Source organism: Xanthobacteraceae bacterium (assembly GCA_019454205.1).
Classification (GTDB): Bacteria; Pseudomonadota; Alphaproteobacteria; order Rhizobiales; family Xanthobacteraceae.
Genome location: CP075369.1, coordinates 2092796 through 2207182, shown reverse-complemented (window position 1 = coordinate 2207182; position 114387 = coordinate 2092796). Strand labels below are relative to the sequence as shown.

The 114387-nt window shown below is 62.3% G+C and carries 107 protein-coding genes, 2 other RNA genes and 1 riboswitch (2 of these 110 only partly in view); of the genes, 67 read left to right on the top strand and 42 right to left on the bottom strand.

The window, feature by feature from the left end; genetic code table 11:
• Both KF794_11075 and ettA read left to right on the top strand, forming a co-directional pair.
• Positions 1-73: the final stretch of a glycosyltransferase family 4 protein gene (locus tag KF794_11075; protein QYK44321.1), read on the top strand. The gene continues 1031 nt to the left of window position 1, outside the view; the window shows 73 of its 1104 coding nt (coding positions 1032-1104); the start codon falls outside the window, past its left edge; it ends in the stop codon at positions 71-73.
• 83 nt (positions 74-156) lie between these two features.
• Positions 157-1812: an energy-dependent translational throttle protein EttA gene (gene ettA, locus KF794_11070; protein QYK44320.1), complete on the top strand. Its 1656-nt coding sequence runs from the start codon at positions 157-159 to the stop codon at positions 1810-1812.
• 29 nt (positions 1813-1841) lie between these two features.
• Here the strand turns inward: ettA and KF794_11065 are convergent, their stop codons facing one another.
• Complete coding sequence (locus KF794_11065) at positions 1842-2291, bottom strand: winged helix-turn-helix transcriptional regulator (GenBank protein QYK44319.1); 450 nt, start codon at positions 2289-2291, stop codon at positions 1842-1844.
• A gap of 85 nt (positions 2292-2376) precedes the next feature.
• Here KF794_11065 and KF794_11060 point away from each other — a divergent pair, with 85 nt between their 5' ends.
• Positions 2377-2904, top strand: a complete 528-nt coding sequence (locus KF794_11060; GenBank protein ID QYK44318.1) for a PaaI family thioesterase — start codon at positions 2377-2379, stop codon at positions 2902-2904.
• A gap of 9 nt (positions 2905-2913) precedes the next feature.
• Here the strand turns inward: KF794_11060 and KF794_11055 are convergent, their stop codons facing one another.
• Genes KF794_11055 through KF794_11045 form a run of 3 tightly spaced genes read right to left on the bottom strand, consistent with a single transcriptional unit; the run spans position 2914 to position 5636 of the window.
• The gene (locus KF794_11055; GenBank protein ID QYK44317.1) at positions 2914-3696 is read right to left on the bottom strand and encodes an SGNH/GDSL hydrolase family protein; all 783 of its coding nucleotides are present in this window, start codon (positions 3694-3696) and stop codon (positions 2914-2916) included.
• Positions 3693-4442 (bottom strand): SGNH/GDSL hydrolase family protein, encoded by a 750-nt coding sequence (locus KF794_11050; protein ID QYK44316.1) that lies wholly within the window; start codon positions 4440-4442, stop codon positions 3693-3695. Before KF794_11050 ends, KF794_11055 begins: the two co-directional genes overlap by 4 nt.
• Before the next feature lie 30 nt (positions 4443-4472).
• On the bottom strand, positions 4473-5636 hold the full coding sequence (locus KF794_11045; GenBank protein QYK44315.1) for an OpgC domain-containing protein: 1164 nt from the start codon (positions 5634-5636) through the stop codon (positions 4473-4475).
• A gap of 159 nt (positions 5637-5795) precedes the next feature.
• On the opposite strand from KF794_11045, the gene KF794_11040 reads away from it, so the two are divergent.
• Genes KF794_11040 through metH form a run of 3 tightly spaced genes read left to right on the top strand, consistent with a single transcriptional unit; the run spans position 5796 to position 11426 of the window.
• Positions 5796-6800, top strand: coding sequence for a metalloregulator ArsR/SmtB family transcription factor (locus KF794_11040; GenBank protein QYK44314.1), 1005 nt, complete (start codon positions 5796-5798; stop codon positions 6798-6800).
• Entirely contained in the window at positions 6800-7669 is an 870-nt protein-coding gene (gene metF / locus KF794_11035) for a methylenetetrahydrofolate reductase [NAD(P)H] (protein ID QYK44313.1), read from the top strand. Before KF794_11040 ends, metF begins: the two co-directional genes overlap by 1 nt.
• A gap of 16 nt (positions 7670-7685) precedes the next feature.
• The gene (gene metH, locus KF794_11030; protein ID QYK44312.1) at positions 7686-11426 is read left to right on the top strand and encodes a methionine synthase; all 3741 of its coding nucleotides are present in this window, start codon (positions 7686-7688) and stop codon (positions 11424-11426) included.
• Between the two features lie 454 nt (positions 11427-11880).
• On the opposite strand, the gene rnpB is transcribed toward metH, so the two are convergent.
• From rnpB to KF794_11015, 3 genes are all read right to left on the bottom strand, one after another.
• Positions 11881-12253: RNase P RNA component class A (gene rnpB / locus KF794_11025), an RNA gene on the bottom strand.
• Between the two features lie 135 nt (positions 12254-12388).
• A complete protein-coding gene (locus KF794_11020; GenBank protein ID QYK44311.1) occupies positions 12389-13003 on the bottom strand; it encodes a transglycosylase SLT domain-containing protein in 615 nt (204 codons plus the stop codon).
• 193 nt (positions 13004-13196) lie between these two features.
• The gene (locus KF794_11015) at positions 13197-14045 is read right to left on the bottom strand and encodes an N-acetylmuramoyl-L-alanine amidase (protein QYK44310.1); all 849 of its coding nucleotides are present in this window, start codon (positions 14043-14045) and stop codon (positions 13197-13199) included.
• Positions 14046-14073: 28 nt separating this feature from the next.
• Here KF794_11015 and KF794_11010 point away from each other — a divergent pair, with 28 nt between their 5' ends.
• The 21 genes from KF794_11010 to ligA all read left to right on the top strand — a co-directional run bounded on the left by KF794_11010 (position 14074) and on the right by ligA (position 41554).
• A complete protein-coding gene (locus KF794_11010) occupies positions 14074-16812 on the top strand; it encodes a DUF2339 domain-containing protein (protein ID QYK44309.1) in 2739 nt (912 codons plus the stop codon).
• A 219-nt stretch (positions 16813-17031) separates the two neighbouring features.
• The gene (gene mraZ, locus KF794_11005) at positions 17032-17502 is read left to right on the top strand and encodes a division/cell wall cluster transcriptional repressor MraZ (protein QYK44308.1); all 471 of its coding nucleotides are present in this window, start codon (positions 17032-17034) and stop codon (positions 17500-17502) included.
• On the top strand, positions 17499-18533 hold the full coding sequence (gene rsmH, locus KF794_11000) for a 16S rRNA (cytosine(1402)-N(4))-methyltransferase RsmH (protein ID QYK44307.1): 1035 nt from the start codon (positions 17499-17501) through the stop codon (positions 18531-18533). The genes mraZ and rsmH overlap by 4 nt, the downstream gene beginning before the upstream one ends.
• Complete coding sequence (locus KF794_10995; GenBank protein QYK44306.1) at positions 18533-18901, top strand: hypothetical protein; 369 nt, start codon at positions 18533-18535, stop codon at positions 18899-18901. The genes rsmH and KF794_10995 overlap by 1 nt, the downstream gene beginning before the upstream one ends.
• Entirely contained in the window at positions 18901-20610 is a 1710-nt protein-coding gene (locus KF794_10990; protein ID QYK44305.1) for a penicillin-binding protein 2, read from the top strand. The genes KF794_10995 and KF794_10990 overlap by 1 nt, the downstream gene beginning before the upstream one ends.
• Positions 20611-20634: 24 nt before the next feature.
• Positions 20635-22074: a UDP-N-acetylmuramoyl-L-alanyl-D-glutamate--2,6-diaminopimelate ligase gene (locus tag KF794_10985; protein QYK44304.1), complete on the top strand. Its 1440-nt coding sequence runs from the start codon at positions 20635-20637 to the stop codon at positions 22072-22074.
• Positions 22071-23504, top strand: coding sequence for a UDP-N-acetylmuramoylalanyl-D-glutamyl-2,6-diaminopimelate--D-alanyl-D-alanine ligase (locus tag KF794_10980; GenBank protein QYK44303.1), 1434 nt, complete (start codon positions 22071-22073; stop codon positions 23502-23504). The genes KF794_10985 and KF794_10980 overlap by 4 nt, the downstream gene beginning before the upstream one ends.
• 11 nt (positions 23505-23515) lie before the next feature.
• Positions 23516-24598 (top strand): phospho-N-acetylmuramoyl-pentapeptide-transferase, encoded by a 1083-nt coding sequence (mraY, locus tag KF794_10975; protein ID QYK44302.1) that lies wholly within the window; start codon positions 23516-23518, stop codon positions 24596-24598.
• Between the two features lie 4 nt (positions 24599-24602).
• Positions 24603-25994: a UDP-N-acetylmuramoyl-L-alanine--D-glutamate ligase gene (locus tag KF794_10970; protein ID QYK44301.1), complete on the top strand. Its 1392-nt coding sequence runs from the start codon at positions 24603-24605 to the stop codon at positions 25992-25994.
• 15 nt (positions 25995-26009) lie between these two features.
• Entirely contained in the window at positions 26010-27158 is a 1149-nt protein-coding gene (locus KF794_10965) for a cell division protein FtsW (GenBank protein ID QYK44300.1), read from the top strand.
• Positions 27155-28267, top strand: a complete 1113-nt coding sequence (murG, locus tag KF794_10960; GenBank protein QYK44299.1) for an undecaprenyldiphospho-muramoylpentapeptide beta-N-acetylglucosaminyltransferase — start codon at positions 27155-27157, stop codon at positions 28265-28267. Before KF794_10965 ends, murG begins: the two co-directional genes overlap by 4 nt.
• Before the next feature lie 13 nt (positions 28268-28280).
• Entirely contained in the window at positions 28281-29684 is a 1404-nt protein-coding gene (locus KF794_10955) for a UDP-N-acetylmuramate--L-alanine ligase (protein ID QYK44298.1), read from the top strand.
• Positions 29684-30613, top strand: coding sequence for a UDP-N-acetylmuramate dehydrogenase (murB, locus tag KF794_10950; protein QYK44297.1), 930 nt, complete (start codon positions 29684-29686; stop codon positions 30611-30613). The genes KF794_10955 and murB overlap by 1 nt, the downstream gene beginning before the upstream one ends.
• Positions 30610-31530, top strand: coding sequence for a D-alanine--D-alanine ligase (locus tag KF794_10945; protein ID QYK44296.1), 921 nt, complete (start codon positions 30610-30612; stop codon positions 31528-31530). Before murB ends, KF794_10945 begins: the two co-directional genes overlap by 4 nt.
• On the top strand, positions 31527-32417 hold the full coding sequence (locus KF794_10940; GenBank protein QYK44295.1) for a cell division protein FtsQ/DivIB: 891 nt from the start codon (positions 31527-31529) through the stop codon (positions 32415-32417). Before KF794_10945 ends, KF794_10940 begins: the two co-directional genes overlap by 4 nt.
• Positions 32418-32446: 29 nt before the next feature.
• Positions 32447-33724, top strand: coding sequence for a cell division protein FtsA (ftsA, locus tag KF794_10935; protein QYK46677.1), 1278 nt, complete (start codon positions 32447-32449; stop codon positions 33722-33724).
• A 69-nt stretch (positions 33725-33793) separates the two neighbouring features.
• Entirely contained in the window at positions 33794-35410 is a 1617-nt protein-coding gene (gene ftsZ / locus KF794_10930; protein ID QYK44294.1) for a cell division protein FtsZ, read from the top strand.
• A 301-nt stretch (positions 35411-35711) separates the two neighbouring features.
• Positions 35712-36638 carry a UDP-3-O-acyl-N-acetylglucosamine deacetylase gene (locus KF794_10925; GenBank protein ID QYK44293.1) on the top strand — a complete coding sequence of 309 codons (927 nt, stop codon included), beginning with the start codon at positions 35712-35714 and terminating at the stop codon, positions 36636-36638.
• A gap of 152 nt (positions 36639-36790) precedes the next feature.
• Entirely contained in the window at positions 36791-37663 is an 873-nt protein-coding gene (locus tag KF794_10920) for an outer membrane protein assembly factor BamD (GenBank protein ID QYK44292.1), read from the top strand.
• A gap of 105 nt (positions 37664-37768) precedes the next feature.
• Entirely contained in the window at positions 37769-39445 is a 1677-nt protein-coding gene (gene recN, locus KF794_10915) for a DNA repair protein RecN (protein ID QYK44291.1), read from the top strand.
• A 6-nt stretch (positions 39446-39451) separates the two neighbouring features.
• Positions 39452-41554, top strand: coding sequence for an NAD-dependent DNA ligase LigA (ligA, locus tag KF794_10910; GenBank protein QYK44290.1), 2103 nt, complete (start codon positions 39452-39454; stop codon positions 41552-41554).
• On the opposite strand, the gene KF794_10905 is transcribed toward ligA, so the two are convergent.
• On the bottom strand, positions 41555-41710 hold the full coding sequence (locus tag KF794_10905; GenBank protein QYK44289.1) for a DUF3309 domain-containing protein: 156 nt from the start codon (positions 41708-41710) through the stop codon (positions 41555-41557). It abuts the gene before it with no gap.
• A 71-nt stretch (positions 41711-41781) separates the two neighbouring features.
• Positions 41782-43605 (bottom strand): aminopeptidase P family protein, encoded by a 1824-nt coding sequence (locus KF794_10900; protein ID QYK44288.1) that lies wholly within the window; start codon positions 43603-43605, stop codon positions 41782-41784.
• A gap of 217 nt (positions 43606-43822) precedes the next feature.
• On the opposite strand from KF794_10900, the gene KF794_10895 reads away from it, so the two are divergent.
• Genes KF794_10895 through KF794_10885 form a run of 3 tightly spaced genes read left to right on the top strand, consistent with a single transcriptional unit; the run spans position 43823 to position 47941 of the window.
• Positions 43823-46093 (top strand): UvrD-helicase domain-containing protein, encoded by a 2271-nt coding sequence (locus KF794_10895; protein ID QYK46676.1) that lies wholly within the window; start codon positions 43823-43825, stop codon positions 46091-46093.
• Positions 46094-46115: 22 nt separating this feature from the next.
• Positions 46116-47075 carry a DUF4062 domain-containing protein gene (locus tag KF794_10890; protein QYK44287.1) on the top strand — a complete coding sequence of 320 codons (960 nt, stop codon included), beginning with the start codon at positions 46116-46118 and terminating at the stop codon, positions 47073-47075.
• Positions 47075-47941, top strand: coding sequence for a 50S ribosomal protein L11 methyltransferase (locus tag KF794_10885; protein QYK44286.1), 867 nt, complete (start codon positions 47075-47077; stop codon positions 47939-47941). Before KF794_10890 ends, KF794_10885 begins: the two co-directional genes overlap by 1 nt.
• A 58-nt stretch (positions 47942-47999) precedes the next feature.
• Here KF794_10885 and KF794_10880 read toward each other — a convergent pair whose 3' ends face one another.
• Together KF794_10880 and KF794_10875 are read right to left on the bottom strand one after the other, a co-directional pair.
• Positions 48000-48206 carry a hypothetical protein gene (locus KF794_10880; GenBank protein QYK44285.1) on the bottom strand — a complete coding sequence of 69 codons (207 nt, stop codon included), beginning with the start codon at positions 48204-48206 and terminating at the stop codon, positions 48000-48002.
• Between the two features lie 224 nt (positions 48207-48430).
• Positions 48431-48940: a thioesterase family protein gene (locus KF794_10875; GenBank protein QYK44284.1), complete on the bottom strand. Its 510-nt coding sequence runs from the start codon at positions 48938-48940 to the stop codon at positions 48431-48433.
• Positions 48941-49246: 306 nt separating this feature from the next.
• On the opposite strand from KF794_10875, the gene KF794_10870 reads away from it, so the two are divergent.
• Positions 49247-50638: an FAD-binding protein gene (locus KF794_10870; protein QYK46675.1), complete on the top strand. Its 1392-nt coding sequence runs from the start codon at positions 49247-49249 to the stop codon at positions 50636-50638.
• A gap of 94 nt (positions 50639-50732) precedes the next feature.
• Positions 50733-54014: an AsmA family protein gene (locus KF794_10865; protein QYK44283.1), complete on the top strand. Its 3282-nt coding sequence runs from the start codon at positions 50733-50735 to the stop codon at positions 54012-54014.
• Here the strand turns inward: KF794_10865 and KF794_10860 are convergent.
• The 9 genes from KF794_10860 to KF794_10820 all read right to left on the bottom strand — a co-directional run bounded on the left by KF794_10860 (position 54011) and on the right by KF794_10820 (position 58936).
• Positions 54011-54520, bottom strand: a complete 510-nt coding sequence (locus KF794_10860) for a dihydrofolate reductase (GenBank protein QYK44282.1) — start codon at positions 54518-54520, stop codon at positions 54011-54013. The two genes, KF794_10865 and KF794_10860, sit on opposite strands and share 4 nt — an antisense overlap.
• Positions 54517-55077 (bottom strand): hypothetical protein, encoded by a 561-nt coding sequence (locus tag KF794_10855; GenBank protein QYK44281.1) that lies wholly within the window; start codon positions 55075-55077, stop codon positions 54517-54519. Before KF794_10855 ends, KF794_10860 begins: the two co-directional genes overlap by 4 nt.
• 49 nt (positions 55078-55126) lie before the next feature.
• Positions 55127-55491, bottom strand: a transfer-messenger RNA (tmRNA) gene (ssrA, locus tag KF794_10850).
• A gap of 7 nt (positions 55492-55498) precedes the next feature.
• Positions 55499-55666 (bottom strand): hypothetical protein, encoded by a 168-nt coding sequence (locus tag KF794_10845; protein ID QYK44280.1) that lies wholly within the window; start codon positions 55664-55666, stop codon positions 55499-55501.
• Positions 55663-55857 carry a hypothetical protein gene (locus tag KF794_10840; protein ID QYK44279.1) on the bottom strand — a complete coding sequence of 65 codons (195 nt, stop codon included), beginning with the start codon at positions 55855-55857 and terminating at the stop codon, positions 55663-55665. Before KF794_10840 ends, KF794_10845 begins: the two co-directional genes overlap by 4 nt.
• The gene (locus KF794_10835; protein QYK44278.1) at positions 55857-56243 is read right to left on the bottom strand and encodes a RidA family protein; all 387 of its coding nucleotides are present in this window, start codon (positions 56241-56243) and stop codon (positions 55857-55859) included. The genes KF794_10840 and KF794_10835 overlap by 1 nt, the downstream gene beginning before the upstream one ends.
• Before the next feature lie 5 nt (positions 56244-56248).
• Complete coding sequence (locus KF794_10830) at positions 56249-57634, bottom strand: hypothetical protein (GenBank protein QYK44277.1); 1386 nt, start codon at positions 57632-57634, stop codon at positions 56249-56251.
• A gap of 202 nt (positions 57635-57836) precedes the next feature.
• Entirely contained in the window at positions 57837-58322 is a 486-nt protein-coding gene (locus KF794_10825) for an NUDIX hydrolase (GenBank protein ID QYK44276.1), read from the bottom strand.
• Positions 58323-58333: 11 nt separating this feature from the next.
• Positions 58334-58936, bottom strand: coding sequence for a hypothetical protein (locus KF794_10820; GenBank protein ID QYK44275.1), 603 nt, complete (start codon positions 58934-58936; stop codon positions 58334-58336).
• A 166-nt stretch (positions 58937-59102) separates the two neighbouring features.
• Here KF794_10820 and KF794_10815 point away from each other — a divergent pair, with 166 nt between their 5' ends.
• A complete protein-coding gene (locus tag KF794_10815) occupies positions 59103-59336 on the top strand; it encodes a DUF3551 domain-containing protein (protein ID QYK44274.1) in 234 nt (77 codons plus the stop codon).
• 26 nt (positions 59337-59362) lie between these two features.
• Positions 59363-59599, top strand: a complete 237-nt coding sequence (locus tag KF794_10810) for a hypothetical protein (protein ID QYK44273.1) — start codon at positions 59363-59365, stop codon at positions 59597-59599.
• 15 nt (positions 59600-59614) lie between these two features.
• Here KF794_10810 and KF794_10805 read toward each other — a convergent pair whose 3' ends face one another.
• Complete coding sequence (locus tag KF794_10805; protein QYK44272.1) at positions 59615-59833, bottom strand: hypothetical protein; 219 nt, start codon at positions 59831-59833, stop codon at positions 59615-59617.
• A 126-nt stretch (positions 59834-59959) separates the two neighbouring features.
• Here KF794_10805 and KF794_10800 point away from each other — a divergent pair, with 126 nt between their 5' ends.
• The 4 genes from KF794_10800 (at position 59960) to KF794_10785 (ending at position 62367) form a co-directional block, all read left to right on the top strand.
• The gene (locus tag KF794_10800; protein ID QYK44271.1) at positions 59960-60583 is read left to right on the top strand and encodes a CoA pyrophosphatase; all 624 of its coding nucleotides are present in this window, start codon (positions 59960-59962) and stop codon (positions 60581-60583) included.
• Between the two features lie 75 nt (positions 60584-60658).
• Positions 60659-61288 carry a TetR/AcrR family transcriptional regulator gene (locus tag KF794_10795; GenBank protein QYK44270.1) on the top strand — a complete coding sequence of 210 codons (630 nt, stop codon included), beginning with the start codon at positions 60659-60661 and terminating at the stop codon, positions 61286-61288.
• A 124-nt stretch (positions 61289-61412) separates the two neighbouring features.
• A complete protein-coding gene (locus tag KF794_10790) occupies positions 61413-61871 on the top strand; it encodes a DUF2852 domain-containing protein (GenBank protein ID QYK44269.1) in 459 nt (152 codons plus the stop codon).
• Between the two features lie 127 nt (positions 61872-61998).
• Positions 61999-62367, top strand: a complete 369-nt coding sequence (locus KF794_10785) for a hypothetical protein (protein ID QYK44268.1) — start codon at positions 61999-62001, stop codon at positions 62365-62367.
• On the opposite strand, the gene KF794_10780 is transcribed toward KF794_10785, so the two are convergent.
• The 3 genes from KF794_10780 to KF794_10770 all read right to left on the bottom strand — a co-directional run bounded on the left by KF794_10780 (position 62364) and on the right by KF794_10770 (position 63832).
• Positions 62364-62630, bottom strand: a complete 267-nt coding sequence (locus KF794_10780) for a hypothetical protein (GenBank protein ID QYK44267.1) — start codon at positions 62628-62630, stop codon at positions 62364-62366. The genes KF794_10785 and KF794_10780 overlap by 4 nt on opposite strands.
• 8 nt (positions 62631-62638) lie before the next feature.
• Entirely contained in the window at positions 62639-63253 is a 615-nt protein-coding gene (locus KF794_10775; GenBank protein QYK44266.1) for a DsbA family protein, read from the bottom strand.
• Between the two features lie 66 nt (positions 63254-63319).
• Positions 63320-63832 (bottom strand): hypothetical protein, encoded by a 513-nt coding sequence (locus KF794_10770; GenBank protein QYK44265.1) that lies wholly within the window; start codon positions 63830-63832, stop codon positions 63320-63322.
• 103 nt (positions 63833-63935) lie between these two features.
• Between KF794_10770 and KF794_10765 the strand changes: the two genes are divergently transcribed.
• Entirely contained in the window at positions 63936-64415 is a 480-nt protein-coding gene (locus tag KF794_10765; protein QYK44264.1) for a DUF1993 domain-containing protein, read from the top strand.
• A gap of 80 nt (positions 64416-64495) precedes the next feature.
• On the opposite strand, the gene KF794_10760 is transcribed toward KF794_10765, so the two are convergent.
• Positions 64496-64978, bottom strand: a complete 483-nt coding sequence (locus KF794_10760; protein ID QYK44263.1) for a hypothetical protein — start codon at positions 64976-64978, stop codon at positions 64496-64498.
• Between the two features lie 158 nt (positions 64979-65136).
• On the opposite strand from KF794_10760, the gene KF794_10755 reads away from it, so the two are divergent.
• The gene (locus KF794_10755) at positions 65137-66360 is read left to right on the top strand and encodes a hypothetical protein (protein QYK44262.1); all 1224 of its coding nucleotides are present in this window, start codon (positions 65137-65139) and stop codon (positions 66358-66360) included.
• A gap of 56 nt (positions 66361-66416) precedes the next feature.
• On the opposite strand, the gene KF794_10750 is transcribed toward KF794_10755, so the two are convergent.
• From KF794_10750 to KF794_10735, 4 genes are all read right to left on the bottom strand, one after another.
• A complete protein-coding gene (locus KF794_10750) occupies positions 66417-66929 on the bottom strand; it encodes an RICIN domain-containing protein (GenBank protein QYK44261.1) in 513 nt (170 codons plus the stop codon).
• 189 nt (positions 66930-67118) lie between these two features.
• Positions 67119-67703 (bottom strand): hypothetical protein, encoded by a 585-nt coding sequence (locus KF794_10745; GenBank protein QYK44260.1) that lies wholly within the window; start codon positions 67701-67703, stop codon positions 67119-67121.
• Between the two features lie 171 nt (positions 67704-67874).
• On the bottom strand, positions 67875-69692 hold the full coding sequence (thiC, locus tag KF794_10740; GenBank protein QYK44259.1) for a phosphomethylpyrimidine synthase ThiC: 1818 nt from the start codon (positions 69690-69692) through the stop codon (positions 67875-67877).
• Between the two features lie 47 nt (positions 69693-69739).
• Positions 69740-69851, bottom strand: a riboswitch (TPP riboswitch).
• A 27-nt stretch (positions 69852-69878) separates the two neighbouring features.
• On the bottom strand, positions 69879-70481 hold the full coding sequence (locus KF794_10735; GenBank protein QYK44258.1) for a TetR/AcrR family transcriptional regulator: 603 nt from the start codon (positions 70479-70481) through the stop codon (positions 69879-69881).
• Positions 70482-70690: 209 nt separating this feature from the next.
• Between KF794_10735 and KF794_10730 the strand changes: the two genes are divergently transcribed.
• The 3 genes from KF794_10730 to KF794_10720 all read left to right on the top strand — a co-directional run bounded on the left by KF794_10730 (position 70691) and on the right by KF794_10720 (position 72355).
• Positions 70691-70972, top strand: a complete 282-nt coding sequence (locus tag KF794_10730) for a hypothetical protein (GenBank protein QYK44257.1) — start codon at positions 70691-70693, stop codon at positions 70970-70972.
• A 127-nt stretch (positions 70973-71099) separates the two neighbouring features.
• Positions 71100-71894 (top strand): thymidylate synthase, encoded by a 795-nt coding sequence (locus KF794_10725; protein ID QYK44256.1) that lies wholly within the window; start codon positions 71100-71102, stop codon positions 71892-71894.
• Positions 71891-72355, top strand: a complete 465-nt coding sequence (locus KF794_10720; protein QYK44255.1) for a DUF3828 domain-containing protein — start codon at positions 71891-71893, stop codon at positions 72353-72355. Before KF794_10725 ends, KF794_10720 begins: the two co-directional genes overlap by 4 nt.
• Before the next feature lie 3 nt (positions 72356-72358).
• Here KF794_10720 and KF794_10715 read toward each other — a convergent pair whose 3' ends face one another.
• From KF794_10715 to fumC, 4 genes are all read right to left on the bottom strand, one after another.
• The gene (locus KF794_10715) at positions 72359-72754 is read right to left on the bottom strand and encodes an MAPEG family protein (protein ID QYK44254.1); all 396 of its coding nucleotides are present in this window, start codon (positions 72752-72754) and stop codon (positions 72359-72361) included.
• Between the two features lie 93 nt (positions 72755-72847).
• Positions 72848-73342: a Spy/CpxP family protein refolding chaperone gene (locus KF794_10710; protein ID QYK44253.1), complete on the bottom strand. Its 495-nt coding sequence runs from the start codon at positions 73340-73342 to the stop codon at positions 72848-72850.
• Positions 73343-73522: 180 nt separating this feature from the next.
• Positions 73523-74122: a Spy/CpxP family protein refolding chaperone gene (locus KF794_10705; protein ID QYK44252.1), complete on the bottom strand. Its 600-nt coding sequence runs from the start codon at positions 74120-74122 to the stop codon at positions 73523-73525.
• A gap of 296 nt (positions 74123-74418) precedes the next feature.
• Complete coding sequence (gene fumC, locus KF794_10700) at positions 74419-75813, bottom strand: class II fumarate hydratase (protein ID QYK44251.1); 1395 nt, start codon at positions 75811-75813, stop codon at positions 74419-74421.
• Between the two features lie 232 nt (positions 75814-76045).
• Between fumC and KF794_10695 the strand changes: the two genes are divergently transcribed.
• The 10 genes from KF794_10695 (at position 76046) to KF794_10650 (ending at position 89617) form a co-directional block, all read left to right on the top strand.
• The gene (locus KF794_10695) at positions 76046-76234 is read left to right on the top strand and encodes a DUF4169 family protein (protein ID QYK44250.1); all 189 of its coding nucleotides are present in this window, start codon (positions 76046-76048) and stop codon (positions 76232-76234) included.
• Complete coding sequence (locus tag KF794_10690; protein QYK44249.1) at positions 76234-76488, top strand: ribbon-helix-helix domain-containing protein; 255 nt, start codon at positions 76234-76236, stop codon at positions 76486-76488. Before KF794_10695 ends, KF794_10690 begins: the two co-directional genes overlap by 1 nt.
• 141 nt (positions 76489-76629) lie before the next feature.
• Entirely contained in the window at positions 76630-77751 is a 1122-nt protein-coding gene (hflK, locus tag KF794_10685; GenBank protein ID QYK44248.1) for an FtsH protease activity modulator HflK, read from the top strand.
• On the top strand, positions 77748-78641 hold the full coding sequence (locus KF794_10680; GenBank protein QYK44247.1) for a protease modulator HflC: 894 nt from the start codon (positions 77748-77750) through the stop codon (positions 78639-78641). Before hflK ends, KF794_10680 begins: the two co-directional genes overlap by 4 nt.
• Before the next feature lie 7 nt (positions 78642-78648).
• Positions 78649-78834 carry a DUF2065 domain-containing protein gene (locus KF794_10675; protein ID QYK44246.1) on the top strand — a complete coding sequence of 62 codons (186 nt, stop codon included), beginning with the start codon at positions 78649-78651 and terminating at the stop codon, positions 78832-78834.
• A gap of 132 nt (positions 78835-78966) precedes the next feature.
• Entirely contained in the window at positions 78967-80445 is a 1479-nt protein-coding gene (locus KF794_10670; protein QYK44245.1) for a Do family serine endopeptidase, read from the top strand.
• A gap of 120 nt (positions 80446-80565) precedes the next feature.
• A complete protein-coding gene (locus KF794_10665) occupies positions 80566-83181 on the top strand; it encodes a tetratricopeptide repeat protein (GenBank protein QYK44244.1) in 2616 nt (871 codons plus the stop codon).
• 86 nt (positions 83182-83267) lie between these two features.
• Entirely contained in the window at positions 83268-85526 is a 2259-nt protein-coding gene (locus KF794_10660) for a tetratricopeptide repeat protein (protein QYK44243.1), read from the top strand.
• A gap of 35 nt (positions 85527-85561) precedes the next feature.
• Positions 85562-87172, top strand: coding sequence for a serine/threonine protein kinase (locus KF794_10655; GenBank protein QYK44242.1), 1611 nt, complete (start codon positions 85562-85564; stop codon positions 87170-87172).
• Between the two features lie 216 nt (positions 87173-87388).
• Positions 87389-89617 (top strand): tetratricopeptide repeat protein, encoded by a 2229-nt coding sequence (locus KF794_10650; GenBank protein ID QYK44241.1) that lies wholly within the window; start codon positions 87389-87391, stop codon positions 89615-89617.
• 10 nt (positions 89618-89627) lie between these two features.
• Here the strand turns inward: KF794_10650 and serB are convergent, their stop codons facing one another.
• Positions 89628-90500, bottom strand: coding sequence for a phosphoserine phosphatase SerB (gene serB / locus KF794_10645; GenBank protein QYK44240.1), 873 nt, complete (start codon positions 90498-90500; stop codon positions 89628-89630).
• Between serB and miaA the strand changes: the two genes are divergently transcribed.
• Complete coding sequence (gene miaA, locus KF794_10640; protein ID QYK44239.1) at positions 90499-91404, top strand: tRNA (adenosine(37)-N6)-dimethylallyltransferase MiaA; 906 nt, start codon at positions 90499-90501, stop codon at positions 91402-91404. The genes serB and miaA overlap by 2 nt on opposite strands.
• A 9-nt stretch (positions 91405-91413) precedes the next feature.
• Here the strand turns inward: miaA and KF794_10635 are convergent, their stop codons facing one another.
• Positions 91414-92259 (bottom strand): sulfoxide reductase heme-binding subunit YedZ, encoded by an 846-nt coding sequence (locus KF794_10635; protein ID QYK44238.1) that lies wholly within the window; start codon positions 92257-92259, stop codon positions 91414-91416.
• 348 nt (positions 92260-92607) lie between these two features.
• Here KF794_10635 and KF794_10630 point away from each other — a divergent pair, with 348 nt between their 5' ends.
• From KF794_10630 to KF794_10610, 5 genes are all read left to right on the top strand, one after another.
• The gene (locus KF794_10630; protein ID QYK44237.1) at positions 92608-94368 is read left to right on the top strand and encodes an acetolactate synthase 3 large subunit; all 1761 of its coding nucleotides are present in this window, start codon (positions 92608-92610) and stop codon (positions 94366-94368) included.
• 132 nt (positions 94369-94500) lie between these two features.
• Entirely contained in the window at positions 94501-95049 is a 549-nt protein-coding gene (gene ilvN, locus KF794_10625; GenBank protein ID QYK46674.1) for an acetolactate synthase small subunit, read from the top strand.
• Between the two features lie 85 nt (positions 95050-95134).
• A complete protein-coding gene (locus KF794_10620) occupies positions 95135-95890 on the top strand; it encodes a sulfite exporter TauE/SafE family protein (protein ID QYK44236.1) in 756 nt (251 codons plus the stop codon).
• An 89-nt stretch (positions 95891-95979) separates the two neighbouring features.
• Positions 95980-96999 (top strand): ketol-acid reductoisomerase, encoded by a 1020-nt coding sequence (gene ilvC, locus KF794_10615; protein ID QYK44235.1) that lies wholly within the window; start codon positions 95980-95982, stop codon positions 96997-96999.
• A 50-nt stretch (positions 97000-97049) separates the two neighbouring features.
• Positions 97050-97904 (top strand): SDR family oxidoreductase, encoded by an 855-nt coding sequence (locus tag KF794_10610; protein ID QYK44234.1) that lies wholly within the window; start codon positions 97050-97052, stop codon positions 97902-97904.
• A gap of 3 nt (positions 97905-97907) precedes the next feature.
• Here KF794_10610 and KF794_10605 read toward each other — a convergent pair whose 3' ends face one another.
• The 3 genes from KF794_10605 to KF794_10595 are packed head-to-tail and all read right to left on the bottom strand — an operon-like array spanning position 97908 to position 100807.
• Positions 97908-99464 carry an ABC transporter permease subunit gene (locus KF794_10605; GenBank protein ID QYK44233.1) on the bottom strand — a complete coding sequence of 519 codons (1557 nt, stop codon included), beginning with the start codon at positions 99462-99464 and terminating at the stop codon, positions 97908-97910.
• A complete protein-coding gene (locus KF794_10600) occupies positions 99461-100243 on the bottom strand; it encodes an ATP-binding cassette domain-containing protein (protein ID QYK44232.1) in 783 nt (260 codons plus the stop codon). Before KF794_10600 ends, KF794_10605 begins: the two co-directional genes overlap by 4 nt.
• Positions 100244-100288: 45 nt before the next feature.
• Complete coding sequence (locus tag KF794_10595) at positions 100289-100807, bottom strand: DedA family protein (GenBank protein QYK46673.1); 519 nt, start codon at positions 100805-100807, stop codon at positions 100289-100291.
• A 114-nt stretch (positions 100808-100921) separates the two neighbouring features.
• On the opposite strand from KF794_10595, the gene pdxY reads away from it, so the two are divergent.
• The 3 genes from pdxY to KF794_10580 are packed head-to-tail and all read left to right on the top strand — an operon-like array spanning position 100922 to position 103361.
• Positions 100922-101773 (top strand): pyridoxal kinase PdxY, encoded by an 852-nt coding sequence (gene pdxY / locus KF794_10590; protein QYK44231.1) that lies wholly within the window; start codon positions 100922-100924, stop codon positions 101771-101773.
• A complete protein-coding gene (locus KF794_10585) occupies positions 101770-102474 on the top strand; it encodes an NUDIX hydrolase (protein ID QYK44230.1) in 705 nt (234 codons plus the stop codon). The genes pdxY and KF794_10585 overlap by 4 nt, the downstream gene beginning before the upstream one ends.
• An 8-nt stretch (positions 102475-102482) precedes the next feature.
• Positions 102483-103361: a polyphosphate kinase 2 family protein gene (locus KF794_10580; protein ID QYK44229.1), complete on the top strand. Its 879-nt coding sequence runs from the start codon at positions 102483-102485 to the stop codon at positions 103359-103361.
• 9 nt (positions 103362-103370) lie between these two features.
• On the opposite strand, the gene KF794_10575 is transcribed toward KF794_10580, so the two are convergent.
• Entirely contained in the window at positions 103371-103697 is a 327-nt protein-coding gene (locus KF794_10575; GenBank protein QYK44228.1) for a hypothetical protein, read from the bottom strand.
• A 69-nt stretch (positions 103698-103766) separates the two neighbouring features.
• On the opposite strand from KF794_10575, the gene KF794_10570 reads away from it, so the two are divergent.
• Together KF794_10570 and KF794_10565 are read left to right on the top strand one after the other, a co-directional pair.
• The gene (locus tag KF794_10570) at positions 103767-104582 is read left to right on the top strand and encodes a hypothetical protein (protein ID QYK44227.1); all 816 of its coding nucleotides are present in this window, start codon (positions 103767-103769) and stop codon (positions 104580-104582) included.
• A 317-nt stretch (positions 104583-104899) separates the two neighbouring features.
• Positions 104900-106474, top strand: a complete 1575-nt coding sequence (locus KF794_10565) for a 2-isopropylmalate synthase (protein QYK44226.1) — start codon at positions 104900-104902, stop codon at positions 106472-106474.
• Between the two features lie 48 nt (positions 106475-106522).
• Here KF794_10565 and KF794_10560 read toward each other — a convergent pair whose 3' ends face one another.
• Genes KF794_10560 through KF794_10550 form a run of 3 tightly spaced genes read right to left on the bottom strand, consistent with a single transcriptional unit; the run spans position 106523 to position 111488 of the window.
• Complete coding sequence (locus KF794_10560) at positions 106523-109639, bottom strand: efflux RND transporter permease subunit (protein ID QYK44225.1); 3117 nt, start codon at positions 109637-109639, stop codon at positions 106523-106525.
• A 6-nt stretch (positions 109640-109645) separates the two neighbouring features.
• On the bottom strand, positions 109646-110863 hold the full coding sequence (locus tag KF794_10555; GenBank protein QYK44224.1) for an efflux RND transporter periplasmic adaptor subunit: 1218 nt from the start codon (positions 110861-110863) through the stop codon (positions 109646-109648).
• Positions 110853-111488 carry a TetR/AcrR family transcriptional regulator gene (locus KF794_10550; protein QYK44223.1) on the bottom strand — a complete coding sequence of 212 codons (636 nt, stop codon included), beginning with the start codon at positions 111486-111488 and terminating at the stop codon, positions 110853-110855. Before KF794_10550 ends, KF794_10555 begins: the two co-directional genes overlap by 11 nt.
• A 339-nt stretch (positions 111489-111827) precedes the next feature.
• Between KF794_10550 and KF794_10545 the strand changes: the two genes are divergently transcribed.
• The 3 genes in view from KF794_10545 to KF794_10535 are tightly spaced (at most 15 nt apart) and all read left to right on the top strand, a layout consistent with a single transcriptional unit that may run on beyond the window.
• Positions 111828-112799 (top strand): tripartite tricarboxylate transporter substrate binding protein BugD, encoded by a 972-nt coding sequence (locus KF794_10545; protein QYK44222.1) that lies wholly within the window; start codon positions 111828-111830, stop codon positions 112797-112799.
• Positions 112757-113566, top strand: a complete 810-nt coding sequence (locus tag KF794_10540; GenBank protein ID QYK44221.1) for a tripartite tricarboxylate transporter TctB family protein — start codon at positions 112757-112759, stop codon at positions 113564-113566. The genes KF794_10545 and KF794_10540 overlap by 43 nt, the downstream gene beginning before the upstream one ends.
• A 15-nt stretch (positions 113567-113581) precedes the next feature.
• Positions 113582-114387, top strand: the 5' portion of a protein-coding gene (locus tag KF794_10535; GenBank protein QYK44220.1) for a tripartite tricarboxylate transporter permease. 715 nt of this gene lie beyond the right edge of the window; the window shows 806 of its 1521 coding nt (coding positions 1-806); its start codon is at positions 113582-113584; its stop codon lies off the right edge, out of view.

The following is a 114387-nucleotide window of genomic DNA, read 5'->3' as shown; positions in this document are numbered from 1 at the left end:
GAACGGGAAACGTCCTGCACAGGGGGCGGGTGCGAAACCGCAAATGCGCATCGCGCGCGCCAGCGAAGGATAACCGGTCAACCTTGCCGAAGACGCCCGCGCTCGCTACATAGCCGCCGCATACTCCCCGAATTCGAACACGGAGCGCGGCGGCGCATGGCGTCCTGGCAATATGTCTATCAGATGATCGGGCTGTCGAAGGCCTATCCCGGCGGGAAAAAGGTCCTCGACAACGTTCACCTCTCGTTTTTCCCAACCGCGAAGATCGGCGTGCTCGGCGTCAACGGCGCCGGCAAATCCACGCTCATGCGCATCATGGCTGGAACCGATAAGGACTTCACCGGCGAGGCTTTCGCAGCCGAGGGCGCGAAGGTCGGCTATCTGCCGCAGGAGCCGCAGCTCGATCCGTCGAAGAACGTGCGCCAGAACGTGATGATCGGCGTCGCCGAGAAGCAGGCGCTGCTCGACCGCTACAACGAACTTGCCGCGAATTACTCCGACGAGACCGCCGACGAAATGGCGAAGTTGCAGGACGAGATCGAGGCCAAGAATCTCTGGGATCTCGATGCGCAGGTCGACCTTGCGATGGATGCGCTGCGCTGCCCGGACGACAACGCGGACGTGAACAATCTCTCCGGCGGCGAAAAACGCCGTGTCGCGTTGTGCCAGCTTCTGTTGTCGGAGCCGGATATTCTGCTGCTCGACGAGCCGACCAACCATCTCGACGCGGAGACGGTTTCGTGGCTCGAGGAATACCTGCGCAATTTCAAGGGCGCGGTGTTGATAGTAACCCACGACCGCTACTTCCTCGATAACGTCACGGGCTGGATTCTCGAACTCGACCGCGGCCGCGGCATTCCCTACGAAGGAAATTATTCTTCGTGGCTGGTGCAGAAACAGAAACGGCTAGAGCAGGAAGGCCGCGAGGAAGAAGCGCGCCAGCGCGCCATCGAGCGCGAGCGCGAATGGATTTCTTCGTCACCGAAAGCGCGGCAGGCCAAGAGCAAGGCGCGTTTCCAGCGCTATGACGAACTGGTCGCCAAGCAGAACGACAAGGCGCCGCAGACCGCGCAGATCATCATTCCGGTTGCGGAGCGGCTCGGCCAGAATGTGGTCGACGCGGAAGCGCTTACCAAGGGTTTCGGCGATCAACTGCTGATCGAGAACCTGAACTTCAAGCTGCCGCCCGGCGGCATTGTCGGCGTGATCGGGCCGAACGGCGCGGGCAAGACCACGCTGTTTCGCATGATCACGGGGCAGGAACACCCAGACAGCGGCACCATCAAGATCGGCGACAGCGTGAAGCTGGGCTACGTCGACCAGAGCCGCGACTCCCTCGACGGCAACAAGAACGTCTGGGAGGAAATCTCCGGCGGCGACGAGATCATCAAGCTCGGCGCAAGGGAAATGCACAGCCGCGCCTATGTCTCGGCGTTCAACTTCAAGGGCGGCGACCAGCAGAAGAAGGTCGGCTCGCTCTCCGGCGGCGAACGCAACCGCGTGCATCTCGCGAAGATGTTGCGCTCGCACGCGAACGTGCTGCTGCTCGACGAACCGACCAACGACCTCGACGTCGATACGCTGCGCGCGCTGGAAGAGGCGCTGGAGGATTTCGCGGGCTGCGCCGTGATCATCAGCCACGATCGTTTCTTCCTCGATCGTATCGCGACCCATATTCTCGCCTTCGAGGGCGACAGCCATGTCGAGTGGTTCGAGGGCAACTTCCAGGATTACGAGGCTGACAAGAAACGCCGCCTCGGCGCAGCTGCGGAAATCCCGCACCGGATCAAATACAAGAAGTTCACGCGCTGATAAAAAGCCCCGGATTATCCGGGGCTTTTTTATCTCTTCTCCGCGTAATCCGCCTTCACGACCTGGCGCAGCAGTTTTGATAACGCAATGGCGTTCTCGACGCCGATGGCTTTTTCGAAACTCGTTTGCGCGTCGCCCCAGCTGTCCATCGCCTGGAGCGCAATGGTTTCACCTTTCTTCGTCAGGACCAGCTTTTTCGTGCGGCGGTCGTCCTTGCCGGCTTCGATGGCGATGAAGCCATCGCGCTGCAAGGGCCGCATATTGCGTCCCAGCGTGGTGCGATCCAGCACCATAATTTCCGCAAGTTCGTTGATGGTCTTCGGGCCGACATAACGGAGCGTGGTCAGCACCGAGAGCTGCGAAATGCGAAGGCCGCTGGCCGCAAGCGCCTGGTCGAAGTGCTGCGTCGCTACCCGTGCCGCCTGCCGGAGAATGGTGCAGGCGCAGCGGTGAATGTCGTTCCGTTTCGCTTTGGGCATGGCAGGTCTGCGCTGGACAAGAGCGTATATGCGCTCATAATGAGTGCATATACGCTTTTGTCAACGAGCAGTGCGGGAGGCCGGCATGAATGTGCAATCGAATGCACAGGCGAATTCAGGGGAGCGGACGCGGACCTTCCAATGGAAGGATCCGAAACAGAGCGCGGGGCTGGTCCTGACCATGCCGGGCCTTGAGTTTCTCCAGAAAATCCGCGACCGCGAAATCCCGAACCCGCCGATAACCGACACGCTCGATTTCGACCTGACGGTGGTGGAGCCGGGCTTTGTTGTGTTCGAGATCGAGCCAAAAGAGTTTCACTACAATCCGATCGGCACGGTGCATGGCGGTGTCGCGCTGACGCTGATGGATTCCGCTATGAGCTGCGCCGTGCAGACGACATTGCCCGCAGGCACCGGCTACACGACGCTGGAACTGAAGCTGAACTTCGTGCGCGGCATCACGGCGAAGACCGGTAGGTTGCGTGCGGAAGGCAAGGTAGTCCACTCTGGCGCGCGTACCGCAATCGCGGAAGGACGGCTGATCGACAAGGATGACAAGCTCTACGCGCACGCGACGACGACGTGCTTCATCATTCAGGGCGAGAAAAAGTAAGCGGAGAGATTACGGGCGGAATGCCGGGGTGCTGCCGGCGAACTGGGTGCCACCCTGCGTCGCGGAAATGGCGATCGCCTGCGAGAGCGCTTCTGCCCAACAAGCATAGCTCCAGTCATTCATATGAAAGAGGTCTGCGGATAGGAATGCCTCGAACGGAATGTGGCGGACTTCCCTCCATTCCTTCATTTGCGCCCAGCGGTGATAGACCGGCACCTTCTCTTCGCGGGCGATAGTGCGGATGAGTTCGACCATCGGCTCGGCATCGGGGTCTTTCAGAACCTTGGGCGCATATTGCGGGTCGATCAGCACGACATCGGCACCGATTGCGCGCAGGCGGCGCAGGCCGTCGCGCATCACGTCGCCTTCGCGGGTGATGCCATCGGAGTTCAGCAGCGCATTGGTGCCAACCTGCCAGAGCACGAGATCGGGATTGGCGGCGCGGATATCTTCCTCGAAGCGTGCCAGCATTTCGCGGTCGACGGCACCGCTCATGCCGCGGTTGATGACGCGGAAGGCGATGCCGGGGAAGCGGGCCTTCAGGCGCTTCTCAAGCTGGCTCGGATAATTCTGTTCGATGGTAGTCGCGCCGACGCCGGCGGTGGAAGACGAACCCATCGCGACAATGGTGATGGTTTCGCGGTTCGCAACGCGCTCGGCGACGCGCGCAAGCGGCGCGGAAAGGCGCGTGTAATCCGTGCTGGGGGCGCATTGCGGCACGGTCTCGGCAAGAGCCGCGGGCGCGAGGCCGAGCAGGGCGCCCGCCACAATAAGGAAATGCTGAATCTTCATTGGCGGAGCTTTGCGATCTCCGCGAAAGAAGCCGCACGCGAAACATATTCCGCGAGATTGCGGCCGAGGCAGCGGTGTACCGCCTCGAAGGTGCCGTCGTTCTTCAGAGCCGCGAAATCGAAGACTTCGTTTTCATGCCACTGGCGCATCATGTCGTAGCGGTTGAACAGCGGCACGTCGGCATAGGATGCGACCCGGCGGATGCGTTCGTTCAGCGATCCCGAATTGGTCACGAACGAAGTACGCGGGCTGAATTGCGGATTGACTAGCAGGACGTCGGCGCCGGTCTTTCGGATCATCTCTATACCGGCTTCCAGCTTCCGCTCGTACTTGTCAGGGTCCATGCCGGTAATCGCCTCGACGACTCCGGTCTGCCAGATCACCAGCGCAGGCTTCGCGGTTTCGAGCGCTTTCGGAAGCGCTGCGAGAATATCCTTGATGCCTTTGCGCGGCTCCGAATGAATGGTCACGCGGATTTCGTAATTGGGCAGCCGCTCACGCAACGCGGCCTCGAAGAACATTGGATAGGAGCGCAGCTTCTCACCCATACGGGTTTGCGATGGCGCGCTGGAAACGATCAGGATCTGGAGCGACTTGTTCGTGCGCAGCGAGACTGCTGCGCGAGGAGTCTTGAAGTACGGCTCGACAAAATAATCCGGCACCGCGCATTTATCGTCCTGCGCGGCAACCATTCCTGTCGAGAGAAGGAGCGGAAACAGCGCCGCTCCAAGCATTCTGGCCCGCATGGGGCCCCCGTGGCATCTTTATACCAAAGTCTAAGCCGCCAGGTTCTTCGGTGCCCGGCTTTGCATCTTCTTATACCACGTCATGATGCCTGCAAGGGCAATCATGATCAGGATACCCGCAAGGCTAATAAGGACCTGAAAACCGATCCGGGCGGATATTTCGATCATCAAAATATGCGCGGTAAATGACAGAAATACCCCGAGGCAGAAGATTTCCAGCGAGTGTTCGCCGCATAGAATCAACGGCTTGGCCCATTCGCTGCGCAAAAACTGTGCATCCGCGGGCACGAAGCGAACGACGACCGCGGTGAGAACAAGGAAGTGGGCAAGGCGGAAGGGGTCCAGCCCGGTCTTGTCCAACGGGAAGATCAGAAGCCAGTCGGGGTATATCTCTAGCGGCATTCCTAAATTGGCGGAAAGCTGCATTCCGCAAGCGAACAGCAGGTAAATCACGCCGAGAATCAGCAGCCAGTTGGAGCGCAACAGCCAGTCCACCTGCTTTACCGCTCCAACCCCGCACCAAGCGCCAATGACGAACAAGAACTGCCAGGCAAAGGGGCTGAAGAACCACGTCTTGTCCGCGGGATACCCCGGCAAATTCCATCCGAAGTAACGGGCGGCGAGATAGACCAGGAAGGAAAGGCCGAGTGCGATATTCGGCGCCCGCAGCAATAGCCAGAGAATCAGCGGAAACACCGCCATCAGCACGATGTAGAGCGGCAAGACGTCCACGTTGGCCGGCAGGAAGCGCAGGAACAGCGCCTCGACGATCACCACTTCCGGCCGCTGCAGGAAGTGCAGGAGATTCATCTCCTCCACGTAGAGCGGATTTTCAAAGCGCGCGGAGACCCATGAAATCTGCGCGAGATAGATCATGAACAAGAAGATGAAGGCGACGTAGATCTGCCAGGCCCGTTTCAGGATGCGGGCGCCCGCAACCGTGAAACCGCGCTCCAGCATCACGCGTCCGTAGACGAAAGCGGCGGTATAGCCGGAGATGAACACGAACATCTCCGCGGCATCGCTGAAACCGAAGTTGCGGGTCGTGAACCAGCCCACGAAGTTGGACGGGACATGGTTCAGGAAGATCAGCCACAGCGCGAGGCCGCGGAAAAAATCCAGCCGCAGGTCGCGGGTTTTCGGCGGCAACGTGATGGTGCCGGCCGGAATCGCCAGCGACAATGGATTGGCCATACCCCGACACTAGTAGAGGGTTTTGACCCTGAAAATACGGGGTTTGCATTGTTTTCCCGGCCTTTACGGTAGCGGCTTGCTTACCCATACTTAATCACATAAAGATATCCTTATGTGATCTGCGGGCCATTGGCCCGCCTTCTTGAGCAGGGTTCTGGCGTGGTCCGGAAGAAAGCCGCCTCCAATTTCGACGAACTCCTCAGCGGGCTGAAGGCCGCGGCGGAGGACACGCGTCTGCGGCTGCTTGCGTTGCTCGATCAGGCGGAACTCACCGTCTCGGACCTCACCGACATTCTCGGCCAGTCGCAGCCGCGCATTTCCCGTCACCTGAAGCTGCTCGCGGAAGCGGGCATCGTCGAGCGGTTCCGCGAAGCGAGCTGGGCGTTCTATCGCCGCGCTAACGACGGCGCCGGTGCGCCGCTCGCCGATGCGATTTTGAAACTCGCGGACAGTTCGGACCCGGTGTTCGAGCGCGACCGCGAACGCCTTGCGCAGGTGCGCGCTGCACGGCAGGCGGCGGCCCAGAATTATTTCCGCAAGCATGCCGCGCGCTGGGACGAATTGCGCAAGCTGCATGTTTCGGAAGCCGCAGTCGAGGCTGCGGTGCGTGAAGCCTTCACGGGCAAGCGCATCGACTCGCTGCTCGATCTCGGTACGGGAACGGGACGTATCCTCGAACTGTTCGGGCCGGAGATTTCGCGCGGCGTCGGCATCGACCTCAACCCGGAGATGCTGCAATTCGCGCGCGCCAATCTCGACCGCGCTGGACTGAAGAACTGCTCGGTGCGGCAGGGCGACCTGTTCAATCTGCCGTTCCCGCGCGACTCGTTCGACGCCATCGTGCTGCATCAGGTCCTGCATTATCTCGACGACGGTGCGCGGGCGATCCGCGAGGCGGCGCGGGTACTGCGTCCGGGCGGCCGTCTTGTGGTCGTGGACTTCGCGCCGCATAAACTCGAATTCCTGCGCGACGAACACGCGCATCGCCGTCTTGGCTTCGCGCCGGACGCCATTGAGCAATGGCTGAAGGAAGCCGGTCTCGAATTCGACCGCCATCGCGAACTCGCGGCGGAAAAGAAATCCGATAGCGCACTCACGGTCTCGGTCTGGGCCGCGCGCGATCCAAGAATAATGCTCGCAGAGCAGGGGCGGGAGGTTGCGTGATGAGTAAGGATATTCAGGTCTCGTTCGAATTCTTCCCGCCGAAAACGGATGATATGGAGAAGACCCTGTGGTCTTCCATCGCGCGGCTCGCCGCGCTGAATCCGCGTTTCGTCTCCGTCACCTATGGCGCGGGCGGCTCCACGCGCGAGCGCACCCACGGCACGATTGCGCGCATCCTGCGCGAGACTTCTCTCACTCCCGCCGCGCATCTGACCTGTGTAGGCGCCACGCGCGCGGAAACGGACGAGGTCGTGCGCGATTACTGGAAGGAAGGCGTGCGCCACATCGTGGCGCTGCGTGGCGATCCGGTGACTGGCGCGGGCACGAAGTTCGAACCGCATCCGGGCGGCTATTCCGGCAGTCCGGAACTGATCGAGGGTATCCGCAAGATCGGCGACTTCGAGGTTTCGGTTTCTGCTTACCCGGAGAAGCATCCCGACAGCCCGTCGTTCGACGCCGAAATCGACCTGCTGAAGCGCAAGGTGGATGCGGGCGCGACGCGCGCGATCACGCAATTCTTCTTCGGCAACGATCTCTATTTCCGCTATCTCGAACGCGTGCGCGCGGCGGGGATCAATATTCCCGTCGTGCCAGGAATCCTTCCCGTTCTGAATTTCGCACAGGTGAAGAAGTTCGCGCAGCCCTGCGGCACGACCGTTCCGCAATGGCTGGCGGACCGCTTCGCAGGCCTGGAGAACGACGCGGAAACGCGCAAGCTGGTTTCCGCCACCGTCACCGCTGAGCAGGTCAACGACCTGCGCGAGCGCGGCGTAAGCGAATTCCACTTTTACACATTGAACCGTTCCGAACTCGTGTTCGCGATCTGTCATCTTCTCGGCATCCGGCCCGTAAACGCGGCCGCCGCCTGAATACTGGAATGAAAGTATGCGTACGCAGGACAATACGCTGACCCAGACCGAGCGCGCGCTTCGCAAGATCGCGAAGGAGCGCATTCTCGTGCTCGACGGCGCCTGGGGCACCATGATCCAGGAACTGAAGCTGGACGAAGCCGGCTATCGCGGTTCGCACTTCGATGCGTGGAATCGCGACATCAAGGGCAACAACGACGTCCTCAATATCACGCGGCCGGATTCCATTCGTGACATCTGCCTGATGTATTACCGCGCGGGCGCGGATATCTGTTCGACCAACACCTTCTCCTCGACCTCGATCGCGCAGGCCGACTACGGCATGGAGTCGTACGTCTATGAGCTGAACGTGCAGGGCGCGAAGCTCGCGAAAGAAGCCGCTGTGATCATGGAGAAGGAAGACGGCCGCAAGCGTTACGTCGCGGGCGCGCTGGGTCCAACCAACCGCACCGCGTCGATTTCGCCGGACGTTTCCAATCCGGGCTTTCGCGCCACTTCGTTCGACGAATTGGCGAGCGCATATCACGAACAGACGCGCGGCCTCATGGACGGCGGTGCGGACATCATCCTGATCGAGACGATCTTCGACACGCTGAACGCAAAGGCCGCGATCTTCGGCGTCGAAAAGCTGTTCGACGAGCGCGGCGTGCGATTGCCGATCATGATTTCCGGCACGATCACCGATCTTTCCGGCCGCACGCTGTCCGGCCAGACGCCGACCGCGTTCTGGAATTCGGTGATGCACGCGAAGCCGTTTTCGGTAGGCCTCAACTGCGCGCTCGGCGCGAAGGAAATGCGCGCGCACATCGCCGAACTCGGCAAGGTCGCGGAGACGCTGATCTGTGCCTATCCGAACGCGGGCCTGCCCAACGAGTTCGGTCTTTACGACGAAAGCCCGGAATACATGGCGAGCCTGATCGAGGAGTTCGCCGCTTCAGGCCTCGTCAATATCGTCGGCGGTTGCTGCGGCACCACACCGGACCACATCGCCGCGATCTGCGGCGTCACGCGCAGCAAGAAGCCGCGCGAGATTCCCGAATTGCCGAAGCGGCTGCGGCTTTCCGGCCTTGAGCCGTTCGAGCTCACGCCGGAAATTCCGTTCGTCAACGTGGGCGAGCGCACCAACGTCACCGGCTCGGCGAAATTCCGCAAGCTGATCACCGACAACAAGTACGACGAGGCGCTCGCGGTCGCGCGCGAGCAGGTCGAGAACGGCGCGCAGGTCATCGACGTCAACATGGACGAAGGCCTGCTCGATTCCGAGAAGGCGATGGTCGATTTCCTCAACCTGATCGCGTCGGAGCCGGACATCGCCAAGGTGCCGGTGATGGTCGACTCCTCGAAGTGGTCGGTGATCGAGGCGGGCCTGAAATGCATTCAGGGCAAGGGCATCGTCAATTCGATCTCGATGAAGGAAGGCGAAGAGATATTCAAGCATCAAGCGCGTCTCGTGCGCCGTTACGGCGCGGCAGTCGTCGTGATGGCGTTTGACGAGCAGGGGCAGGCCGACACGGTCGAGCGCAAGACGGAAATCTGCGCGCGCGCGTACCGGATTCTGACGGAAGAAGTCGGTTTCCCGCCGGAAGACATCATCTTCGATCCGAACATCTTCGCGGTCGCGACCGGCATCGAGGAACATGCGGGCTATGGCGTCGCCTTCATCGAGGCGACGCAGATCATCCGCCAGAAGCTTCCGCACGCACATATTTCGGGCGGCGTATCGAACCTGTCGTTCTCGTTCCGCGGCAATGAAACGGTGCGTCAGGCGATGCACGCGGTGTTTCTCTATCACGCCATCAAGGCCGGGATGGACATGGGCATCGTCAACGCGGGGCAGCTCGCGCTCTATGACGATATCCCGGCGGAACTGCGCGACGCCTGCGAAGACGTGGTGCTGAATCGCCGCGCGGATGCGACCGAGCGGCTGCTGGCGCTCGCCGAGAAATTCAAGGGCGCTGGCGGCGAGAAGAAGGAAGCCGATCTCAAGTGGCGGGCATGGCCGGTCGAGAAGCGACTGGAACATGCGCTGGTCAACGGCATCACCGAGTTCATCGACGGCGACACGGAAGAAGCGCGCGCAGCCGCCGCGAAACCGCTCGACGTGATCGAAGGTCCGCTGATGGCGGGCATGAACGTGGTCGGCGATCTGTTCGGCGCAGGCAAGATGTTCCTGCCGCAAGTGGTCAAGTCCGCGCGCGTGATGAAGCAGGCGGTCGCCTACCTGATGCCGTTCATGGAAGAAGAGAAGCGGCGCACCGGCGTCGCCGCGAAATCGAACGGCAAGATACTGCTCGCGACGGTGAAGGGCGATGTCCATGACATCGGCAAGAACATCGTCGGCGTCGTGCTCCAGTGCAACAACTACGAGATCGTCGATCTCGGCGTGATGGTGCCGGCCGCGAGGATCCTCGAAACCGCGCGCAAGGAAGGCTGCGATATCATCGGGCTGTCGGGGTTGATCACGCCGTCGCTCGAAGAGATGGCGCATGTCGCGAGCGAAATGGAGCGCGAGGGCTTCGACCTGCCGTTGCTCATCGGCGGCGCTACTACGAGCCGCGTGCATACAGCAGTGAAGATTTCCCCGAATTATCGCCGCAGCCAGGCGGTGCACGTGCTGGACGCCAGCCGCGCGGTCGGCGTGGTGTCGAAGCTCATCAACCCGGATACGCGCGTGATCGAACTCGACAGCGTGCGTAAGGAATACGAGAAGGTTGCGGAAGCGCACGCGCGCGGCTCGCAGGAGCAGCGCCGTATTTCGATCGCGGATGCGCGAGCGAACAAGATCAAACTGGAATTCTCCACCGGCCAGACGCACAAGCCGGCCTTCCTCGGCACGAAAGAGTTTGTGCAATACGATCTCGCCGAACTGGTGCCTTGCATCGACTGGACGCCGTTCTTCCAGTCATGGGAATTGACCGGCCGCTATCCGCAAATCTTCGACGATCCGAAGCAGGGCGAGGCCGCGCGCACGCTCTATAACGACGCGAAAGCGTTGCTCGGCCGTATCGTGAAGGAGAAGTGGTTCGAGGCGCGCGCCGTGATCGGCTTCTGGCCCGCGAACGCGCAGGGCGACGATGTCGTTCTCTACAAGGACGATACGCGGAAAGAGAAGCTCGCGACGTTCCATACCTTGCGACAGCAGATGCCGAAGCGCGAGACGCGCGCGAACATCGCGCTCGCGGATTTCGTCGCGCCGGTGGAAACCGGCGTGCCGGATTATGTGGGCGCGTTCGTCGTCACCGCGGGCATCGGCGAGGACGAGAAGGCGGACGAGTTCAAGAAGAAGAACGATGATTACAGCGCGATCCTCGTGAAGGCGCTGGCGGATCGTCTTGCGGAAGCTTTCGCCGAGCGGATGCACCAGCGCGTGCGCAAGGAGTTCTGGGGCTACGCACCGGATGAAACGCTCTCGAACGAAGACCTGATTGCGGAGAAGTATCGCGGCATCCGCCCTGCGCCGGGCTATCCGGCGCAGCCGGATCACACCGAGAAGGCGACGATCTTCCGGCTGCTCGACGCAACGAAGGCCACCAGCGTCGAACTCACCGAATCTTTCGCGATGTGGCCGGGTGCCGCCGTGTCGGGCCTCTACTTCGGCCATCCGGAAGCGGCGTATTTCGGCGTGGGCCGTATCGACCGCGATCAGGTCGAGGATTACGCCGAGCGCAAGGGCTGGACCGTGAAAGAGGCGGAGCGCTGGCTTGCGCCGCTTCTCTCTTATGACCCGGCGCGCATCCCGCGCGAAGCCGCAGAATAAACGACCCAGCCGGCTTACTCGCCCCTAGGTTAGCGTTACCTAGAAGCACCATTTTTTGCGTGTGCCGGGCTGCGGGGCGGGCAAAAATAAAAAACGCCGGAAAGCCATGCTTCCCGACGCCTCTTCGCTGCGAAATCGAACTGTTGGTTCAGATGATCCTGAACAGAACCGCCCCAACAAACGCGAAGGCGGCAAAGATAGCGAGTACGTCAATCCGGCGGGCGAGATACATAGGAAGTCTCCCCTTAGGTTGAGCTTGCCCCAAGGCTGCCAGCGGGCAGGTCCGGAGGAAAGCGGAAAAATCAGCCGAAAGTCGTGGTCCGCTGCTTAACTCCTGATCGCGCAGGGTTGTTCCTTTGAAATGGATTGTGAATAAGGTAATTTAATACCGTCATTTTTCGTCGATTTGTAATGGGCGAAGGCCCGGCGGTCGTCCCGCCGGGCCTCCTCATCAGGCATCAGCCGGCCTGTAAGCCGGGTTCTGTAAGGCGGGGTTGCCCCCACGTGGCAGCCATTCCTCTGGGACGTTTGTCGCCAAACGCCTCGAGCAGCCAACCCGGATGACTGGTCCGAAGAGAACCGGCTTAAAGCCGCGTCATCCCTATTTGGCTTTGCTCCCGGTGGGGTTTGCCGTGCCGCCGCCGTTGCCGGCAGCGCGGTGCGCTCTTACCGCACCTTTTCACCCTTACCCTGCGCGAACGCGGGGCGGTTCGTTCTCTGTGGCACTTTCCCTGGGGTCGCCCCCGCCGGACGTTATCCGGCACCGTTTCTCCGTGGAGCCCGGACTTTCCTCGACGCTTGCGCGCCGCGGCTGCCCGGCCGACTGACGCCGTTCAGATGAAGGCTGCCGTGTTCTGCGTCAAGGATCGGCGTTCGCCGTGCTTGCGAGAGCGTAAACGAAAGAGGGCGGACCGAAGTCCGCCCTCTCTCTACACAACGCTACGCTACTAATTCCGGCGCGCTTAGTTCGACGCCATGATGCCGCGCACCTTGGCGCAGTAAGCGTTCGCGGCGGGGGTCATACGGTTCACCGCGTGGCCGCCCTGATACTTCATGATCGCGCCGCACGGCGTGGAGCCGCCGAGCTTCCAGCTCATGGCGAGATACTTCATGCCCCATTGCAGATTGGTGTCGGGATCGTAGAGCGCTTCGCGCGAGCCGGTGTAACCGATGCCGCGCGCGGTCTCGAACTTGATCTGCATGAGGCCGACTTCGCCCTGACGTCCGGTCGCGCGCGGATTGTAGTTGCTCTCGACGCGGACGATGGCGCGCGCGAAAGAGGCAGGGATGCCGTTCGCGCTCGCATGTTTGTCGATCAGTGCGATGATGTTCGCGTTCGCGCCTTGCGGTTGCGCGGCGGCCGGCGTGTTGACCGGCGCGGCAGGCTGAAGCGCGCCTTGCGGCTGTTCGAGATCCTGCGTGCGCGGCGTCTCGTTCAGGTCCGCGGTCTGCGTGGGCTGCATTGCATTTTCAGGAAGCGGGTTCCGATCCATCGGATCGGCGATAACGGGCGCGCTCAACGCACATAAAATGAAAGCGAGCGCTGCCGGGCGCAGCGCAGGACTGGTCAGGTTCATTCGTGATTCCTCTTGCCCCGTTGACGTGGCGCAAAAGGCTTTCCGAACGCGGCTGCAATCGGACCGCCGCCCAACCATTTTGTGATGATTTCGCGGCAAGCGAAACGATGTTTCAAAGTTCCCCTCTCTCGCGACTCGATGTTGCGAATGATGGAACTTCGCGGAACGTAGTTCGTTCCGCGTGACGCGCGATTCAGGCGGGCCGCGACGCGAGCAGGCGCTCCAGTGTGCGCAACGTCGAATGATCGGCGATGCCGTCGACGCGCGCAGGACGGAAGTGGCGCTGGAACGCGGTCACGACCGCGGTGGTGAGTTCGTCGAACTCGCCGTTGGTTGGAACGCCGTAGCCGTACTCTTTCAGTGCTGCCTGCATCGCGGAGATGGCTGCGCCCGAGTCGCCGGGCTTCAGCAGCGCACCGTCGCCGATCGCGAACGGCGCAATCCAGTGACCAACGCCGGCTTCATAGAGCGGCTCCCATGGAAACAGCTCGCCAGGATCCTGCTTGCGTGTCGGCGCGACGTCGGAATGTGCGAGCACCCTTGTCGGCTTGATCTTGTGACGCGCGACGATGTCGAAGCAAAGCTCCGTCACGGCCTCCATCTGCTCGTCCGGAAAATCGCGATAGCCGTGCTCGTGTCCGGGGTTGACGATCTCGATGCCGATGGAGCGCGAGTTGATGTCGGTGGTGCCTTCCCACGACGAAACGCCCGCGTGATGCGCGCGCAATTTTTCCGGCACGAGCTGAACGATGCTGCCGTCTTCTTCCACGAAGTAATGCGAGGAGACTTTGCTTTCGGCGTCGCACAGCCGCGCAAGCGCGCTCGGCCCGTCTTTCATGCCGGTATAGTGCAGAAGCAGAATGTCGGCGGCGCAGGTGCGCTCCGATGTGTTCGGGGAGGGCGAGATTGCTCCGACGCATGCGGCGTCCGGTTCGAATTTATTCTGCACGGCGGCACCCGTTTGAAGCGGAGAAGATGCCGGAAAAAACTGTTCGTTGCATCCGTGCGCCGCTTCGCTTTCTTTCCGGCGCTGGAGTAGCATCACGCGAAGGAAAAGGTAGGGGGTTGTGATGGAATTCGTGCTGCTTGGGCTTCTGGCCCTGGCCTTGCCGGTCATGGCCATCGTCGCCTTCATCCTTGTGCTCGCGCATGGCGGGCGGCTGAACAAAATCGAGAATCAGCTTCGCGAATTGCAGCAGCGGCTCGGTACGGAGCCGCTCACGCCGCGTCCGCCAATGACACCCGCGCAAACCGCCGCGACCGCGCGGCCTGCGGTGGTCCGCGAAATGCCGGCGGCGGATGCGCCTCCTGTGTCCGCGGCTGCCACCGAAACACCGCCGCCCGCACAGCCGGTTTCGCCGCAGCCGCATCCTGCCGCGCCCGCACCGCGTCAGGCGCGCCCGCCACGTCCGCCTGTCCCTCCGCGCCCGCAGAGCGATGTGAGTTTCGAGGAACGCTTCGGCACGCGCTGGGTGGTTTGGGTCGGCGGCCTTGCGCTTGCGCTCGGCGGCATTTTCCTCGTGCGTTATTCCATCGAAGCGGGATTGATCGGTCCTGCGGCGCGAATCTTTCTGGGCGCATTGTTTGCCGCCGCGTTGGTCGCGGCGGGCGAATGGCAACGGCGGAAAGAAGGTAACGCGAAAGCGGCTGCATTCGCTGCCGCGAACATTCCCGCCATTCTCACCGCGGCAGGTACGGCGGTGGCGTATGCGACGGTGTACGCGGCTTACGCGCTCTACGGCTTCCTCGTTCCGGCCAATGCTTTCATCCTGCTCGGCGTCGTTGCGCTTGGCACGCTGGCGGCTGCGCTTCTGCACGGACCGATGCTCGCCGGCCTTGGGCTGATCGGCGCGTATGTCGCGCCGATGCTGGTCTCTACTGCCGCGCCGAATTACTGGGCGCTTTATATCTATCTCGCCATCGTCACGGCGGCGGCGTTCGCACTGGCGCGTATTCGCCTGTGGCGCTGGCTTGCGATCGCGGCGGTCGCGTTCGGCGTGTTCTGGATGTTGCCGGGCATCGGCTTCGCCGCCTATGTCGCGCCCCACATTTTCCATGGCGTCGCGGGCTTCGCGCTTGCGGGGGCGCTCATCGTATCGGGATTGTTGTACGGGCCGTCCGCGCAACCGGGAAAGGTGGATGCGATTTCTTCCGCGTCCATCGCGGCCTATGTGTTTGCACTCGCGCTGCTGGTGCTTGCGCGCAACCATGAAGACGCGGCGCTCTATGCCTTCGCCGTGTTGTGCGCGCTGACGTTGCTGGTGGCGTGGCAGGCGGAGTCCGCGCTCGGTGCGGTGCCGCTGGCTGCGATCATGGCCTCAGGGGTTATCGCGCTGTGGTCGGTGCAACTCTCGTTCTCGCCGGGCTTCGTGACGCAAGGCGTCAGCGGCGTCGGAGACGCGAACGAAATGCCGAAGGCGCTCTACGGTTCGCACCTCTGGCTGGGAGGAACGCTCGCGTTGTTGTTCGGCGGCTTAGGGTTCGTCGCGCAGACAAGAACGCGCAGCACGTTGCAAGCGGTTTTGTGGGCGGCGGGCGCCGTGATTGCGCCGGTCGCAATCCTTGCCGCACTTTATTATCGCATCGCGCATTTCCAGCTTTCGTATCAGTTTGCCGCGGTCGCGATGGCGCTGGCCGCTCTCTATGCATTCGCGACCGAAGTGCTGGGGAAACGCGAGCAGCCGGGGGCATCTTCCGCCGCCGCGGCGTTCGCGACCGGCAGCATCGTATCGCTCGCGCTCGGCCTGACGTTCGCGCTGGAGAAAGGCTGGCTTACGGTTGCGCTGGCGCTGATGACGGCGGGCATTGCGTGGGTCGCGGACAAGCGCAATTTCCCATTCCTGCGCTGGCTGGCAGTGGGCGCATGCATTCTCGTCGCTGCGCGCGTGGCATGGGATCCGCGCATCGCGGGCAGCGATCTCGGCACGACGCCGGTTTTCAACTGGCTGCTGTGGGGCTACGGCGTGCCGGCGCTCGCGTACTGGGCGGCGGGTTGGCTGCTGCGCAAGCGCGCCGACGATTTCCCGGCGCGCATGGCGGACTCGCTCGCGATCCTGTTCACGGTGCTGTTCTTCTCGCTCCAGATTCGCCACTACATCAACGGCGGCGACCTCTATCGCTACACCGCGCCGCTCGCAGAACTCGCGCTCAACGTCTGCGTGGGCCTCGGCATGGCGATCGGCCTCGAACGGCTGCGCATGGTGACGAAAAGCATCGTGCACGATCTCGGTGCGCAGATCATCGCCGCGTTCACACTGATCGGCATCGTGGTCGGGCTGTTGTTCGTGGACAATCCATACTTCACTGGCGACTCCGTCGGCACGGGCCGCTTCTTCAATCTCGTGCTGCTCGGCTACCTGTTGCCCGCGATCCTCGCGGGCGCGCTCGCGATCACCTACCAACGGACGCGGAACGAAACCTTCCGCAACGTCGCGGCGATCACGTCGATTGTCCTCGCGCTGGCCTATCTCACGCTACAGGTCCGCGCGCTGTTCCAGGGGCCGGCGCTTTCCGGTCCCGCGATGAGCGACGCCGAAGGCTACACCTATTCAGCGGTGTGGCTGACCTTCGCGGTGTTGCTGCTGCTCATCGGCATCGTGCGGCAGTCGAAGGCGGTGCGGCTCGCTTCCGCGGCGGTGATGCTGCTGACCATCGCCAAGGTCTTCATGATCGACATGGCGGGGCTGACCGGCGTCTGGCGAGCCTTCTCATTCATCGGTCTGGGGGCCGTGCTGGTCGGGATTGGGCTGCTCTATCAGCGACTTCTGTTCCCGAAGAAGCCGATCTCTCCCGCGCAAACCGAATCTTAAGCCTTACGGCGCGTTAATCGTCTGGGGAAAAGCCGCGCTCCCGCGCGGCCTTTCGCCGTTCGCAGCGTTCGGTTCGTTGACGGCCATATAGTCCCATGGTATCCCAAATCATCCCGCTCCGGTCCAAAGCCGATCCGGTTGGGGGGCGAGGCAGCTTCTCGCCGCTCCAGCACTCGCGCGCGTTCGTGGACGGGAAGTGTTGTTGCGTCGAGCGTTCCGATGAACCGCTTTCTGTCGACCTTCACCATGCGATTGGACGCCAAAGGCCGCGTTTCGATTCCAGCTCCCTTCCGGGCGGTGCTGGCGCGCGACGGCTTCGAGGGACTGCACTGCCATCCGGCGCTGGATCGTCCGGCGGTGGATGCGGGGGGCACGGCCCTGCTCGAGGAAATCCAGTCGCTGATCGACCGCTATCCGCCGTTTTCGGAAGAGCGGGAGGAATTCTCGGCGGCGCTTTTCGGGCGCAGCGAGAACCTGAAGCCGGATTCGGAAGGCCGCATCGTTCTGACCGAGACGCTGAAGACGCACGCGCAGATTTCGGACGCGGTGACCTTCGTTGGCCTCGGCCACAAGTTTCAGCTGTGGGAGCCGGAGCGCTTCCGCAGCCATTTGACGGACGCGACCGAGAAAGTCCGCGCCTACCGGCGGGCGCTCGGCGCGCAGGCAAAACCTTCCGGAGCATCGGGATGACGGCGGGCCGCAGCCGCCCGGAAACGGGCGCTGCTGGCGGACCGGCTCGCCATCTTCCCGTGATGCTCCGGGAGGTTGTTGCTTCCCTTCGCCCGAAAGACGGCGGCAAATACATCGACGCAACCTTCGGCGCGGGCGGACATTCGCGCGCGCTGCTCTCGGCGGCGAATTGCGAAGTGCTCGGCTTCGACCGCGATCCGCGCACGGTCGCGCAATCGGCGCTCTCCGTCAGCGAGTTCGGCGGGCGGCTGACGGTTGTCGAAGCGAATTTCTCCGAACTGCCGGAGATCGCACCGCGCCACGGCTTCGAGCGCGTTGACGGCATCCTGTTCGATTTCGGCGTTTCCTCCATGCAGTTCGACGAAGCGGGCCGGGGATTTTCCTTCCGCTTCGACGGTCCGCTCGACATGCGCATGAGCGCGCGGGGCCTGAGCGCGGCGGATGTCGTGAATACTTTTTCCGAGAAAGACCTCGCCCGCATCATCTCGCTGCTCGGCGAGGAGAAGAAGGCGCGCTTCGCGGCGCAGGCCATCGTGCAGAAGCGCGCGGAGAAGGAAATCAGCAGCACCGGCGAACTCGCGGACATTCTCCGCGCGGCGATACGCACCAAACCGGGCGACATCGATGCCGCGACGCGGACGTTTCAGGCGCTGCGCATCTATGTGAACGACGAACTCGGCGAGATCGGCGCGGGGCTGCACGCTGCGGAGAACCTGCTGAACGCGGGCGGACGCCTTGCCGCGATCTCGTTCCATTCGCTCGAAGATCGCCTGGTGAAGACGTTCCTGAACGAGCGCGCGCAACCGGCGAAGCCTTCGCGCCACGCGCCTGCCGCAAAAGAAATCGCGCCGTCGTTTACGCTGGTCGGACGCAAGCCGCTGGTTGCTTCCGAAGACGAAGTGAAAATGAATCCGCGTGCGCGCTCCGCCAAGCTGCGGGTGGCCGAACGCACGGACGCGCCCGCGCCGGAAGGCGACCCCATCGCGGCGCTGCTTGCGAAGCTGCCTTCGCATTACCGGGAGGAGCGCTGATGCTTCGGCTTCTCCATGTGATGCTGGTGATGGGACTGGTCGGCTCGGCGGCCTATGTCTACGACATCAAGTATGACGCGACAGCCGAAGCGCAGCAGGCGCAGAAGCTGCGCAATGAAATCGCGCGCGAGCGGGACATGATCGCGAGTGCGCGCGCGGAATGGGGCAAGCTGTCCTCGCCCGACCGCATTCAGGCGCTGGCCGAGCGTCACCTTAAAATGAAGCCGATCGACCCGTGGCGTTTCGGATGGGTCGCGACCTTGCCGGAACGGCCGAAGCCCGCCGATCCGATCGGCAACATCCTGCAAACGCTTCCCGGCGAAACCCCGCAACCCGACGAAGTACCCACCGGATCGGTGCAGCAGTAATGCGTAACATGAACGGTATCCGGCATTTCCTTCGCCATCTCAGCATGCGCGACAGCGGCACGGGCGTTGCCCGCAAGCGGATCGTGTTGCTGATCGCGATGTTCGTCTGCGTCTATGCCGTGATCGCGGGACGTCTCATCCATCTCGGCGTCACGCGCGAGGCAAGCGCGGCGCAACGCCAGCGCACCGCGGAAGCGGTCGCGCAGGCGCGCCCTGACGTTTACGACCGCAAGGGACGCCTGATTGCGTCCGACGTGCGCACGCCGTCGCTGTTCGCAGAGCCGAAGCGCATCATCGACGTGGACGAGGCGGCGGAACTGCTTACCAGGACGCTGCCCGATCTCGACATTCACGAAGTGCGCGCGCGGCTGCGCTCGAAGCGCTACTTCGCGTGGCTGCGGCGTGAAATCTCTGCCGACCAGCAACGCGCGGTGCATCGCCTCGGTTTGCCGGGTATCGGCTTCCTGAAGGAATACAAGCGCGTCTATCACAATGGTCCGCTCGCCTCGCATGTGCTGGGGCAGGTGAACGTCGATAATCAGGGCATTGCGGGTCTGGAGAAGTGGATCGACGCGCGGGGTTTAAGCGCGCTGCATCTCGCGGGCCTCGCGACGAACCACAATCTCGCGCCGGTCGAGATCGCGCTTGATCTCGACGTGCAGCAGGCGGTGCGCGACGAATTGCTGACGGCGCTGAAGCGCTTTCAGGCGCAGGCCGCGAACGCCATCGTGCTCGACGTGAATACCGGCGAGATCGTTTCGATGGTCTCGCTGCCCGACTTCGACCCGAACCTTCCCGGTTCGCCGAAGGACAAGAACCGCTTCAACCGCCTGATGACCGGCGTGTTCGAGATGGGTTCGACCTTCAAGGCGCTCACCATCGCGATGGCGCTCGATTCCGGCCGCGCCACGCTCAACTCCAGTTTCGACGCGACGCAGCCGCTGAAATACGGCCGGCACACGATCCACGACTTCCATCCGCAGCGCCGAGTGCTGACGCTGCCGGAAGTATTCACTTATTCGTCGAACATCGGTTCGGCGCGCATCGCGCTCGCCGTCGGCGTCGATGGACATAAGGCATTCCTGAAGAAGCTGGGTCTGCTCGACCGGCTGCGTACCGAGTTGCCTGAAAGCGCTGCGCCGCTGGTGCCGAAGAACTGGGGCGAGATCAACACCGTTACCATCGCGTTCGGACACGGGCTTTCGGTTTCGCCGTTGCAGGCAGTGATGGCGACCGCCGCGCTGGTAAACGGCGGCTATCTCATTCCCCCGACCTTCATGAAGCGCACCGAGAAGGAAGCGCGCGACCTCGGTACGCGCGTGATCCGCCAGAGCACCAGCGATGCGATGCGCTATCTGCTCCGTCTCAATGTCGAGAAGGGCAGCGGCCGCCGCGCGGATGTCGAAGGCTATCTGGTCGGCGGCAAGACCGGCACGTCCGAGAAAGTGAACGGCGGGCGCTACGACAAGAACAAGCTGATGACTGCGTTCATGGGCGTGTTCCCGTCCGATAAGCCGCGCTATCTGGTTCTCGTCATGCTCGACGAACCGAAGAAGGAAGCGGGTGCGCCCGCCGCGACCGCCGGCCTCAATGCCGCTCCGGTCGCAGGCAGGATCATCCAGCGCATTGCGCCGCTGCTCGGCGTTGAGCCAAGGCAGAATCTTCCGGCCGCTCAATCGCTGCTTTCGACGCGCAACGCATCGAATTAAAGTGGGCGTCAGCCGGAGAATCGGATGGCTGCCACGCATTCCCTGCGAGACCTGACCGGCGCGGAAGCGCCCGATATTCGCGTGAGCGGCATTACTGCAGATAGCCGCGCGGTGGAGCGTGGGTTCGCGTTCTTTGCCGTGCCGGGAGCGAAGGCGGACGGCATGCAGTTCGCCGCCGACGCGCTGGCAAAAGGTGCGGGCATCATCGTCGGAGAGGCGGAGCGCCCCGCGCATATTCCCGCTGATCGTTATATGAAAGTTGTGGACGTGCGCCGCGCGCTTGCGCTTGCTGCCGCGAAGTTTTTTCCGCGCCAGCCGGCAACGATTGTCGCGGTTACCGGTACGAACGGGAAAACGTCCGTTGCTTCCTTCGTGCGCCAGATCTGGACCGCGCTTGGCGAACAGGCTGCAAGCGTCGGCACGGTCGGCCTCGTTACGCCGAAGGGTGAAACATCCGGCAGCCTGACCACGCCCGATCCGGTCGGCCTCCACAAACTGCTCGACCGCCTCGCGGGCGAAGGCGTGACCCACATGGCGATGGAGGCGTCGTCGCACGGTCTCGACCAGAAGCGGCTCGACGGTGTGCGGCTTTCGGCGGGGGCGTTCACGAACCTGACGCGTGATCATCTCGATTATCACCGGACGTTCGACGATTACCGCGCGGCGAAGCTGCGGCTGTTCGATACGCTGTTACCTGCAGGCACGGCGGCCATTGTCGATGCCGACGAGGACGAAGCGGCGAAGTTTGTTGAAGCCGCGAAGGCGCGGGGCTTGCGGATTTTCACCGTGGGACGCGCGGGCGAGAATCTCAAACTGGTTTCGGCCACGAATAATGGCTTCGAGCAGCGGCTCGAAATTTCTGCGAACAAGAAACCGTATAGCGTCACGCTTCCGCTGGTCGGTGCGTTTCAGGTTTCCAACGCGCTGGTCGCGGCCGGCCTTGCCATCGCAACCGGCTCGGAGCCGGGCGCGGTTTTGGCGGCGCTGGAGAACCTCAAAGGCGCTTCCGGCCGCCTCGAACTGGCGGGCAAGAAGAACAACGCGCCGATCTTCGTCGATTACGCGCATACGCCGGATGCGGTCGAGATCGCGCTGCGCGCGTTGCGGCCCTATGTGAAGGGTAAGCTCGCGGTGGTGCTGGGTGCGGGCGGGGACCGCGATCCGGGCAAGCGCCCGCTGATGGGGGCGGCTGCCGCGAAACATGCGGACATCGTCTATGTCACCGACGACAATCCGCGCAGCGAAGACCCGGCGTTGATCCGCAGCGCGATTCTCGCCGCCGCGCCGGACGCCATCGAGATCGGCGACCGCATGGAAGCGATCAAGACGGCGGTGTGCGCGCTGAAAGATGGTGACGTGTTGCTCGTCGCCGGGAAAGGTCACGAAAGCGGCCAAATCCTGCGCGACCGGACCATACCGTTTACGGATCACGCTGCGGTCAAGGCCGCGCTTGAGGGGCAATGAGCGCGCAACCGCTTTGGACGACCGGCAAGCTGACGGATGCCGCGCGCGGCACTTTGCGTGGCATGAGCGGCGCAGAGGCGGTTACCGGCATTTCCATCGACACGCGGAGCATCGCTCCCGGCGAGGCGTTCTTCGCCATCAGGGGCGACCGCCTCGACGGCCATGAATATGCGAACGCCGCGCTGGAGCGCGGTGCTTCCGTTGCGGTGGTCGAAGAAGCGTTCGCGGCGAAGCAACCTTCAAATGCACGATTGATTGTCGTGAACAATACGCTGGAAGCGCTGCGCAATGCGGGCGTTGCCGCGCGCGCGCGTTCGGGGGCGAAGATTGTCGCCGTCACCGGCTCTGTGGGCAAGACCAGCACCAAGGAAGCGCTACGCATCGCGCTTGGCGCGAGCGGCGAAGTGCACGCATCTGCCGCCTCGTTCAACAATCACTGGGGCGTGCCGCTGTCGCTTTCGCGTTTGCCGGAAGCGGTGAAGTTCGGCGTCTTCGAAATCGGGATGAACCACGCGGGCGAGATCGAACCGCTGGTGAAGATGGTTCGTCCGCATGTCGCGATCGTCACGACCGTCGAGCCGGTGCATCTGGAGCATTTCTCCGGCATTGAGGCGATTGCCGATGCGAAGGCGGAAATCTTTCTGGGACTGGAGCCGGGCGGCGCGGTGTTGCTTTATCGCGACAATCCGCAATACGCGCGGCTCGCGGAATCAGCGAAGCGCGCGAAGGCGGGCCATGTTCTTTCTTTCGGCGAACACGAAAGCGCCGACGTGCGGCTGCTCGATGTCGCGCTGAAGGAAGATGCGAGCGCCGCGCACGCACTCGTTCTCGGCGACGAGGTGATGTTCAAGCTCGGCGCGCCCGGCAAGCATCTGGTGATGAATGCGCTCGCCGTGCTGGCGGCCGTGAAACTCATGGGCGCTGATCTCGCGAAGGCCGCGCTCGCGCTCGGCGATTACACGCCGCCGCAGGGCCGCGGCCGCCGCGTGCCGCTGCAGCTTCCGGGCGGCTCCGGCTTGCTGATCGACGAGAGCTACAACGCCAATCCCGCTTCCATGCGCGCGGCAATCGAGGTGCTTTCCCGCGCGCCGCTGGGTAACGGCGGGCGCAGGATCGCGGTGCTCGGCGATATGTTGGAACTCGGAGAGGAAGGGCCGGCGCTCCATGCCGGGCTTGCCGCACCTCTGGCCAATGGCGGAATCGATCTTGTGTTCTGTTCCGGGCCTTTGATGCGTTCGCTGTGGGATGCCCTTTCCCCCGGACAGCGCGGCGGCTATGCGGAGAGCGCCGCCGAACTTGAACCGGATGTGATTTCTGCCCTGCGCGGCGGGGATGCGATTATGGTCAAGGGATCGAACGGCAGCCGCATGGGGCCGCTTGCGGCCAGCATTGCGCAGAAATTCGGCATGCCGGCAAAAGTATCGGCCTAGGGAGAGACAAGTTGTTTTACTGGCTCGCGCAGTTTTCCGACACGATCCCCGGCTTTAACGTCTTCCGCTACATCACCTTCCGCACCGGCGGCGCGGTGGTGACCGCGCTGTTGTTCGTGTTCCTGTTCGGGCCCGGCATCATCGCGCAGCTTCGCATCAAGCAGGGCAAGGGCCAGCCGATCCGCAGCGACGGACCGCAATCGCACCTTTCGAAGAAGGGCACGCCCACCATGGGCGGGCTGATGATCCTCTCCGGCCTCATCGTCTCGACGCTGCTGTGGGCCAACCTCTCGAACCTTTATGTCTGGGTCGTGCTTGGCGTGACGGTCTCGTTCGGCACAATCGGTTTCTACGACGACTACCTGAAGGTGAAGCGCCAGACGCATGGCGGCCTTTCGGGGCGCGCGCGCATCGTGCTCGAAGTCGTGATTGCGATGATCGCGGTCTATGCGATTACGCGCATCTCGCAGCCGAACCTCGCCTATTCGGTGGCGGTGCCGTTTCTGAAGGATTTTTTCGTTCCGCTCGGCTGGGGCATCCTGTTGTTCGGCGCGTTCGTCATTGTCGGCGGCGGCAATGCGGTGAACCTTACCGACGGCCTCGACGGCCTCGCCATCGTGCCGGTGATGATCGCGGCCGCGAGCTTCGCGCTGATCGCTTATCTTGTCGGCAACGCCGTGTTCGCGGGCTACCTGCAAATCCAGCACGTGCCGCGCGCGGGTGAACTCGCGGTGATCTGCGGCGCGGTGATCGGCGCGGGTCTCGGCTTCCTGTGGTTCAACGCGCCGCCCGCGCAGATTTTCATGGGCGACACCGGCTCGCTCTCGCTCGGCGCGCTACTCGCGACGATTGCGGTCGCCACCAAGCACGAGATCGTGCTCGCGGTGATCGGCGGACTGTTCGTGCTCGAAGCAATCTCGGTCATCGTGCAGGTGATCTCGTTCAAGCTCACCGGCAAGCGCGTGTTCAAGATGGCGCCGATCCATCATCACTTCGAGCAGCTCGGCTGGACCGAGGCGCAGGTCGTGATCCGCTTCTGGATCGTTGCAGTGGTGCTGGCGCTGATCGGTCTTTCCACCCTCAAGCTGCGCTGAGCGGATGACTCCCGTCACGACATTCCGGGACCGCACGGTTGCGGTGTTCGGTCTTGGTGCGAGTGGTCTCGCCACCTGCGAAGCCCTGCGTGCCGGCAGCGCGAACGTGATCGCGTGGGACGATACGCCTTCGAGCGTCGCGAAAGCGCAGGCGCGCAACATTCCTACGCAGGATTTGCGCGAAGCAGACTGGAGCGGGATTAGCGCGCTGATCCTTGCGCCGGGCGTGCCGCTGACGCATCCGGTGCCGCACTGGACGGTCGGCCTCGCCCGCAACAACGCCGTCGAGGTGATCGGCGACATCGAGTTGTTTTGCCGCGAGCGTCGCGCGATAGCGCCGCATGCGTCTTTCGTTGCGATCACAGGCACCAACGGCAAATCCACCACCACCGCGCTGATCGCGCACATCCTGCAAAGCGCGGGACGCGAGGTTGCGCTCGGCGGCAATCTCGGCACGCCTATTCTTGCGCTTGAACCTCCCGCGCCGTCGCGCATCCATGTCATCGAGTGTTCTTCGTTCCAGATCGACCTCACGCCGTCGATCGACCCTTCGGTCGGCGTGCTGCTGAATCTTTCGCCCGATCACATCGACCGCCACGGTACGATGGAGAACTACGCGCGCATCAAGGAGCGGCTGATCGCAAGCGTGCAGGCAAACGGTACCGCGGTCGTCGGCGTGGACGATAATCTATCCGCGGCGGTGGCGGATCGTGCGGAGCGGGCAGGTGGCAGCGTGGTTCGCATTTCCGTGCGGCGGCCGCTTTCGGATGGCATCTATCTCGAAGGCGAACGGATCGTGCTGGCGGGCGGCGGCGCCGTGCTCTACTCCGCGCCGCTTGCAGGCATCGGCAGTTTGCGCGGCACGCATAACGCACAGAATGCAGCCTGCGCCTTCGCCGCCACGCGCGCGCTCGGCATTCCCCCGGAAACGATTGCGAACGCGCTCAAATCCTTCCCCGGCCTTGCGCACCGGATGGAAGAAGTCGGCCGCAAGGGCAATGTGCTGTTCATCAACGACTCGAAAGCCACCAATGCCGATGCCGCGGCTCGCGCACTTGCGAGCTTCACCGATATTTTCTGGATCGCGGGCGGCAAGGCGAAGGAGGGCGGCATCGCCGATCTCGCCGGATATTTCCCGCGTATAAAAAAGGCCTATCTGATCGGCGAGGCGGCGGAGCCATTCGCGCGGCAGATCGGCGCGGTTCCGCACGTCATCTCCGGCACACTGGAGCGGGCGCTTGCGGAAGCCGCCAAGGACGCGGAAGCCTCGAATTCCGCGCATCCGGTGGTGCTGCTGTCGCCGGCCTGTGCCTCCTACGACCAGTTCCCGAACTTCGAGGTCCGGGGAGATACGTTCCGTTCACTGGTTGCTTCTATGGTCAAATCCGGGGCTTGAAGCGACGGGTTTTCAATGGTTTCGCGCGCGAAACGCACGCTGTTCGGCGAGTGGTGGTGGACGGTGGACCGCACGCTCCTCGGCGCGCTGGCGGCAATCGTATTCCTCGGCATCGTGCTGTTGCTTGCGGCCAGCCCGCCGCTGGCGACGCGCCTCGGCGTCGATCCGTTCTATTTCGTGAACCGGCAGGCGTTCTACCTGATCCCCGCATTCGCGGTGATGATCGGCGCCTCGCTGCTGACACCGCGGCAGATCCGGCGCGTGGCGCTGATCGTGTTCGTGGTCAGCTTCGTGCTGGTGTTGCTGACGCTGTTCATCGGCGCGGAAGTGAAGGGCGCGCGGCGCTGGCTCAGCATCTTCGGCGTGAGCTTGCAGCCGTCCGAACTTCTGAAGCCATCGTTCATCGTGCTTTCCGCATGGGCTTTCTCGGAAAGCAAGCGCAATCCGGAAATGCCGTCCACCGCGCTGGCGTTCGGTTCGCTGATCGCGGTGATGATTTTGCTCGTGCGCCAGCCCGACATCGGCCAGACGGTTTTGATCGCGCTCGCGTGGTGCGCGCTGTTTTTCGTATCGGGCCTGCGCTGGGTGTGGGTCGGCGGGCTGATCGGCACGGCGCTGTTCGGATTTCTCGCGGCCTATTCGACCATTCATCACGTCAGGAAGCGCGTGGATCGCTTCCTCGATCCTGCTTCCGGCGACACCTTCCAGATCGATACCGCGATTGAATCGTTCCTGCGCGGCGGTTGGCTGGGACGCGGGCCGGGCGAAGGCACGGTGAAGCGTATTCTCCCCGACGGTCACGCCGACTTCATCTTCGCGGTCGGCGCGGAGGAATTCGGCATCGTGCTGTGCCTCATCCTCGTTGCGCTGTTCGCTTTCGTGGTGATCCGTTCGCTGATGCATGCCGCGCGCGAGGAAGACCCGTTCGTGCGGCTCGCCATCGTCGGCATCGCGATCCTGTTCGCACTGCAATCCTCGATCGCGATGGCGGTGAACCTGCATCTCATCCCGTCGAAGGGCATGACGCTGCCGTTCGTCTCCTATGGTGGTTCGTCGCTAATCTCGCTCGCCTTCGGCATGGGCATGTTGCTGTCGCTGACGCGCAAGCATCCGCGTTTGCGCGCCTATGACGAGGAAATGCCCGCGGAAGGCGCGCGCGCATGAACGAAGGCGCGAAAGCGCCGCTCATCCTGCTGGCGGCGGGCGGTACCGGCGGGCATCTGTTCCCTGCGGAAGCGCTCGCTGGCGTGCTGAAACAGCGCGGCTATCGCGTCGATCTCGTTACCGATGATCGCGCCGCAGCTTATGCGAACAAATTTCCGGCAGGCGACCTTCATATCGTTCCCGCAGATACATTGCGCGGTGGAAATCCGTTGCGTCTTGCGTTGACGTTTTTCCGTCTTGGCATCGGCACGCTGCGTTCGATCTTTCTGCTCCTGAAGTTGAAACCGAAGGCGGTCGCGGGGTTCGGCGGCTATCCGACCTTGCCGCCGATGATCGCGGCGCGAATCCTTTTCATTCCCACCGTCATCCACGACGCGAATGCGGTGATGGGACGAGCCAATCGTCTGCTCGCGAAGTTCTCGACCGCGATTGCGACCGGCTATCCCGCTGCCGCAACCGGCGCGCTCGAACACAAGGCGACCTTCACCGGCAATCCGCTGCGTCCAGCGGTCGCGGAAGCGGCAAAGCAGGATTTCCCGGTGCTCGCTGGCGATGCCCCGCTCAAACTCGTCGTGTTCGGCGGCAGCCAAGGGGCGCGGGTGATGAGCGAGATCGTGCCCGCCGCCATCGGCAATTTGCCGGACCCGATCCGCGCGCGCATTTCTCTCGTGCAGCAATGCCGGCAGGAAGACCTCGAAGAAACCCGCGCGGCTTACCGGCGCATGAATGTCGCTGCCGAGCTTGCGCCGTTCTTCTCCGATTTGCCGAAGCGTATCGCGGACGCACATCTCGTGATCGGCCGCTCCGGGGCGAGCACCGTCTCCGAGCTTGCCGCCATCGGGCGTCCGTCGATCCTCGTGCCGCTGCCCGGTGCACTCGACCAGGATCAACTCGCCAATGCTTCCGCGCTGGCGGCGGCGGGCGGCGCCATCGTGATCCGGCAACCCGACTTCACCTCCGAGCGGCTCGCCACCGAACTGACCGCATTGTTCGGCGATCCGGCGCGGCTGGCTACGATTGCCGGTAACGCGAAAAAGGCGGGCCGCCTTGATGCTGCCGAACGGCTTGCCGATCTGGTGTCGAAGGTGGCAGGAGTAGCGCCACGATAACTGGCGCGGGCGCATGAAACTTCCCATCAAACTCGGCACGATTCATTTCGTCGGAATCGGCGGTATCGGCATGAGCGGCATCGCCGAGGTGCTGGCGAATCTCGGCTATCCCGTGCGCGGCTCGGATGTAGCCGAAAGCGCCAACGTGAAACGGCTGCGCGAGCGCGGCATCGGCGTCGTGGTCGGCCACAAGGCGGAAAACGTCGAAGGCGCGGAAGTGATCGTGGTTTCTTCCGCGATAAAGCGCGACAATCCGGAACTGATGGCTGCGCGCGCGAAGCGCGTGCCGGTGGTGCGGCGCGCGGAAATGCTCGCCGAATTGATGCGGCTGAAATCCTGCATCGCCATTGCGGGCACGCACGGCAAGACCACGACGACTTCGATGGTCGCGGCGCTGCTCGACGGCGGCGGGTTCGATCCGACCGTCATCAACGGCGGCATCATCAACGCCTACGGAACCAATGCGCGGATCGGCGCGGGCGACTGGATGGTGGTGGAAGCCGACGAATCCGACGGCACGTTCCTGAAGCTGCCCGCGAATATCGCCATCGTCACCAATGTCGATCCGGAACATCTCGATCACTTCGGCACCTTCGACGAAGTGAAGAAGGCGTTCCGTTCGTTCGTGGAGAACGTGCCGTTCTACGGCTTCGCCGTGATGTGCATCGATCATCCCGTGGTGCAGGACATGGTCGGCACCATCGCGGACCGGCGCGTCATCACCTACGGCGAGAACCCGCAGGCGGATGCGCGCCTCGTCGATGTGAAGCTCGACGGCGGCATTGCGCAATTCGGCGTGCTGTTTCAGGCGCGCGAAGGCAAGCGCGAGCATCACATCAAGAACCTGAAACTCCCGATGCCGGGACACCACAACGCATTGAATGCGACGGCTGCAATCGCGGTCGCGCATGAGCTTGGCATCGGCGACGATAAAATCCGTACGGCGCTTGCCGGCTTCGGCGGCGTGAAGCGGCGCTTCACCAAAACCGGCGAGTGGAACGGCGCGGTGATCTTCGACGATTACGGGCATCACCCGGTCGAGATCGCTGCGGTGCTGAAAGCCGCTCGCGCATCTACGCAAGGCAAGGTGATCGCGGTCGTGCAGCCGCACCGCTACACGCGGTTGCAGGCATTGTTCGATCAGTTCTGCACGTGTTTCAACGACGCCGATCATGTGATCGTCGCGCCGGTCTATCCGGCGGGCGAAGCGCCGATTCCCGGCGTGGATCGTGATGCGCTGGCTGCGGGGCTCCGTGCGCGCGGCCACCGCGACGTGGATGCGCTCGATAGTCCAGAACAACTTGCGGGCAAGATCGCCGCGCTCGCGAAGAAGGGCGACTATGTCGTACTGCTTGGCGCGGGCAACATCACGCAGTGGGCCTATGCGTTGCCGGGCGAACTGGCGGCGAAGAAATAATGGCGTTTCCCGACCTTCTCCCCGAACTTGCCGCGAGTGCGCCGAAGCTGCGCGGACGCCTGCTCGCGAACCAGTCGCTTGCGGAAATTACATGGTTTCGCGTCGGCGGGCCGGCGCAGGTTTTGTTCACGCCCGCGGACGAGGAAGACCTCGCGTATTTTCTTGGCTGCGTTCCTAACCATCCGGTCACGGTGATCGGCCTTGGTTCGAACCTGATCGTGCGCGACGGCGGCGTGCCGGGGATCGTGGTGCGTCTCGCGCGCGGCTTCAATGAAGTGAAGGTCGATGGCGAGCTTGTCGTCACCGGCACGGCGGTTCCCGATGTGAAGGTCGCGCGCGCCGCGGCCGACGCTTCGCTCGCCGGTCTTGCGTTCTATCGCGGCGTACCGGGCGCGATCGGCGGCGCGCTGCGCATGAACGCGGGCGCGTATGGCGGTGAAACCAAGGATGCGCTGGTTGAAGCCCGCGCCATCGACCGCGCAGGCAAGCTCCATGTGCTTTCCAATGCCGACATGGGATTTTCCTATCGCCATTCTTCGCCGCCCGACGATTTCATTTTCACGCGCGCGGTCTATCGCGGCACGCCCGGCGATGCGGCAGCCATCGCAGCGGAAATGGAGAACATCACCGAGCGGCGCGAGGCGACGCAGCCGATCAAGAGTCGCACTGGCGGTTCCACGTTCAAAAACCCTCAAGGTCATAAAGCGTGGCAATTGATCGACGCCGCCGGTTGTCGCGGACTTGTGGTCGGCGATGCGCAGGTCTCTGAACTGCATTGCAACTTCCTCATCAACCGCGGCAATGCGACTGCCGCGGACGTCGAAGGTCTTGGCGAAGAAGTCCGCCGCCGCGTGAAGGAAAATTCCGGCGTGCAGCTTGAGTGGGAAATCAAGCGAATCGGCGTGACACCCGATAAGGTTCCGGCATGACGAAACACGTCGCGGTACTCATGGGCGGCTGGTCCGCGGAGCGGGAAGTGTCGCTGCGCTCCGGCGCAGCTTGCGCCGCCGCGCTGGAAGGCGAGGGCTATCGCGTCACCCGCGTCGACGTGGATCGCAACGTCGCCGGGACGCTGACGAAGCTGAAACCCGACGTCGCCTTCAACGTGCTGCACGGCGTCCCCGGCGAGGACGGCACCATCCAGGGCATGCTGGAGGTGCTCGGCATCCCGTACACGCATTCCGGCGTGCTCTCTTCGGCGCTGGCAATGGACAAAGGGCAGGCGCGGATCGCGATGCAAGCGGCCGGAATCCCGGTCGCCGAGGGCAGGGTCGTCACCCGCGAGGAAGCGGCGAAGGGTCACGTTCTGGAGCGGCCCTACGTGCTGAAGCCCGTCGCGGAAGGCTCCTCGGTCGGGGTCTTCATCGTGACGGCGGAACACGCCCACCCCCCGCAGGAACTCACCCGGTCAGACTGGAAACACGGGGAAAGGCTGCTGGCAGAGCGCTATATCCCCGGCATGGAACTCACCTGTGCCGTGATGGGGGACGAGGCCCTCGACGTCATCGAGATCGAGGCAGCCACGAGGTTCTACGACTACGAGGCCAAGTACGCCCCCGGCGGTTCCCGCCACATTCTTCCTGCGAGAATTAAACCGAATATTTACCAGAATGCCCGGAATCTGGCCCTCGCGGCGCATCGCGCTCTCGGCTGCCGGGGAATTAGCCGGGCGGATTTCCGTTTTGATAACCGCCCTGACGGTTCAGGCGAACTCTACTGCCTGGAAGTCAACACCCAACCCGGAATGACCGAGACGTCCTTGGTGCCCGAACTGGCCGCCTATCGCGGCCTGTCGTTTGGCGGGTTGGTGAAATGGATCGTGGAGGACGCTTCTCTGAATCGATGAGCCGCCGGGCTTCCCCCGACGGCGTGCTTGTCGCTGCGTCTCCTTCGCGCTTCACGCTTTTCTTCCGCCGCTTCCTCGTCCGCGCTTCGCAAAGCCGCGCGCCGCGTTATCTCGAAACCGCAATGCTTGCGTTCGTACTTGGCGGCGCAGGTTTCATCGGTGCCGTGCACGGCGGCCACATGCCGGTGGTGCGCGCGTTCCTCGGCGAAGTGGGCGACACGCTCGCGAACGTCGGCGGCTTCCGTGTTGTCGAGTCGGAAGTGCGCGGACATAACCGTCTGCGCCGCGACGACATTCTCGCGCAGGCGGGCGTAACGCCGACCACGTCGGTCGCATTCTTCAATGCGGCTTACGCGCGCGAGCAACTCAAGAAAAATCCGTGGATCGCCGATGCGGTGATCCGCAAGTTCTATCCCAGCCGTATCGAGATCGAAGTCACCGAGCGCGAGGCATTCGCGCTGTGGCAGCGCGACGGCAAGCTCGCAATCGTGGCGCGCGACGGTACGGTGCTGGAGGAAGTGAAGGACCGCCCCGAAAAGCTTCCGCTGGTCGTGGGCGAGGGCGCAGCGCAGGCGGCGGCGGAATTCCTCGCCGTGCTGGAGCGCTTCCCGGAAATCAAGAAGCAGGTTTACGGCGCGGTGCTGGTTGCGCAGCGGCGCTGGAATCTCCGCCTCGTCAACGGCGTCGATGTGCGCCTGCCCGAAGGCGATGTCGATGCCGCGCTGATGGCATTGACCGCGCTGGCGCGCGACCAGAAAATTCTCTCTCGCGACATCTCGGTGATCGATCTGCGCATCCCCGGTCAGGTCGTGGTGCGCATGTCGGATGCCGCCGCTGGCGCCTATGACGCGCAGCGCAAACCCGCGAAGCCGAAAGGTGCGTCATGAGCGCGTTTCGTAACGGAATCACGCCGCGCATGAAGCCGATCGGAAGGCGCTCGTCGGTTGTCGCTGCGCTCGACATCGGCTCCAGCAAGATCGCCTGCATCATCGCGCGCCTCAAGCCGGAACGCGGCCTGGAAATGCCGCACGGCCGCAGCCATTCGGTGGAAGTGATCGGCTTCGGTCATACCCGCGCGCACGGCATCAAGGCCGGTGCGGTGGTGGACATCGAACGCGCGGAAGCCTCGATCCGCCGCGCCGTCGATCTCGCGGAGCGCTCCGCCAAGGTCGAGATTGCTTCCGTCATCGTTGCCGTTTCCGGCGGACGCCTCAGCAGCGAATCTTTCGCCGCTTCGGTGCGCGTGCCGGGCATGAACGTGGAAAGCGCGGACATCGCGCGCGTGCTGGAAGCGGCTAGCCTGCATTCGGTACGCGAGGGGCGTGCGGTGCTGCATTCGCTCCCCGTGGGCTATGGCATCGACGACATGACCGGAATTCGCGATCCGCGCGGCATGGTCGGCGAAACGCTGCGCGTCGATCTGCATGTCGCGACCGCCGATCAGGTCGCCCTGCGCAATCTCATTCTGTGCGTCGAGCGCTGCCACTTGACCGTCGAAGGACTGGTCGCGGCACCCTATGCAGCGGGGCTTTCCGTCCTCACCGACGATGAGATGGAATTCGGCACCACGGTTCTCGATTTCGGCGCGGGGACGACCACGGTCGCGGCGTTCCTTGGCGGCGATTGCGTGCACATGGATGGCATCGCGGTCGGCGGGAACAACGTCACCATCGACCTCGCACGCGGTCTCGGCACCAGCGGTGGTGATGCGGAGCGCGTGAAGACATTGCACGGCGATGTCATCGAGGGCAGCGCCGATCACACCGATCTCATCATGGTGCCGTCGGCTGGCAACGTCGCGCGCGAGCGCAATGCGGTCAGCCGCGCGCATGTCATCCGCATCGCGCGTGCGCGCATCGACGAAATTCTGGAAATGCTCCGCGAGCGCATGGCGAGCGCCAACATCCTCGATCTCACCGGCCGCAAGCTGGTGCTGACCGGCGGCGGCTCGCGGCTCGGCGGCTTGAGCGAGCTTGCTTCGCGCATCTTCGGTGCATCGGTGCGCATTGCCGCGCCGCGCGCAATCGCAGGCCTGAACGCAGCCGCGTCGGGACCGGATTTCGCCGTGGCCACCGGACTTGCGGTCTATCCGCAATACGCGGGCCGCGAACATTTCGAGCCGCGCCGCCGCATGGCGGTGCAAGACGGAAACTACTTCCAGCGTATGCAGCGCTGGATCGCGAGCAGCTTTTAAGGAACGCGCCGGCGGAATCCGGCAAATACGAGTAGGACGGCGCGGGACGCCGCGCCCAGAGGTGACGAAATGACGATCAACTTGCAGATGCCGGATATCAAGGAATTGAAGCCGCACATCACCGTGTTCGGCGTCGGCGGTGCTGGCGGTAACGCCGTCAACAACATGATCTCCGCCGGATTGCAGGGTTGCGAATTCGTCGTCGCCAACACCGACGCGCAGGCGCTGGTCTCCTCGAAGGCAAAGCGCGTGGTGCAGATGGGCCCCGGTCTGGGTGCGGGTTCGCATCCGGAAGTCGGCAAGAGCGCCGCTGAAGAAGCGGTCGCCGAAGTGCAGGATATGCTGCAGGGCGTGCACATGGTGTTCGTCACCGCCGGCATGGGCGGCGGCACCGGTACGGGCGCTGCGCCGGTGATCGCGCGCGTTGCGAAAGAACTCGGCATCCTGACGGTCGGCGTCGTTACCAAGCCGTTCGAATTCGAAGGCGCGCGCCGCATGCGCTCGGCCGAACAAGGTATCGAAGAACTTGCGAAGTATGTGGACACGCTCATCGTCATCCCGAACCAGAACCTGTTCCGGGTCGCGAGCAAGGAAACCACCTTCGCCGACGCCTTCGCGATGGCGGACCAGGTGCTCTATTCGGGCGTCGCCTGCATCACCGACCTGATGGTCAAGGAAGGCCTTATCAACCTCGACTTCGCCGACGTGCGCACCGTTATGCGCGAGATGGGCAAGGCGATGATGGGCACTGGCGAAGCCTCCGGCGAACAGCGCGCGATGCGCGCGGCGGAAGCTGCGATCGCCAATCCACTGCTCGACGAAACCACGATGCGCGGCGCGAAGGGCCTGCTGATCTCGATCACCGGCGGCCGCGATCTCACGCTGTTCGAAGTGGACGAGGCCGCGCGCCGCATCCGCGACGAAGTCGATCAGGACGCGAACATCATCCTCGGCGCGACCTTCGACGAAAGCCTGGAAGGCATTGTCCGCGTGTCGGTGGTCGCCACCGGCATCGACACGGTCGCGGGAGCGGCGGCCGTGCGTGCGCCGGCCTTCTCGAACCAGGTCCGTCCCGCGCCGTCGCCGTCGCTGCGCGCGACCGACTTCCGCAACGACACGCCGCTCCAGTTGCCGCTCACCATGCAGCCGGAGCCGGTCGAGGATCGCCACCACGAGCACTACGCCGACGAGCTTCCGCCGGTGGAGGCGGAAATCGACGACGTGCAGATCCGTCCGCTTCCCGCCCGCACTCCGTTCTTCCAGCCGCTGTTCGATGAACTCGACCGCAGCCGCGCCGCGCAGAACGAGGAGCCGGAAGCCGACGAGCCGTACATCCCCGAACAGGCGGAGCGCCCGGCCTATCGTGCCGCCCGCATGCCGCGGATCGACGAACTGCCGCTGCCCGCGCAGAACCAGCTTCGGGCGCGCGATGCCGAAATGGCGGACGACAACTCCCTTGAAAAGAAGCGGATGTCGCTCCTCGAACGGCTGGCCTCGACCTTCAACAAGCGCGAGGACTCCGAGGCCGATGCCCCGGCCCATGCCGAGCCGATGGCCGAAATGATCAACCGGCGTCCGGCGGGCCGGGCGGCCCTTGAGCCGTCGCCGCGTCCGGCGGCCCGCCAGGAAGCCCGCCACGAGGCCGACGAACTGGAAATCCCGGCCTTCCTGCGCCGTCAGGCGTGAGGATTCGGACCGAAAGCCAAACTGGAGCGCCCCGGAATTACTTCCGGGGCGCTTTTGTTACAGACGGGGCGGCGGGGCGAAGGGTAAGGGTTGCCACACCGTTGAAAACATGGCGAAAAACAGGCTCAAGACCGGCAGGAATTGGTAACAAAGCGAAAGAAAGCGTGACTTTGCCCAGCTAGAGGGCACGACTATCGTCCTGAAATCCAAGCGCGACGGGGACTTGTGGCGCTGCGGTGGTGAAACAGTAAGTGGGGGAGAGGCCGGGGCGTAATTAAGGCACCGGTTTCCTGACGGCGGGATGCAAGTATTCAATCAGACCACGCTCGCCGACCGCATCGACCTCGTGGGTCGTGGTCTTCATTCCGGTACTCCCGCCAGCATTTCCATTCTTCCCGCCGAACCCAACACCGGCATCGTGTTCTCGCTGAACGGCAAGGCCGTGCAGGCGGGTCCGGCTGCGGTTCGTAACACCGATTTCGCGACTGTCATCGGCGACGGCAACGGCGCCAAGGCTTCGACGGTCGAACACCTGATGGCCGCGCTCACCGGCATGGGCATCGACAACGCGATCATTGAAGTCGAAGGCGACGAAATCCCGGCCTTCGACGGCTCGTCGGCGATCTTCGTCGATGCGATCGACGCAGTCGGCACCGAGAGCCAGTCCGCGCCGCGCCGCTACCTCAAGGTTCTCAAGCCGATCCGTGTCGAAGACGGCCGCAGCAGCGGCGAAATCCTGCCCTACGACGCTGGTTTCCGCATCGAGATCGAAATCGACTTCTCCCATCACCTGATCGGCCGCCAGCGCTACGCCGGCATGATCACCCCGGAAGTTTTCCGCGACGAACTTTCCCGCGCACGCACCTTCGGTTTCATGCGCGACGTGTCGAAGCTCTGGGGCGCGGGCCTCGCGCTCGGCGCTTCCCTCGACAACACCATCTGCATCGCAGACGACCGCGTCCTGAACCCGGAAGGCCTGCGCTACGCCGACGAGTTCGTGCGCCACAAGGCGCTCGATGCGGTTGGCGATCTCGCCATGGCCGGCCTGCCGATCCTCGGCCGCTATCGCTCGACCTGCGGCGGTCACAAGCTCAATGCCGCAGTCGTCTCCGCCCTCATGGCCGACCGCTCGGCCTGGACGGTGGTCGAGGTGCAGGCTCCGCGCCGCCGCCGTGGGCATGCCGAAATCGGCCAGGTCGCTCCGGCGTACCGCGCTGAGCTCTCTTAACTTTCCCGGCCATAAAGGCGGCGGAATCGGCCTTTAGCGCCGTAGCCGGGAGGGGAGATTTTCGCTATTCCAATGCCCTTCCGCGGCCGGGTTTACCCGTTCGTACGGTCTGTCCTGTAAGATTTCGAGCCAAGGTTCCGGTACGGCAGTCGATGCGTCTCACCTTCGAAAACAGCTTTGGCTTTGCCCGCATTCTGGCGGTCGTGCTCGTAACGGGGATGACGGCCGGTTGCGCCAGCATGCCCAGCCTCGACAGCCTGAACTTCTGGGGCACGAAGACCGACGACACCCCGATCGATGAGCCAGCCGACAAGCTCTACAATGAAGGCCTGACCCTTCTGAACCAGAAGGAATTCAAGAAGGCCGCGAAGAAATTCGAGGAAGTGGATCGCCAGCACCCCTATTCGGAATGGGGCCGCAAGGCGCTGCTGATGACGGCCTACGCCTATTACGAAGCGCAGATGCACGACGAGGTGCTGACCGCCGCGCGCCGCTATCTGGCGCTGCATCCGGGCACGCCCGACGCCGCCTACGCGCAGTATCTCGGCGCATCCGCGCTGTTCGACGAAATCCCGAACGTGGATACCGACCAGCGCCGCACCGAAAACGCGCTCGAAGCGCTGGAGGAAGTGATCCGGAAATATCCGGACACCGAATATGCCATCAGCGCGCGCCGCAAGATCGAGGTGGCGCGGGACCAACTCGCCGGCAAGGAAATGATCGCCGGCCGCTTCTACCTGAAGCAGCGCAATTTCACCGGCGCCATCAACCGCTTCAAGGTCGTGGTCACGAAGTACCAGACCACCCGACACGTCGAGGAAGCGCTGGCGCGTCTGGTCGAAGCCTATATGGCGCTCGGCATCGTCAACGAGGCGCAGACCGCGGCCGTAGTGCTCGGCCACAACTTCCCCAGCAGCCCCTGGTATCAGGACGCCTACAAGCTGGTGTCGGCCGGAGGCAATGTTCCGCGGGAAGACCGCGGTTCGTGGATCAGCCAGGCGATCCGCAGCGTCCGCGGCGGCTAGGTTCGCCGCGCCGCTCGAATTGACCCTGCGGCTGCTCTACTCTCCAATCCTTGCCAACCTTCAGATAGGCCGAATCGGCGTGTCCGGTCCGGCGCGTAAATTGTCATGCTGTCGCGGCTCTCGATTTCCGACATCGTCCTGATCGACCGTCTGGATGTGGATTTCCGGAACGGTCTGTCGGTGCTCACCGGCGAAACCGGCGCGGGCAAGTCCATCGTGCTGGACGCCTTCACGCTGGCGCTGGGCGCGCGCGGCGACGCCGCGCTGGTGCGCGACGGCGCGGAGCAGGGGCAGGTGGTCGCGGCCTTCGACCTTCCGAAGAAACATCCCGCGCGCGAACTGCTGCGCGCCAACGATCTCGGCGACGACGACGGCGAAGTGATCCTGCGCCGCGTGCAACTCGCGGACGGGCGCACCCGCGCCTTCATCAACGACCGGCCAGTAAGCGTGCAGATCCTGCGCGAACTCGGCACGAAGCTCGTGGAGATCCACGGCCAGCATGACGAGCGCGCGCTGGTCGACCCTGCCGTGCACCGGGCGGTGCTGGATGCGTTCGGCGGCAATGCCGAACTCGCCGCGAAGACCCGCGCGCTATGGCAGGCGTGGCGCGAACAGGAAGCGCTGGTTGCCGCCGAGCGCGAGCGTAACGAGCGCGCCAAGCGCGACGCCGATTACATCCGCAACGCGGTGGACGAACTCACCAAGCTCGCGCCGCAGCCGGGCGAGGAAACTACACTGGCCGGGCGGCGCGCTTCGCTGATGCGCGCGGAGAAAGTCGCGGGCGATTTGAAGGACGCGCATGACGTAATCGCGGGCAGCGGTTCTTCCGTGCCGGAAATCGCGAGCGCGCTGCGCCGTCTGGAGCGCCGCCAGCAGGAAGCTGCCGACATTGTCGGCGGACCGGCGAAGGCACTGGAGACCGCGCTCAATTCCATCGAGGAAGCAAGGCTTGGTCTGGAAGCCGCCATGCGTCTCGCGGACTACGATCCGCAGGAACTGGAGCGCAACGAGGAGCGCCTGTTCGCGCTGCGTGCGGCGGGTCGCAAATATGGTTCCGCGGTCGACGATCTTCCCGCGGTTGCGGCGCGTTTCGAGGGCGACCTTGCCGCCATCGATCAGGGCGACGCAAACCTGAAGAAGCTGGAAGCGGCCGCGCAACAGGCAGAGCGCGAATTCCGCGAAACCGCGAAGAAACTCTCCGAAGCGCGCGCGGCGACCGCGAAGAAGCTCGACAAGGCGGTGCAGGCCGAACTGCCGCCGCTAAAGCTGGAGCGCGCGGAATTCATCAGCGAGATCGAGAGCAATCCCTCATCGCCTGGACCGGACGGTTACGACCGCGTGGAATTCTGGGTGCGCACCAACCCCGGCGCGCGGCCGGGGCCGATGATGAAGGTCGCGTCCGGCGGCGAACTCGCGCGGTTCCTGCTGGCGCTGAAAGTCGTGCTGGCCGACCGCGGCTCCGCGCCGACGCTGGTGTTCGACGAAATCGACACGGGTGTCGGCGGCGCGGTTTCGGATGCCATCGGCGCGCGGCTCGCGCGGCTCGCGCAAAAGGTGCAGGTACTGACCGTCACCCATGCGCCGCAGGTTGCCGCGCGCGCGGTCAATCATTTCCTCGTCGCGAAGGAAGCGGTGCAGGGCGGTAAGCGCGTGAATACGAAGATCGCGACGCTCGACGACAAGAAGCGCCGCGAGGAAGTCGCGCGCATGTTGTCCGGCGCCGATGTCACCGACGAAGCGCGCAAAGCGGCCGAGCGCCTGATTGCCGGCGCGGCGGCGTAAGCTGTCATGGCGAAGAAAACCAAAGCTGGCGGCGCGAAGCCGGTCGGTCAATTCTCCGTCAAGGAAGCTAAGACCGAGCATGCGCGGCTGGAGCAGGAAATCATCGCGCACGACAAGCGCTACTACCAGCAGGCCGCTCCGAGCGTTTCCGATGCCGAATACGATGCGCTGCGGCTTCGTTACGAAGAACTCGAAAAGGCGTTTCCCGAACTGCACACGCTGACCAGCCTGACGCGCAAGGTCGGTGCCGCACCTTCCGGGAAATTCAAAAAGGTGCGCCACGCGGTGCCGATGCTTTCGCTTGGCAACGCCTTCACCGAAGAAGATGTGAATGAATTCGTGGACCGCGTCCGGCGATTTCTGCGTCTCGGTGAGAAGGAAGAACTCGTTATCACCGCGGAACCGAAGATCGACGGGCTTTCTTGTTCGCTTCGCTACGAAAAAGGCAGGCTCACGGTGGCTGCGACGCGCGGCGACGGCGCGGAAGGCGAGGACGTGACCGCCAATATCCGGACCATCAAGGATGTGCCGGATATGCTGAAAGGCAAGGACGTGCCCGGTGTGTTCGAGGCGCGCGGCGAAGTTTATATGACCAAGGAAGACTTCCTCGCGCTGAATAAGCGGCAGGAGAAGGAAGGCAAACCGCTCTACGTCAATCCGCGCAACACGGCCGCCGGTTCGCTGCGTCAAATCGATGCGAAGATGACGGCGACGCGGCCTCTCAAATTTTTCGCTTATACCTGGGGCGAGGCGAGCGAGCTTCCGGCGAAGACGCAGTTCGAGTCCGTCGCCGCGATGAAGCGCTGGGGCCTGCCGACCAATACGCTCATGAAGAAGTGCAAGAGCGTCGACGAATTGCTCAAGCAATATCGCAAGATCGAGCAGGAGCGGGCGGCGCTGCCCTACGATATCGACGGCGTGGTCTACAAGGTGGACCGGCTGGACTGGCAGGAACGGCTCGGTTTCGTTTCGCGCAGTCCGCGCTGGGCGATTGCGCACAAGTTCGCCGCCGAGAAGGCGACTACGGTCGTGAAAGATATCGACATTCAGGTCGGCCGTACCGGCAAGCTGACGCCGGTCGCGAAGCTCGAACCCGTAACAGTTGGCGGCGTCGTGGTGCAGAACGCGACGCTGCACAACGAGGATGAGATCGAACGGCTCGGCGTGCGCATCGGCGATACGGTCACCATCCAGCGTGCGGGTGACGTGATCCCGCAGGTGCTCGGTGTCGTGCTGGAGAAGCGTCCGAAAAGCGCGAAGCCTTACAAATTTCCGGATGTCTGCCCGGTTTGTAAAAGCCATGCGGTGCGCGAGGAAGGCGAGGTGGATCGCCGCTGCACCGGCGGGCTGATCTGCGCCGCACAGGTAGTGCAGACGTTAATTCATTTCGTGTCGCGCAATGCGTTTGACATTGACGGTCTGGGCGAAAAGCAGATCGTGTTCTTCCACGATCAGGGCTGGGTGAAAGAGCCGGCGGATATTTTCACGTTGGCTTCGCGCAACAAGAAGCTCAAGCTGGAAGAGGTCGAAGGCTTTGGCGAGACTTCGGTTCGCAATCTTTTCAACGCCATCGACGCGCGGCGCAAGATCGCGCTGAACCGCGTGCTGTTCGCGCTCGGCATCCGCCACATCGGCGAGACCAACGCGATCCGGCTCGCGCGCCATTACGGCACGATGGAAGCCTTGCGCGAGGCGGCGCTTGCCGCCGCCAAAGGCGACGAGGATGCGCTTTCGGAAATGAACAATATCAACGGCATCGGCAAGATCGTAGCCGAGGCTGTGATCGAGTTCTTCAAGGAGAAGAAAAACCTCAAGGCGCTGGATGCGCTGCTAGAGCAAATCGAAATCGAGCCGATGGAGGCGGTCGCAAAGAACAGCCCGGTTTCGGGCAAGGCGGTCGTCTTCACCGGCTCGCTGGAGCAGATGACGCGCGACGAAGCGAAAGCGATGGCGGAACGGCTGGGCGCGAAAGTCGCGGGTTCAGTCTCGAAAAAAACAGACTATGTCGTCGCCGGCCCTGGCGCCGGTTCCAAGCTGAAAGATGCGCAAAAGCATGGCGTTCGGGTACTGAGCGAAGACGACTGGTTCAAACTGATCGGGAAGAAATAACTAGATCCTTCCCGCCAGCGCCATCACCAGCACCACGACAAGCACAACCCCGACGAGGCCGCCCGGCCCGTAGCCCCAGCCGGAACTGTAGCCCCAGCGCGGCAGCGCGCCGATCAAAATCAAAATCAGCAGAACGATGAGAACGGTCGAAAGCATGGCCTGCCTCACATTTTTCGTAAAACGTGAGCGGATAACGCGGCGTGTTCCTTACGGTTCCTTCCGTGGAGTCAGAGCGCGGCGGTGGCTTTCTCCAGCCAGTCGTTGTCAGGCGCGTCGAGTTGCGGCGCGATCTTCTCGCGTACCTCTGCATGATAGGCATTGAGCCACGCGATTTCTTCCGGCGTGAGCAGTCTCGGTTCCACCAGACGGAGGTCGATGGGCGCGAGGGTGAGCGTCTCGAAGCCCAGCAGCGGTTTCTCCGCGCCTTTCGCGGGCGGGCGCTTCTCGACCAGCAGCAGGTTTTCGATGCGGATGCCGTAGGCACCGGTTTTGTAATAGCCCGGCTCGTTGGACAGGATCATGCCCGGCAGCAACGGCGGACTCGGAACTTTCGAGATGCGCGCCGGACCTTCGTGTACCGACAAATAACTTCCGACGCCGTGGCCGGTACCATGGTCGAAGTCGATGCCGCGCTCCCACAGCGCGCGGCGCGCGAACGGATCGAGTTGCGAGCCGTTGGTGCCTTCGGGAAACACCGCGCGCGCAATGGCAATGTGCCCTTTGAGGACAAGCGTGAAGCGCTCGCGCATCTCGGCGGACGGCTCGCCGATGCTGACCGTGCGCGTCACATCCGTGGTGCCGTCTTCGTATTGCGCGCCGGAATCGACGAGGAACAATTCGCCGGGCCGTAGCGCGCGGTTGGTCGCCTCCGTGACGCGATAGTGCACGATGGCGCCGTTCGGGCCGGAGCCGGAAATGGTGGGGAAGGAGACATCCTTTAGCTTTCCGGTCTCGCGGCGAAATGTTTCAAGTGCGGCGACCGCGTCGATCTCGGTGATCCTGCCGAGAGGTGCTTCGCGGTCGAGCCAGGCGAGGAAGCGCGTCAGCGCCGCGCCGTCGCGCACATGCGCGGTGCGCATCCCGGCGATTTCGGTTTCGTTCTTGATCGCTTTTAGTTTGGTTACAGGATCGGCGCCGTTCGAAACGCTGCCGCCGGCCTGTGTCACGATGTCCGCGAGCTTCTTCGGCGCGGTGGCGCTGTCGAGGCGCACGGTCTTGCCGCGCGCGGCTTCATGCAATTCGACTTCGAGGTCGCGCGGCTCGCGCACGTCGGCCAGTTTTGCAAGCGCGTCGCGCACTTCGTTCGAGAGCTTGCGGCTGTCTATGAAAAGCTGCGGTTCGCCTTCGCGCGGCAGGATCGCCCAGGACAGCGGCAACGGCGTGTGCTCCACGTCGCCGCCGCGAATGTTGAAGGTCCATGCCACGGAAGCGGGATCGGAGAGCACGGCAGCGCCGATTTTCTCCTTCGCCAGCACCTCGCGGATTCGCGCAATTTTTTTCTCCGCTTTTTCGCCGGAGAATTCCGCGCCATGCAGCACGGTCGGGGTCAGCGGTGCAGCGGGACGCTCCTGCCATACCGCATCGACCGGGTTTTCCTTCACGGCCACCAGCCGCGCGGCGGCTTTCTTCGCCGCCTTTTCCAGCCGCTCGACGCCGTCGGCGGTGGTGCGCCACGGGTCGTAAGCGAGCGCAGTTCCGGCCACGAGATTTTCCGCGAGCCATTCGCTCACAGGTTTCTCGACGATGTGGCCGATGGCGAACAACGAAGTGTCGATCTGGTCTTTTGCTTGCAGCGTGTAACGGCCATCCGTGAACAGGATGGCGCGATCGCGCAGTACGACTACCACCGCGGCCGAGCCGGTGAAGCCGGTCAGCCATGCGACGCGCTCTTCGGATGGCGGCACATATTCGTTCTGGTGTTCGTCGGCGCGCGAGAACACGAAGCCGTCGAGGCTCTGCTTCGCAAGTTCCTCGCGGAGCGCCTGCAACCGGGCGGCGGATTTCGATTTGTCGCCTTCGTCGCGGAAGGTCTGGAATTTCGCTTCGAACATTTAGCCAGTGTAAGCGCCCGGTTCCCCGCGTAACAGGCGGGCGGGAAATGCCGCTAATTTGGCCCCATTTCATGCGGCAATCTGGCCCGCGCCCTCGCCAAATGGCGGGGGCGATGCCATTTTGTTCGCAGAATCACCGAAATCCGCAAAACCCGTGGCCGATCCGCAATACAAACCGTTTCCGCTCGACGACGCGCCGCAGGCAACCGGCACTGCCATGCGCCCGCGCGCCCGTGCGCCCTACCTGAACGGCCTGAACGCCGAGCAGCTTGAGGCGGTCGAGACGCTCGACGGCCCGGTGCTGGTGCTGGCGGGTGCGGGCACAGGCAAGACGCGGGTGCTGACGACGCGCATCGCACATCTGCTCGCGACGGGGCGGGCGCGGCCTTCGAACATTCTCTCAGTCACCTTCACCAACAAGGCCGCGCGCGAGATGAAGGAGCGCGTCGGCCACATGGTCGGCGACATCGTGGAGGGGATGCCGTGGATGGGCACGTTCCACTCCATCGGCGCGAAGATTCTACGCCGCCATGCCGAAATGGTCGGGCTGCATCCGAACTTCACTATCCTCGATACTGACGACCAGATCCGGCTCATCAAGCAGCTTCTGCAAGCCGACAATATCGACGAGAAGCGCTGGCCCGCGCGGCTCTTTGCCGGATACCTCGACGGCTGGAAGAATCGCGGCCTCAAGCCCGATCAGGTTCCCGCGGGCGAAGCCATGTCGTTCGCGAACGGCAAGGGCAAGGAACTGTACGCCGCCTATCAGGCGCGGCTTAAAGTTTTGAACGCGGTCGATTTCGGCGACCTGCTGCTGGAGAACCTGCGGCTGTTCCAGAACAACAAGGAAGTGCTCGAACAATACCAGCAGCGCTTCCGCTACATGCTGGTGGACGAATATCAGGACACCAATGTCGCGCAGTACCTTTGGCTGCGGCTCTTGGCGCAAGGCTCGCGCAACATCTGCTGTGTCGGCGACGACGACCAGTCGATTTACGGCTGGCGCGGCGCGGACGTCGATAACATCCTGCGTTTCGAGCAGGACTTTCCCGGCGCGAAGGTGATCCGGCTGGAGCGCAATTACCGCTCGACCGCGAATATTCTGGCGGCGGCCTCGCACCTGATCGCGAAGAACAAGAGCCGTCTCGGCAAGACGCTACGCACCGAAGACGAGCCGGGCGAGAAGATCAAGGTCACCGACGCTTGGGATTCCGGCGAGGAAGCGCGGCTGATCGGCGAAGAGATTGAGCAGTTGCAGCGCAAGGATCACCGGCTGTCCGATATCGCAATTCTTGTGCGTGCGTCGTTCCAGATGCGCGAACTGGAAGAGCGCTTCATTACGCTGGGGCTTCCCTATCGCGTGATCGGCGGCCCGCGCTTCTACGAGCGGCAGGAAATCCGCGACGCGCTCGCCTATTTCCGCGTGATCGTTTCGCCCGCCGATGGTCTGGCGTTTGAACGGATCGTCAACGTGCCGAAGCGCGGCCTCGGCGACAGCACGATGCAGATGCTGCACGATTATTCGCGTGCGCACGAAGCGCCGCTGTTCGAAGCGGCGAAGGTCATTTCCTCTACGGACGAGCTGAAGCCGAAACCGCGCACGGCGCTGCGCGATCTGATCGCGCAGTTCGGGCGCTGGCAGGCGCAGCTCGATACAGCGCCGCATACCGAACTGGCGCGCATTGTGCTTGACGAGTCCGGCTACACGGAGATGTGGAAGAACGACAAATCGGCGCAGGCGGCAGGCAGGCTAGAAAACCTGAAAGAACTGGTGCGTTCGATGGAGCAGTTCGAGAACATGCAGGGTTTTCTCGAACACGTTTCGCTGGTGATGGATACCATCGAAGGCGAGGGCGTCGATGCCGTCAGCCTGATGACGCTTCACTCGGCCAAGGGCCTCGAATTCGATACCGTCTTCCTGCCGGGCTGGGAGGAAGGCGTGCTGCCGCACCAGCGCTCGCTCGACGAGAGCGGGCAGGCGGGCCTTGAGGAAGAACGCCGCCTTGCGCATGTCGGCATTACGCGCGCGAAGCAGCGCGCGTATATTTCATTCGCCACGCGGCGCATGACGCATGGCATGTGGAATTCGAATCTGCCGAGCCGTTTCCTGAAGGAATTGCCGGAAGATTCAATCGAGGAAGTCGATGGCGGCGGCAGCTATGCCGCGCAGATCCAGAGCCGCTTCGATCGCGCCGAGCTGTTTGTGTCGGGCTACAACACGCCGGGCTGGGCACGCGCGCAGCAGCGGCGCGGAGGATTTTCCGACAACAAAGGCGGTGGCTACGGGCGCGGCCGCGGCGTAACCATCGAAGGCGAAGTGCTTTCGCGCTCGACCGGGCCTGCGGAAGATTTCGAGATCGGCGACCGCGTATTCCATGACAAGTTCGGCTACGGCGAGATCATGGAGGTCGAAGGCACCAAGGTTACCGTGGAGTTCGACAAGGCCGGCGAGAAGAAAATCGTCAGCAGTTTCCTAAAAAAAGCCTAGTGACAAATTTGAGAAAATTTCGATGACGAAGCGGTTTCAGATTTTTGTTAGCTCTACTTTTGATGATTTAAGAGATGAGAGAAGAAAAGTTTGGGAGACCCTAATTCAATTCAATTATATTGTTGTTGGAATGGAAACGTTTCCTGCCACGAATGAAGAGCAGTTCGCTTTCATCAAGAAGCAAATCGACACATCTGACTACTACGTTCTCATAATTGCTGCACGATATGGCACTTTAACTGACGAAGAAATTAGTTTCACAGAGAAAGAGTTCAACTACGCTGTAGAAAACAAAATTCCAGTTCTCGTATTTCCTATTGAGGACCCAACGTCGGTCGCAGTCTCCAAAACAGATCAGGACACTAAGAAAACTGAAAAATTGCAACAATTTCGTCAGCGCGCAATGAGAGGACGCAATGCATTTAAGTGGACGACCGCAGACAACCTTTGTTTGGGTATTGTTCAAGCTCTTCAAAATGCACGCGACTCATTTCCTCGCACAGGATGGGTTAGGGGAGACATTGCTTCGGCCGAGGGCTTACTGAATGAGAACCGCCAGCTTAGATTAGAGAATGATAAGCTAAAGAAGGCTTCTGAGGAAAAGGCAACGGCGGCGAAAAATAATAGTGCTGCTATCGATATGAATCGTGAGATTGAAGTTCGGTACGATTTGGCGACCAAGGGTGGCAAGAAAAAAACTTCGACCGTCAAAGTGCAATTACGAGATATTGTTTCGCAATTTCAAGTAACAGAGCCCGTTGACGAGCCTACTATTCGTGATTGTGTTCGCGGCGCAGTTTCTCTAAATCTCGATTCTAATTTTGAAGATACGAATGTGGATCAAGACGCTGTTGATAAGGCGTTACTGCTATTGGTTTCATTTTCAATCCTTCACACGAATAGCAGTTTTGATGGATTAAATATTCGTCATGGTTCGAACTGGCTCAATGCGATTGCGCAAGTGAAGTTTGAGAAGCGTTGATGTACGAGAGCCATGTCGTTCGCGTGCGTGCAAGCGAGGCAGAGGCCAGCCGCGTCGCCGATCATCTGCTGGAGCGCTTCTTCGAGGGCGAGGGTGCAGTCGGCGCGTTCGAGGCAGCGGATGGCTCGTGGTATGCGGAAGCGCATTTCCCGCAGAAGCCAGACACGGAAACGATAGCGGCGGCGGTTCGCGAGATTATTCCCGCCGCGAACATCGAATACGAAACGCTCGCCGCGAAAGACTGGATCGCCGCCAGCCTCGAAGGCCTCAAGATCGTCCGCGCGGGGCGCTTCGCGATTCACGGTTCGCATGACCGTGGAAAAATCAGGGCCAACGAAACCGGTATCGAGATCGAGGCCGCGCTCGCTTTCGGCACAGGCCACCACGGTACCACGCTCGGCTGCCTGCGCGCGCTGGAACGGATTGCGCGCACGCATAAACCGAAGCGTGTTCTCGATGTGGGGACCGGCACGGCCGTGCTGGCGATTGCCGCAGCGCGGGTCTTCCATACGCCGGTTATCGCAACCGAGATCGACCGTGCTTCCGTAACTGTCGCGAAAGAGAATGCGAGGGTGAACCGCGCGGGGCCTTATGTGGGCATCTTACATACAGGGTCGTTAAGCGCGTCGCTAATCGTGCAGTACGCACCCTACGATCTGATGTTCGCGAATATCCTGCTGCCGGTTTTGAGAAAGCTGTCGCGGCCGATTGCGTCGCTGGCCGCGCCAGGCGCGCATGTGGTCCTCTCCGGCCTGCTGCCAAGCCAGGCTCTCGCCGCGCTTGCGCGCTATCGCGCGCAGGGGATGCTGCTTGTGCGCAGCGAGACCATCGAGAACTGGACCACGCTGACGCTTCGCGCACGCTAGACAGCAAAACGCCCCGGCGGGGGAAGCCGGGGCGTTTCGAATTCGGTTGTCGCGATGCTCAGTCCTGCTTCTGGAACGGCAGGTCGCGGTAATTCTTCAGCAACTCGGCCGGAACGTAGTTCAGGTGCAGGCGGATTTCGCGCTCGACCTGACGCCTGCGCGCTTCGACGATCCGGTCCCATACGCGGGTCCAGAAGCTCTTACCGGCTTTCGCAGTGCTGGCGGCAGCGGGAGCAAACTTGGGGGAGTAGGTCAGTGCGGCCATGGGAGTTCTCCTTCTTCCGCTTGATGCCGGGACGCCGCCCGGCCGGTCGTGCAAATCATTTATTGCATTGCAAAATAGCTTTTTTGCGACGCACCTAGAATAGGTAAGTATGCATGACCGATCTGATCGGCCTGCATGATCGAGGTAAGGATTGATTAACCAAGCGGCGAAAGCGCCGAATTAGGCGTGCGTTCGCCTCCGCTTTGCACAGCCGGCTCGAAGGCTCAGCTACGCTTGGGCATGCCTATCTTGCGGCCGATGCCTTCCGGAGCGGGAAGGGCGGCGTGGGCCGCTTTCATGGCGGCCAGGCGGTCGAGCACGTCGTCCGGTAGCGGCACGACCTTCTTGGAGGCCATGTCCACATGGAGCGCCATCTGCTCCGAGGTCGCCGACATCCATCCCTCGACCGCGTGATACAGCTCGGCGAAGAAGTGGATGCGCTTTTCGTCATAGTCGATCAGCCGAATCGTGGTCCGGACCGACTGCCCGGCCTGCAATTCGCGCAGGTAGCGGACGTGGCATTCGGCGGTGAAGAAGGAGTGGCTGCGCTCTTTCAGATATTCCGGTCCGAGACCGACGAGGGCGAAGGCTTCGTCCACCGCGCGGTCGATCAGGACGTTGTAGTAGGCCATGTTGAGGTGGCCATTGTAGTCGATCCACGCCGGCTCGACCGTCATCGCCGAGGAAACGAAGGGGGCGAAGAAGACTGGTTCGAAATCGAGCCGCTGTAGCATCCGAATCCCACGCTGAATTTGATTGCAATCATGCATTGTACGCCTGCGAGGGGCAATGGTTTGGCGCGTTTGGGGCGATTTCGTGCAGCGCAAACTGGCAGGCGCCGGGTAATTCTCGCGGGGAGAGCGGCACTGCGCGGCGGGCATACTCGCCAGCTATACCCGTCAAGTACACTCGCTGGTGTATTTACATTCGACCTGATGGCGGCCGAACGTGCTTCGCCATTGTTGATTACCCGCAATTATAGCAATCAGAATTTTGCTAGATTTGTCCAAAATCGGAGGACGCCAATGAACAACCTCGCCATGAAGCGGGCCGAAGCGGGAGCGGTCGAACGCGCGATTGCGGCGCTGCACGCCAAGCTTGGCAACAAGGTCGTGACCTCGATGGAGGTTCGCCGCCAGCACGCCAACACCACCACCTGGCTGCCGAACGAGGCCGCCGACGCCGTGGTCTATGCTGCCTCCACCGAAGACGTGCAGGACGCGGTGCGCATTGCCGCCGAGCACAAGGTGCCGGTCATCGCTTTCGGTACCGGCACTTCGCTGGAGGGCCATGTAAACGCGCCGATGGGCGGTATCTGCATCGACGTGGCGCAGATGAACCAGATCCTCGCCGTGCATGCGGAAGATCTCGACTGCGTCATCCAGCCGGGCGTGACGCGCAAGAAGCTGAACGAATACCTGCGCGATCAGGGCCTGTTCTTCCCGATTGATCCGGGTGCGGACGCTTCGCTCGGCGGCATGGCGGCGACGCGGGCATCAGGTACCAACGCGGTGCGCTACGGCACCATGAAGGACAACGTGTTGGCGCTGAAAGCGGTGTTGCCGAACGGCGAGATCGTCCGCGCCGGTTCGCGCGCCAAGAAATCCTCCGCTGGATACGACCTCACGCGGTTGTTCGTCGGCTCCGAAGGTACGCTCGGCATCATCACCGAGCTGACGCTGAAGCTCTCCGCCATTCCGGAAGCGATTTCGAGCGCGATCTGTCCGTTCAAGACGGTCGAGGGCGCGATCCAGGCGACGATTGCCACCATCCAGTCCGGCATTCCGGTTGCGCGCATCGAGTTCATCGACGCGATGGCGATCCGCGCCGTGAACAACTACGCGAAGCTCGGGCTTGCGGAAGCGCCAACGCTGTTTCTCGAATTTCACGGTTCGGAAGCGGGCGTGAAGGAGCAGACCGAGCGCTTCGGTGAAATCGCTGCCGAGTTCGGCGGCGGGCCGTTCCACTGGACTACGCAGGCGGAAGAACGCACCAAGCTCTGGCAGGCGCGGCACGACGCCTATTTCGCGATGATGTCGCTGCGTCCCGGTGCGAAGGCGCTCGCGACCGACATCTGCGTACCAATCTCGAAACTCGCGGACGCGGTGCTCGAAACCGAGAAAGACCTGCAAGACCTCAAGTTGCTAGGTCCCATTGTCGGCCATGTGGGCGACGGTAATTTCCATGTCAGCCTCGTGATCGACATGGAAGACGAGGATGAATTGGCACGCGTGCGCAAATTCCTGGAGCGGCTGGCCGAGCGTGCACTGCGCCTCGACGGCACCTGTACCGGCGAACACGGCGTCGGGCAGGGCAAGATGAAATATCTTGAAGCCGAGCACGGCAAGCCTGCGCTGCAGATGATGCGCGACCTGAAACGTGCGCTCGACCCCGGTAACATCATGAATCCGGGGAAAATCGTCGCGCTGTAGCGGGGACGATTTGCCCCAATCTGGCTTCATGGCCGCCCTATAGTATTTTCGGGCGGATCGGCTCCGGGTTTGCCGGAGCTGCGGAGAGGCCGGGTTGCAGAACACACTGCTTGCGTTCGGTATCGCGCTGATCGCCGCGATCGCGGCGGCTTTTGCCGCGCCGCTGTTCGTGGATTGGGATGCGTGGCGTCCGCAATTCGAGGAACAGGCGAGCGCGCTCACCGGCACGCGCGTCACCATCCGCGGCAAGATCGACGCGGTGCTGCTGCCGACCCCCGCTTTCGTGCTGCGCGACGTGTCGCTTGGTGATCCGGATAACGGCACCGGCGTCCGCGCTTACGAAGTGCGTGGATTGCTCTCACTCTCCGCGCTGCTCACCGGAAAGTTCGAAGCGACCGAGATCGTGGTGTCGCGCCCGGCGCTGCGGCTGGCGCTGGACGAGCAGGGCGTGCTGCAACTTCCGCAAGGTGTCGCGGCGATGGACGCGGATGCGCTGGCGGTCACCGCGTTTTCGCTCGAAGCAGGTTCGCTGATCGTCGAGGACCGGCGCACCAAATCGCTGCTGCTCGCGGACGATTTTTCCGCGCGCGGCGAACTGCTCTCGCGGCAGGGGCCATTCAAGCTCGATGGTGGTTTCCGGCTCGACCGGCGGCGATGGATCCTGCGCGCTTCGAGCGCGCGTTTCGGTGCGGATCAAGGCGGTCGCGTGCGGCTGGTGCTGGAGCGGCCCGACGACGGCATCTCTTTTGAGAGCGAAGGATTGCTCGCGCTAACGAATGCGAAGCCGCGTTACGAAGGAAAAGTCACGCTGGCGCGGACGCGCGGCGCGTGGCCGTGGCGCGCGGCGTTCGATGCCAGTGGCGACATGAACGCGATTGCGCTTTCCAGCCTCGAACTTTCTCTCGGCGAAGGCGAAGCGCCGCTGGCCTTGCAGGGCAGTGGACGGCTCAGTCCGCGCGCGAACGGTTCGCTCGAAGTCACGCTGAAATCGACGCGGCTCGATCTCGACCGCGGCGACAAGCAGGCTGCTGCGCGCGGCTTCGCGCATGTGGTGCCGATGCTTGGCGAGGTGCGCGATCTCGTTTCCGGTTTGCCGTTCGCGGGGCGAATTTCGCTTTCCGCCGACGGCGTGATGGCGGGCGGCCAACTTGTGCGCGAACTGAAAGCGGCGATTTTCGTTCGCGGCGGCATCGCGGGTCTCGAACAACTGGAAGCGAAGCTGCCGGGACGCGGGCTAATCCGGCTCAGCGGCAAGACCGAGCGCGACCGTTTCGCCGGAACGCTCGCGCTCGACAGCGCGGAGCCTTCAGTGCTGACGCGCTGGTTGTTCGGCCCGGAAATATCGGAGCGCTTCGCCGATGCGCAGACGATGCAACTGAAGGGAAACATCTCCGCTTCGCCGGAAGCCGTCGCTTTCGAAAAGATGGAATTCACGCTCGGTACGTTGTCTCTTACGGGTTCGATGGCGCTGGCATCGCGGCAGAACGCTTCGCCGCTGTTGCGCGCGAAACTCGCGGGCACAGGCGTCGAGCCAGAGTCGCTGCTGGCGCTTTTCATGGGCTGGTACGAAAAAGCGGGGATCGACCTCTCGGCGGAAGTTTTGCTCCGCAAGCCGAAGCTGTTCGGCAGAAACGCCGAGCAAATTGACGCGGCGCTTTCGGGCACGGACGGCAAGATCGCGTTCGAGCGTCTCGTGCTGCGCGATTTTGACGGACTGAATGCGACTATCGAACAGCCGCAGAAGTCCGAGAAGCCGGCTTTCAACTTCACGTTCGAGGCCGCGCGCGAGGGCGTGCTGGCCGCGCTGGCAGAGCGCTATCTGGAAAGCGCCGAAGCGGGCCGCGAGATCGCGCGCCTAGCCTCGCTGGCGTTGCCTGCGCGGGGTTCGGGCGGCATCTTCTTCGAGCCGGATGGCGCGTGGGACGTGCGCTTCATCTCCGGCGGCAATAATTATCATTTCACGATGACGCCTCCGCGCGAGGGTACGCGCGCGGTGACGGGAGAAGCGAAGCTCGCGGGCGGCACGCTAAGCGCGAAGGGTGCGCTGCGCTTCGACGCGGATCGTAAGTTTCGTCCCGTACTGGAAGTTGCGTTCCAGTCCGAGGATATACGCAAGTTCGCACCCGCAGCCGAGCGCAGCACCCCATATCGGCCCTTTGCGTTCTGGGCGAAAGCAAACCTCGTGCGGCTTGACGACAAGTTCGTGCTGGACCGCATCACGTTTCAGTCGGCGCAGGGCGTGAATGGAAGCGGGCAGATCGCGCTTGCGCCACCCGGCGGCATGCTGCGTGGCGATATAAAATTCACCGAGATTCCGCTGCCGGTGCTGGCGATGCTGACGCTTGGCTCTACGGAGAGGGACGACTCGCAATGGTCCACCGATAACTTCGACATTGCATTCGCGGCGCGCTTCAATGGCGAGTTCGCGGTCGAAGCCGCGCGGTTGAAGTTGTCTGACCGGGTCCATCTGCGAGACGTTCGCTTCGTCGCGAAGGTACGCTCCGATGAAATCCTGCTGGATAATATTACGGGCACGTTCGGTGAGGGTACGCGCGGACAAAAAGGTGGCGGCAGGTTCAGTGGATCGTTCCGCGCGATCCAGTCCATGCCGCGTTCCGCCGAATTGCAATTGAACTTTGAAGGCGCGCCGGTGAGCAACCTGCTGGATACGTTCGCGCTGCGAGGGGAAGCGGGGGGTAGCGTCAATGTTTCCATGACCGGGAATTCGCCTTCGCAACTGGTCGCAAGCCTATCCGGGCAGGGCCGGGTGAAGGTTGCGAATTTCGTTCTGGAAAATGCCGATCCGAATGCCATCGCTACCGTAATGGCCGCCGACATTCGCAAAGCTCCCGACGAGAAAGCGGTGGAAGCGATGTTCGCGGAAGCGCTGAACCGCGGGCATCTGCGGTTGGATGCCATCGACGCGCCTTTCCTGCTGACGAACGGTATCCTGCGCTTTCAGGCGGCACGCGCGGCTACGGTGGGCGTGGAGGTAACGGCCAATGGCGCGCTCGATCTCAATCGTCTCGCGATGGAGACGCAACTCACGCTGGAGTCGCCGCTCTCCCGCAAGGCGGGCGCGACGCTGCGCTGGAGCGGGCCGTTTAGCGCGCCGGAACGCAAGCTGGATACGCGGGCACTGTTCGCTGCGCTGTCGGTGAAGATGATCGAGCGGGAGCCGCGCGGCGACATTAAGGAAACGCCGAAGCAAGATGCGGTGCCCGATTTGCCACCCGCGATCGTCGTGCCGGACAAGAAGAAACGAGATCGCTCGTCGGAGCGTCCGCAGCAGCCGAACGCCGTGCCGCCGCCGCTCAACCTGTCGCCGTTGCCGCTGACGCCCGGCGCGCCGCGCGAGCGGCAAATCCAGAACTAGATCCGCTCCAGCGTAACGGCAGACCAGGGATATTCGTCCTTCTCGCCTTTGTGCGGGCCGTCGCGGCGCGTCTCGCGGAACGCGGATTTGTCGTAAGCGGGAAAGAAGGTATCGCCTGCGGGCGAGGCGTGGACTTCGGTCAGCTCTATTTTTGCCGCACGCGGCAGCGTCTCCCTGAACAGCGCGCTGCCGCCGATAATTGCGATTTCGTTGGCGCCGGTGCGCTTCGCGTCTTCCTGTGCCGCGAGCAGCGCCGCTTCCAGATCGCCGGCAACGATAACGCCGTTTGCGCGCCACGCCTTGTCGGTGGTGAGCACGATGTTGGTGCGGCCGGGCAGGGGCTTGCCGATGGATTCGAAAGTCTTGCGGCCCATCACGAGCGGCTTGCCCATCGTCACGGCCTTGAAGTGCTTCAGGTCGCCGGAGATGCGCCAGGGTAAACCGTTGTCGCGGCCGATCACGCCGTTCTCCGCGACCGCGACGACGAGGACGAGAGGGACACTCACTTCTTGCGGAACTTGTCGAGGCTGACGACTTCCGCACCCGCGGAATCGGCGGAAGGTTCGGCGGCTTTCGCTTCCTTCGCGGGCTTCACCACTTCGGGTTCGCTGGCCGCACCCTTCGGCGCGCTTGCGAGCGGTTTCTCGCCGGGCTTTTCGCCGCCGGAAACGGCAAGCTGCGCCGGGCTGCTTTGCGCCTTCTCGTCGCCCGCGACTTCGAACTGCAAGCCGAACTGCACGGACGGATCGAAGAAGCCCTTCACCGCGGTGAAGGGAATCAACAGGCGCTCCGGTGCGCCGTTGAACGATACGCCGACTTCAAACGCATGTTCGCCGACCTTCAGATCCCAGAACTGATGCTGGAGCACTATTGTCATTTCTTCGGGGAATTTCTGGCGCAGACGTTCGGAAATGCGCAGGCCCTGTGCGCGCGTGTCGAAGGCGATGAAGAAATGATGGTCGCCGGGCAGGCCGTCTTTCGCGACGTCGCTCAGCACCTTGCGCACCACGCCACGCAGCGCGTCCTGGGCGAGCAGATCATAGCGGATGAGGTCGGAGGTCATAAGTCTACTCAACCCGATTCCGGAGAGGTGCGCCAGTTGCGCGAAAGGAAGTGGAGGCTTCTGTTGCCAGGTGCCTCCGAACCCCGCCTGAAGGTGCTAACCCTCAGGGCTTAATTCCCAGTGATCAAACCGCTTACGCGGCCTGAGCAACCGGAGCATAGTTGTCATTCGCAACTATAAGAGGCCCGATAACGGCGGAACCATGCCGGGCGAAAGCCGCGCTCTTTACACCCTCGTCGATCCTGTTTCGCCCCCGCCGAAACCCGGCGAAACCTTCGCTGCGAGCCGGGTTTTGGTGGAGGCGCCGGGTACTGCCCCCGGGTCCGAATGGTTTATTACAACGAGCGTTTATCGCCATAGCCGGATTGCTCCGGCATCCCGAATATAGGGGGTTCGCCGTGGCGGTTAAAGGGCGGCGATTTCAGGCTTTTCCCTGCTTCACCTTGAAATACTGGCCGGCCGCGGCGAGCGCGAACAGAACGCAGCCGATGGCGTAAAGCCAGAATGCGGTGCCGCCGGCGCGGCCGGTAAAATACGCGGCGAGGCCGGTTAGCACGGCGATAGCCGCATACATCAGAACGAGGTTCATGCGTTCTCTTTCCGGTGTTTATTGAAGCAAAGCAGGGCGCAAAACGCGAAGGCAACCGCCGAGGCAACTTGCAGCCAGAATGCGAGTTGAAAATCCGGCAAGCGAGAAATGATCGCGGCGGACACTGCGAACAACACGGCGGCGACCGCATACATCACGCCGTCCCTGAGGTGCCGGGGCTTCTTCTCCATCATTCCCTCCGCATGGCGATGACTTCGAGTTCGACTCTCGCATTGAATGCGAGTTCGTTCGCACCGAAAGCCGAACGCGCGGGATAAGGCGGTTCGAAATATTCGAGATAGATTTTGTTGAACGCTGGCCAGTCCTTCATATCGGCGAGCATGACGAGGCACTTCACCACGTCTTTTGCGCCGAGGCCGTTCGCTTTCAACGTCGCGAAGACGTTGTCCATGACCTGGCGGAATTCGTCTTCGGCGGTCTTGTTGTTGAGTTCTAGCTTTCCCGGCAGTGTGCCGAGCTGACCGGAGAGGAAGATCAGGTTGCCGGCCTGCATGCCTTCGGAGAACGGCAGTCCGGGTGGCAGGCTTCCAGCCGGTTTGATCGGTTGCGGCGGCATGCGCCTTAGCGCTCGAGCACTTCGAGCGCGGCGGTGCGATACATGTTGGTCAGGTTCTGCAACCGGTTGCCGGCTTCGCCCGATCCGAACACGCCGAGCAAATAGATGCCGCCGCCGGAGCGCGGGACCGCGATGTAGTAGACCGACCAGTTCTGCTCGCCTTCGCAGGACGTGAAGACCGTTACCGAGCGCGAATTGTCTGCCGCTGGCAGCGCGCCGGAAGCGAACTTGCCCTTGCAGGTACCGGCATCGGACGCAATCACGTCGCCGCGAATTTTTTCGATCGTCGAGGCGCGCCCCCCGGCAAGGATGCGCAGCGTGCCGATGGTGCCATCCGCGCGCCAGACCGCGTCGTACTTTGTGCGGAAGTTCGGAGCCAGCTCGTCGGGACGCTGCAATTGTCCGGAGATGTTCGCGCGGCGGAGAATGTTCGTGGCCAAACGGCCCGCTTCCTCGCGCGTTTGCGGGGTCGGACCGGTCGCGGCGTCGGGCAGGTTGGCCTGCCGGACGGTGTCGCGCTCGCGCTTGTTGTCCACATTACGATCGGGCTGGAAGTCGTTGCGGTCGCGAAGATCGCCGGTGCCGCGTTCGCTGCGGACATTGCGGTTGCCGCCGAGATCGCCGCCACGATCGCGCGTGCCGCCATCGTTGTTGCGCGGCTTTACGCGATCCGGGTCGTAGCCGCGATTGCCGTAATTATCATCGGGCTGCGTGTTGCGATTGCGGTCGCCGCCGCGGTTCGGGTCGTAGCCCCGGTTGCCGTAGTTATCATCGGGCTGCGTGTTGCGGTTGCGGTCGCTGCCGCGGTTCGGGTCGTAGCCGCGGTTGCCGTAATTGTCGTCAGGCGGCGTGTTTCGATTGCGGTCGCTGCCGCGGTCGCCGGTATAATTTTTATTCTGGTTCGCGCAGCGCAGGATTTCGGTCAGCATGACCGCGGTGCTGGTGAGATTGAACTGCGCGACGCTGCCGCCGCTGATGCTCGCATACAGGCGCGAGCCAAAGCGGAACTGGTTGAACAACTCGACGCTGTCGGGAAGCGTGGCGCGCACCAGCGAATTGTTCACTGCGCGGCCGGTCACGCGATAGATGCGGTAGCTGTCGACGCGGAACTCGACCTCGGTTTCACGGCCCGGATTCATGCGCCAGTCTGGATTGGAGAAGCCGACCGCCCATTCGAGGTTGTGGGAAACCGAGAACAGCAACAGGTAGCCGTTACGATAGCGCACGGCGGCGGCGCAGTGGCTGAACCTGCCGGTGTTGTCGTCGGTGTAGACGCCTACGTCCCAATTCGCGACCTTGTACGAGCGGATCTGGGCGGCTTCGGCTGAAACAGGCGGCAGGGCCGTGGCGGCCAGCGCCGCGGCGAAGGATAATGCGGTTATCTTGCGCATGGTTTTTGTTCTCCCCCTTCTTGTTGCCGCGATGATGAACGGACGGGCGAGGCGATGCAACGCCCAAGCGCACACGGTTTCGTGGGCGGTCCCGACCGAATTGACGCAGTTGTACGGTAGCAAAGACGGGAACCCGGCGTGGCTCAACGTCCAGCAGGCTTAGGGCCGCCGGGGCAGGCCCCTATAACCGAACGGTACCGACTTACTCGCCGCGCAACCAAGAGAGCAGGCGCGCGACAAGACTGCGAGATGCAACGGGTGCGTCGAGCGAGGATGGTAGGTGAAGTTTTTCCGTCATGCGAGCCAGAAATTTCTGCTCGCGCTCATGGGTAAGTTTTTTGATTGCCTGTTTGACCGGCAGCCAGCGCACGGCAACGATATCGTGCATCAATTCCTGCGCCGGGCCTGTCGCTTCCATCCGCCAGAATTTAGCGACTTTCGGAAGGCCGCCGCTCTTGTACGAAATCGCGCCGAGATATTCGTGCGCTTCGGCGGCGTATCCAGTTTCCTCTCGCACCTCGCGCCTGGCTGCTTCCAGCGCCGTCTCACCTTTGCGCAATTTTCCTTTCGGCAGCACCCAGGATTTGGTTCGCCGCATCTGTACGACTGCGATTCTCGGCTGCGCGCCGCCGCGGAGGACAACGCCACCAGCGGCGACGATGGGAGCAGGCTTGCGCTTCTTCGCCACGAGAGGATTGCCTACTGCTTCACGAGTTCGCCGAAGAGCAGATATTCACCAGCAGGTCCATAGATATAAAGCGTCCAGTGCGTGAAGCTTTCCGCATCGGTGCAACTGTTGCCTCGCCCCTGCGCGATCAACGCGATCTTCTGATAGCCGCCGTTCCCGCTCCTGAAGATGCCGGTGCCGGAAAAGTTCGCGATCAGTTTCCATTCCTTATACAGCAGCGGGCCGACACGATCTTTGCCGCCGTCCGGTTCGCGTGGATCGACCTCGAAAATCGAGATGCTTTCGGGTACCGCGACGGTCAGCGTGCCTTCGTTTTTCTTGTCGTCGCGGAAAGCGAATTGCATACGATTGCCGGTGAAAGTGACGCTCAGGTCGTAGGAATCAGCGGGTCGTTCGATGCCTTTCACGTCACCCAGATCGCTTTCTCCGAGATAAAGCCGCGCCCGCTTTGCGAAGCGCAACTGCTTGAAAACCTCCAGCCTGTGGGCCTCAAGTTTCTCCACTTTGACGTAACGCTGGCCTTCATTGGAGCAGCAGGCGCAGGCCAGCACGGGAAGCGTCCAGGCAAGGAGACACAAGATTGTGACGGAGAGGAAAAGAGCGAATCTGCGCATGGCTGGCGGCTCCGGGATCGTCCCGCCATAGGGGCGCGCGGCCATTGCGGCAAGCCTTGGAAATCGGCCATCCAGTGCGCTTATCGGGGCGCCCGGGATGGGCTATAGGTTCCGGCCGCAGGCGGCGGATTTGGTCTTAACGCAAATCCCGCCGGTCGGAGGAAACATGAGAAAGGTTCTGTGCGGCCTTGTACTTGCAGGCGCGCTTCTCGCCGGTCAGGCCCGCGCGCAGAGTGCGAGTGCGCCGGCCGATCTCTGGTGCTACACGATCAATGTCTGGGCGACAGTCGAAGTGTGTTCGTCCGCTACATTCCAGCAGTGCCTGCAGGCGCGCAGCAGCGCCAGCGATCGTTGCTACATGAATCCGAAATATGCGCAGGCCCGGCCGCGCGAGAGATAGTTCAAGATACCAAAAGGAAATCGACGATGATCAAGAAATTACTCCCTGCAGCGCTGCTGGCGCTCGCCGTTTCGACCGCTGTCGCCGATGCGCAGCGCTATCAGTCGCCGCCGCCGGACCTCTGGTGCCGTGACGAGCAATATGCTTGGTCGATCGTTCCGATTTGTGCGGCCTACACGTTCGAGCAGTGTCTTGCCTCGCGTTCGAACCATACCGAACGCTGCTATATCAACCCGCGTTACGCGCGCGATTTCAATCGCTAAGGCGAAACCGTCTGCCTAACGGCAGACGGTCAGCGTTTTCATCGCCGTCTCGGCGTCCTCGCGTTGCGTGAATTTATTATTCACCATCACTTTGGCCGAGGCGGTGACCGGATACTCGGTCACGATCTGGCATTTGAGAGTCTGGATATTCTGCACGACATAGAATTCGTTCTCCTGCGCGAGTGCATGAGACGTGGCGGCGGCAAGAATGGCGGCGAGGGCGAGTTTACGCATGGCGTTTCTCCCGATCAGGCTGTACCAGAACGCAAACGCATCAGCCGGTGAGCGGTTCCGCGCATGTCGTGGATGGCGCGGTTCGCACTTGTAGAATCCTGTTTCCGCATTTGAATTGTATTTAACGTGTCCTTGCTGTTCGACTCCACATTCAGATCACTGGTGAGTGAGCGCTGCCGCAACTTCCGGCGGCTCGCCGGCCCGGCCGATAAAAAACTGAAACACGCCGCCGTGGCAGTCACCCTGGTTCCAGCCGATGATGGAACGCCCGCTTTCATTCTGACCGAGCGGCCTGCCACGATGCGCAACCACGCCGGGCAATATGCGCTTCCCGGCGGACGTTGCGACGAAGGTGAGACCGCGACGCAGGCCGCACTTCGCGAGATCGAGGAGGAAATTGGCCTCGTCATTCCGGAGCAGGACGTCCTTGGCACGCTCGACGATTACGTCACGCGCTCCGGCTATCTCATCACGCCGGTCGTGGTTTGGGCTGAGCGCAGTACAGAGATGCGGCTCAACCCCGAAGAAGTAGCGGTCGCGCACCGGATCGCGGTGGAAGATTTCGCCGCGAAGGAGAAGGTCAGCTTCGTCACGATTCCGGAAAGCCCGCGTCCGGTCATTCGCATCAGGCTGCCGCATACGCACCTGCACGCTCCGACCGCGGCAATCGTCTACCAGTTCTGCGAACTGGTGGCGGGACGCGAAACGCGTGTCGCGGAGTTCGAGCAGCCGGTATTCGCGTGGAAGTGAGCGGCTGAGGCAGTCCATGCACTGCACTGTGGCACCATTTGTTGCCGCGCCGGGGCTAATGTAAAAGCGATTCACATGAGCTGGAAACCGGGCCGCGGGTCGCGCGGCTATCACCACGGCGACCTGCGCGAGGATTTGGTGCGCGCGGCGCTTGAACTGATCAAGGAGAAGGGGCCTGCCGGCTTCACCTTCGCCGATGCCGCGCGCTGGGCGGGGGTTTCGCCGGCCGCGCCATATCGTCATTTCCGCGACCGCGACGAACTGATCGCGGATGTCGCGAAGCGCGGCTTCCAGCTTTTTTCCGAACGGCTTCGTGAAGCGTGGGGCGAGGGCAAGCCGAGCACCGCGGAGGCCTTCCGCCGCATCGGAGCGGCCTATCTGAACTTCGCGCGGAACGAGCCGTCCTATTACGCGGCAATGTTCGAGAGCGGTGTTGCTATCGGTAACGATGCCGAGCTGCGGGAAATGGCGGACCGCTCCTTTCAGCAGCTTCGAGGCGCGGCAGAAATCCTCGTCTCGAAAATGCCCGCGAAGGGCAGGCCGCCCGCCATGATGGTGGCGCTGCACATCTGGTCGATGACTCACGGGATCGCTTCTCTGTTCGCGCGCGCCGATCCCGCGCGCCGTCCGCTGCCCATGAGCGCCGAGGATCTGCTGGAGGCGCAAATGCTGATTTATCTCAAGGGTCTCGGCCTTGAAGGCTGAGCCGAAGGCCCCATTTCTCCACTGACCCTGAAAATAACTGCCGGCCCCGCTTGACGTATCCGATGTAAATGTTATTTACATTTACACGAGGTCCGGGGAGACGGGCCTGAAAACGGAGAGCGACATGCCTATCGCGGCACGGATCGATCAGTTCGGAGTTCTCGCCTGGGTTTTCCTGATGGTCCTGGGCTTCATCGTGTGGTGGCCGGTGGGTCTGGCGGCCCTCGCGTTCATCATTTTCACCGGCAGATTTGGGAGCGGACACAGGAGCGAGCTTATGGGTTACGGATGCGCCTCGCGGGGCGAATACAAGATGCAGAAGTATCAGTGGAAGATGGATCGCCTGCGCGCGCGCATGATGGGCGGCGACCGCTTCGCCTACGCGCCGTCTTCCGGCAACCGCGCGTTCGACGAATATCGCTCGGACACGCTGAAGCGTCTCGAAGACGAGCAGCGCGAGTTTCAGGATTTCCTCGACCGCCTGCGCTTCGCGAAAGACAAGACCGAGTTTGACCAGTTCATGGCCGAGCGCAAGAACCGGACTGTCGAAAGCGAGCCAAAGAGCGATCAGCGTCCGGAGTAATTCCTGCATAAACAAGATCGAAGGCCGCCCGCAGGGGCGGCCTTTTCGTTTGCGCTTTCGTTCACGCAATCGTGCCTGTCGGGAGTTGCGTTATGATCGTAGGAATAACGGGCACCCGGAGGAAACCATGCGCATCCTTCTCGCTATGGCCGCGATTTTGTTTGGCGCTTTAGTGTCTGTGGCGCACGCGCAGAATAAAGTCGGCATGCATCTCGAAGAATGTACCGAGTGGCGCGATTTCAATGGCTCGCATTACACGCGTAACGTCTGCAACCGGGCGGTGACGGTTTTCTTCATGACGCTCGATGGCAAGAATCGCATCGAGCGGCATCTGCAACGCAACGAGCCGATCGACACCGGCATCCTGAGCGTGACAGCAAAAGAATTGGGATGGATCGGTGCGACCTGCCCGGTAGGATTCCGCCCGGACGTGCCTTTCACGCCGGAGAACCGGCAACGCTTTTTCGACAGCGACTATGATTGCGTGCCGGGCTAGTCCGGTACCTTGAAACCAGCTTTCTCGAAGCAAAGCCGGTGCACCGGGGGAAACGAACGCTCCAGATCGGTCTGGCGCAGTTTCTCCGGGGTATCGACGCTCTCCGCCATGCAGGTGCAATAAGCGCGGGCGCGGGATTTATTGGTCTCCGAGATCTGGGAGATGCAGTGCGCGATCCATTCTTTGTCCTGCGCGCTTTGTTGCGCGGAGGCGGGAAACGTCACGGCAAGCAGCACGACCGCGAACATGCAGGCGGAACGCATGGTTGCGCTCAGCCTTTCAGCGCCTTGCGTGCGTCGGCAATCGCCTGCTTGAAGACTTCTTCCGTGAGCGCACCGGGGACACGGAATTTGCCGATGATGAAAGACGGCGTGCCCTGGAAGCCGAGCGCTTCGGCCTGCATATGGTTGCGCTTCAGGACCGAACCGATTTCCTGAATGTCCTTGCGCAGGGTAGCCTTCGCGGCCTCGACATTGACCCCGATGCCAGCCAGCACACTGTCCGTCGCGCTATCGGTGAGGCGCACGCCGGAAAGCATCAGCGCGCTATGCGCTTCGTTGTATTTATTTTGCGGGCGGGTCGCGAGCACCATCTGCGATGCATAAACGGAAGCCGCGCCGAAGATCGGCCAGATCTTGAAGACCACGCGCACGTTGCCGTCTTCCTTCACCACCTTCTGCAGAACCGGATGCACCTTGCGGCAATAGGGGCACTGGTAATCGGAATATTCGACGATGGTGATGTCGCCCTTCGGATTTCCGGCAGCGGGAATTGCCGGATCGCGCAGCACCAGCGCCTCGGTGATGGGGTTGTCCTGCGCGAGAACCGGAATACCGGCGGCTGCCGCCGCGAAAGATCCGGCGATAAGAGTGCGTCTGGAAATCATGCGTAGAATACCCTGAGGAATTGCTTCGTTTTCAACGCCCAGACTGCGACGGAATAAAGGTGCGCGCTATTGCGGCCCGGTGCCGCGTTTCCTGAGTTTGCTGCGCGCCAGATAGATCGCGGCATACCAGAGCAAAACGGCGAATCCGCCCATCAAGATACGAAAGACTGCCGCGCCGAAACTACCCATTTGCCGGGTCATGTCCGCGAGCAAGGCCGACGAAAAGAAAGGGCCGAACGCGATCACGCTGCAAACGCACGCAAACAGCGCAACCAGCACGACGGAAAGAATGCTCTCACCGATGCGCAGCGCGAGTGGCGCGTCCGCAGGTATATCCTGACCGTTTCGCGCCCCGGCCCGGTCGCGTACGAAAACCATGATGCCCGCGAAGATAAATACCAAGCCGGCAACGACAGCCAGCGCGCGTCCCGCAGGCCCGGCTTCCACATTGCCGGAGATCACGCCAAGGCCGATCAGCAGAGGAAACAGGCCCGCGGCAAAGCATAGGCCGCTGAGAAAAAGCGTCTCGCCCAGCTTCGGCGGCCTTCCGTTCTTGTTGTTTTCCGGTTTCTCGCTCATGCGCCTGCTTCGATTCAGCGATGCATTTTCTATAACGCGGACTGCTGGTTCTTGTCGCGCAAGATGCCTAGCATCCAAAGTTCTCCATGTAAGGAACTCCGAAATGGCCCTTTCGATGTCTCAAGCCTCCGTGCCGCATTTTCTGCGCGGTTTCGAAAATCTGACTGCGTTTCTGAAGAAGGGCGAAGCGCAGGACCCCGGCCTTGCGGCGGCACGGCTCGCACCGGACATGCTGCCGTTGATCGGTCAGGTGCAACGGGCGAGCGACACCGCGAAGGGTTGTATTGCGCGGTTATCCGGCGCCGACAATCCGGGCTTCGCGGACGAGGAACAAAGCTTTGCCGATCTCTATGCGCGGATCGCGAAGACGGTGGATTTCATCAAGAGCGTGCCGGCCTCAAAGATCGACGGCAGCGAGGAGCGGGCGGTTTCCCTGAAGGGTGGCGGGCGCACCTTCGAGTTCAAGGGCCTCGATTATCTTCAACGCCACGCGCTGCCGAATTTCTATTTTCATCTCACCACCGCCTACGCGATCCTGCGGCATAACGGCGTGGCGTTGTCGAAGCGCGATTTTCTCGGCTGAACCGCGTTCGCCGCGGAAAATAAAAGGCGCAGCAAAAAATCACCGGGGCTTTCGTCCCCGGTGGTTTTTTCATGCGGAGATTATTTGTTCTGCGCGACGCAGCTTTTCAGTGCGGCCATCGCCGCCTTGAAGCCCTTGAGCGACCAGCTCGGCTTGTCCTTGCCGAAAACCAGGGTCAGGTTGCCTTCGTCGCGTAGCGTGGCAATCCAGCCTTCGTTCAGGTCGCCGGCAACGGTGCGGCAGCTGCTCCCCTGACGGACGGCCTTCATGCGGATGCGGCCTTTCTCGCCGCTCATGAATACTTCGATGTCGCCGTCGATGTCTCCGCGGCCGAAGCACGGCGTCGAGAAATTGTAGTTTCCATTGGGAAAGTGGGCGATGCGCAACATACCGCTCTTGCTATCGTTCTGCGCGAAGCAGCGGTGAAAGCGGCCCTTTTCATCGACAGCCCCGATCCGCCACTGACCGACCTTGTCGAAGTTGCGTTCTCTTGCATCTGCCGGTGAAAACACAAACAGGCACAGCGCCGCAAAAATCGCGGCGGCAATATGTTTTATAATCATGAATAAAACTTCCCCCAAAAGCCTTGCTAAGGCCGGTTCCAATTTATGCCGAATTCGAAACAGCCGGAAGCTGGGACAAAATATTCTGCGGTGGTGTGCTTTTCGCGTCGTTGCGCAGTTCATGCCGCCCGATAAGATTGCAGGGTAAGGGGTGGCGTATGCGTGGCAGTCTCATTCATTTCAATGCGCAGGCGGGGCAGGGGTTGATCCGCGCCGAAGACGGGCGACGTTATGCGTTCGTGCTGGGGCAATGGCGTTCGGAATCCTATCCTACGCTTGGAGACGAACTGGATTTCGAAATCGAAGGTACGCGCGCCCTCGATATTTATGTAACGCGGGAAGCGGCCGCTCCAGCCTACGATCCGCCGCCGCCGGAACGGCGCGCGCCGCCTCCGCCTCGTGAAGCGTTCCGGCCGGAGCAAGCTCCCCGTGGTCCGCGTGCCGCACCGCCACCGCGAGGTTCGCTTGGGGGTGAATCCCCGCCGCGTGTGCCGCGCAGTGCTCCGCCGCCGCGCGAACGCGCGCCTGTTTCGGACGATGCGCCGCGCGGTCCGGCTTTCGGCGGGCGGCTCCTGTCGTACTGGACCGCCATTCTTGCGCTGGTCGCGCTGCTCGGTTGCGCAATGCCTTATGTTTCCGTCGGCGGGCAGTTCGGGTTCGGCAGCACTTCGTCGAGCCTGCTCGGCATCGGCAATCTCGGCTCGCAGATGTTGGACCTGCTTGATACAGGACGGCGGCTGGATCGCGTCTTCAATAATCAGCAGCGTCCGCTGAACGCGCAGCAGCAGCGCGAGCAGGAGAGGATCGAAAGCCTGCGCTGGAAAATCCGCATCAGCTACATTCTCTATGTTGTCCCGCTGCTCGCGCTTGCGGTGATCGTCGTGCAGGGCATCGGGATGCGGTTGCACAGTCTCACCGTTCTGCAAGCGCTGGCGACCATCGCGATCCCCATCGCCGTTCCGCTGATCTATTACGCGCTGGTCAACGGCGAGGTGCCGCAGGCGCAACGACAGAACGTGCCGGATGTATTGAAGCTCTTGAACTTCTCCTTCACCGGCATCGGCTTCTGGGTGATGATCCTTGCCGGCATTTTGCAGCTTCTCAATGTGATGGGGCTGTTCCGGAAAGGTCCGCGCGATCTGTTCGGCGGAATGGCGGCGGCCAGCGCGGGCGCTTCTTCTTCGGCTTCGTATTCGCCGCGACGCGCGCCTCCCGAATATTCCGGGCAACGTCCGCCACCGGAATATTCCGATCGCCGCCCGCCGCCGCCGGAATATCGCGTAGCGCCGCGCTATGCGGACGAGCCGGGCAACGAGCCGCCGCCGCAAGCCTCGCGTCCGCCTGGAGGGCGACGCCCGCCGCCATCGCGGGAGAGGTTGTGAGCAAACAAAAAAGGCCGCCCGATGGGGCGGCCTTCCTTCTTACGTTCGTATTTTCGTTAGACGCTCCAGCGCTGATCCGATTTCGGATCGGCAAATTCGCAGCTCGAGAGTTGCAGCGGCGTCTCGCCATACTGGTTTTCGTTTTCGCCGACGCTGATGCACTTGCCGGTAAGCTGGTTCTGGATGAAGCCATCCTGACGAACGATCCAGATCTGGCTGAGGCGGCCGTCGCAGGCCTTGATCTCTAACGCGTCGCCTTCGTTGGTGCCGGCAATGTCGATGCACAGGTTCGAGAGCGTATTGCGGATAGTGCCGCGCGGGCCGAACGTCCAGAACTGGTCGGAGGGCTTGCCTTCGAGTTCGAGGCCGCTGGTTTCGCAATCGAACAACTGGAGCGCGGTGCCCGGCACGCGGTTGGTGATGCCCGGCACGTCGAGGCACTTGTTGGCCTGCGGATTGACGAACAGGCGGCCTGCGGGCGGCTGGTTGGCGGAAGCGGCGGCGAACATGCCGGCGGCGGCAAACATGGAAAGCGCAGCGGCGGCGAGGGTGGACTTGCGGGTAAACATTGAGGTTCTCCCTGGGTGCGATGTCATGGGCAGAACCTAGGACCGGCTCCCTTCGCGGAATGTGATGCCGGTCACAGGGGAAAATCACGTTCCCGTGCGTGCGGGTTTTTCCTTTTTTCTCCAAGGGCTTGAAACAAAAAGGCCGCCCGGAAGGCGGCCTTTGGTTTTCATTCGGCTGGCAGGCGCTAATCAGTACGCCCGGCGCAGCGTGTTGCCGCTGCCTCGATCCACATACCGGTCGGGCCGGCTTGGCGCGCTGGCCGTGCTGCCGGAGTTTCCGCGCGCCCTGAAGTCGTCGCGGCTGCGGTCGTCGTTGTCGGTGCGGTCGAGGTAACGCGTCTTGCAGGCCGGGTAGCCGAACTTCTCGATGATCACCCGGCCGGAAATGTAGTGGAAGTCGAACGTGTTGAGATAGCCGTTGTCTTCCACGAAGCGGCGCAGCTTCGGATTGTAGTGGCTGAGCAGGTGGCGGTTGCCCCACTCGGATTTGTTGCCGTTGCCGTCGTTGGCGGAATGGAAACCGAACGAGGCGTTCGGCTCGACGCAGACATTGCGGATCGAGAGAAACAGCGTGCAGGCGGACTGGCATAGCCCGACGATGCGGAACGGTGCGCCGGTACGGTTGTATTCCTGTACCACGGGATCGAAGCGCACAAACTTGCCGCCGTTCTCGTAGCCGACCGAACTGCCGGGGCTGAAGGCGTGCGCGGGCGCTGCCGCGGCGAGCGTCAGCGCGAATGCTGCGAGTGCTAAGGACAGGCGGCGCGGTTTCATGCGGCAAAGATCATGCGCGCCGGGCCGGGATTCAAATCACGAGTGTGTGCGCTTTTTGCTTCATTCCGGACGCCGCGAAGCGGCGATCCGGAATCCTTGATGAATGGCACAGCGCGGATAATTACCCTTGATTCCGGGGTCGGCGCGTTCCGTGCCGCCCCGGAATGACAGTTACGGAATCGGCTTATAAATCTCGCTTCCTTCATCCTTAAACTTCTTGCTCATCTCCGCCATGCCCTCCTGCTTCTCATTCAGCTTGGAAGCATAGTCGCGCACGTCCTGCGTGATTTTCATCGAGCAGAATTTCGGCCCGCACATCGAGCAGAAATGCGCGATCTTCGCGCCTTCGGCGGGAAGCGTCTGGTCATGGAAGCTTTCCGCCGTTTCCGGATCGAGCGAAAGATTAAACTGGTCGCGCCAGCGGAAGGTGAAGCGCGCGCGGGATAATGCGTCGTCGCGCAACTGTGCCGCCGGATGGCCCTTGCCGAGATCGGCGGCATGGGCCGCGATGCGATACGCGATCACGCCGGCCTTGACGTCGTCGCGGTCGGGCAGGCCGAGATGTTCCTTCGGCGTGACGTAGCAAAGCATCGCCGTGCCGAACCAGCCGATCATCGCCGCGCCAATCGCGGACGTGATGTGGTCGTAGCCCGGCGCGATGTCGGTGGTGAGCGGGCCAAGCGTATAGAACGGCGCTTCGTGGCAAACCTTCAACTGCCGGTCCATGTTCTCCTTGATCAGATGCATCGGCACATGGCCGGGGCCTTCGATCATGGTCTGGCAATCGTACTTCCATGCAATTTCGGTCAGTTCGCCGAGCGTATCGAGTTCGGCGAATTGCGCGGCGTCGTTCGCGTCCGCAATCGAGCCGGGGCGCAGGCCGTCGCCAAGCGAGAACGAGACGTCATATCGCGCGAGCAGCTCGCACAGCTCCTCGAAGTTTTCGTAGAGGAAGCTCTCCTTGTGATGCGAGAGGCACCACTTCGCCATGATGGAGCCGCCGCGCGACACGATGCCGGTCACGCGCTCGGCGGTGAGCGGGATGTAGGGGAGCCGCACGCCGGCGTGGATCGTCATGTAATCGACGCCTTGTTCGGCCTGCTCGATCACGGTGTCGCGGAAAATCTCCCACGTCAGTTCCTCCGCGATGCCGCCGACTTTTTCGAGCGCCTGATAGATCGGCACGGTGCCAATCGGCACCGGCGAATTGCGCATGATCCATTCGCGGATGGTGTGGATGTTCTTGCCAGTAGAGAGGTCCATCACCGTGTCCGCGCCCCAGCGGATTGCCCAAACTAATTTATCGACTTCCTCCGCGACGCCGGAAGTTACGATGGAGTTGCCGATGTTGGCGTTGATCTTGGTGAGCGAGTTACGGCCGATCGCCATCGGCTCGGTTTCGGGATGGTTGATGTTGGCCGGGATGATGAGGCGCCCGCGCGCGATTTCGCTACGGATGAATTCGCCGGTGATTTCCTGCGGGATGATCGCGCCTAAACCAGCGCCCTTGTGGTTGCCGCGCTTGTAGCCGCGTGCGAGATTTTCCTGCGCCACGTTTTCGCGCGCCGCGACATATTCCATTTCCTTGGTGACGATGCCGGCGCGCGCATACGCCATCTGCGTCGGGCGCTTGCCCGGCTTCGCAACGAGCGGCTTCGCGGTGCGCTGGAAGATCGGGAGCTTCTGCGTCTCGCCTGCTTTCAGCCCGTCGTCTTCGGGTTTCTGCGCGCGGCCTTCGGTTTCTTCCACGTCGCCGCGTGCGAGAATCCATTCGCGGCGAAGCGCAGGCAAACCTTTCGCGAGGTCGATCTTCGCATCCGGGTCGGTGTAGGGGCCTGAGGTGTCGTAGATCGCGAGCGGTTGCTCGCCGGATTCCTTTGCAAGCGCGATTTCGCGCGCGGCGACGCGAACGCCGCTCGCTTCAAGATAGATCTTGCGCGAACCGGGGATGGGGCCGGTGGTGACCGAGAAAGGCGATTTCGTAAGCATGGCGGATCTCCCTTGAATGGAGACCCGGGTAAGCAAAGGCTGCTGGCGTTGGCTTCAGGTTCCAGTCCCTTCGCCGGAATGACCCGGATCAGGTTCGAAGGGTCACCGCACGATTGCGGAATCTCAGCCTGAAAAGGTCAGGCCCCCCTCGGAACGAGAACAGTTTTCGCTGTTAATCCGGGCAGGTCAATGGCGAAGCGCCGCACGTACGGCGGCTGCGATCGTCGCGTCGATTTCCTTCGGCGGCAGCGCCTGCGGAAGGAACACGCGCACCGCGCCCAGCGGAATCCCGATGATGGCGACCGCGAGCTTTTCCCGGCCGCGCGGATCGCCGGGCAGGAGGCGGGTGGCGAGCGTGGCCAGGCCATCGCGCAGTTCGGCCGCGAGCTTCGCGGCGCGGGCGCGATACTCGGCGGGAGCATCCGGCGCGAGGAAGTCGTCGCGGCGGTGTGCGTTCAGCACCACCGCCTCGGTATGGCGCTCGCGGGCGAAGCGCGGGGTCAGCAGGGCGGCCTCGGCAAGATCGTTGAGGGTCCGGGCTGAGGCGGCCTTGGCCAGCATTTCGCGCTGGAAGCCTTCGGCGGCGCTCAGCCAGATCTCGGCCAGCAGCGCGCCGCGCGAGGGCAGGCGGTGATAGATCGAGCCGGTCGGCACCTTCGCTTCCTTCGCGACGGCGGCAATGGAGGTTCTGGCCGGGCCGAGGCGGGCTGCGACCCGCGTTGCGGCAGCGATGAGGGAATCCTGTGAGATGCTCGCGGGGCGGCCCATGAGATTTATTAGAATATGCATTCTAATAAATCAAATACTCTGATTAGGAGCTTACCTCTGAGTGTATTATTAGAATATATATTCTAATAACCTCTGCAAAATCGCATATCAGAGCGGCTCATTCACCTTGGCATTTTTGCCGCACTGCAAGAACGAAGTCCGGGGTCCCGCGTTGGCTTCCCGTCGCGGGGCCACCCCCAGTCCCGCCGGAAGACTGAAGGAGAATTCTCATGAAGAAGATCGTTCTTGCCGCGGCGACCGCCGCAGCCCTTACCGTGGGCGTCAGCGCCGCCAGTGCGCAGGTGTTCGCGCCGTGGGCGGATAACTACGCTTACGGCCCGGCTTATTCGGGTCACGGCATGGCCTACACGAATCACGGCCACGTCTATCCGGGCCATGCTTATGCGAACCCGTATTATTCGCCGGATCAAGGCTACTATGCGTGGCGCGGCAACTTCGACAACGAGACACCGTACGCAAACCGCCGCGGCATCTACGGCGCGGATCGCTAACTCGAACGTCGCGAATAAACGCCCCGGTGAAGGCCGGGGCGTTTTTCCACGTCATGCGAAGACGGGTTTTGCGTGCGAGCGGTTAGGGCGTAAGACTTAACCCATCCCCGATTCAGCGGCCCGCACGATGCGCCAGTATCTCGATCTTCTCGAACGGATTCTCCAAAGCGGTGTGCAGAAGGGTGATCGCACCGGAACCGGCACGCTTTCGGTATTCGGTCATCAGATGCGTTTCGATCTGGCCGAAGGGTTTCCGCTGGTGACGACCAAGAAGCTCGCGCTCAAGGCCATCGTGCATGAGCTGCTGTGGTTCCTCGCCGGCGACACCAACGTCAAATATCTGAAGGACCATAACGTCACGATCTGGGACGAGTGGGCCGACGAGCGCGGCGATCTCGGCCCGGTGTATGGCAAGCAGTGGCGCTCCTGGGCAGCGCCGGACGGAACCGTGATCGACCAGATCAAGGATTTGATTTCGGAAATCAAAACCAATCCGAATTCACGCCGCCTGATTGTGAGTGCGTGGAACCCCGCCGACGTGCCGAAGATGGCACTCGCGCCGTGCCATTGCCTGTTCCAGTTCTGGGTGGGCGACGGCAAACTCTCGTGCCAGCTTTACCAGCGCTCGGCCGACGTGTTCCTCGGCGTGCCGTTCAACATCGCATCCTATGCGCTGCTGACGCACATGGTGGCGCAGGTGACGAACCTGAAACCGGGCGATTTCGTCCACACCTTCGGCGACGCGCATCTTTATTCCAACCACATGGAACAGGCGCAGTTGCAGCTTTCCCGTGCGCCGCGGGCGCTGCCACGGCTGCGGCTCAATCCCGACGTGAAAGACATCTTCAAGTTTCGCTACGAAGATGTCGCATTCGAAAATTACGATCCGCATCCTCACATCAAGGCCGAGGTCGCGGTTTGAAACTACGGTTTTTGTTTGCGATGGCTGCGCTGGTGCTCGTTCCGCCCGCGCAGGCGCAGGACACTTCCCCTAAAGCCTTCGTCGAGAGCATTTATAAGCAGTATCTCGATAAGGATTCGCGCGCGGTCGATCTCTCGACCCGCGAGCAACTCGACAAATACTTCACGCCGTCGCTCGCCGACCTGATCGAGCAGGATGCGAAGACGGCCGAGAAGGAAAACGAGGCGCCGATCCTGAACGGCGATCCGTTCATCGATGCGCAGGACTGGCAGGTCAGCGATCTGGTGGTCGCGGTGCAGGACGCGGGCGCGGAGCGTGCGAACGCCACCGCCACGTTCCGCAATTTCGACAAGACGATTTCGGTGCGGCTTGCGTTGCTACGCACGCCGCGCGGCTGGCGGGTGGACGATATTTTCTGGACCGACGGTTCGTTGCGCGCACTCTACAAACCGCCGCAGTAAAGATTACGGCCAGTAAAGCCCGGCGAGGATCATGAAGATGCCGGCAACGCTGGCCAGCCAGATGACCGAACGGATCATCGGAATCCCCGCCGCGTAGACCGGCAGATAAATCACCCGCGCTGTCACATACAGCCACGCGCCGTAGAGCGTGAATGCATTGTGGCGGTTTGCAGCGTGGGCTATCAGTACCGCCGTTGCGAAAAAGGCAAAGGTCTCCAGAAAGTTGCGGAAGGCGCGCTCCAGCCGCCCCGGTACGCCGTACAGCCGCGGCTTCTCCTCGTCGCGCGGCCCGGCATTGTAATGCATGCCACGCACATGTGTCGCCGCGTTCGCGGCAATGAAAAGATGTGCAAACCCGAGCAGGATCGAGAATGCGAGCAGGGAGAGTTCGGTGGTCATGGACCGGTCTTTCCGCAGGAGGTTTTCTCCCGCGAGTTCGCGAAAAAAAGATCGCCGGGTCAAGCCCGGCGATCCCACTTCGTTTTCCGCGGGTCAGTAGTAACGGCGGCCGCGCATCCGCGGGTCGCCGTCGATAAACGGGGCGCTGGCAAAGCCGCGAATGATCTCGTCGACCCGGCGGCGCTGCTGGTCGTTGAATTTCGCGTAGAGCGGTTCGGAGGCGTCGGCGATGGCGCGCAGTTCTTCCGCGCGGCTGGTCAACGCGTCGGCCTGTTTGCGGAGGATTTCGGCCGGGGTAAACGCGCGCTCTTTCTCCTTTTCTTCGCGCTTCTCATATTCGTCGTAGAGCGCGATGCGGCGTTCGGCGCGTTTTTTTGCAATGTCTTTCAGGGTTGATTCGAGGCGGCCCCATTCGCTCAACTGGTCGTCGTTGAGGCGAAGATTGGCCTTGAGCTGCGCGATCCGCGCCTCGTCCTGCGCGACAAGCTGGTTCACGGTGGGGCGGTTCTGGTTGTTCTGCGCGTTGGCGGGAAGCACCGCGGCGGTGGACAGGGCCAGGCCCAGGGCAATGGCGGCGGCAGTTCGCATGAAAGGTCTCCTCTGCTGACGGAGAGGAACGCGCGAAGACCGGATTTGTTGCTTCGGGGGAACAAAAAAGCGTTGGGCCGCCGGGGGGGGCAACGGCGGCCCAACTTCAGAAGCGTTCGCCAGTCTGTGAGAAGACCCTTTGGAGGTCGGCGTCCAGCTTCCGATACTTATGTAGTGCGCCTAGCCCGGACCGCGAGGTCCTTCGCCGCGATTTTCAAAGTGTCGCATCATGCCGCGATGGCGGCCCGGCAGCAGCGTTTGCAGGCGGCGCTTCTGGTTCTCATCCAGCGAGGCGTAAAGCGGCTGGGCAGCTTCGGCGAAGCGCTTCATGTCAGTGGCGCGCTCGGCCATGTTGTCCGCGCGCTTTTTCAGGCGCTCGACGGGGTCGAAAGCGGGCGGTTCCTTGCCTTCGCGGATTTCGGCGCGGATCTTCTGCATCTGCTCGCGGCGGGCGGCGAAGTGGTCACCCCACTTCTTGCCGAGGTCGCGCACGAGTGCTTCGACCGGCGCCCAGAGTTTTTCCTGCTCCGCATTCAGGCGCAGCCCGGCCTTGATGGCGGCAATGCGCGCGTCGAGGAAAGCGGCGCGGTCGTCGGCGCTCAAGGGGCGGCGGTTACGCCAACCGCGTTCGCCGCGCGGCTCGTACTGAACGAGATCGAGCGCTTTTTCGAAGCGCTTCTCGAAACCATGATCCGCGCGATGCTGCGCATAGGCTTTGACACCGAAAGCGGTGCCGCCGAGCGCAAGGATCGCGGCGGAGGCGATGATCCATTTCTTCATTAGCGAATAACTCCCACGGAGAAGGCTCTTGTTGACGTCAAACATGAGCGCGGCGGGGGCGTTGTTCAAATGAATCTTGCGTAACGATCGCGTTACGCGGCCGTAATGTGCCGGTAAGGTTTGGCCGCGCTATCGGCTCGGGCCGCGAGCACCAATACAGCGATCAGACAGGATCTGGTGTTGTTCGAACGATCGACTGCGATGTTGATAAGGGTAATCGCAAGAAATGCGGCACGCCGAGCGAGGGAGACTGCGCGGCGCACGAAAAGGGTTCCCATGCGCCGCGCTTTCGTTTTTTAGTCTTCCGGGCCGATCATTTTCTCGGGCCGCACGAGTGCATCGAAGTCCTCGTTCGAGATGAAGCCGCCGCCGACTGCTTCCTCGCGGAGCGTGGTGCCGTTCTTGTGGGCGGTTTTCGCGATCTTGGCCGCGTTGTCGTAGCCGATCTTCGGCGCGAGCGCGGTGACCAGCATCAGCGAACGCTCAAGGAGGTCCTTGATCTTGGTCTCGTTCGCCTGAATGCCGACGACGCAGTTGTCGGTGAACGAAATCGCGGCATCGCCGAGCAGCTTGACCGACTGCAATAGCGCATAGGCCATCACCGGCTTGAACACGTTCAGTTCGAAATGACCCTGACTGCCGGCGGTGGTGACGGTGACCTGATTGCCGAATACCTGACAGCACACCATGGTCAGCGCTTCCGCCTGCGTCGGATTTACCTTGCCCGGCATGATCGAGGAGCCGGGTTCGTTTTCGGGAAGCGAAAGCTCGCCGAGACCTGAGCGCGGACCGGAGCCGAGGAAGCGGATGTCGTTCGCGACCTTGAACAGCGCGGCAGCGGTGGAATTCAATGCTCCGTGCACGGCGACATAGCCATCATGGGCGGCCATGACCTCGAATTTGTTGGGCGCCGAGGTGAAAGGGAGTTTGGTCATGTCCGCGATCTTCTGCGCGACCTTCTCCGCGAAGCCCTTTTTGGCGTTCAAGCCGGTGCCGACGGCGGTGCCGCCCTGCGCCAGCGGGTAAAGTTCGGAAAGCGACGCGCGGACGCGGGCGATCGCGCTCTTTACCTGTGCGGCATAGCCGGAGAATTCCTGGCCAAGCGTAAGTGGCGTCGCGTCCTGCGTGTGGGTGCGGCCGATCTTGATGATATGCGCAAAGTCCTTCGACTTTTGTTCAAGCGCCAGATGCAAATGCTCAAGCGCAGGTATCAGATTGCCACTGATTTCTTCGGCGGCAGCGACATGCATCACGGTCGGGAACGAGTCGTTCGACGACTGGCCCATATTGACGTGGTCGTTGGGGTGCACCGGCTTCTTCGAACCCATCGTTCCGCCGAGCAGTTCGATCGCGCGATTCCCGATGACCTCGTTCGCATTCATGTTGGATTGTGTGCCTGAGCCGGTCTGCCAGACTACTAATGGGAAGTGATCGTCGAGCTTTCCGGAAATTACTTCGTCCGCAGCATTGCAAATGGCGTCGGCAAGTTTGCCATCCAGCAGGCCAAGCTCTTTGTTGGTCATGGCCGCCGACTTTTTCAGCAAACCGAATGCACGAATGACAGGCTTCGGCATGCGCTCGCCGCCGATGCGGAAATTCATGATCGAACGCTGCGTCTGCGCGCCCCAATAGCGGTCGGAAGCGACTTCGATAGGGCCAAAGGTATCGGTTTCGGTGCGTGTCTTTGTCATTTCTGCTCTCGTCTCGAATTCTGTTGCGCTGCTCTAGCACGGTCCAAAGTTTTTCGCGTCGCAACGCGTGTACCGAGCAGTAATCTGGATGAGAAGATCATATTACCTTTTAGCAAAATCAGACGAATTCGTACTTGCGGAGAATGATTTAGTCCGTAATGTTCTCGCCCGTTGACGCCAACGGAAACCAAAAAAATCCGACGCGTCTGGGGATGGGAAAAGGAAGCGGCCCATGGCCGACGTGATTAACTTGCGCCGTGTGCGCAGGGCCAAAGCACGTGCCGAAAAAGAAATTGTTGCCGCGGAGAACCGCGCGCAATTCGGCCGACCTGCGCACGAGCGCAAACTGGCGGCCGAGCTGGAAGAAAAGCGCAACCGCACTCTCGATCTGCATCGCCGCGCAGACAGAGAGGGGCGGTGATGAAAAGTCCGGTTGTAAAACGCTCGATTGTAATCGCAGGCCACAAGACCAGTGTCAGCCTGGAAGATGCGTTCTGGGATGCGCTTAAGCAGATCGCCCATGAGCGAAAGGTGACGCTTTCGGATGTGGTGCAGGAAGTCGATCAAAAGCGGAAGCAGGGAAATCTTTCTTCGGCGATTCGTCTGTTCGTGCTCGATCACTTCCGCGCAAATTATTCCGGCAGCCCGGGCCGCAGCCGCGCCGGCACGACCTGACGGGCGTTGATCGATACCGTATTTCTGCGAGTTCGCGCGCGACATGCCCCCGCGTTGAACCGCCACAATCGCTACCCTATAACCATCGCGTATTTAGAACGCGCGGCTTAGAACGCCTGCGGCGCATCGGAGGCTAATATAATGTCTTGGAAGAACCAGAGCGGCGGCCCGTGGGGAAGCGGACCGCGCGGCCCTTGGGGTTCGGGTCCGCAACCCGGACCGGGCGGCAACCAGCCGCCGGACCTCGAGGAGCTGATCCGCCGGGGCCAGGACAGACTAAAGAGTGTGTTGCCCGGCTCCGGTTCATTTGGCGGCCGCGGTATCATTATTCTTCTGTTTGCTGCGGTGCTGGTTTGGCTGCTGTCCGGGTTCTACCGGGTCAATACGGACGAACAGGGCATCGTGCTTCGCTTCGGCCGGTTCCATCAGACCACGCAACCGGGCCTCAACTATCACCTGCCGTATCCGATCGAGACGGTACTGACGCCCCGCGTCACTTTCGAAAACAAGATCGATATCGGCGTCACCATCGTCGACGACTTCCGCCGCGGCGGACGTGTCGTGCGCGACGTGCCGGAAGAAAGTCTGATGCTTACCGGCGACGAGAACATCGTCGACGTGGATTTCTCCGTGTTCTGGAGAATTAAGAACGCGCCGGACTTCCTGTTCAAGATTCAGAACCCGGAAGGGACCATCAAGGCAGTCGCCGAAAGCGTGATGCGCGAAGTTATCGGCGGAAGGCAGATTCAGCCGATCCTGACCGGCGCGCGTCAGAACATCGAGCAGGAAGTGCTCAAGCTCATGCAGAAGGTGCTCGACTCCTACGAGGCGGGCGTACTGGTTACGCGCGTTCAGTTGCAGAAGGTCGACCCGCCCTCGCAGGTGATCGACGCGTTCCGCGACGTGCAGGCAGCCCGCGCCGACGCCGAGCGTTTGCAGAACGAAGCGCAGACCTATGCCAACCGCGTCGTACCCGAAGCGCGAGGCGAGGCGGCGAAGATCCTGCAGGCAGCGGAAGCCTATCGCGAGCGCACCGTCGTGGAGGCGCGCGGTGAAGCGCTCCGCTTCCTCTCGGTCCTTGAGGAATACAAGAAGGCCCCGGCGGTGACGCGGCAGCGCATCTATCTGGAAACGATGGAGCGTGTGCTGAACGGCATCGACAAGGTCATTCTCGAAAACAACAAGGGCGGGCAGGGGGTCGTGCCCTATCTGCCGCTCGATCAGTTGCTGCGGCAGCAAACCCCGGCAGGAGCAAGGCGATGAGAACCGCGACAGGAGTTTTGGCCGTCGTCGTCGCGATCATCGTGATCGCGATCTACTCGTCGATTTTCTTCGTGCATCAAAGCCAGCAGGCGCTGGTGCTGCGTTTCGGCGAACCGATCCGCGAAATCAAGGATGCAGGGCTTAATTTCAAACTTCCGTTCGTCGACGCGGTGGTGCTGATCGACAAGCTGATCCTCGATCTCGATAACAAGCCGGAGGAAGTCATCGCCTCCGACCAGAAACGTCTGGTGGTTGACGCCTTCGCGCGTTACCGCATCGTGCAGCCGCTGAAGTTCTATCAGTCGGTCGGCACCGTTGCCGGCGCCAATTCGCGGCTGCTGCCCATCCTCAATGCGTCCATGCGAAGCGTGCTCGGCGAAGCGACCTTCATCGAGGTCGTGAAGGACGAGCGCGCGGTGCTGATGGGCCGCATCAAGGACAGCATGAACGCGCAGGCGGTCGAGAATTTCGGCATCGAAATCGTCGACATGCGGCTGCGCCGCGCAGACCTCCCCGATGCGAACAGCCAGGCGATCTATCAGCGGATGCAAACCGAACGTCAGCGCGAAGCTGCTGAAATCCGCGCGCAGGGCAATCAGGCGGCGCAGGCGATCCGCGCGAAAGCCGACCGCGACGTAACCATCATTATCGCCGAAGCCACCTCGCGCAGCGAGGAATTGCGTGGCCTCGGCGACGGCGAGCGCAACAAGATTTTCGCCGATGCGTTCGGACGCGACCCGGAATTCTTCGCGTTCTACCGTTCGATGCAGGCCTACGAGCTTGGACTGCAAAAGGACCGTACGCGGATGCTGCTTTCGCCGGAGTCGGAGTTCTTCCGGTTCTTTGCGAATCCGGGCGGCAACCCGCCGCCGGCCCCGGCCCAGCGCTGACGCACGGATGACGTTCATTCTTGCAGCTTTCGGGCTGTTGCTCGCGATTGAAGGCATTACCTTCGCGGCGTTTCCGGGCGCCGCGAAGCGTGCGGCGGCAACGGTTGCCGAAACGCCGGAAGGCACGTTGCGTTTACTTGGTCTTGGGGCGGCTATTGCCGGCGTTCTCGTGGTCTGGCTGGTGCGCGGCTAGTTCCCGCTGCCGGGCCGCCATTCCGCCGGAATCGCGCCGCATCTGATTTCGTATATCCTGTCGTTGCGTAGCATCCGCGTCCGGCGCAACCTTATGCGGCGTCCGCATTTCCGGAGGAATCACCCGATGTTCATGTCGTCCGACCGGGCGGGGAACCGCCGCCGCGTTCTCCTCGGCGCAATTCTGGTTGCGGGGTTCGCGGTAGCTACGCTCTCCGGCACCACGCGCGCAGTGATTGCGCAGACGCGGCCGGAGAATGTCGCCGATGTCGCCGCGCGGGTGCAGGACGCAGTCGTGAACATCTCGACTTCGCAGACGGTGCCCCCGAATCAAAGCGTGCCGATGCCGCAACTGCCGCCCGGTTCGCCGTTCGAGGATTTCTTCGAGGAGTTCTTCAAGGAGAAGCCGGACGGCAAGCGCACGCGCAAGGTTTCCTCGCTCGGCTCCGGCTTCGTGATCGACCCGGCTGGCATCATCATCACGAACAATCACGTCATTGCCGACGCTGACGAGATCATCGTCAATTTCAACGACGGTTCAAAATTGAAAGCAGAACTCATCGGACGCGATACCAAGGTCGATCTCGCGGTGTTGCGCGTTAAGCCGAAGGCGCCGCTGAAGGCTGTTTCCTTCGGCGACTCCGACAAGACCCGCGTTGGCGAGTGGGTGATGGCGATCGGCAATCCGTTCGGTCTTGGCGGTTCGGTGACGGTAGGCGTTGTCTCCGCGCGGAACCGCAATATCGAGTCGAGCGCGTACGACGATTTCATCCAGACAGATGCCGCGATCAATCGCGGCAATTCAGGTGGACCGCTGTTCAATCTGCAAGGCGAGGTGATCGGCATCAACACCGCGATCTTCTCGCAAACCGGCAGTTCCATCGGCATCGGTTTTGCCATACCCGCCAACACCGTACTGCCGCTGATCAAGCAGTTGCGCGAAACCGGCGAAATCCGCCGCGGCTGGATCGGCGTTTCGATTCAGCCGGTGGACGAACAGATCGCGGAGAGCCTCAATCTTCCCGGTACGCGCGGCGCGCTGATCGCGGGTGTCGGTGACAACACACCGGCCGGGCAGGCCGGTATCCAGATCGGCGACGTTATCATTCGGTTCGATGGTCAGGAAGTGAAGGAAATGCGCAACCTTCCGCGCATCGTCGCCGGTACGCCGGTCGGCAAGACGGTGGACGTGGTCGTCATCCGCAAGGGCAAGGAGCAGACGCTGAAGCTGACCGTGCAGCGGCTCGACGATCCCGACCAGAAGCCGAAAAAGCAGGTGAAGAACGAGCCGCAGCCGAAGGCGCGACCCGCAGCCAATCAGGTGCTCGGTATCGAGTTGTCTGCCATCAACGAGGACCTGCGCCGCCGTTTTCGTCTGCGCGAATCCGTGAAGGGTCTGGTGGTTACCGGCGTGGATCCGGATTCGAATGCGGCCGAGCAGAATGTCGAAGCCGGGCAGGTGGTGATCGAGTTCGGCGGCGAAGCGGTTTCCACCATCGCCGATCTGCAAAAACGTATCGATGTGCTCCGCAAATCGGGGAAAAGGTCGGCACTCTTTCTTCTGGTGAATGCCTCCGGCGAAACCCGCTTCGTGGCGGTGGCTTTGCAGTAACGCTGCGCCAATTACACACCAATTTGAACGGGCGGCCCTGAAAAGCCGCCCGTTTTTGCGTCCTGCGCCGCTTCGCGCGGGCGGAGGCTTGGAGTAGCATCCCCCGCAACGGAGCCGCCGTTGTCCATATCTGAAATCCAGTTCGCGCTGCCGCCTGGCACGGTGATTACCGGCTACGAGATCGTGCGCGCGCTGGGGGCGGGCGGTTTCGGTATCACCTATGAAGGCTTCAATCCGATCACCGAGCGCCGGGTCGCGATCAAGGAATTCTTCCCGCGCGGCATGGCCTCGCGCGAAGGCGCAACCAAGATCGTGTTCTCGCGGACCGATGCGGAAATTGCGAGCTGGGCGCTGAGGCGGTTCGAGGAATCGACCAAGGCGCTCGCCAAGTTAGAGCACGACAATATCGTCGAGGTGCTGAACTACGTCTCCGATCACGGCACCGGCTACATGGTGATGGAGCACGTCGACGGCGAAACGCTGGAGCGCTGGCTGAAAGCGCGCCGCGGGCCGCCGACGCTGGATGATATACGGCCGTTTCTCGCGCCCGTGTTCGATGCGCTCGAATACGTGCACATGCGCAACATCCTGCATCGTGATATCGCGCCCGATAACGTGATGATCGCGAAGGACGGGCGTCCGGTGCTGATCGACTTCGGCGCCATCAAGGTGATCGAGGAACAGACCCGCGCGAAATCAGGCACCAGCTTTCCGGTGGGCAAGCGGTTCTATTCGCCGCCGGAACAGTTCACCTCTTCTTCGGTCGATGCGCGCACCGACATCTATGCGCTCGCGGCGGTCTTGTACCGCGCGTTGACCGGCAGCCCGCCGGTCGATTCCGACCAGCGCAAATCCGAGATCGTGGACGGCAAGCCGGATTCGTATGTGCCGGTGCGCGAGACGCCCACAGGACGCGACGTGCCTGAAGACATCGCGTCCGCGATTGACCGCGCACTTTCGATCCGGCGCGATCTTCGCCCGGCGTCGATTGCTGAGTTCCGCGATCTGATCGGTTGGGGCAAGCATAAGAAGAGTGTTGATCTACCGAGGACTTCGTTCACGCCCGTGCAGGCTGCGGACGATGCCAATGTCGTAGCAAGTGCTCCAAGCGCCGCGCTTGCCGGAACATCCGCCGCGTCTCGTAAAGAAGACGATGAGGACATTCGCAAGGTGCCGCGTCCGTGGCTCGGCTATGCCGGTGGGGCGCTTGCCGTGCTTGTGGTAGGTGCGGCTTTCGTCGGATCTTTATGGCGGGATGAGCGCGTATCGCCGCCACAACTGCAACAGCAAACGCAGAAGCAGACGACACCCCCGTCCCAGCAGCCGCAACAACCCAAACAACAGACACAGCCGCAGCAGCCTCCACAGCAGCAAACCACGCCGCCCGATCTAACCAAGCGAACGGTGTGGATTGGTGTTCGCGTCGCTACCGCGGACGAGAAGAATTCACCTGATGCGCCGCGCGGTGCTCTCGTGCTCGAAGTTACAGCGAACGGTCCGGCGGCGAATGGCGGCATTCTGAACGGCGATGTGCTGACCCGGATTAACGGCCGCGAGATCGTGCAGTCGCGGGATATTGCTACTGCGCTGGAGAATGTGCAGCCGGGTACGAACATTGAGATCGAGCTTTACCGGACGACGGAACGCCGTTCTCTCCGGGCCACATTGCGTGCCGCCGCGCCGCCCGCGCAACAGCCGCAAAGCCCGCCGCAGCAGCAACAGCAAACCACGCCTCCTCCACAGCAGCCGGCGACGCCCCAGAATGAATCGCAGGCTTTCGCTGCGTATCAGCGCGCGCTCGCCGCGCGCGAGCGCAACGATGCCGATACCGCATTGGCGGAAGCCAACGAGGCAATCCGGCTGGATCCGACCTATACGCTCGCGTATCTCGTGAAAGCGCAGGCGCTCTATCGCAAGCAGCGTTACAACGAATCGCACGACGCGCTCGATGTTGCGTCCAGACGAGGACTGGACAGTGCCGAACTGTTCAATGTGCGCGGCCTGTTGCATCACGCGCAGCGGAATTTCAGCGAAGCGATCGTGTCCTTCAACGAAGCGGTCAAACGCGCGTCGACGAATGCGGTTTATTACGCGAACCGGGGATTATCCTATTCGCGCCTCGATAATCTCGAATCGGCATTGGCCGATTTCAACGAGGCGGTGCGCCTCGCGCCGCAACGTCACGATTTCATCGCAGGGAGAGCCGACGTATATTATGCACGCCACGATTACCGGCTCGCACTCTCCGACTACAATACGTCCCTGCGCATCAATCCCAAATCCGCGAACGTGCTGACGCAGCGCGGTTGGGCACATTTCAGGCTGAACGACCGGCGCAGTGCGCTTGCCGACGCCAACGCGGCCCTGAACGTCAATGCGAATTATGCGGGCGGGTACAATCTGCGCGGCACGCTGTTCGCAACCAACGGAGAGTTCGACCGCGCGATCAACGATTTTTCCTCGGCGATCCGGTTGAACACGAGCTGGGCGGTGGCCTATGCCAACCGCGGGCTGGCCTATTACCGCAAACAGGACCTCGCCAACGCGGAGAAGGACGTAAACGAAGCGATTCGCCTCGACCCGCGGAACGCGCTTGCGCACCAGACCCGGGGCTACGTCTACCAGGCCAGGGGACAGCGCGATCTTGCGATCGAGGCGTTCCGGACCGCGCTCCAGCTCGACCGGACGCTCGACGAGAGCCGCAAGCGGCTTCAGCAACTGGGCGTGACACCCTGACGACGGCCAGCGCCGATCACGCAATCGCGTTTGCGCGTGAATAGCCTTCGGCTTAGCATCCGGCCGGTTCAGGGAGACCCTTCAAAGTGCGCACAAGCGATATGCCTTTCGCCCTCCAGCCGGGCACCATGATCACCGGCTATGAAGTCGTGCGCGCGATCGGAGCCGGCGGCTTCGGCATTACCTATGAGGGTTTCAACCCGATCACCGAGCGCCGGGTCGCAATCAAGGAATTTTTCCCGCGGGGGATCGCTTCCCGCGACGACGCCACCCGCATTGCCTATTCGCAGCAGGATAATGAAGTCGTCTCCTGGGCGCTGAAGCGCTTTGCCGAATCCACCAACCGGCTCGCCAAGCTGAAGCATCCGAACATCATCGAGGTGCTGAACTACGTTGCCGACAACGGCACCGGCTACATGGTGATGGAGCATGTGGACGGCACGACGCTGGAAGACTGGCTGCGCGAACGCTCCACGCCGCCGCAGGTGGCCGAACTGGGACCGATCTTCGATCCGGTATTCGACGCGCTCGAATATGTGCATTCGTCGAACCTGGTCCACCGCGACATCGCGCCCGACAACATCATGATCCGCAAGACCGACGGTCGTCCGATGCTGATCGACTTCGGCGCGTTGAAGATCATCGAGCAGCATACGCGGGCCGCGCATGCGCAGACGCCGAAAACCTTCGGCGTGATGAAACAGAACTACTCCGCGCCGGAACAAAGCGAAGAGGGCGGCCCGCCCGACCCGCGGCTCGACATCTATTCGCTGGCGGCAACGATCTATCGCGCGCTATGCGGCAAGCCGCCAGTCGATTCCGACAAGCGCAAGACCGATCTCGCACTGCGTGGTCAGGATTCCTACATTCCGATGACGCAGGCGGCGCTGGTGCCGGTCGCGCCGGAATTCGCTGCTGCGATCGACGCAGCAATGTCGCTTCGCCCGGAAGGAAGGCCTTCGACCATCCGCGAGTTTCGCGAGCGTCTTGCTGCGCGCGGCATGGGAAGTACGGCGGGTGCTTCCGCGGAAGACGAGACCATTCTCGCTCCGAAAGAAAACAAAGGACCGAGACATCCGCCTGCGCCGCCGCTTCGCGCAGGGCAGACTCCGCCTCCGGCCTATGCGGCACAGGCAGCCGCGCCGGTCGCGGCCATGAGCGCCACAAATGATCCCGGTCAGGCTTCGGCCGGCGCATATACGCCGCCGGGCGGCGAGACCGCCACAGTAAAACGCTCCGGAATCTCGTGGCTCAACATCGCAGGTATCGCGATCGTGCTGGTCGGCGCGATCGGCGTGTTGCTGCATCGTCCGGTGATCCAGTTCATCGAACGCATGACCAACATGCAGATCATGTCGGATCGGCCGCAGAACACGACGCAGCAACAGACGCAACCGCAGCAACGGCAACAGCAGCCGCAGCAGAAGCAGTTGCCGCAGCAGCAGACGCTGCCGCCTGCTTCCAATGTGCGCGACTCGCAGGCGGCGTTCGAGCGCGGCCTGCGCGCGCAGCGCGATGGCAATAACCAGCAGGCCATCACCGATTTCAACGAGGCGATCAGGCTCGATCCCAACAACGCGTCGGCCTATGCGAGCCGCGGCCTTTCCTATTATCGCAACGGAGACGCGACCCGCGCCTATGCGGATTATTCGGACGCGATCCGCCTCGCGCCGGACGGCCAGCGTTCGGCAGCCGCCTATGCGAACCGCGCCATCATCCAGCGCGAGCGCGGCAATATCGACCGCGGGTTTCTCGATGCCGAAAACGCCATCCGCCTCGATCCGCGGCTGGCGAGCGCATACAACACGCGCGGCAATCTCCATTATGACAACGGCAACCACGACGCGGCCATCGCCGACTACAATCAGGCGCTCACGCTTGACCCGCAGTATGCCGTCGCGCTCTCGAACCGCGGCAATGCCTATTACGCAAAACGTGATTACCGCCGCGCGATCGACGACTATTCCGCCGCGTTGCGCATCAATCCGCGCCATGCACCGGCACTGGTCGGACGCGGCAACGCCTATGACCAGCAGAAGAATACCGATCAGGCGCTCAAGGATTACAGCGATGCCATTCGCGCCAACCGCGATTACGTTACGGGCTTCCTGAATCGCGGCCGTATTTATCTGGACCGGCGCGACTTCATCAGCGCACTGTCGGATTTCTCCGATGCGGTGCGGCTCGATCCGAAGCACGCCATCGCGCATCAGGGCAGGGGTCTCGCCAATGAGGGGCTGGGCCGGCGCAACGAGGCGGTCACCGATTTGCGTCAGGCGCTGCGACTCGATCCCAAACTGCAGCGCGCACGCGACGCGTTACGCCGTTTGGGCGTCGAACCCTGATGTAGTAACAAGAAACAATCTCGTCGGGGTTTGGCGTGGCTGAACAAAGCGTACCTTTCGCGCTGCCGGTAGGCACGGTAATCGCAGGCTATGAAATCCGGCGCGTGCTCGGCGCGGGCGGCTTCGGCATCACGTACGAAGGCTACAATCCCGTCACCAAGCGCAAGGCGGCGATCAAGGAGTTCTTCCCGCAAGGCATCGCCTCACGGAATAACGCCACGCAGGTCGCCTACTCCGACAACGACCGCGACGTAGTGGCGTGGGCGCTCGACCGCTTCCGGCGCTCGACCACCGAACTGAGCGATTTCGAACATCCCAATATCGTGCCGGTGCTCAACTACGTTCCTGCACACCAGACCGGCTACATGTTCATGGAGCAGGTCGAGGGCGAAACCTTCGAACAGTGGCTGCGCGGCAAGGGTGACGCGGTCCGTTACGCCGAAATCTGCGAGATCCTCGATCCCGTTTGCGACGCGCTGGAATATGTCCACGCGAAGAAATTCATTCACCGCGACATTGCGCCCGATAACATCATGATCCGCGCCGACGGCCGGCCCATGCTGATCGACTTCGGCGCGATCAAGATCATCGCGCAGCAGACGCAGTTGCGTGGAACGCAGCCGAAAACTTATGGCGTCGCGAAGCAGCATTATTCGCCGCCGGAACAGCTCGACAGCGATGCGACACTCGATCCGCGCGCCGACGTTTATGCGCTTGCAGCGGTGGTCTTCCGTGCGGTCAGCGGCGAGCCGCCGGTGGATGCCGAGAAGCGCAAGACCGGCATCGTGCTGCGCAATCAGGACCCGTTCGTTTCGGTTTCGCAGGTTGCGCGAATTGCCATTCCAGAACTTGCTGCGCAAGCTATCGACCGCGCGTTGTCACTGAAGCCGGATGAACGGCAGGATTCCATCGCGGAGTTCCGCGCCGCTTTGCAGGACCACGCCGCCGAGAGCCAACTCGTCAAGGCTGCGCAGTTGCAGCCGCCGGTGCCGTTGCGCACACCCGGCTTCTCCGCGCCGCCGGGTGCCGCTGGACATACGGGCAAGGGTGGTGCGCCTACCGCCTTGTACGAACAGTCTCTGCCGGTTGCGGAGAAGGCTGCACCCGAAAAGCAAAGCGAAGGCACGCGGCCCTATGCGCCAGCGGCGAAGGCGACCGAAGTCGCGGCAACGCCCGCGCCGCCTCCGCGCCGCGGCCCGCCTCCGCGCAAGCCTGCGCCGCCGTCTCCCGCGCCGGTGAAGGAAGCCCCGCAGGCAACGCAACGCGCTGCGGAAGCGGCTGCCACCACGCCCCGCCGCGCTCCGCCGCCACGCGAAGCAATCGGCGCAGCACAAGCTGCCGTGCCGCCTGCGCAGGCCGCTGCGCGCGAAGCCTCGCCGCGAACCAGCGATCGCGATGCTTCCCGCAAAAGCGCTTCCTGGATCGGTTTTGCCGCCCTCGGTGCTGTGGGAGCCATCGTGCTGGGCGTCGTCTTGTTTTCGTTCTTCCAGAACCGCACGCCGGTGACGCTTGAGCAGACTACCCGACAGAACGACCGCACGATCCAGCCGAGGAACGACCAACCTCCGCCGCAGCAGAATCGCAACAACCAGGATCGGGCCATCCCGCACGATCTGGTCGACGTGCCGAAGGATACCGGCGAGTAGCGCTTTCCGGTTTGCCCCTCATGTTCACGCCCATTTGTAGCCGGGTACACCGGCTTTCTCCGTTGTCACGGATTCTTGTGGCCTTGTGAGCGGGTTGTTGCGCTACACCGCTAGGGACCAGAGACGGCAGGAGATACAAGGTATTCGTCCGGTTCCGGCACCCCTCGCGCTTCTCGCGTTCGGGGCCTTCGGGTACCATCCGGCGGGGAGCGAAGTTTGAGCCAGAACCACATACCCTTTGCGCTGCCGATCGGCACGGTGATCTCCGGATTCGAGATCATCCGCGTGCTTGGCGTCGGCGGGTTCGGCATCACCTACGAGGGCTACAACCCCGTCACCAAGCGTAAGGCGGCGATCAAGGAATTCTTTCCGCGCGGGATCGCCTCTCGCGACAACGCGACCCAGGTCGTGTTCTCGCGGCAGGATCAGGACGTGGTGTCGTGGGCGCTGGAGCGCTTCCGCCGTTCCACCACCGAACTTTGCGATCTGCGCCATCCGAATATCGTGGACGTGCTGAATTACGTTCCCGCCAACGAGACCGGCTACATGTTCATGGAGCAGGTCGAGGGCGAGACGCTGGAGCAATGGCTCTCGCGGAAGGGCGACGGCGCTACCTACGAAGAATTGCACGCGATTATCGACCCGATCTGCGACGCGCTGGAATACGTGCACAAGCGCCAGTTCATTCACCGCGACATCGCGCCCGACAACATCATGATCCGCGCCGACGGGCGGCCCATGCTGATCGACTTCGGCGCGATCAAGGTGATCGCGCAGACCACGCAGACCAAGGCCGCTTCCGGCCGCAGCTACGGCGTCGCGAAACAGCATTACTCTCCGCCGGAGCAACTCGACGACGAGGGCGTGCTCGATCCGCGCGCGGACATCTATGCGATCGGGGCGGTGCTCTACCGCGCCGCGGCGGGAAAGCCGCCGGTCGATGCCGACAAGCGCAAGAACGACCTGATCCTCAAGGGACAGGACTCCTACGTTCCGCTGGCGCAGGTCACCAAGATGCCGCTGCCGGATTCGCTGGTGAAAACCATCGACCGCGCGTTGTCGTTGCGCCCCGGAGAGCGCCCGGCTTCGATTGCGGAATTCCGTGCAGGCATGAAGGGCGAAGCTGCGCCGCCCGCGCCTGACGATGACAAGACCGAACTTGGCATCAATGAAGGTGCGACCCGCGCAATCGGCACGGCGTTCGGGAATGTCGCGCGGCCACAGGAAGCGCCCGCGCAAGAACCCGTGCGGCGTCCTCCGCCGCGCCAAGTGCAACAGCCGCCGCAGGCGAATGCCGTTTCGCCAATCAAGGAAGAGCCGGAGGCCAAACGCCGCGGCATTCCGGTATTCGGTATCGTGGCGATTGCCGCGGTCGTGCTGATCATCGGCGGCGTTTTCCTGAGCGCCGTATTGTTTCCGCCCGCGACCGGTCCGAACAACAACACGAATATCACCGACAACAACGACAACAAGAACAAGGATACGAAGCCAAAAGACGACAAACAGCCTGGGCCGGGTACGACCAATCCTGCGGCGCGCGCGCAGATCGAACGCGGCGACAAGCTGCGCAACGACGGCAAGCATGACGACGCCGTACAGGCGTTCTCCGAAGCGATCCGGCTGGATCCGAAAAGCGCGGAAGCGTACCGCAAGCGTGCGGAGGCCTGGGCGTTCCGCGCGGCGACCACGACGGAAGAGCAGTACGAAATCTCGATCCGCGACCTGAACCGGGCGCTGGAGCTTGCGGGGAATAATCTGGTCGAGCGCCTCGACACCTTGAAGGTGCGTGCGCAGGTCTACGGTTTTCAAGGCAAGCAGGACAAGCAGATCGACGACCTGACCGAAGTCATCCGGGCGGAGCCGAGCAGTGCCGAGAATTACGATGCGCGGGGCGATGCCTATGCAACGCTGGGGCGGCACGATCTCGCGGTCACGGACTATACCCGCGCGATCCGGCTGAACCCGAAACAGTGGACGTATTATTCGTCCCGCGCGCTCAGCAATAAGCTGATCAAGGATTATATCGCTTCGGTCGCGGACTATTCCGATGCCATTGCGCTGCATCCGAACTTCGCTTCGCTCTACGCATGGCGCGGGGAAGTTCACGTTCTGCGCAACGACTTCGACAAGGCGCTTTCCGATTACGGCGAGGCGATCCGCCGCGAAACGAAGAACATGAATTTCTATCGCGACCGCGCGAAGGTCTACGTGCAGCGCGCCGACCGCGCCGGCGCGAACCGCCGCGATGACCTGAGCCGCGCGCGCGCCGATTACGACGTGATCCTGCGCGACAGCGGTGCTGGCGCCGGCGACTACGCGCAGCGCGGGCTTATTCTCGAAAAGCTCGGCTTGCGCATGGAAGCAATTTCCGACTTCCGCGCGGCACTTGCACGCGATTCCTCGAACGGCGATGCACAGGCGGGCCTGCGCAGGCTTGGGGGCTGAGACGGCCTCGTCAGTCTTGTGCGTGGATCAGCGCGCTCAAGTCGCTGTAATCAATCCTCGCACCGGCCGCCGCCGCCACGGCAGGCTTCGCGTGAATTGCTACCCCTAAACCCGCAGCCGTAATCATATCGAGGTCGTTGGCGCCGTCACCGATGGCAATTGTTTCTTCCGGACGGATGCCGAGTTTTGTTGTCAGTTCCTGAAGCGTCGCGAGCTTCGCGGCGCGGCCGAGGATCGGTTCCTTCACCTTGCCTGCCAGCTTGCCGTCTTCAACGATCAGTTCGTTGGCGCGATTTTCATTGAAGCCGAGCTTTGCGGCAATGATGTTCGTGAACAGCGTGAAGCCGCCGGAGACGAGGCAGGTGTAGCAACCGTTCGCACGCAGCGCTGTGAGCAATTCCTTGCCGCCTGCCGCCAGCGTGATCTTCTTCGCGATCACTTCATCGACCACGGAAACCGGAAGGCCCTTCAGCAGCGCCACGCGCTCGCGCAGCGCGGGCTCGAACTCGATCTCGCCGCGCATGGCGCGTTCGGTGATCGCGGCGACATGCGCTTTCAGCCCTGCGTAGTCCGCCAGTTCGTCGATGCACTCCTGGTCGATCATGGTGCTGTCCATGTCGGCGACGAACAGCTTTTTCCGGCGGTGCGCGACCGGCTGCACGATCACGTCGATCGGGGCGGGTGCGAGGGCGGCGCGGATGGTGCCGGCAAGTTCGCGGGCGGCGATGCCGGGCGCGGGAGCGAAGAAAATATCCGCGGCAATGCCTGCTTGCAGCACTTTCTCCGAAATCGCGTTTGGCAGTAGCGCGCGCGCTTTCGCGACCGCCGTGTCATCGACGGCGGGGCGCTTGGGATTGCTAACGAGGGTAGCGACGTGAGACATGATGCGGATGGTTCAAAAACGCGCGGTGCTTATTGCAGGGCCGACGGCGAGCGGCAAGTCGGCCCTTGCGCTTGCGCTCAGCCGCCGCACCGGTGCGGCCATCGTCAATGCCGACTCGATGCAGGTTTACCGCGACCTTCGCATCATCACCGCACGGCCGACGGAAGCCGAGGAGCGCGAAGCCCCGCATCTTCTCTATGGCCACGCGGACGCCGCCGAGCGCTATTCGGCCGGGAGCTGGCTGAAGGATGCCGCGCGCGTGCTGGACGAAGCGAAGACGCCGCCGGTTTTCGTGGGCGGCACCGGACTTTATTTCAGCGCGCTGCTGAAGGGGCTGTCTTCCATCCCGCCGGTTTCCGATGCGGTGCGTGCTGCCGTGGCAACGGAGGTGGAAGGAAAGGAACCGGCCGCGCTTCACGAAATACTTGCACGGGAAGACGCGGAGACTGCGGCGCAGCTTCGCCCCTCCGACCGGCAGCGGATACTACGCGCGCTCGAAGTGTTTCGCGCGACGGGCAGGGGCCTGGCAAGCTGGCAACGCGAGCCGGGCCGCCCCGTGCTGCTCCCCGGTGAATACGACGCGATTTTTTTGCAAACGGATCGCGACGCGCTCGCACGGCGCATCGACGCGCGCTTCGACAAGATGCTGGAAGAAGGCGCGCTCGACGAGGTGCGCAGCCTCGCTACACGCAATCTCGATCCGAAACTTTCCGCGATGAAGGCGCATGGCGTGCCGTGGCTGATCCGGCACCTGCGCGGCGAGGTTTCACTCGACGAGGTGGCGCACCACGGCAAGCTGGAAACGCGGCAATATTCCAAGCGGCAGGAAACCTGGTTCCGGAACCAGTTGCCGGAATTTCTCTGGGTCAGGCCGGAAGAAGCGCTGGCGATTCTCGCACCTTGATTGTTTCGTTTACCGAAGCTTTTCCCGCGCCCGCTCGCGCGGCCAGAGCCGTTGCGCGGCGGCTGCCGCAGCGGTGATACCAAGCGAAACGAATAGCACCACCCATGCCGGGCGGATGTGTTCGGGAAACAGCAGGTTCGCCGCGAGCACGCGCCGCCAGTCTACGCCGGTCATGGTGCCGTACCACAGCGCTTCGACGAGAACGGTGAACAGGGTTGCGGCAACGGCAAGCGCAATCAGGTGAAGAACTCCAACATTGTCTACGCGCTTCTGCATGGAACGGTAGAACAGAAGCCACGCAAGCAGGCCCGCCATCCATGTCGGCTCGTAGATATTGAGCTTCTTTTGCATCGTGAAATGAATCACCGACAGAATTGCGATCAGGTAGGTGATGCGATGCAGCCGGTTCCAGCGCGGCCCGCTCATGTAGCGGATCATGCGGTCGGTCGAAGTGATGCCGAGGAAGAAGAATCCGACCAGCGCGAACATGCCGATAATGAGATAGACGCGCGCCGCGATCTCGCGCGCGACCACGGTGAAATCGAAGCTCTGGTCGATGACATAGATTATCGCGTGCGTCATCGCGTAGAGAAACGCGCCGAAGCCGAAGGTGCGGCGGGTATTGATCCATTTCGGCGCGTTGAACAGGCGTCGCGCCGGCGTCACGCAGAGCGAAATGAAAAGAAGCCGCAACGACCAGTCGCCGGTCTGGTGGGTCAGATATTTGAGAGGCTCCGGTCCCAGCTCCCCGCCGAGCATCTTTCCGAACAGGTAGAGCGCCGGCAGGCAGCATCCTGTGAACGCGATCAGCTTGTGGGGAGAGAGGCTCCCGTTTTTCTCGCGCAGGAAGGGCAAGTGGTCGGTCCCGGTTTGGGGCAAGCTAGGCTGGTCCGGGCGTCGCCGGAACCGGCCCTGAGGCACAATCCCGTGAGTAATGCGCATTTCCTGCGCAGGCGGCGGGCTTGCCGCCCCTGAAAAGGAGGCGCATAAAGCCTTGACGCTACTCGCGAGGGCCATTAGGGTCCGCGCAACTTTTGGACGGCAGAATACCCAAATGCGCAAGATTATTATCGTAGTAGGAGGGCGCACCCCCCGCACGGCTTGAACGAGCCGGGCAGAGCGAGGTGGTGCGCAAAGGGGTCTTTCGAGGCCCCTTTTCGATTCTGGGCGACAGGAAACGAGATCGGTGAAGTGGAGCGGACGATGAGCAATGAAATGACCGGCGCGGAAATGGTGGTGAAGGCGTTGGCCGAGCAGGGCGTGAAGCATCTGTTCGGTTATCCGGGTGGCGCGGTGCTGCCGATTTACGACGCGCTGTTCCAGCAGAAGGACGTGCAGCACATCCTCGTCCGCCATGAGCAGGGCGCGGTGCATGCCGCCGAAGGCTATGCGCGCTCGTCGGGCAAGGTCGGCGCGGTGCTAGTGACTTCGGGTCCGGGCGCGACGAACGCGGTCACCGGCCTGGTCGATGCGCTGATGGACTCAATCCCGCTGGTCGTCATCACCGGGCAGGTGCCGACGCATCTGATCGGCAACGATGCCTTTCAGGAGTGCGATACGGTCGGTATCACGCGCCCCTGCACGAAGCACAACTACCTCGTGAAGGACGTGAACGATCTTTCGCGCATCCTGCATGAAGCGTTCTACATCGCAGGCTCCGGCCGTCCAGGTCCGGTGGTGGTCGATATTCCGAAGGACATCCAGTTCGCCAAGGGCAAATACACCGGCCCGAAGAATGTCGAGCACAAGTCGTACAAGCCGAAGCTCAAGGGCGACATGGCCAAGATCCAGGCCGCGGTCGAACTGATGAAGAATGCGAAGCGACCGGTGTTCTACACCGGCGGCGGCATCATCAATTCGGGCAACGAGGCTTCCGTCCTTCTGCGCGACCTCGTGAAGATCACGGGCTATCCGATCACCTCGACGCTGATGGGCCTCGGCGCCTATCCGGCGGCCGATCCGCAGTGGCTTGGCATGCTCGGTATGCACGGTACGTATGAAGCGAACTGGGCGATGCACGACTGCGACGTGATGATTTGCATCGGCGCGCGCTTCGACGACCGCATCACCGGCCGCCTCGATGCCTTCGCGCCGCATTCGAAGAAAATCCACGTCGATATCGACGCTTCCTCGATCAACAAGAACGTGAAGGTCGATATTCCGATCATCGGCGATTGCGCGCATGTGCTTGAAGACATGGTCCGCCTGTGGCGCACGACTTCGGCGCAGCCCGACAAAAAGGCGCTCGCCGATTGGTGGACGCAGATCAACAAGTGGCGCGCACGCAAGTCGCTCAACTACAAAAAATCGAGCGACGTGATTAAACCGCAATACGCGATCGAGCGTCTCTACGAACTGACCAAAGAGCGCGACACCTACATCACTACGGAAGTCGGCCAGCATCAGATGTGGGCCGCGCAGCACCTGCATTTCCAGGAGCCGCGCCGCTGGATGACTTCCGGCGGACTCGGCACCATGGGCTACGGCTTGCCGGCCGCGGTCGGCGTGCAGCTTGCGCATCCGAAGTCGCTGGTCATCGACGTCGCGGGCGAAGCCTCGGTGCTGATGACGATGCAGGAAATCTCGACGGCGGTGCAGTACCGGCTGCCGATCAAGATTTTCATTCTGAACAACGAATACATGGGTATGGTGCGCCAGTGGCAGGAACTCCTGCACGGCGGGCGCTATTCGGAATCCTATTCCGCCGCGCTGCCCGATTTCGTGAAGCTGGCGGAAGCCTATCACGCGGTCGGCATCCGCTGCGCGAAGCCCGGCGACCTCGACGCGGCGATCAAGGAAATGATCAACGTCGACAAGCCGGTGATCTTCGATTGCTTGGTTGACAAGGCCGAGAACTGCTTCCCGATGATCCCGTCGGGACGCGCGCACAATGAAATGATCCTGGGCGACGCTGCCGAGAGCATCGGCGAGGCGGTCACCGAAGAAGGAAAGATGTTGGTGTAAATCCTCATGGTTCGAGACGCGCAGCTTCGCTGCGCTCCTCACCATGAGAAATATTAAAGCCTCATCCTGAGGAGCGGGCGAAGCCCGCGTCTCGAAGGATGAGGGCGAAGAGAAAGAACTGGTGTAATGAACATGGCCGTGATCCCGACCACAACGCACTATCCGTCGCCGCAAACCGACGAGCGCGAGCAGCGCCGTACGCTATCGGTCCTCGTGGATAACGAGCCGGGCGTGCTCGCGCGCGTCATCGGCCTGTTCTCCGGCCGCGGCTACAACATCGACAGCCTTACCGTGTCGGAGACCGAGCACGAGAAGCATCTTTCGCGCATCACGATTGCGACCACTGGCAAGCCGATGGTGATCGAGCAGATCAAGCATCAGCTCGAGCGTCTTGTGCCGGTGCACCGCGTCGTCGATCTCACCGAAAGCGGCCGTGCGCTGGAGCGCGAACTTGCGCTGATCAAGGTGAAGGGCAAGGGCGACAACCGTGTCGAGGCGCTGCGTCTCGCCGACGCTTTCCGCGCACGCGTGATCGACGCTACCACCGAGAGCTTCATCTTCGAACTGACCGGCAAGTCGGACAAGATCGACCAGTTTCTGGTCCTGATGGCGCCGCTCGGCCTCGTGGAATGTTCGCGCACCGGCATTGCCGCCATCGCGCGCGGCCCTGAGGGAATGTAGGCCTCGCAAACTGCGCTGGATCAATTTGCTTGCAACAGCGTTTGAATAGGCTTGGTTCCGTCTGTTCATTTTGCTGGGGCGCACAATGGATTTCGGCAGCGATTTCTGGACATTCGTAGCGATCGGGATTTTCGCGCAACTTGTCGACGGCGCATTGGGCATGGCGTTCGGCGTGATCGGTTCATCTGTTCTCATGGCCAGCGGCGTTGCACCGGCACAGGCGAGCGCGATGATTCACATCGCGGAAATCTTCACGACCGCCGCGTCGGGCATCTCGCATTACGTCAACAAGAACGTCTCCTGGAGCATCGTGAAGCGCATTGCGCTTCCTGGCGTGATCGGTGGCATCGTCGGCGCGACGGTGCTGGCGAATATCGATGGCAAGAAGATCGCGCCGTTCGTCAGTACCTACCTCCTTATCATCGGCGTTATCATCGTCATTCGTGCGTTGCGTGCCTTCGCGGTCGTCGATCCGAGCAGGCGCGGGATGCCTGCGATTGGCTTTGCTGGAGGCACGCTGGATGCGGTTGGCGGGGGCGGCTGGGGTCCGGTCGTGACTTCCACGCTGATCGGAACCGGGCATGTGCCGCGCTATGTGATCGGGTCGGTGAACCTCACCGAGTTCTTCGTAACCGTCGCTACCTCGGCGACGCTCATCCTGCATCTCGGTTGGGGCGACCTTTCGCCGGTAGTGCCGCTCATTCTGGGCGGGCTGATTGCCGCGCCGTTCGCGGGCCTGATCGCGCGGGTCGCACCCACGCGCATCCTCATGGTCGTCGTGGGCCTGCTGGTGATCGGCCTCGCGACCCGCTCGTTGCTGCGCTATTTCGGTATGCTTTGACGGGGGTTGCCGGGGGTGGCGGGTCCCCCTAGAAGCTTTCGCGGAAACAGATCATGCGGGAAAACCCGCGCCTTACGGGGGTTACGACTATGCGTGTTTATTACGATCGCGACGCCGACCTGAACCTGATCAAGGGCAAGAAAGTCGCCGTTATCGGTTACGGCAGCCAGGGGCACGCACATGTGCTGAACCTGCGCGACAGCGGCGTGAAGGATGTCGCGGTCGCGCTGCGTAAAGGCTCGCAGGGCGTGAAGAAGGCCGAAGGCGAGAAGCTGAAGGTGATGGAAGTCGTCGAGGCCGCGAAGTGGGCCGACGTGATGATGATGCTCACGCCCGACGAATTGCAGGGCGACATCTACCGCGACCACCTGCACGCCAACATGAAGGAAGGCTCGGCGCTTCTTTTCGCCCACGGCCTGAACGTGCACTTCAACCTCATCGAGCCGCGCCCGGACATCGACGTGCTCATGGTCGCGCCGAAAGGCCCCGGCCACACCGTGCGTTCCGAATATCTGCGTGGCGGCGGCGTGCCGTGCCTGATCGCGATCCACAAGGATGCGTCCGGCAACGCGCACGACCTCGGCTTGTCGTATGCATCGGCGATCGGCGGCGGCCGCGCCGGTATCATCGAGACCACCTTCAAGGAAGAATGCGAGACCGACTTGTTCGGCGAGCAGGTCGTGCTCTGCGGCGGTCTGGTCGAACTGATCAAGGCTGGTTACGAAACGCTGGTTGAAGCCGGTTATGCGCCGGAGATGGCCTATTTCGAGTGCCTGCACGAAGTGAAGCTGATCGTCGACCTGATCTTCGAAGGCGGCATCGCGAACATGAACTACTCGATCTCGAATACAGCGGAATACGGCGAATATGTCACCGGCCCGCGCATCATCACCGCCGAAACCAAGGCCGAGATGAAGCGTGTGCTCAATGACATCCAGAGCGGTATTTTCACGCGCAACTGGATGCTCGAGAACAAGGTCAACCAGACTTCGTTCAAGGCGACGCGCGCCAAGCTCGCGCAGCATCCCATCGAGGAGGTCGGCGAAAAACTCCGCGCCATGATGCCCTGGATCAAGGTCAAGGCTCTGGTAGACAAGAGCAAGAACTAAAGCAAAACCGCCGGGCAAACGCCCGGCGGTTTCATTTTTGGAGAGTGCGCATGAAGAGCGTCGTCATCACCGGGGCATCAACCGGCATCGGCGAAACCACCGCGAAGTATCTCGCAGCGCAAGGGTTCAAGGTCTACGGCAGCGTGCGCAAGCCGGAGGACGGTGCGCGGCTGAAGCAGGAGATCGGCGCGAATTTCGAGCCGCTGGTCTTCGACGTGACCGACGAAGCGGCCGTGAAAGCCGCGGCTGCGAAAGTACGCGTCGACCTCAACGGCCATACGCTTGCAGGTTTGGTGAACAACGCGGGCATTGCCGTGCCCGGCCCGTTTCTGGAAACGTCACTCGACAAATGGCGCAAGCAGTTCGAGACCAACGTCATCGGGCTGATCGCGGCGACGCAGGCCTTCGCGCCGCTGCTCGGTGCGGACCTCTCGCTGCAAGGTGAACCGGGACGGATCGTGATGATCTCGTCGGTGGCGGGAAAGCGCGGCAATCCGTTCGCCGGGCCTTATTGCGCTTCCAAACATGCGGTCGAAGGACTGTCGGAATCGCTTCGCCGCGAAATGATGCTGTTCGGCATCGACGTCATCGTCATCGGCCCCGGTCCGATCAAGACGCCGATCTGGGGGAAGGGCGCTGCGCCGGATTTCTCGAAGCTCGGCAATTCGCCCTACGCGAGGCCGCTGGAAGCGGCCTATCACTTCATGCAGGAGCTGGGTGCGAACGGCTTGCCGCCGGAAGATGTGGCGAAGCTCATCCACCACGCGCTGACCGGCGCAAGCGTGAAGACGCGATACACCATTACACCGGGCGGGTTCACGCGCTGGCTGTTCAACCTGCTGCCGGTGCGGATGTCGGACCGCATCATTGCGAAGCGGCTGAAGATCGAACGGCTGCGGCCTTGATGCTTATTTCTTCTCGATTTGCTGCCATAGCCAGCGCGCGGCACCTTCCGGCGTCTGCTTGTTCTCGGCGCGGTCGGCGAGGAGCGAGGCTTCGCGCATCTTCTCGACGCTGATTGCGCCGAGCAACGGCTTGAGCGCGGAAAGCATCTTTTCGTCGTTCGCGTACTTCGGTGATACCAGCAAAATTGCATCGTAAGGCGGCAGCGAGTTTTTCGGGTCGCTCAGGACGACCAAATCGTACTGCGCAATGCGCCCGTCGCTGGAGAAGGCCGAGATCACATCGGCTTCGCCGGTCGCAACCGCTTCATACATGAACGTGCTCTGCATCTGCCGTTGCGTCCTGAATTGCAGGCCATAGGCATTGCGCAGCGCGGTCCATTCCGGGCGCACGAGAAACTCGTAGTCGGCGGCGATGGAGAGTTGCGGCGCGTAGCGAGCCAGATCGGCAATGGTCTTGATGTTCAGTTCCGCTGCTCGGGTGCGCTTCATCGCGAGGGCATAGGAATTATCGAAGCCGAGTGTGCCAGCCAGCAACACGCCCTGCGGCTCCAGCCATTTGCGGATTTCGCGCAACACTTCCTCGCGCGGGCGCACGTCGGTTCGCCGCATCTGGGTTGCCCAGATCGTTCCGGAGTAATCGACATAGACGCCGATCTCCCCGCTCAGGAGCGCATCGTAGGCCACGGTCGAGCCGAGGCCATCGCGCCGCGCGGCGGGCAGGCCGTTCTCGCGCAGCCGGTTCTCGATCAGTGCGGCGAGAATGAATTGTTCGGTGAAGGTCTTCGCGCCGACGACATAGCCGCTGCCGTTCCGCACAAAGCCGGGAACGAGCGCCGCGAAGACGACGAGCGCGATGCCGGCGGCCCCGGCGAGGATGCGATTGCGCTTTCGCGCTTTCAATCCGCTTTCGATCAGGGCGAGCAGTTGATCGACAATGAGAGCGAGTACGGCCGCCGCGACGCAGCCGAACAGCACGAACACCCAGTTCTGGGTTTGCAGGCCGGTGAAAATATAATTGCCGAGGCTGGTCTGGCCGATAGGCGTGGACAGCGTCGCGGTGCCGATCACCCAGACCGCCGCGGTGCGGATGCCCGCCATGATGACGGGAAGCGCCAGCGGCAATTCCACCATGAACAGTGCCTGCCTGCGCGTCATGCCGACGCCATTCGCAGCTTCGCTGACAGCGCCGTCGATCCCGCTTAACCCCGCGATCGTATTTCGCAACACCGGCAGCATCGAATAGAGCGTAAGCGCGAGCAGGGAGGGCAGGAACCCGAACGCGGAGAACGACGCGCCGAACAGCATCGAAGTCAGCCCGGAGATGCCGAGCAGGATCGGATAAAACAGGGCGAGCAATGCGAGGCCGGGAATAGTCTGGATCAGCGATGCGAAGGCGAGCAGTGGCCAGCGCAGCACGTTGCTGCGCGCGGCGAGAATGCCGAGTGGCAGACTGATCGCAAGCCCCAGCGCCAGCGCGGAGACGCTAAGCAAAACATGATTGCCCAGATATTCCGGAAGGCGCGCCAGCGCTTCCGCGATGCGCGGGTCAATGTCCTTCACGCGTCCCTCATCAGCGCGGAGAGACGCTTTGCCTGCCGCGCCGGGGTTTGCAGCAACTCGCGTACGTATTTGTGTTTCGCCTTGCGCGAAAGCTGTTTCGGCGTGCCCTGTTCGACAATCTTCCCGGCCTGCATCACGACGATGCGGTCGGCGAGCAGCAGTGCTTCCTGCATATCGTGGGTAATCATGACGGAAGTGAGTTTCAGCTTGTCGTGCAACGCGCGGTAATCCTGAGTCAGTGCGTCGCGTGTGACGGGATCGAGCGCGCCGAACGGCTCGTCCATCAGTACGATTTCCGGCTGCGCGGCGATGGCGCGGGCGACGCCGACACGCTGGCGTTCGCCGCCGGAAAGTTCGTGCGGCATACGGGGCGCATAGCTTTGCGGCAGATGCACAAGCGTGAGCAGTTCGCTTACGCGCTTTTCCATGCGCGATTCTTCCCACCCGAGCAGGCGCGGCGTAATCGCGATGTTCTCGGCAATCGTCATGTGCGGAAACAGGCCGACGCTCTGAAACACATATCCGATACTTCGCCGCAGCAGGATCGGGTCGGCATCGAGGACGTTATCGCCGCCAACCGTGACGCGCCCTTCCGCCGGATCGGCCAGCCGGTTGACGAGACGAAGCAGGGTTGTCTTGCCTGAGCCTGATGGCCCGACGATCACGACGAATTCGCCATGCACGATGCTCAGCGAAACATTGTCGAGCGCAGGCGCGGCGGCGCCCGGAAAGCGCTGGACCACGCGCTCGAAGGCAATCGCGCTTGTTCCCTTCTTCATGCGCGCCACCATACGCCCGAAGCGGAGCGGGCGAAACCGGCGTAGCTAATGCGGAAGGTACTGCGAGATATATTTGAACAGACCCCAACCCGGCGCGAGCAACACGAAGCCCCACACCACCGCCGAGGAAACGTTCGCAAGCTGAAACTTCCAGTGCGGTACGGAAAAGATGCCGGCAGCCAGCGGCACGAAGGCGCGCAGCGGTCCGGAGAAGCGACCGATGAATACGCCCATCGCGCCCCATTTACGCATGAAGTCGTCGGCGCGCTTCGTGAACTCCGGATATTTCGAAAGCGGCCAGTGGTGATGCGCGCTGTCCTTGAAGTAGTAGCCGACGACATAGGACAGCCAGTCGCCGAGGATGCCGCCGATCACCGCACCCCACCATATCGGCCAGAAGCTCAGGCCTGCGCTACCGATCAGCCCGCCGATGCCGACCAGCATGACGGTGGCAGGAACGAAGAACGATACGACGGCCAGCGACTCCGCGAAGCAGAGCAGGGCGACGATATAGGGCGCCCAGTGCTGGTTGAGCTTGACGAAGTTGATGACGTCGGCGGCGATGGTGGAGAAGAAGGACACGCGGCGTTTCCGAGGTTATAGTTCCGGCGGCCCGGTTATCCTGTTTCACACAATCGCGGCACAAATAAAATACCTGTCCTGCGGCGTGCGGAACTCATGAACATCCTTTCGATCCAGTCTCATGTCGCTTACGGGCATGTCGGGAACGCCTCGGCGGTATTCCCGTTGCAACGGCTGGGTGCGGACGTATGGCCGGTGCATACGGTCCAGTTCTCGAACCACACCGGCTATGGCGCATGGCGCGGACAGGTTTTCGCTGCTGATCTGATCCGCGACGTGGTCACGGGAATTGCGGAGCGCGGTGTGCTGCCGAAGTGTGACGGTGTTTTGTCCGGTTACATGGGTGACGCCGCCACGGGGGAAGCCATTCTGGAAAGCGTTGCGAAGGTGAAGGCCGCCAACGGCAATGCGCGTTATTGCTGCGATCCCGTGATCGGCGATGTAGGCCGCGGCGTGTTCGTGCGGCCCGGCATTCCGGAGTTCATGCGGGAACGGGCGCTGCCGGCGGCGGACGTTGTCACGCCCAACCAGTTTGAACTGGATTATCTTTCCGGCATGGAGACGAAGTCGCTCGCGGCGGCGCTTCGCGCGGCCGACGCAATTCACAAGATCGGGCCGTCTACGGTGCTTGTCACCAGCCTGCATACGGATGCGACGCCGGAAGGCAGCATCGACCTTATGGTCTCGGATCGCGAAGGAAAATTCCGCGTGCGGACGCCGCTCCTCAATCTGTCGGTCAACGGCGCCGGTGACGCCATCGCTGCGCTGTTCTTCTTTCATCTCCTGAAAACCGGATCGGCGGGCGCGGCGCTCTCGAATGCCGCTTCCTCGGTTTATGGTCTGCTGAAGCGCACGCTTGCCGCCGGCTCGCGTGAAATCCTGCTGGTCGAAGCGCAGGAAGAATATGTTTCGCCAAGCGAGACCTTCATGCCGGAGAAGCTCGCATGAAGATCACTCGCCTGAACGAGATCGACGTGCGGCTGGAGCCGCGCGAATGGCGCTGGGCCACGGATAACCGCAACGACATTCTCGCGCATTTCGAGCGGATGCGTGCGCAACGTCCGGGGATGTGGAACGGTCGTGTGTTGTTGGTGCACCGCTGGCAGATCGACGGCGAGGTGTTGCGCGCTGCCATGTTCGAAACCGATTTCGCGAGCCTGGTCACGCATCGCGCATTTGGTTTCCCCGATGAGGGAATATTCCACTGCGCGAGTGGCGGCGTGTTGCGGACGACCGACGGCGCCTTCGTGCTCGGCGTGATGGGGCTTGATACGGCAAACGCGGGGCGCATTTATTTTCCCGCAGGCACGCCCGACCCCGGCGATATTCGCGAAGATGGTAGCGTCGATCTCGCCGCCAATCTGGTGCGCGAACTGGACGAGGAGGCCGGATTGATCCCGGGCGAATACACCGTCACGCCCGGCTGGACGGCAGTGAACGCAGGTTCGCGGCTGGCGCTGCTCCGCGAAATCGACCTTCCGCTCGAGGCCGAAGCACTGGCGGAGAAGATCCGCGGAAACATCGCGAAGCAGCGCGTCCCGGAGTTGGCGGATGTCGTGATCGTGCGCACGCGCGCGGATTTCAGTCCGGCAATGCCCGGTTTCGTGCGCGCTTACCTGAACGCAAAATTGCCGCCCGAAGCGGCGTAGGAGGAAGCATGGAGCGCTCGCAACTGGTCAAGCGGTTTCGCGTTGCCGACGGCAAGGGCTTCAAGTTGTCCGATTACGATCCACGCGATACCGCGAACCTCGATATCGGCAAGCAGGAGGCGAAAGAGCGGCTGGAGAACGATATCAAGTCGCTCAACGAATTGCAGGAGAGGCTTTACGCGCAGGATCGCTGGTCCGTACTTCTCATTTTTCAGGCGATGGATGCCGCGGGCAAGGACAGCGCCATCGAGCATGTGATGTCCGGCATCAATCCGCAGGGTTGTCAGGTCCATTCGTTCAAGGCGCCGACCGTAATCGAACTGGATCACGATTACATGTGGCGCACGACCTGCGCGTTACCTGAGCGTGGGCGTATCGGCGTTTTCAACCGCTCGTATTACGAAGAGGTCCTCGTGGTGCGCGTGCGTAAGGAAATCCTTGCGAAGCAGCGGCTGCCGCAGGAACTGGTGACCGACAAGATCTGGAGCGAGCGGTTCGAGGATATTCGCGCGTTCGAGCGTTACATGGCGCGCAACGGGACATTGATCCTGAAGTTTTTTCTCTACGTCTCGAAAGACGAGCAGAAGAAGCGATTTCTGGAGCGCATCGACGAGCCGGAAAAGCGCTGGAAGTTCAATCCGGGCGATGTCGAGGAACGAAAATACTGGAAAGATTATATGAGTGCCTATGAGGATGCGATCCGCAATACCGCCGCGCCACATGCACCCTGGTATGTCGTGCCGGCCGACCGGAAGTGGTTCACGCGTCTCGTGGTCGCTGCCGCCATCGACGAGGCCATGCAGGGTCTCGGCCTGGAATTCCCCAAGGTTGATAAGGCTGCGCTGGAAACGATGATGCAGGCGCGCGAAACGCTGGCGAAGGAATAAACCGGACGCTCAGCGATAGCCGTACTTGCGCTTGGTTGCCTGCAATTCGCGGAGCGCCTGCGCGCCGTCGCCGGAGGCGCAGAGCGCGCGCACCGGGCCGAGATCGGTCGCGATGCGCGGGAAGACGTTACGGTCGAGCGAGCCGGTGCCGACGTCGGTGGCGATGATCTTCTGAAAGGCGTTGATCGGGTTCGCGCATTCGGGCGGGCCGTTGGAAGGGGCCAGCGAAGCGATCTGCGGGTCCGGCTCGTTCGCAGGCGCGGGAGCCTGCGTCTGCGTGCTGGCGCACGCGGCGCACAAAGCGACAACCGGAAATATGAGAAGTGCGCGTTTCATTCCGTACCGTCTCTTGTTTGTGTGGGTTTGTAACGGAATAATGGTTGATGCAACCTAAAAGGAATTCCCATGTGGGTCTCCCGTACAATTGCGGTACTTTTCGGATTTGCCGGGCTGTGCGCCACGCTGCCTGTGCTTGCTGCTGAGCCGATTGTTGAGGTCGTCTCTCGCGGCCAGAAAATCCGCGCCATTCTGCTCAAGCCAGAAAAGCCGGTGGCGAGCGTGATCCTGCTCGCGGGCGGTCATGGCAATCTTCAAATTGCTCCTGATGGTGCGATTGGTTGGGGACGGCGCAATCAGGTCGTTCGCACCCGTGCCAACTATCAGGCGGCTGGTTTCGCGGTTCTCGTTCCCGACATCGCACCGGACTGGAAAGCGCCGGGCCAAAAGGGCGGCGTTGTGCAGGGCTATCGTTTCAATCCGGTGCACGGCGGCGACATCGGAGCGCTGGTCGAATACATGCGCGGCATTGCCGAGCCGGTATTTATCGTGGCGACCAGCCGCGGCGCTGTCACCGCGGGCGTTGCGCTGCTCGTGGCTGACGGCAAGCGCAAACCGGACGGCATGGTTCTAACCTCGCCGATGCTGGTGCCGGTCGAGCCGAGGGTTCCGAGTTTCATCCGCGCGATTCAGGGAAACAAAGCAAAGGCGCAGGTGCCGATGCTGCTGGTTGGTCACAGGAAGGATACCTGCCGCTGGACCTTGCCGGAGACGCTGGAGCAGTTTCGCGCGTGGCGTGGGGGTGGTGACATTGAAATCGTTTTCCTCGACGGAGAGCCTGGAAGCGGCGACCCCTGCCAAACGGAGGCTGCGCATGGCTTCTATGGGATCGACCAGCAGGTAGTGGATATCGTCGCGGGTTGGATCAAACGTCAGAAGCGCTGACCTTTGCCTGAAGAAGCGGCTTGCGCGGGCCGGGAGGGCTGGCTAGAACGCCCGCGATCCTGCGCTTACCGATTGCTAACCAAATCGGTTCAGGTTGCGGGGAACAGAGAGCCACGCCTGACGCCATGACGAATTTCCGCGATATGCGTCTCGCCACCCGGATCGCCGCGATCCCGGGTAACGCTCTCATTCTGACCGGTCTCCTTCTGCTTCGCCGCCCCTGAGGCCGGCTGGGCGCTTGCGCCTTGGCTCTCAGGGGATCCGACGACGCAACCCCGGAGTGCTGGAGCAGCGCAAGTTCTAGAAGGACCACAGCCATGACCGACCAAAACAATCCTGCGCCGAAAGGCAGCGAAAAAGACCGCGTATTGATCTTCGACACCACGCTCCGCGACGGCGAGCAATGCCCCGGCGCGTCGATGACGTTCGAGGAGAAGATCGAGGTCGCGGAACTGCTCGACGACATGGGCGTCGATATCATCGAGGCCGGCTTTCCGATTGCATCCGAAGGCGACTTCCATTCAGTCGCGGAAATCGCGAAGCGCTCGAAGAACTCGATCATCGCCGGGCTGTCGCGCGCGGCATTCAACGACATCGACCGTTGCGCGGAAGCGGTGAAGTTTGCGCGGCGTCCGCGCATTCATACGTTCCTGTCCACTTCGCCCGTGCACATGAAATACAAGCTCCAGAAGGAGCCGAACGAAGTCTACGAGATGGTGATCGCGCAGGTGACGCGTGCGCGTAATCATGTTGACGATGTGGAGTGGTCGGCGGAAGACGGCACGCGCACGGAACTGGATTTCCTCTGCCGTTGCGTCGAAGCCGCGATCAAGGCTGGCGCGACCACGATCAACATTCCGGATACGGTCGGCTACACCACGCCGGCGGAATACGCGCAGTTGTTCAAGACCGTGCGCGAGCGCGTGCCGAACTCCGACAAGGCGCGCTTCTCGGTGCATTGCCATGACGATCTCGGCATGGCGGTCGCGAATTCGATTGCGGGCGTCGAGGGTGGCGCGCGGCAGATCGAATGCACCATCAACGGCATTGGCGAGCGGGCGGGCAACGCTTCGCTGGAAGAAGTCGTGATGGCGCTCCGCACCCGCGCGGACATCTATCCATACTGGAACAACATCGACGCGACGATGCTGACACGCGCTTCCAAGCTGGTGTCCGCGGTGACTTCGTTCCCGGTGCAGTACAACAAGGCGATTGTCGGCCGGAATGCCTTTGCACACGAGAGCGGCATCCATCAGGACGGCATGCTAAAGCATACACAGACCTACGAGATCATGCGGCCGGAAGATGTCGGCGTGTCGAAGACCTCGCTGGTCATGGGCAAGCATTCGGGCCGCCATGCCTTCCGCGAGAAGCTGAAGGAACTCGGCTACGAACTCGGCGACAATTCGCTGAACGACGCCTTCAACCGCTTCAAGGCGCTCGCCGACAAGAAGAAGCACGTCTACGACGAGGATATCGTCGCGCTGGTGGACGACGAGATTGCGCAGGCGCACGACCGCATCAAGATCGTATCGCTGTCCGTGGTTGCGGGTACTCAGGGTCCGCAGCGCGCGACGCTGCGCCTCGACATCGACGGCAAGACGGTCACGGAAGAGGCGACCGGAAATGGTCCGGTGGACGCGATCTTCAACGCGATCAAGTCGCTGGTGCCGCACACGGCGAAGCTGATGCTCTATCAGGTCCATGCCGTGACCGAGGGCACCGACGCGCAGGCGGAAGTCTCGGTGCGTCTGGAAGAGGGCGGCAAGGAAGTGTCCGCGCGCGGCGCCGATGCCGACACACTGGTTGCTTCGGCCAAGGCCTATATCAACGCGCTGAACAAGCTCTCGCAGAAGCGCCAGTCGGTGAACCCGCAGACGGCGGCGGGCTGAACGCAGCGTTAAAAAAGAAAACGGGCCGCTTTTTTGCGGCCCGTTTTTTTATTCCGCAGGCACGATTTTCGTGCCGTGCGATTTCTTTTCCCCAAAGCGGCGTTTGCGCCACTGCGCCATCTGCTCGATGCCCATGAGCATCGCGGGTGTAACCACGAGGGTCAGGATCGTCGCAAAGCCGAGACCGAACACGATTGCCGTGGAGAGATTGATCCACCACTGCGTCGCAGGCGCGCCGATCGCGACTTCGCGCAATACGAAGTCGAGGTTCACGCCGAAGGCGATGGGCAGCACGCCGAGGATGGCCGCGACGGCGGTCAGCACGACGGGGCGGGCACGTTCGCGGCAGGTGAGCAGGATTGCCTCGTAGGCTTCCATGCCTTCGCGCCGCAGCCGGTCGTAGGTGTCGATCAGCACGATGTTGTTGTTCACGATCACGCCCGCATTCGCGATCACGCCGATGCCGCCCATGACCACGCCGAACGGTTGGCCCATCAGCATGAAGCCAAGCATTACGCCGAAGGTGGAGAGCACGACCGCGGTGAGCACCACGAACACCGAGGTGATTTTGTTGAACTGCGCAAGCAGGATCGTGAAGATCAGGAAGATGGCGGTTAGGAATGCGGTGACGAGGAATGCGCTGGCCTTCTCGCGTTCTTCGTCCTCGCCTTTCATCTTCCACAACACGCCTTCGCCGAGCGATGTCTTCTGCAATTCGGCGGCGATTTCCTGCTGCACGGTGGCGGCCTGCACATGCGCCGCGATATTCGACTGCACGGTCATCACGCGGTTGCCGTTGACGCGCTTGATGTAGCCGACGCGCTTTTGTGGCACGCGCTCAACAAAGTTGCCGAGCGGCACATAACCGGCCGTGGTTTGCGCGCGCAGTTCGTCGATCTCCTGCAGCGAGCGGCGCTCGTGCGGGAAGCGGATGATAATGTCGACCGGTTTATCAGACTCCGCGGGGCGGTAGTCGGTGATCTTCAGGCCGTTGGTGACGAGTTGCACGGCGTTGCCGACCGTCGCAGGGCTGGCGCCGTATTGCGCGGCGAGGGCCTTGTTCACCTGGATGGTCCAGTCGATGCCGGGCAAGGGCAGGCCGTCATCCAGATCGCGAATGTCCTGACGCTTCGCGAGGATCGCGGCGACCTTCTGCGCGGCGGCGGGCAGCAGATCGGGGTTCAGTGCGGAAAGCTGGACCTGCACCGGCTTGCCGGTGGGCGGGCCTGCGCGCGGTGCGGTGACCTCGATCAGCACGCCGGGAATGTCGGCGGTTGCCTGCCGCATCGCGTCCATGATCTCGCGCGCCTTGGGGCGGGTCTTCCAGTCGGCGAATTCAAACTGGAGAACGCCGATGGTGTCTTCGGAGAGTTCGTCGGTGCCTCGCGGTTGTTCGCCTACACGCGAATAGACAGTGGCGAGGCCGGGGAATTTCAGCACGCGGGCCTCGACCAGCTTCATCACCTGGTCCTTCTCGTCGATGGAGAGGTTGCCGCGGCCGTGGATCACGACCTGACCGAAATCCGGCTCCACGTCGGGGAAGAACTCCACGCCGCGTCCGAAGTGGCTGTACGCCTGCTGCACCACGATCAGCACGCCGATGGCGATCATGATCGTCGCGCCGGGGCGCGCGACCGCACGCTTCACGAGCTGCATGTACCAGCCCTTGTCCGACACACGGTCGTCGTGCGGGACGGGAGAGGCGCGGCCGAGCAGCGCGCCCAGCGTCGGCGTGAAGAACAACGCAACTACAAGCGAAGCGGATAGCGTCGCGATCAGCGTGATCGGCAGATACTTCATGAACTCGCCGACCACGCCGGGCCAGAACAGGAGCGGGGAGAATGCGGCGATGCGGGTCAGCGTCGCGGAGATCACCGGACCCGCCATGCGCTTGGCGGCAAGCGAATAGGCCTCGCGCGGGTGCATGCCCTCGGACATGCGCCGTTCGGCAAATTCGGAGACGATGATGGCGTCGTCCACCAACATGCCGACCGCGAGGATCAGCGAGAACAGCACCACGATGTTGATGGTGAGGCCCGCGAGGTAAAGGCCGAGCACGCCGGAGAGGAAGGAGGCGGGGATCGCGATGCCGATGAAGAACGAGGCGCGTGGGCCAAGTGCGAACAGGATGATAACGGTAACCAGCAGCACCGCGGTCGCGACCGCGTTCTGCAAGTCGGCGAGCATCTGCCGGATAAGCTTGGATTTATCCTGCGTATAGGAGACCTGCACCGCGTCGGGCCATGTCTTCTGTAGCTCGGCGACAACCTTCTTCACTGCATCTACGGTTGCGATCAGGTTTTCGCCGGTGCGCTTCGAGACCTCGATGGTCATGGCGCGCTGGCCGTTCACGCGGGTGATGGTAGTCGCGTCCTTGAAGGTCGGTCTTATGTCCGCGATGTCGCCGAGGATGACGTTGGCGCCAGCCGTGGCCACGACGGGAATCGTAAGAACATCCTCCGGCCGCTCGATCAGCGAAGGCACCTTCACGGCGAAGCGCCCGGTCTCGCCTTCCAGCGCGCCGGCAGCGACGAGACTGTTCGAATTGCGCGTGACGCCGATCAGGTTATCGAGCGAAACGCCGTAGCTTTTCATCAGCGCCGGGCTGGCGATGATCTCGACCACTTCGTCGCGCGCGCCGCGCAGTTCGGCGGAGAGTACGCCGGGCGTCTGTTCGATGGCGTTTTTTGCGCCGCGTGCGATGCGCAGCAGCGTGCGCTCCGGCACGTCGCCGGAGAGTGCAATCACGATAACCGGATAGAGCGAGAGGTTCACCTCCTGCACCAGCGGTTCGTCCATGCCTTGCGGCATGTCGCGTTTGGCTTCGTCCACCTTGGCGCGCACGTCGGCGAGCGCTGCCTTGGAATCGAAGCCTGCGACGAATTCGAGCAGCACATAGCCGCCGCCTTCAAAGGCGGTGGAGCGCATCTCTTTCACGTTGCTGACGGATTTCAGCTTGGTTTCGACCGGGCGGAGCAACAGGCGTTCGGCGTCTTCCGGACTGATGCCGCGCTGGGAAAGCTGCACATAGACGATTGGAATCTTGATGTCCGGTTCGGCTTCCTTCGCGATGCGCACATAGGCAACGGCACCTGCGAGCAGCAGGAAGATCAGCGTCGCGATGGTGAGCCGCGAGCGGGTGATGGCAAAATCGACGGGGTTCATCGCGGTTTACCGCTGTGCCGATTGCTGTTCGGCCGGGACGGCCTCGACGATCTGGTCTTCGCGCACGAAGTCCTGACCCTGTACGATCACCCGTGCCTTGTCGGGAATACCTGTGACCCACATGGATTGCTGTTCGTCATCGGCGATCTCGACCGGAATAAAGACGACCTTGCCGTCCTGCTCGACGACGCGGACGCCGAGGCGTCCGGTGGTGGAAAACACCAGCGCGGAGCGCGGCACCTTGGTTGCATCGACGGGTGCGAGATTGATCAGGACTTCCGCGGTGATGCCGTCGGGAATCTTGTTATCGGGATTCGGGATTTCGACGTCCACGCGGTAGGTGCGGGTGGTCTGGCTCGCGCTTTTCGCGATGTAGCGCACGCGGCCTTTCACGCGCTCGCCGCTGACGAGGCGGATTTCCGCAGTCTCGCCTAGTTGTACGCCGCTGAGCTTGCGCTCGGAAACCTCGACGATAATGAGGAGGGGATCGAGGGAGATCATGCGCGCGATTTCGTTGCCGCCCGCGCCCTGACCCATGTTCGGCATCAACATCAGGAACTGTCCCTGTTCTGCCGAGACCTGATCGACCACGCCGTCCCACGGCGCGGTAATGCGGATGCGCTCGATCTCGGCTTCGGCCTGTGCCAGCGCTGCTTCTGCCGCGCGTAACTGCGCCGCGATGGTGTTGGCATCGAGCTTAGGCAGGTTGCCTTTCTCGATCAGCTGCATGCGCGCTTCGTATTCCGCCTTGCGCTGCTGGACGAGCGCGCGCGCCTGCTGCAACTGCGCGTTACGTCCATCATCGGTGAGCACGGCGATGATATCGCCCTGTTTCACGCGGTCGCCGCGCTTCACGCGAAGCTCGGTGATGATCGCCTGCGTTCTCGCGACGATGGCGACCTTCTTGTCGGCTTCGGTGCGGCCCGACAAGGCCAACCTTGGCTGGTGACGCTTAAGCTGTGTCTCAAGGAAACCGACACGGAATTTCTTGTTGTTTTGTACCGCTACGTTCTGCTCGGCCGCCGGATGGTGCGGGAAGATAATGCCCGAACCGATCCACAACACTGCGAGAAGCGCCAGCACGACCGCGGCGAGCTTGCCGCCCTTCAGCGGACTCTTTTCGTAGAGTTGTTCCGCGCGTTTCCGCCATGGCGCGAGACGCCGCGTGAAGCCGTGAAGCGCATGTTCGATCCGCTTGCGGGTGCGCTGGACATTACCGTGCATGGGGAGACTCCTCGGCCGTGCGCTTATGCGTGGCGATATGTTGCTTTGCCGCCGCGGCTTCGGGCTGCGTCAGCATGAAATGAACGACGGCGAGCAGGGTGGGGAGCACGCTTTCCGCATCGAAATCCGGATCAATGGCCCGCCGCCAGTAGAGACCATCGACAAGAGCCATCAGCATGGTCGCGGCGACTTCCAGATCGAGCGAAGCGGCGATGTCGCCGCGCGTTTGCGCGCTGCGCAGCATGTTGAGGAGACCGTTCTTCACCGTCTCCTCGATGGTTGCGTAGATTTTCGCGATCTCCGGATTGCGGCGGCTTTCGGCCTTGATCTCGGACTGGAGACAAATCTCGTCGGTGGATTGTTCGATGATGTAGTGGCGCGCAGCTTCGGCCAGCGCCGCGAAGAAATCAGGAGCCTGTTCGATGGCGCGGAATTGTTCGACGGTGTCCGCGCGGTCCTGCTCGGCGATGCCGGCGATGATCCCTTCCTTCGATGGGAAGTAGCGGTACACGCTGCCCGGACTCATGCCAGCCTCGGCGCAGATTTCCTGCATCGAGGCGCCGTGAAAACCGCTGCGGGCAAAGCAGCGGTGGGCAGCCGCCAGAATCTCGCTACGGCGGTCCATTTGAAGTCTGGAGTTGGGGCGTTTCATACGCTGGATTTGCTCCGGCCCAAGCAGTTTGTGCCCTGCGGTAAAAGCGAATGAACATTCGCTCGCAGATTATGGAGGGAGTATTCCTGTTAGTTTCCGGTGTCAAACGCGCCTCTGATTGATTTACGGTAAGCAGGCGGCAGACAAAGGAAAAATGCTGCACTAGCGAGGGGTTAATGCCGCACGTCTGCTTTTCGGCTTGACGGGGACTGCGTGCAAATGGTGGCTATCTCTTCTTGAAGTCCGCGGTCCGGATGGCCGGATCGCGCAATGAAAACAGGGCGCCTGAAATGCCCCTAGGGAGGAAAACGAATGCGTAAGTGGCTACTCGCCGCCGCGGGAATTATCGCGCTCGGCGTATCCGGTGCCCAGGCACAGAACTATCCAGCCCGTACGATCACCATGCTGATCCCGTTCGCGGCGGGTGGCCCGACCGACACCGTCGGCCGTCTCATCGCGGAGTCGATGACCAAGACGCTCGGCCAGCAGATCGTGATCGAAAACGCGGCCGGTGCAGGCGGTACGCGCGCACCGGGCCTGCTCGTAAAGGCAGCGCCGGACGGTTACACGATTCTGCTTCACCACATCGGCATGTCCACGGCGCCGACGCTTTATCGCAAGCTCGCGTACAAGCCGCTTGAAGACTTCGAATACATCGGTCTGGTCACCGATGCTCCGATGTCGCTGATCGCGCGTCCCAACTTCGAAGCGAAAGACTTCAAGGGCGTGCTCGAATACATCGCGAAGACGAAAGAGAAGACTTCCTACGCGAACGCGGGCATCGGTTCGGCGTCGCATCTTTGCGGCATGCTGTTCCAGGCCGCGGTGAAGCAGCAGCTCAACACCGTGAACTATAACGGCACCGGCCCGGCGATGAACGACGTTCTCGGCGGTCACGTCGACCTTATGTGCGACCAGACCACCAACACCACCGGCCAGATCAAGGGCGGCAAGGTGAAGGCGTATGGCGTCACCACCAAGGCCCGTGTGAAGAACCTGCCGGATATTCCGACGCTCGACGAGGCCGGTCTCAAGGGCTTCGAGGTCGCGGTGTGGCACGGCGTTTACGCGCCGAAGGGCACGCCGAAGGATGTCCTCGACAAGCTTGAGAAGGCGCTGCAGGCGGCATTGAAGGATCCGAAAGTGATTTCGGCTTTCGCCGACCTCGGCACCGAGCCGGTACCGCAGAATCAGGCGACGGGCGCCGCTCTGAAAGCGAAGCTCGCCGCTGAAATCGCGAAATGGAAGCCGCTGATCGAAGCGGCCGGCCAGTTCGCCGACTAAGCGGATACAGAAAAGAACAAGAAAGATCGGCCGGAGCGCAAACAAGCGCCCGGCCGATTTGCAAATTGGGGGCGGACATCATGTCCAGCGAAGTCAGAAATTCCTTTCACATCCCGACAGTCGCGGTGTCGATCGCCGGCGCCGCGCTGGTGGGAATTCTTTTTTATCTTCGCGGGCAAGGCATCGCGTTGCCGTGGCTCCTTACGATTGCGGTGGTGTTTTCCGCGGTTGCATTCTTCATCATCCGCCAAGCAGGTGGTGTGAACGGTGTCGCCAACCCCAAGGATTTTTACACCGGCGTTCTTTTGCTGGCGGTTTGCGGCGTATTCGCCGCGGGCATGTTCGAACTGCCGCTGGGTCGCGTCGCGCGTCCCGGCCCGCGCTTCTTCCCGTTGATGCTGCTCGGACTGTTATTCGTATTCTCGTTGATCATTTTGATGAACGGTTTGCGCACCAAGGGTGAGCCGCTCGGCGCGGTACCCTGGCGAGGGTTGATTATCGTGACCGGAATGACCGTCTTCTTCGGCGCGACGATCAAGGGCCTCGGCTTCGTGCCGGCTATCTTCACGACAGCTTTCGTGAGCTGCATGGCGAGCCAGAAATGGAGCCTGACTTCGGCCTTGGTTACGGCAGTTGTGCTGACGGTCTTTTCCTGGCTCATCTTCATCTGGGGACTTGGGTTGCCGATTGCCCTTTGCGGATCGTGGTTGCGCATTGCGCTGACCTCGATGGGCATCGCCGGCGAATCCATTCCTTATTGCTACTGAGCGAGGAGAGCGAACATGGATCTTCTCGCAGGCTTCTTCAGCGACGTCGGCTCGAACCTCGCGCTCGGCTTTGGGCACGCGTTCACGCTGGATAATCTCTTCTATTGTTTCGTGGGTGTGCTTCTTGGCACCGCGATCGGCGTGTTGCCGGGCCTCGGACCCATCGCGACAATCGCGCTGCTGCTGCCGATTACGTTCAAGCTCGACCCGGTTTCCGCGCTCATCATGCTCTCGGGCATCTATTACGGCGCGCAGTATGGCGGCTCTACTACGGCGATCCTGATCAACCTGCCGGGCGAGACCTCGTCGGTCGTAACTGCGCTCGACGGTCACCAGATGGCGAAGAAGGGCAAGGCTGGCCTTGCACTGTTCACCTCGGCCGTGGGTTCGTTCTTCGCGGGCACGATCGCGACGTTCCTGATCGTCGGGTTCGCGCCCATCCTAGCTTCCGCCGCGTTGAAATTCTCTCCAGCGGATTATTTCTCGCTGATGGTGATGGGGTTCGTTGCGGCAGTCGTGCTGGCACAAGGCTCGCTACTGAAAGCGTTGGCAATGATCGTGCTCGGCTTGCTGGTTGCGATGGTAGGCCCCAGCGAATCCGGGCAGCCTCGCTTCACCTTCGATAACCCGGAGTTTTTCGACGGCTTCGATTTCGTTGCGCTGTCGATGGGTATTTTCGGCATCGGCGAGATCATCCGGAACCTGGAGGACGAAGAGCAGCGTCAGGCCATCAAGTCGCGTTTCCTCGACCTGATCCCGACCAAGGCGGAACTGAAGGAAATGATCCCGCCGATCCTGCGCGGCACCACGGTCGGCTCCAT

Coding starts and splice junctions, on each gene's coding strand:
- KF794_10855 (QYK44281.1), bottom strand. CDS start 55,077: ATGACCTCCGACCTCATCCGCTATGATCTGCTCGCCCAGGACGCGCTG.
- KF794_10630 (QYK44237.1), top strand. CDS start 92,608: ATGAGCAATGAAATGACCGGCGCGGAAATGGTGGTGAAGGCGTTGGCC.
- KF794_10990 (QYK44305.1), top strand. CDS start 18,901: ATGCGTAACATGAACGGTATCCGGCATTTCCTTCGCCATCTCAGCATG.
- KF794_10760 (QYK44263.1), bottom strand. CDS start 64,978: ATGATTATAAAACATATTGCCGCCGCGATTTTTGCGGCGCTGTGCCTG.
- KF794_10955 (QYK44298.1), top strand. CDS start 28,281: ATGAAACTTCCCATCAAACTCGGCACGATTCATTTCGTCGGAATCGGC.
- ilvC (QYK44235.1), top strand. CDS start 95,980: ATGCGTGTTTATTACGATCGCGACGCCGACCTGAACCTGATCAAGGGC.
- KF794_10995 (QYK44306.1), top strand. CDS start 18,533: ATGCTTCGGCTTCTCCATGTGATGCTGGTGATGGGACTGGTCGGCTCG.
- KF794_10790 (QYK44269.1), top strand. CDS start 61,413: ATGCCTATCGCGGCACGGATCGATCAGTTCGGAGTTCTCGCCTGGGTT.
- metF (QYK44313.1), top strand. CDS start 6,800: ATGAGTAAGGATATTCAGGTCTCGTTCGAATTCTTCCCGCCGAAAACG.
- KF794_11010 (QYK44309.1), top strand. CDS start 14,074: ATGGAATTCGTGCTGCTTGGGCTTCTGGCCCTGGCCTTGCCGGTCATG.
- KF794_10565 (QYK44226.1), top strand. CDS start 104,900: ATGACCGACCAAAACAATCCTGCGCCGAAAGGCAGCGAAAAAGACCGC.
- KF794_10805 (QYK44272.1), bottom strand. CDS start 59,833: ATGCGTAAACTCGCCCTCGCCGCCATTCTTGCCGCCGCCACGTCTCAT.
- KF794_10755 (QYK44262.1), top strand. CDS start 65,137: ATGCGTGGCAGTCTCATTCATTTCAATGCGCAGGCGGGGCAGGGGTTG.
- KF794_10985 (QYK44304.1), top strand. CDS start 20,635: ATGGCTGCCACGCATTCCCTGCGAGACCTGACCGGCGCGGAAGCGCCC.
- KF794_10670 (QYK44245.1), top strand. CDS start 78,967: ATGTCGTCCGACCGGGCGGGGAACCGCCGCCGCGTTCTCCTCGGCGCA.
- metH (QYK44312.1), top strand. CDS start 7,686: ATGCGTACGCAGGACAATACGCTGACCCAGACCGAGCGCGCGCTTCGC.
- KF794_10690 (QYK44249.1), top strand. CDS start 76,234: ATGAAAAGTCCGGTTGTAAAACGCTCGATTGTAATCGCAGGCCACAAG.
- KF794_10575 (QYK44228.1), bottom strand. CDS start 103,697: ATGAAACGCGCACTTCTCATATTTCCGGTTGTCGCTTTGTGCGCCGCG.
- rsmH (QYK44307.1), top strand. CDS start 17,499: ATGACGGCGGGCCGCAGCCGCCCGGAAACGGGCGCTGCTGGCGGACCG.
- KF794_10875 (QYK44284.1), bottom strand. CDS start 48,940: ATGCTACAGCGGCTCGATTTCGAACCAGTCTTCTTCGCCCCCTTCGTT.
- KF794_11055 (QYK44317.1), bottom strand. CDS start 3,696: ATGAAGATTCAGCATTTCCTTATTGTGGCGGGCGCCCTGCTCGGCCTC.
- serB (QYK44240.1), bottom strand. CDS start 90,500: ATGTCTCACGTCGCTACCCTCGTTAGCAATCCCAAGCGCCCCGCCGTC.
- KF794_10925 (QYK44293.1), top strand. CDS start 35,712: ATGCAAGTATTCAATCAGACCACGCTCGCCGACCGCATCGACCTCGTG.
- KF794_10965 (QYK44300.1), top strand. CDS start 26,010: ATGGTTTCGCGCGCGAAACGCACGCTGTTCGGCGAGTGGTGGTGGACG.
- KF794_11015 (QYK44310.1), bottom strand. CDS start 14,045: ATGCTACTCCAGCGCCGGAAAGAAAGCGAAGCGGCGCACGGATGCAAC.
- KF794_10675 (QYK44246.1), top strand. CDS start 78,649: ATGACGTTCATTCTTGCAGCTTTCGGGCTGTTGCTCGCGATTGAAGGC.
- KF794_10725 (QYK44256.1), top strand. CDS start 71,100: ATGCGCCAGTATCTCGATCTTCTCGAACGGATTCTCCAAAGCGGTGTG.
- ligA (QYK44290.1), top strand. CDS start 39,452: ATGGCGAAGAAAACCAAAGCTGGCGGCGCGAAGCCGGTCGGTCAATTC.
- KF794_10840 (QYK44279.1), bottom strand. CDS start 55,857: ATGGAGAAGAAGCCCCGGCACCTCAGGGACGGCGTGATGTATGCGGTC.
- KF794_10945 (QYK44296.1), top strand. CDS start 30,610: ATGACGAAACACGTCGCGGTACTCATGGGCGGCTGGTCCGCGGAGCGG.
- KF794_10695 (QYK44250.1), top strand. CDS start 76,046: ATGGCCGACGTGATTAACTTGCGCCGTGTGCGCAGGGCCAAAGCACGT.
- KF794_10785 (QYK44268.1), top strand. CDS start 61,999: ATGCGCATCCTTCTCGCTATGGCCGCGATTTTGTTTGGCGCTTTAGTG.
- KF794_10570 (QYK44227.1), top strand. CDS start 103,767: ATGTGGGTCTCCCGTACAATTGCGGTACTTTTCGGATTTGCCGGGCTG.
- KF794_11020 (QYK44311.1), bottom strand. CDS start 13,003: ATGAACCTGACCAGTCCTGCGCTGCGCCCGGCAGCGCTCGCTTTCATT.
- KF794_10900 (QYK44288.1), bottom strand. CDS start 43,605: ATGTTCGAAGCGAAATTCCAGACCTTCCGCGACGAAGGCGACAAATCG.
- KF794_10735 (QYK44258.1), bottom strand. CDS start 70,481: ATGCATATTCTAATAAATCTCATGGGCCGCCCCGCGAGCATCTCACAG.
- KF794_11050 (QYK44316.1), bottom strand. CDS start 4,442: ATGCGGGCCAGAATGCTTGGAGCGGCGCTGTTTCCGCTCCTTCTCTCG.
- KF794_10705 (QYK44252.1), bottom strand. CDS start 74,122: ATGAAGAAATGGATCATCGCCTCCGCCGCGATCCTTGCGCTCGGCGGC.
- KF794_10780 (QYK44267.1), bottom strand. CDS start 62,630: ATGCGTTCCGCCTGCATGTTCGCGGTCGTGCTGCTTGCCGTGACGTTT.
- KF794_10845 (QYK44280.1), bottom strand. CDS start 55,666: ATGAACCTCGTTCTGATGTATGCGGCTATCGCCGTGCTAACCGGCCTC.
- mraZ (QYK44308.1), top strand. CDS start 17,032: ATGAACCGCTTTCTGTCGACCTTCACCATGCGATTGGACGCCAAAGGC.
- pdxY (QYK44231.1), top strand. CDS start 100,922: ATGAACATCCTTTCGATCCAGTCTCATGTCGCTTACGGGCATGTCGGG.
- KF794_10905 (QYK44289.1), bottom strand. CDS start 41,710: ATGCTTTCGACCGTTCTCATCGTTCTGCTGATTTTGATTTTGATCGGC.
- KF794_10680 (QYK44247.1), top strand. CDS start 77,748: ATGAGAACCGCGACAGGAGTTTTGGCCGTCGTCGTCGCGATCATCGTG.
- KF794_10765 (QYK44264.1), top strand. CDS start 63,936: ATGGCCCTTTCGATGTCTCAAGCCTCCGTGCCGCATTTTCTGCGCGGT.
- hflK (QYK44248.1), top strand. CDS start 76,630: ATGTCTTGGAAGAACCAGAGCGGCGGCCCGTGGGGAAGCGGACCGCGC.
- thiC (QYK44259.1), bottom strand. CDS start 69,692: ATGCTTACGAAATCGCCTTTCTCGGTCACCACCGGCCCCATCCCCGGT.
- fumC (QYK44251.1), bottom strand. CDS start 75,813: ATGACAAAGACACGCACCGAAACCGATACCTTTGGCCCTATCGAAGTC.
- KF794_10710 (QYK44253.1), bottom strand. CDS start 73,342: ATGCGAACTGCCGCCGCCATTGCCCTGGGCCTGGCCCTGTCCACCGCC.
- ftsZ (QYK44294.1), top strand. CDS start 33,794: ATGACGATCAACTTGCAGATGCCGGATATCAAGGAATTGAAGCCGCAC.
- miaA (QYK44239.1), top strand. CDS start 90,499: ATGATGCGGATGGTTCAAAAACGCGCGGTGCTTATTGCAGGGCCGACG.
- murB (QYK44297.1), top strand. CDS start 29,684: ATGGCGTTTCCCGACCTTCTCCCCGAACTTGCCGCGAGTGCGCCGAAG.
- ftsA (QYK46677.1), top strand. CDS start 32,447: ATGAAGCCGATCGGAAGGCGCTCGTCGGTTGTCGCTGCGCTCGACATC.
- KF794_10795 (QYK44270.1), top strand. CDS start 60,659: ATGAGCTGGAAACCGGGCCGCGGGTCGCGCGGCTATCACCACGGCGAC.
- KF794_10895 (QYK46676.1), top strand. CDS start 43,823: ATGCGCCCGCGCGCCCGTGCGCCCTACCTGAACGGCCTGAACGCCGAG.
- KF794_11065 (QYK44319.1), bottom strand. CDS start 2,291: ATGCCCAAAGCGAAACGGAACGACATTCACCGCTGCGCCTGCACCATT.
- KF794_10820 (QYK44275.1), bottom strand. CDS start 58,936: ATGCGCAGATTCGCTCTTTTCCTCTCCGTCACAATCTTGTGTCTCCTT.
- KF794_10775 (QYK44266.1), bottom strand. CDS start 63,253: ATGATTTCCAGACGCACTCTTATCGCCGGATCTTTCGCGGCGGCAGCC.
- KF794_10810 (QYK44273.1), top strand. CDS start 59,363: ATGATCAAGAAATTACTCCCTGCAGCGCTGCTGGCGCTCGCCGTTTCG.
- KF794_10835 (QYK44278.1), bottom strand. CDS start 56,243: ATGCCGCCGCAACCGATCAAACCGGCTGGAAGCCTGCCACCCGGACTG.
- KF794_10550 (QYK44223.1), bottom strand. CDS start 111,488: ATGGACCGCCGTAGCGAGATTCTGGCGGCTGCCCACCGCTGCTTTGCC.
- KF794_10770 (QYK44265.1), bottom strand. CDS start 63,832: ATGAGCGAGAAACCGGAAAACAACAAGAACGGAAGGCCGCCGAAGCTG.
- KF794_10555 (QYK44224.1), bottom strand. CDS start 110,863: ATGCACGGTAATGTCCAGCGCACCCGCAAGCGGATCGAACATGCGCTT.
- KF794_10870 (QYK46675.1), top strand. CDS start 49,247: ATGAAGCGGGCCGAAGCGGGAGCGGTCGAACGCGCGATTGCGGCGCTG.
- KF794_10830 (QYK44277.1), bottom strand. CDS start 57,634: ATGCGCAAGATAACCGCATTATCCTTCGCCGCGGCGCTGGCCGCCACG.
- KF794_10890 (QYK44287.1), top strand. CDS start 46,116: ATGACGAAGCGGTTTCAGATTTTTGTTAGCTCTACTTTTGATGATTTA.
- KF794_10970 (QYK44301.1), top strand. CDS start 24,603: ATGACTCCCGTCACGACATTCCGGGACCGCACGGTTGCGGTGTTCGGT.
- ilvN (QYK46674.1), top strand. CDS start 94,501: ATGGCCGTGATCCCGACCACAACGCACTATCCGTCGCCGCAAACCGAC.
- KF794_10610 (QYK44234.1), top strand. CDS start 97,050: ATGAAGAGCGTCGTCATCACCGGGGCATCAACCGGCATCGGCGAAACC.
- KF794_10545 (QYK44222.1), top strand. CDS start 111,828: ATGCGTAAGTGGCTACTCGCCGCCGCGGGAATTATCGCGCTCGGCGTA.
- KF794_10730 (QYK44257.1), top strand. CDS start 70,691: ATGAAGAAGATCGTTCTTGCCGCGGCGACCGCCGCAGCCCTTACCGTG.
- KF794_10715 (QYK44254.1), bottom strand. CDS start 72,754: ATGACCACCGAACTCTCCCTGCTCGCATTCTCGATCCTGCTCGGGTTT.
- KF794_11045 (QYK44315.1), bottom strand. CDS start 5,636: ATGGCCAATCCATTGTCGCTGGCGATTCCGGCCGGCACCATCACGTTG.
- KF794_11060 (QYK44318.1), top strand. CDS start 2,377: ATGAATGTGCAATCGAATGCACAGGCGAATTCAGGGGAGCGGACGCGG.
- KF794_10880 (QYK44285.1), bottom strand. CDS start 48,206: ATGGCCGCACTGACCTACTCCCCCAAGTTTGCTCCCGCTGCCGCCAGC.
- KF794_10940 (QYK44295.1), top strand. CDS start 31,527: ATGAGCCGCCGGGCTTCCCCCGACGGCGTGCTTGTCGCTGCGTCTCCT.
- ettA (QYK44320.1), top strand. CDS start 157: ATGGCGTCCTGGCAATATGTCTATCAGATGATCGGGCTGTCGAAGGCC.
- KF794_10580 (QYK44229.1), top strand. CDS start 102,483: ATGGAGCGCTCGCAACTGGTCAAGCGGTTTCGCGTTGCCGACGGCAAG.
- KF794_10815 (QYK44274.1), top strand. CDS start 59,103: ATGAGAAAGGTTCTGTGCGGCCTTGTACTTGCAGGCGCGCTTCTCGCC.
- KF794_10620 (QYK44236.1), top strand. CDS start 95,135: ATGGATTTCGGCAGCGATTTCTGGACATTCGTAGCGATCGGGATTTTC.
- KF794_10745 (QYK44260.1), bottom strand. CDS start 67,703: ATGAAACCGCGCCGCCTGTCCTTAGCACTCGCAGCATTCGCGCTGACG.
- KF794_10600 (QYK44232.1), bottom strand. CDS start 100,243: ATGAAGAAGGGAACAAGCGCGATTGCCTTCGAGCGCGTGGTCCAGCGC.
- KF794_10920 (QYK44292.1), top strand. CDS start 36,791: ATGCGTCTCACCTTCGAAAACAGCTTTGGCTTTGCCCGCATTCTGGCG.
- KF794_10885 (QYK44286.1), top strand. CDS start 47,075: ATGTACGAGAGCCATGTCGTTCGCGTGCGTGCAAGCGAGGCAGAGGCC.
- KF794_10585 (QYK44230.1), top strand. CDS start 101,770: ATGAAGATCACTCGCCTGAACGAGATCGACGTGCGGCTGGAGCCGCGC.
- KF794_10750 (QYK44261.1), bottom strand. CDS start 66,929: ATGTTTACCCGCAAGTCCACCCTCGCCGCCGCTGCGCTTTCCATGTTT.
- recN (QYK44291.1), top strand. CDS start 37,769: ATGCTGTCGCGGCTCTCGATTTCCGACATCGTCCTGATCGACCGTCTG.
- KF794_10980 (QYK44303.1), top strand. CDS start 22,071: ATGAGCGCGCAACCGCTTTGGACGACCGGCAAGCTGACGGATGCCGCG.
- murG (QYK44299.1), top strand. CDS start 27,155: ATGAACGAAGGCGCGAAAGCGCCGCTCATCCTGCTGGCGGCGGGCGGT.
- KF794_10540 (QYK44221.1), top strand. CDS start 112,757: ATGGAAGCCGCTGATCGAAGCGGCCGGCCAGTTCGCCGACTAAGCGGA.
- KF794_10560 (QYK44225.1), bottom strand. CDS start 109,639: ATGAACCCCGTCGATTTTGCCATCACCCGCTCGCGGCTCACCATCGCG.